A 115343-nucleotide genomic window follows, 5' to 3' on the forward strand; every position below is an offset into this window, starting at 1 on the left:
AAGGCGCTCGCGACCGTCCGGATCTGGCGCACCGCGCTCCGCATCGGCCGGGACCGCGTCTACGTCGGCGTGGCGCGGGAATACGTCGGCGTCCGCTGGGGCATCGTGCACACCGTATCGCCCGACGTGGACGCCGCGGCCGAACGCTTCATCGACTCCCTCGCACCGCCCGGACAACCGTCCACCGCCTGCCGCCAAGCCGTGGCCGAACCGACGACCGGCACGTACCTGATGGGCGATCGCTTCTTCACCCGCGGGCAGATGTGGCTCCTCGACCTCGCTGCGGCGCCGGACCTCGCCCGGTTGTGCGGGCCCGGCGGCACGGCGCGATGAAGAACCAGCCCTTCCCGAAAAAGCTGCGCAACGCCTTCGCCGGCATCCGCGTCGCCTGGACCGCGGAACGCAACTTCCGCATCGAGGTGGTGCTCGCGCTCGTCACCCTCGGCGCGTTCGCCATCGTCCGCCCGGCCGCCCCGTGGTGGGCACTGATCGTCCTGTGCGTCGCGCTCGTGCTCGTCACGGAGTTGGCGAACTCGGCGATGGAAGCACTCGCCGACCACCTCCATCCGGAAATCCATCCCATCATCGGCAAGGTCAAGGACATGCTCGCCGGTATGGTGCTGGTGATGAGCCTCGGCGCTGCGGCCGTGGCGGCGATCGCGCTGTATGCCACGCTCACGGCGTAGCGGATCGGCTTTAGTTGGGAGGGGCGAAATATCGTGACTACAGGCGACGGGCGGGTTGTCGGCCGGAGCCGCCGTTGCCCTGATCGTCGGTGTGGGGCGGCAATGCAACGGTCACCTGCCGTTTAGGTGCTCGCGCATGTCGACCGTGTGATAGCTGGTCAAGTACTCCTCTGCCAAAGCAGACCTTGGGCGTCTTGCCTCGCACAGACATGTGCATTGCGTGTTGATCAGTGACCAATGGCAGTCAATGTCGGCTCCGCCGAATCGGCGCGACGCTCTAATAGGAGGAGGCCTTGGCATAAATCCGGGGGCATCTCAGTAGCCTGCGCTGAGTTGGCAAGGATGTGGATATACGGGAGGCTGGCGTATCATGCCGGCACATACCCGATTGGGATGCTAATACTGATAGCAACAGGCACAGCGAGGCGCGGATGTTGAACACCATAAACCCTGTTCTCAAACTGGAAGGTCGTCAATTGGAAAACGACTGGAAGGTTGTTAAACGCTTGCCGATCCGTGGGGAGGTCGGCGCGGAAGGGAAGACTGGAGGAAATTTCTCCGTCGGCTACATCGTCGAGAAGGCAGGTAAGCAAGCCTTCATGAAGGTGTTCGACATCGCCAACGCCTTCGCCGCGCCCCCGGAACAGATTGCCTTCCAACTGCAGCGCATCAGTACTGCCTATTTACATGAAAAGGACCTCCTCGAGCTGTGCCGCTCTGCCAAACTAGACCGCATCGTTCAAGTATTAGGTAGTGGCACCATTGCTGACGGTCCCCACCCTCCCCTTTTCTACTTGATTTTTGAGCAAGCGGACCGCGATATTCGTGCGGCCCTTGGCGTCTTGGGCACCATCCATGATGCTTGGAAGTTCAAGCACCTCCACCAGGTCGCCGTCGGCCTGTCCCAACTCCACAGGCACAAAGTCGCTCACCAGGACCTGAAACCCTCCAATGTCCTGCTTTTCGAGCAAGCCAACGAGGGGGCCAAGATTGCGGATCTGGGGCGCGCCTCCCGGGTCGGAAAAGAAGCGGAACACGACGCCTTCATGATCGCTGGCGACCCTACCTATGCGCCCCCGGAGCAGATGTACGGCTTTAGAGCTCCAGACTGGGTTGATCGGAGAGAAGCCTGCGATCTCTATCAACTGGGGGCCTTAATGTGCTTTCTGTTCTCGGGGATGTCCCCTACCGTCGGAATGCTCAGCATCCTGGGACGAGGCATGCTTCCGATGCCGTTCGGCCCCTGGCAGGGTGGGTACTCGGATGCAGCGCCATTTCTAACGGCAGCTTTCACGAAGTTTATGGCAGAACTGAGGCCTCAGTTGCCCGAATGGTGCCGCCAGGAGCTATTTGAATTGATCCAGAACGCTTGCCACCCTGACCTGTCCAAAAGGGGAGATCCGGCCGCTCGCAAGATGGTTGGCCGGCCGGTCGGGATAGACCGTTACATTTCCCGCCTGCAGCTGCTGGCCAAGAAGGGAGAAATCCAAGCACGCTTGGCAAACAAAGATAATGCCACGGGGAATGCTGCGTGAAATCCGCTGTAGATTCATTTGATCGCAACATTGTCCCTCGTTGGCGAGATTCAGCCCATACGGTCGGCTCGCCGGACTTGCTGCCTCTCCGTGCCCGTAAAGGTGTCACGAACTGGGAGAGCGGCATTGAACGGAAAGCCTCAACGCTTGCGGAGCAGCAAAGCATCGGCGTTGCCGCCGATCTGGCGAATGCAGCAATTTTGGAAGGGCGTAAGGATTTACTGGCTGTTGCAGCCAAGACGCTGCTGGCCGCTGGGGCCGGCAGCCCCCAATATTTGGCTGACCAGATCAGAAAGCAGCTGGAGCACCCGATAGGGGAGCAGGAAGGGATCGGTACTGGGCACGATGCGCCGCGACGAGAAGAGATGGCTCAACTACGGCGGCAACTCCTTGTGGAACCTCGGAACCCTGTAGTGCTCATGGACCTCGCCAGGCTACAGGCGACTTCTGGCCACCGGGAGAAGGCGGAGAGACTCGCATGGCAGGCCTTGGCGTTGGCCCCGAACAACCGCTGGCTGCTGCGGTCTACTTCCAAGCTGCTCACGGCTCATGGAAAACCGGACGAGGCTCATCGCCTGCTTATCCGGTCCGGAGCCACCATGTCCGATCCGTGGCTGATTTCTGCCGAACTGGCCACCGCCCAGGCGTCGGAGCGGTCACCGAAATTCTGGCGCCAAGCCCAGTCCTTCCTTGAAGCAAAGGCCTTCGCTCCGATTCACCTGTCCGAGTTGGCTAGCGCCGTCGGTACCATCGATGTGCAGGACGGAAAGCTAAAAAAAGCGAAAGAGCGTTTCCATCAGTCCTTGAAAGACCCTACAGAGAACGCTCTAGCCCAAATGAAATGGGCTGAGGGGAAGATCCGGAACGGATTCCACCTGGAAGAGCTGATTTCCAATAATCGCTTGGCCTACGAGGCAGCTTTCCGAACAGCTTACACAGAGCGTGATATGGAAAAAGCCTTGCAGTTGGCCCAGGAATGGATGGCCGACGAACCGTTCGCACCGGAGCCAGTGGCCAATGTCACCTATGTAGCGTCCTTGCTTGACGACTATGAGACGGCCATACGCTCCACCGAGCGGGAATTGCGGTTAGCGGCCGCAAGGGAAATTTGCATACTGAACAACCGTGTTTACGCCCTAATGAGCGGAGGAAAGGCATTTACCGACGAGCAAGCTGGTGCCGAATTGACCGACTGGGTCAGCAACATTACGCGTGATCTCAGGGAAAGCCGGATCCAAGATGTTGGCGACCAAGTGCATGCCTTGGCCAACCTGGGGCTCCTGTTCTATCGTGCTGGCGAGGTGGAGTTGGGGCGGAAATTTTACGACCAGGCTGTAGATCTGACGAAGACCACCAAGGCACGGCACACGGAGGGCGCCGTGCTGACTTACCACGCCCGGGAAGCGATTCTTTCCAGGGCGCCATGGGCTTCTGAGATTATGGAGCGGGCGAAGAAATCGGTTACGGCCGGCGCCCTACCTGGACCGGCGTTCTATTACGCTAAGGTAGAGGCTTTATCCAAGGCCCCGCATAAGGCACCAGAAATACTGTCCCGCGCAAGCGCCGTTGATTTCCGGATCAACTTGCCCAAAGTGCTACCCAAGTACCGCGTGGAAAAAACGGAAAATGGCTTGATCTTGTGGGTGCCGAAGAAGAGTGGGTAGTACACACGTCGATCCGGAATCTGTCATTGGATCACATGAGGTTAATCTCTCTTCAGGGGCAGCAGTACGCGCTCACCAAATTGATAAGCCTCCGTGCATCAATCACCTCGCAAAATTGAACGGCAGGTAGGCAGCAGGTTGCTGACTGTTTAAGAACACTTGGCGATAGGCTGGTCTGGCCGAGAAGCCGGCGGAGACCTGCGACAGCCGATCACCCCGCCCTCTGACTCAGAAGTGAAAACGCCCGGACCAGCCGGGCGTTTGCATAAGACAATCCAGTTTTCGACTCTATTGCCCAGTTTTCGACTTTAATGACGAGTTTTCGACTTTAATTGTCAGGGACAGCAGACAAAAGCCGAGATCTTCCTCACTCCACCGTCACCGATTTCGCCAGGTTCCGCGGCTTATCGACGTCAGTCCCCTTCACCAGCGCCGCATGGTACGACAGCAGCTGCAGCGGCACGACGTGCAGCACCGGCGACAGCATGCCGTAGTGCTCGGGCATGTGCAGGATGTGCACGCCCTCGGACTCGTGGATCTCGCTGCCGGCGTCGGCGAAGACGTACAGCTCGCCGCCGCGCGCGCGCACTTCCTGCAGGTTGGACTTGAGCTTTTCCAGCAGCTCGTCCGCCGGCGCGACCGCAATGACCGGCATGTCCTTGTCGACGAGTGCGAGCGGGCCGTGCTTGAGTTCGCCGGCGGCGTAGGCCTCGGCGTGGATGTAGGAGATCTCCTTGAGCTTCAGCGACCCTTCCATCGCGATCGGCCAGTGCTGGCCTCGGCCGAGGAAGAGCGCATGCTGCTTGCCGGCGAAGCCTTGTGCCCAGCGTTCGATCTCGGGCTCGAGTTCGAGCACCTTCTGCACCGCGACCGGCAGGTGGCGCAACACCCCGAGATAGCGCGCCTCCTCGGCTTCCGGCAGGTGTCCGCCGAGCTTGGCGAGCGACAGTGTCAGCAGCGCCAGCGCGGCGAGCTGGGTCGTGAAGGCCTTGGTCGAAGCCACGCCGATCTCGGGGCCCGCGCGCGTGATGAAGCGCAGCGCAGCCTCGCGCACGATGGCCGACTCGGGCACGTTGCAGATCGCCAAGGTCCGCTGCATGCCCTGCACCTTCGCGTACTTGAGCGCGGCGAGCGTGTCGGCGGTTTCGCCCGACTGCGAGATCGCGACCACCAGCGTACCCGGGTGCGCGACCGATTCGCGGTAGCGGTATTCGCTCGCGATCTCGACACTGCACGGCAGCTTCGCGATCGCCTCGATCCAGTAGCGCGCGACGAGCCCCGCGTGGTAGCTCGTGCCGCAGGCGAGCACCAGCACGCGCTCGACCCCGCCCAGCAGCTCCGGCGCGCGCGTCCCGAAGAGCTGCGGCGTCACCGAACCGCCGCCGGCGATGATCTCCAGCGTATTGGCGAGCGCCTGCGGCTGCTCGAAGATTTCCTTCTGCATGTAATGCCGGTACTGGCCCAGCTCGACCGCATCGGCCGACAGGCTCGACACGTGCACCGCACGCTCGACCGGCGTGCCGTCCGCCCGCGCGATGCGGTAGCCGTCGAGGCGCAGCTCGGCGACGTCGCCGTCCTCGAGGTAGATCACCTTGCGCGTGACCTGCAGCAGCGCCGCGGTGTCGGAGGCCGCGTACATGCCGTCCTCGCCCACGCCCAGCAGCAGCGGTGCGCCGTGGCGTGACACGATCACGCGCGCGGTGTCGGATTCGCACACCACGCCGATCGCGTAGGCACCGGCGAGTTCGTTGGTCGCGAGGCGCACTGCCTCGAAGAGATCCGGCTGCGTCGCGAGCTTGCTGTGGATCAGGTGGGCGATCGCCTCGGTGTCGGTCTCGGAGGCGAACTCGTAGCCCTGGGCCATGAGCCGCCGCTTGATCGCCTCGAAGTTCTCGATGATGCCGTTATGCACCACGGCGAGGCCTTCCGAGACGTGCGGATGGGCGTTGCGCTCGGACGGCACGCCGTGCGTCGCCCAGCGCGTGTGGGCGATGCCGATGCCGGCGTCGAGCTTCTTCTCCTCGGCCCGCGCGGCGAGTTCGGCGACGCGGCCGGCCGCGCGCACGCGCTGCAGCCCGCCGTTGAGCACCGCCAGGCCGGCGGAGTCGTAGCCGCGGTATTCGAGCTTGCGCAGGCCTTCGAGGAGGACGGGGACGACGTTCTTCGTCGCGATGGCAGTGACGATGCCGCACATGATGCTTTTCTCCGATTTACTTCTGCTTCACCGGCCGCTTCCAGCCGGCGATGGTGATCTGCCTGGCCCGCGACACGGTGAGCTGCTCCGGCGGGGCGTCCTTGGTGAGGGTGGTACCCGCACCCAGCGTCGCCCCGCGGCCGATGCGCACCGGCGCGACGAGCTGGGTGTCCGAGCCGATGAACACGTCGTCCTCGATGATGGTGCGGAACTTGTTCGCGCCGTCGTAGTTGCAGGTGATCGTGCCGGCGCCGATGTTCACGCGCTGGCCCACATCCGCGTCGCCGACGTAGGCGAGGTGGTTGGCCTTCGAGTGGTCGGCGATCGCGCTGTTCTTGACCTCGACGAAATTGCCCAGATGCACGTCATCGCCCAGCGTCGTGCCGGGACGCGTGCGCGCATACGGGCCGATCACGCAGTCGCGGCCGGTGACCGTGTCCTCGACGTGCGAGAACGGTGCGATGCGGGTGCCGGCGCCGATGCGGGCGTTGCGGATCACGCAGTGGGCGCCGATCCGCACGTCGTCGCCGAGTTCGACACGCCCCTCGAACACGCAGCCGACGTCGATCTCGACATCGCGCCCGCACTCGAGCTCGCCGCGCACGTCGATGCGCGCCGGGTCGAGTACCGTGGCGCCCGCTTCCATCAGGCGCTGGGCGATGTTGCGCTGATGGATGCGTTCGAGTTCGGCGAGCTGCGGCTTGCTGTTCACGCCCAGCGTCTCCCACACCGCATCCGGCTGCACCGTGACGATCTCGACGCCCTCGGCGACCGCCAACCCGATGATGTCGGTGAGGTAGTACTCGCCCTGGGCGTTGTCGTTGCCGATGCGCCCCAGCCAGTCGCGCAGGCGCGTCACCGGCGCGACGAGGATGCCGGTATTGACTTCGCGCACGCGGCGCTGCTCGGCGCTCGCATCCTTCTCCTCGACGATGCGCGTGACCTTGCCCTGGTCGTCGCGCAGGATGCGGCCGTAGCCGGTCGGGTCGGCGAGCTCCACGGTCAGCAGCGCGAGCTTGCCGGCGCCCGCCGCCGTCTGCAGGCGGCGCAGCGTCGGCGCGCCGATCAGCGGCACGTCGCCGTACAGCACCAGCGCCATCTCGCCGTCGCTGAGCTCCGGCAGCGCCTGCTGCACGGCATGCCCCGTGCCCAGCTGCGGCTCCTGCCGCGCCCAGCGCAGCCCCGCATCCTGCAGCCGCTCGCGCACCACTTCGCCGCCGTGGCCATACACCACGCAGATGCATGACGCATCCAGTGCCCTCGCCGCAGCGATCACGTGCGCCAGCATCGGGCGCCCGGCAATCGGCTGCAGCACCTTCGGCAATACCGAACGCATACGCTTGCCCTGCCCGGCGGCGAGAATCACGACTTCCATGAACACCCCGTTCTGATCCAGACCGGCGCCGATTTTAGCATGTGCGCGCCACCACCTCCGCCCGGCCCCGGAAACGCTGTCGCGCGGATCGGACAGAAATGCCGCAGCGCAAACCTGTTTTTACAACATGTCCGCCAACGCTCTGATAACACGACTAAAATGCGGATCCTGCACTGCAACCGGAATACACCAATCATGGATCACGGCGCCAACCAATTCATCCAGAACCGCGTCTTCGACGAGATCCAGGTGGGCGACCGCGCCCAGCTCGTGCGCACGCTGCGGCCGGACGACATCCACCTCTTCGCGGTCATGTCGGGCGACGTCAATCCGACCCACGTCGACCCGGAATTTGCCCGCTCGGGCCAGTTCCGCGAGGTCGTCGGACACAGCATGTGGGGCAGCACGCTGATTTCGACCATCCTCGGCACCGAATTCCCCGGCCCCGGCACCGTGTACGTCTCGCAGGGCCTGAATTTCCACCGTCCGATCACGATCGGCGACACCCTCACGATCACGGTCGTCTGCCGCGAGAAGTTCGAACACGATCACCACATCGTGTTCGACTGCCTCGCGCTCAACCAGGACGGACTGAAGGTCATCGACGGCGTCGCCGAAGTGCAGGCGCCGACCGAGAAGATCAAGCGCGCGCGCGTCCATCTGCCCGCGGTGACGATCTCGGACCGGGAGCTGCGCTACGGCCACCTGCTGTCGATCACTGCCGGCAAGGAGCCGATCCCGATCGCCGTCGCCCATCCCTGCGACGCCGAATCGCTGCGCGGGCCGATCCAGGCCGCAGCAGCCGGCCTCGTCATTCCCGTGCTGGTCGGCCCCGAAGCGAAGATCCGCGCCGTCGCCGAACAGGAAGACATCGACCTGCACGGTGTGCGCATCGTCGACGTCGCCCACAGCCACCTGGCGGCCGAAACCGCCGTGGCGCTCGCGCGCGACGGCCACGTCGAGGCGCTGATGAAAGGCTCGCTGCACACCGACGAGCTGATGGGCGCGGTGGTCTCCAAGACGGCCGGCCTGCGCACCGCGCGTCGCATCAGCCACGTCTTCATGGCCGACGTCCCGACCTACTCGCATCCGCTGCTGATCACCGACGCGGCGATCAACATCGAGCCGACGCTCGAAGACAAGGTCGACATCATCCAGAACGCGATCGAGCTCGCCCAGATGATGGGCCTGCCCGAGCCCAAGGTCGCGATCCTGTCGGCGGTGGAAACCGTCACGTCGAAGATCCGCTCGACCATCGACGCCGCGGCGCTGTGCAAGATGGCCGACCGCGGCCAGATCAGGGGCGGCCTGCTCGACGGCCCGCTCGCCTTCGACAACGCCGTGTCGCTGGTCGCCGCCAAGACCAAGGGCATCCGCTCGCTGGTCGCCGGCAACGCCGACATCCTCGTCGTGCCCGATCTCGAATCCGGCAACATGGTCGCCAAGCAGCTCGAATACCTCGCCAACGCGCTGATGGCGGGCGTCGTACTCGGCGCGCGGGTGCCGATCGTGCTCACGAGCCGCGCCGACACCGCCGAAACGCGCGCCGCTTCCTGCGCGATCGCGCAGCTGATGGCGCACAAGAAGCGCGAGGCGCGTCTCGCATGAAGGCCGTACTCGTCATCAACGCCGGCTCGAGCAGCCTCAAGTTCGCGCTCTTTCCGGTCGAGCCGGCACTGGCCGAATCGCCCGCGCTGTCGGGGCAGATCGAGGGCATCGGCGCGACGCCGCTGCTGTCGGCCAGGGATGCGGGCGGCGACCGCTACCAGGAGCCCGTCCTGATTTCGGGCTGCCAGACCGAGCAGCATCGCGACGCCCTCAACCACCTGTTCCGCTGGCTCAGCACCCACAATCCCGCCCTCGACATCGTCGCGGCCGGACACCGCATCGTGCACGGCGGCGAACTCTACAGCGCCCCGGTGGTGCTCAACGAGTTCGTGCTGCGCGATCTCGAAAGTTTCATCCCGCTCGCGCCGCTGCACCAGCCGCACAACCTGCGCGCCATCCGCGCGGTCACCGCGCTCATTCCCGAAATCCCGCAGGTCGGCTGCTTCGACACCGCGTTCCACCGCACCCAGTCCGCGCTCGCGCAGGCCTTCGCGCTGCCGCGCGCGATCAGCGCGGAAGGCGTGAAGCGCTATGGCTTTCACGGACTCTCCTACGACTACGTCGCGCACCAGCTCCCCGACATCATCGGCGAACGGGCGAACGGCGCGGTGCTGATCGCCCACCTCGGCAACGGCGCCTCGATGTGCGCGTTGCGCGAAGGCAAGAGTGTCGCCACCACAATGGGCTTCACCACCGCCGACGGCCTGATGATGGGCACGCGCACGGGCAGCCTCGACCCCGGCGTCCTGCTCTACCTGATGGAGCAGAAAGGCATGGACGCGAAGACCCTGACCAACCTGCTGTACAAGGAATCCGGTCTGCTGGGCGTCTCGGGCATCAGCCAGGACATGCGCACGCTGCTCGCCTCGGACTCGGCCCATGCGCGCGAAGCCGTCGATCTCTTCTGCTACCGCATCGCACGCGAAATCGGTTCGCTCGCGGCGGCGGCCGGCGGACTCGATGCGCTGGTATTCACCGGCGGGATCGGCGAACACGCGGCGCCGGTACGCGAACGCGTCGCGCAACTGTCGGCGTGGCTGGGCGTGGCGATCGATCCGGAAGCGAACGGCGTCCATGCGCTGCGCGTCGACGCCCCGGACAGCCGCGTGGCAGTCGCCGTCGTGCCGACCAACGAGGAAGGCATGATCGCCCGCTACACGCTGGAGCGCCTCGCGCACTGAACGCCGGCACGCGGGCAGCAAAAAGGGCGACCCGCGGGTCGCCCTTTTCATTTCACGCGGCCGAAACCGGATCGGCGCGGCAGGACCGGTTCGCCCATGAGGAACCGGTCGACCTCACGGGCGCACTGACGCCCCTCGCCCACGCGGGCCGGCCGGCCCGTGTCCGTCAACTCGCCCCCGAGGGCGATTCGCCGTTCAGCGTGGAAGAACCGTCTCGCCCATGAGGAATTGATCCACCTCGCGGGCGCACTGGCGGCCTTCGCGAATCGCCCACACCACCAGCGACTGGCCACGACGCACGTCGCCGGCCGCGAACACCTTGGCCGCGCTGGTCGCATAACAGCCCGCCCCATCGGTCGTCGCCTTGGCGTTGCCGCGCGCATCCTTCTCGACACCGAAGGCCTCGAGCAGCTTGCCGAGCGGATTCGTGAAGCCCATCGCGAAGAAGACCAGATCCGCCTTCACCTCGAACTCGGAACCGGCGATCTCCGACATGCGGCCGTCCTTCCACTCGAGGCGCACGGCCTTCAGGCCGGTGACCTTGCCGTCCTTGCCGAGGAACTCCTTCGTCGCCACGGCGAAATCGCGCGCGCAGCCCTCCTCGTGCGACGACGAAGTGCGCAGCTTGATCGGCCAGTACGGCCAGGTCAGCGCCTTGTTCTCCTGCTCGGGCGGCATCGGCATCAGCTCGAACTGCGTCACGCTCGCGGCACCGTGACGGTTCGATGTGCCGACACAGTCGGAGCCCGTGTCGCCGCCACCGATCACGACGACGTGCTTGCCTGCGGCCGAGATCGGGTTCGCGCCGTCGCCGGCCACCGCCTTGTTCTGCGGAATCAGGAACTCCAGCGCGAAATGCACCCCGGCGAGATCCCGGCCCGCCACCGGCAGGTCGCGCGGCACTTCCGAGCCCGCCGCGAGGACCACCGCGTCGAACGCCTTCTGCAGCGCCTCGGCGCTGACAAATTGCGTCGCATCGTTGACGATGCCGGGGACCGTCGAATCGGCGCCGACGATCACGCCGGTGCGGAAAGTCACGCCCTCGGCTTCCATCTGCGCCATGCGGCGATCGATCAGCCCCTTCTCCATCTTGAAGTCGGGAATGCCGTAGCGCAGCAGGCCACCGATGCGCCCGTTCTTCTCGAACACCGTCACGTCGTGGCCGGCACGCGCGAGCTGCTGGGCCGCGGCGAGGCCCGCGGGGCCCGATCCGACGACCGCGACCTTCTTGCCGGTCTTCGCGGCCGCCGGACGCGGCAGCACCCAGCCCTCTTCCCACGCCTTGTCGATGATCGCGTGCTCGATCGACTTGATCCCGACCGCGTCCGAATTGATGTTCAGCGTGCACGCGGCTTCACACGGCGCCGGGCAGATGCGGCCGGTGAATTCGGGGAAGTTGTTGGTCGAGTGCAGGACCTCGATCGCCTCCTTCCACTGCCCGCGGAACACGAGATCGTTCCAGTCCGGGATGATGTTGTTCACGGGGCAGCCGTTGTTGCAGAACGGGATGCCGCAATCCATGCAGCGCGCGCCCTGCACCGCGGCCTCCGCGTCGCTCAGGCGCAGCACGAACTCCTTGTACTTCTTCACGCGCTCGGCAACCGGCTCGTAAGCCTCCGACAGACGCTGATACTCCAGAAAACCCGTGGGCTTGCCCATTTTTTATGCGGCCTCCAGTTGCTTCTGCTTCTGCGCAGCCATCTCGGCCAGCGCTCGGCGGTATTCATGCGGCATCACCTTGACGAACTTGCAGCGCCAGGCGGTCCAGTTTTCGATGATCGCGCGAGCGCGCTGGCTGCCCGTGTAGCGGGCATGGCGCTCGATCAGGCCCTTCAGGATCAGCTCGTCGCCCATTTCGAGGTGGTTGATGTCCACGCGGCCATGCGACTCGAGATCGTCACCCGACTCGGACCCCTTGCGCGCTTCGAACTCGTCCGGCACCGGCTCGAGGGCGACCTGCGCCATATTGCAGCGCTGCTCGAAGCTGCCGTCCTCGTCGAGCACGTAGGCGACGCCGCCCGACATGCCGGCGGCGAAGTTGCGGCCGGTCTGGCCGAGCACGACGATCGTGCCGCCGGTCATGTATTCGCAGCCGTGGTCGCCCACGCCCTCGACGACCGCGGTGGCGCCCGAATTGCGCACCGCGAAGCGCTCGCCGGCGACCCCCGAGAAATACGCCTCGCCCTCGATCGCGCCGTACAGCACGGTGTTGCCGATGATGATGTTCTCGGTCGAGACGCCGCGGAACGCGGCCTGCGGGCGCACGATCACGCGGCCGCCCGACAGGCCCTTGGCGACGTAGTCGTTGCCCTCGCCGACCAGTTCCAGCGTCACGCCGCGCGCCGTGAAGGCACCGAAGCTCTGGCCCGCGGTGCCGGTCAGGTTCACGTGGATGGTGTCGTCAGGCAGGCCGGCGTGGCCGTATTTCTCGGCGACACGCCCGGACAGCATCGCGCCGACCGTGCGGTTGATGTTGCGCACCGGCAGATCGATACGCACTGCCTCGCCACGCTCCAGCGCCGGCCTGGCAAGCTCGATGAGCCGGTTGTCGAGCGCCTTTTCGAGGCCGTGCTCCTGGGTCTCGACGTGACGCTTCGCGACGCTCGCCGCGACTTTCGGACGATGGAAGATGCGGCTGTAGTCGAGGCCGCGCGCCTTCCAGTGCTCGATGCCCTTCTTCATGTCGAGCAGTTCCGGGCGGCCGATCAGGTCGTCGAACTTGCGGATGCCGATCTGCGCCATCAGCTCGCGCACTTCCTCGGCGACGAAGAAGAAGTAGTTCACGACGTGCTCGGGCTGGCCGGAGAAGCGCTTCCTCAGCTCCGGATCCTGCGTCGCGACGCCGACCGGGCAGGTGTTGAGGTGGCACTTGCGCATCATGATGCAGCCTTCGACGACCAGCGGCGCGGTGGCGAAACCGAACTCGTCCGCACCCAGCAGCGCGCCGATCACGACGTCGCGGCCGGTCTTCATCTGGCCGTCGACCTGCACGCGGATGCGGCTGCGCAGGCTGTTGAGCACCAGGGTCTGCTGCGTCTCGGCGAGGCCCAGCTCCCACGGGCTGCCCGCATGCTTGATCGACGACCACGGCGAAGCGCCCGTGCCGCCGTCGTGGCCCGCGATCACGACGTGGTCCGCCTTGGCCTTGGCGACGCCTGCGGCCACCGTGCCGACGCCGATCTCGGACACCAGCTTGACCGAGATCGAGGCCGCCGGGTTGGCGTTCTTCAGGTCGTGGATCAGCTGCGCCAGATCCTCGATCGAGTAGATGTCATGGTGCGGCGGCGGCGAGATCAGGCCCACGCCCTGCACCGAGTGGCGCAGGAAGCCGATGTACTCGGTGACCTTGTGGCCGGGCAGCTGGCCGCCCTCGCCGGGCTTCGCGCCCTGCGCCATCTTGATCTGGATCTGGTCGGCATTGACCAGGTATTCCGCGGTGACGCCGAAGCGGCCCGAGGCGACCTGCTTGATCGCCGACCGCAGGCTGTCGCCCGCCTTCAGCTCGAGGTCGCGCGCGATGCGGTTCTCGCCGACGATCTGCGACAGGCGCATCGCCTGCGTGATCGGCTTGAAGCGCATCGGATCCTCGCCGCCTTCGCCGGTGTTCGACTTGCCGCCGATGCGGTTCATCGCGACGGCCAGCGTCGTGTGCGCCTCGGTCGAGATCGAGCCGAGCGACATCGCGCCGGTGGCAAAGCGCTTGACGATTTCCTTGGCCGACTCGACTTCCTCGAGCGGCACCGGCGGACCGGCCGGCTTGATCTCGAACAGGCCGCGCAGCGTCATGTGGCGCTTGCTCTGGTCGTTGATCAGCTTGGCGTATTCCTTGTACGTGTCGGCCTTGCCCGAACGCGTCGCGTGCTGCAGCTTGGCGATCGACTCCGGCGTCCACATATGCTCGTCGCCGCGCACGCGGAAGGCATAGTCGCCGCCGGCGTCGAGCATGTCGGTCAGCACCGGATCGTTGCTGAAAGCCCGGCGGTGCAGGCGAATGGCTTCCTCCATCACCTCGAACACGCCCATGCCCTCGACCTGGCTGGTGGTGCCGGTGAAGTAGCGGTCGCACAGCGACTGCTGCAGGCCGACGGCCTCGAAGATCTGCGCGCCGGTGTAGGACATGTAGGTCGAGATGCCCATCTTGGACATGACCTTCATGAGCCCCTTGCCGATCGCCTTGACGAAATGCTTGATCGCCTTGTCGCCGGCTTCGCCGGTACCCGCGATCTGCTGCAGGGTCTCCATCGCGACGTAGGGATGGACCGCTTCGGCGCCGTAACCGGCGAGCACGGCGAAGTGGTGCACCTCACGTGCGGTGCCGGTCTCGACCACCAAGCCGGCGCGTGTGCGCAGACCCTTCGACACCAGGTGCTGATGCACCGCGGAGGTCGCGAGCAGCGCGGGAATCGCGACGTGATCGGCGTCGACCTTGCGGTCCGATACGATCAGGATGTTGACGCCCTGCAGTACCGCATCCTCGGCCTCCGCGCACAGGGTCGCCAGGCGCGCCTCGACGCCTTCCTTGCCCCACGCAACCGGGTAGCACGCGTCGAGCTCGGCCGAACGGAAGCGGCTGTCGGCGTAGCGCGCGATGTTGCGGATCTTCGCCATGTCGTCGAAGTCCAGCACCGGCTGGGTCACTTCGAGGCGATACGGCGGGTTGATCTCGTTGATCTCGAGCAGGTTCGGGCGCGGGCCGATGAAGGACACCAGCGACATCACGAGCTGTTCGCGGATCGGGTCGATCGGCGGGTTCGTCACCTGCGCGAACAGCTGACGGAAGTAGTTGTAGAGCGGCTTCTCCTTCCCCGACAGCACGGCCAGCGGCGAGTCGTTGCCCATCGAGCCGGTCGCCTCCTCGCCCGTCTTGCCCATCGGCTCGAGGATGAACTTGATGTCCTCCTGCGTGTAGCCAAAAGCCTGCTGGCGATCCAGCAGCGAAGCGCGCGGCTGCAGCGGCTCGGCGCCCTCCGGCACCGGCAGGTCGTCGAACTTGATGTTGATGCGGCGGATCCACTCGCGATAGGGCTTGGCGAGCGCCAGCGACTCCTTCAGCTCGCGGTCGTCGATGATGCGGCCCTGCTCCAGGTCGATCATGAACATCTTGCCCGGCTGCAGGCGCCACTTCTTGACGATCTTGCTGTCGGGGATCGGCAGCACGCCGGATTCCGACGCCATCACCACGAGGTCGTCGTCGGTGACGAGGTAGCGCGCCGGGCGCAGGCCGTTACGGTCGAGCGTCGCACCGATCTGGCGGCCATCGGTGAAGGCGACCGCCGCCGGTCCGTCCCACGGCTCCATCATCGCCGCATGGTATTCGTAGAAGGCGCGACGCTTCTCGTCCATCAGCGTGTGCGATTCCCACGCTTCGGGGATCATCATCATCACCGCGTGGGCGAGCGAGTAGCCGCTCATCACGAGCAGCTCGAGCGCGTTGTCGAACGAGGCCGAATCCGACTGGCCCGGATAGATCAGCGGCCAGATCTTTTCCAGATCGTCGCCGAGCAGCGGCGAATGCGTGCCCTTCTCGCGTGCGCGCATCCAGTTGTAGTTGCCGCGCAGCGTGTTGATCTCGCCGTTGTGGGCGATGTAACGGAACGGATGCGCGAGATCCCACTTCGGGAAGGTGTTGGTCGAGAAGCGCTGGTGCACGAGGGCGAGCGCCGACACGGTGCGCGGATCGGCGAGATCGCAGTAGTACTCGCCGACCTGCGTCGCCAGCAGCAGGCCCTTGTAGTTCACGGTGCGCGCCGACATCGACACCATGTAGAATTCCTTGCCGTGCTTGAGCTGCAAGTCGTTGATCGCGTTCGCCGCGAGGCGGCGGATCACGAACAGCTTGCGCTCGAGCGCGTCGGTCACCGTCACGGTCGGGCCGCGGCCGATGAAGACCTGACGCATCACCGGCTCCTTGGCCTTCACCGCCGGCGACATCGGCATGTCGCCGTTCACCGGAACGTCGCGCCAGCCGAGCACCACCTGGCCTTCCGCGCGCACGGCGCGGCGGATCTCCTCCTCGCACGCGAGGCGCGACGCCTGCTCCTTCGGCAGGAAGACCATGCCGACGCCGTACTCGCCCGCCGGCGGCAGCTCGACGCCCTGCTTCGCCATCTCTTCGCGATACAGCACATCGGGAATCTGGATCAGGATACCCGCACCATCCCCCTGCAGCTCATCGGCGCCGACGGCACCCCGGTGGTCGAGATTCTTCAGAATCTCAAGCCCCTGGCTGATGATTGCATGACTCTTGACACCCTTGATGTGGGCGACGAAACCCACACCACAGGCATCATGTTCATTGGTCGGGTCGTACAGACCCTGCTTCTGGGGGAGATCCATCACGTTCTTCCTCGACACAACACGTTTGCCGGCAAACCGGCGTTGATCGGGCGACGGCAACGCCGCATGCAAATAACGCACCAAAATTGTGCAGGCGTCAAAAAAAGCCGGGTGCGCGCGCACACCGGCTCCTTTCGGCCAGTGTTGCACACACGGCCACTGCTTACCTTTCAGGCGGACTTAGAAATATACCCGCGCAAAACCCGTGTTTCAAGATTTTTTTGCAGCGCGGTAAGCCTATGATGCTTCAATGAATTTCGCCGACGGCGAAGAGGCGGCGGTGCTCTTTCATCGCGTAGCGGTCGGTCATTCCCGCGACGTAGTCGGCGATCGCGCGCGGCGTATCGGCGCGTGCGCGCACCTGGTACTGCGGCGGAAGCAGGCGAGGATCACTCATGAAGGCACCGAACAGGTCCTGGATGATGCGTCGGGCCTTGTCGGTCATCCGCAACACCTGATAGTGCGCGTAGAGGTTCTGCCGGAGGAAGGTCTTCAACTCGCGCAGCCGCGGCGCAAGTGCCTCCGAATAGGCGACCAGGCGCGCCGCACGGTGCACGTCGGCGAGAGACTGCACGCCCGCCTGCACGATATTCGCGCGGGTCGTCGCAATCAGATCGAGCACCATCTCGTTGATCATGCGCCGGATCGTCTCGTGAATCAGCCGACGCCCGCCCAGCTCCGGCCATTGCGCCTCGGCATCGCGCCGCGCGCCGGCGAAGATCGCGATGTCGTCGAGCTGTTCGAGCGTGATCAGGCCGGAACGCAGCCCATCGTCGATGTCGTGGTTGTTGTATGCGATCTCGTCAGCCAGATTCGTGAGCTGCGCCTCGAGGGACGGCTGCCCGCCCTCGAGGAAGCGCTGCCCCAGCTCGCCGAGTTCCCGGGCGCGTTCACGCGAACAATGCTTGAGGATGCCTTCGCGGGTCTCGTAACACAGGTTGAGCCCGTCGAACGCCGCGTAATGCTCTTCGAGCTCATCCACCGTCCGCAGCGACTGCAGGTTGTGTTCGAAGCCGCCGTAGTTCTTCATGCACGCATTGAGCGCATCCTGGCCGGCATGACCGAACGGGGTATGCCCCAGATCGTGGGCCAGCGCAATCGCTTCGACGAGGTCCTCGTTGAGCTGCAGCGCACGCGCCACGCCACGGGAAATCTGCGCGACTTCGAGGCTGTGCGTCAGCCGCGTGCGGAAAAGGTCGCCTTCGTGATTGACGAACACCTGCGTCTTGTATTCGAGGCGCCGGAACGAGTTCGAATGCACGATGCGGTCGCGGTCGCGCTGGAATTCGCTGCGGATGCCGGGCGCGGGCTCGGGATGAACGCGCCCGCGCGAGCTCGATTCGATAACGGCATAGGGCGCGAGCACGTTCATGCGCAGCGTGCGTCGATGGCAGCCGCGATCGCCTCGGGCGTCGCATCGGCATGGATGACGGCCTGCCCGATGCCGCGCAACAGAATCAGGCGCAGGCGTCCCGCCTCCACCTTCTTGTCGTGCGCCATCAACTCGAGATAACGGTCCGCCCCCAGGCGCGGCCCCTGCACCGGCAAGCCGGCGCGCCGATGCAGCGCCTCGATCCGCGACACCTCCTCGGCCGGGAGCCACCCCAGCCGGCACGAAAGCTCTGCCGCCATCATCGTACCCGCCGCAACGGCCTCGCCGTGCAGCCAGACGCCATAGCCCATGCCCGTCTCGATCGCGTGGCCGAAAGTATGGCCGAGATTCAACAGCGCACGCTCGCCCTGCTCGGTTTCATCCGCCGCAACGACCTCAGCCTTGTTGGCGCACGAGCGTTCGATGGCAAACGCCAGCGCCTCGGGCTCACGGGCCACCAGACGCTCGATGTTCGCTTCCAGCCAGACAAAAAACCCGGGATCCCTGATCAGCCCGTACTTGATGACCTCGGCGAGGCCCGCCGCCAGTTCGCGATCGGGCAGGGTGTCGAGGGTGCCGGTGTCGGCGAGCACCAGTCTCGGCTGGTAGAAGGCCCCGACCATGTTCTTGCCGAGCGGGTGATTGATCGCGGTCTTGCCGCCGACGGACGAATCCACCTGCGACAGGAGCGTCGTGGGAATCTGGATGAACGGCACGCCCCGCTGATAGGTCGCCGCGGCGAATCCCGTCATGTCGCCGATCACCCCGCCGCCCAAGGCCAGCAGCGTCGTCGAGCGCTCACAGCGCTCGGCGAGCAGGGTATCGAAGATCAGGTTGAGAGTTTGCCAGTTCTTGTGCTCCTCGCCATCCGGCAGCGTCACCGCATGAACGCGCACGCCACGCGCACGCAGTGCTGCCTGCAGTGAATCCAGATAGAGCGGCCCGACGACATCGTTGGTGACGATCGCCACGCGCGGCGTCTTGAGGAAGGGAAGAATCAGCGAAGGATCGCCGAGCAGCCCGCGACCGATGTTGATCGGGTAGGAGCGGTCGCCCAGCGCCACGTTGAGAGTAAGCATATTACTTCTTGAAGTTCTCGATGGCCTTTTCGATCACGCGCACCATCCCGCCCGGATTGCCGCGACCGCCATCGACGATGACATCCGCGACGGCCCGATAAAGGGGATCGCGTTCGCGATAGAGTTTCTCGATGCGCTCGCGCGGATTGGGGACCTGCAGCAACGGGCGACTGCGGTCGTGCCGGGTGCGCTCCCACAGAACCGGCGTCGGCACGTTCAGGTACACAACGATACCCCGTTCACCCATGAGCGCACGGTTTGCCGCACTGAGCACCGCTCCGCCGCCAGTGGCCAGCACGAGGTCGGACTCCTGGGTCAGTTCGTCGATGAGCTGCGTTTCACGCCGCCGGAACCCGTCCTCGCCCTCGATTTCGAAGATTGTCGAAACCTTGACGCCCGTGCGAGCTTCGATCTCATGGTCGCAATCGACAAAACGCATGTTATGGCGCCGGGCATACTCACGCCCCACCGTGGTCTTCCCGGCGCCCATCATGCCAACCAGAATCACTAACACCAAACCGGCATCCGATACGTAATGCCACCAACTATACAGGCGAACGGGCTCGCCCGTCTGCGGATCACTTGAGCGTCAGGGCGTCGGACACGATGCGCGGCGTCAGGAAGACCAGCAGCTCGCGACGCGCCGATTGCGTCTTGGTCGAACGGAACAGCGCACCCAGGTAAGGGATCTCGCCCAGCAGCGGAACGCGATCGACGTTGCTTGTCTCTTCTTCCTCGAACACGCCACCGATCACGACGGTGCCGCCGTTCTCGACCATTACCTCGGTGGTCACGCTCTTCTTGTCGATCGGCGGATTGCCCAGGATGCTGCGCGAGAAGTCCGCCCGATCCTTGCTCACTTCCACCTTCAGCTGCACCCGGCCGTCGGGCGTGATCTGCGGGCGAACCTTGAGCATGAGTACCGCGTCCTTGAAGCTGACGGTAGGCGGCTCCGTGCCACTCGACGGCGTGACGTACGGAATCTCCTGACCCTGCTTGATCGTCGCCTCGACCTGGTTGGCCGTCAGGATGCGCGGGCTGGATACGACACGGCCGCGGCCATCCGACTCGAGCGCCGCCAGTTCAAGGTTCAGGAAGCGAGTAAGGGACTTGTTGAAGAGAGTCAGGTTCAGGGAACCGAACGGATTGTTCGGCAGGAAGCCCTTGCCGCTCACGGCGTCCTCGCCGACGCGCTGGATGATGGTGTTGATCGGCGCGTTGGCGGTGGTGTTGATCGCACCGGTAGCCGGGTTGACGCTGCTGAACTCGGACGAGCCGAAACCGATCCGGCCTCCTTCCCCAAGGCCCCGCGCACGACGGTCGCCATAACCGAGCCGGACGCCCAGGTCGCGGGCGAAATCCTTGTTCGCCTCGACGACGCGCGCTTCGATCATGACCTGGCGCGGCGCGACGTCGATTTCCTTGATGAGGCTCGCCACCGCCGCAAGACGATTTGCGACATCGGTGACAAACAGCCGGTTGCTGCGCTCATCGACGACGACGCTGCCGCGCTTCGACAGCAAGGTCTGGTCCTTGCTCTTCAGGAAGGTGAAGATTTCCTTCGATTTGTGATAATTGATCAGGAAACTCTCGGTCTGCAGCGGCTCGAGGTCACCGATCTGCGCCTTGGCTTCGAGCTGCAACTTCTCGCGCGTGGCGAGTTCCTCGCTGGGCGCGATCCAGATAACGTTACCGGATTTGCGCATGTCCAGACCCTTGGCCTGCAGGATGATGTCGAGCGCCTGGTCCCACGGCACATCCTTCAGACGCAAGGTCAGATTGCCCTGTACCGAATCGCTGGTGATGATGTTGAAGTTCGTGAAATCGGCGATGACCTGCAGCACCGAACGGACGTCGATGTTCTGGAAATTCAGCGAGAGCTTCTCGCCCTTGTACTGGCCACGGGCAGCCCCCTGGACCAGCTTGTTCGGATCCTCGACGACGCGACGCACCTCCAGCACGAACTGGTTGTCGCTCTGGTAGGCGTTGTGTTCCCACTTGCCATTGGGCGTCACCACCAGGCGGACGTTATCGCCCTGCTGCTGCGCGGTCATGGACGTCACCGGCGTGGCGAAATCGGTGACATCGGAGCGGCGGCGCAGATGTTCCGGCAGCGAGGTCTTCAGGAATTCGACCACGAGATTGCCGCCCTGCTGCCTGATGTCGATGCCCGCATCGGGATTGGCAAGCTGCACGACCACACGCCCCTCGCCGTCCTTGCCGCGACGGAAATTGATGTCGCGGATGCTGCTGCCGTCGACGGCCGCCGCGTCACGCTTGGGCGCCGCGAAATTGGCCATTGCCTGCGACACCGGCGTCGTCGTGGCACCGGCAGCGGCCGCGCCACCGAGGGATATGATGACGTCGCGGCCTTCGATGCGCGACTCGAAGGGCGTCACCCTGGAGACGTTCAGCACCAGCCGCGTACGGTCCCCGGACTGGACGATGTTTGCGCTGCGCAGATCGCCCTGGTCGATTGTCTGCACGTTCCGCCCCAGACCGTTGGTCGTGCCGGGAAAATCGAACGCGATCCTGGCGGGATTCGCAACGCTGAAACTCGCCGGAGGCGCGGCGAGGGGCTCCTTGAGCGTGAGCTTCAGGTGCACCTGCCCCCCTGCTGCAACACCTCCAGGTTTTCAATGCGATTGGTCGCGGCCTGGCTTGCAGGTGCCGTCTGGGCAAGTACGGCGGCGCCGGGAACAGCCAGGGTGAACGCCGCGACAAGCAGCGCAATCATGCGTTTGTTGTTCATTTCCGTGCCTCCTGCTGGTCCTGCAGCAGCAATGTGCTGATGCGCTCGACCCAATCGCCGTTCATGTCCTCGACCAGTTCCTTGAGGGTGACTTCGGATTCCGTGATCGCGGTCACCAGTCCGAAATTCTGGCCCATGTAGTTGCCGACCCTGACCTGATGGAGGTTCTGGTCGGCCTTCACCAGCGCGTGCACCTTCCCTTTCTGCTTGATCACGCCGACGAGTTGCAGGGATTCGAGCGGATAGGTTTCGAGGGGCTCGCGCCGACGGTCGAGGTCGGGGCCGCCGCGGCGGGATGTCTTGGTTTCGGGCTCGATGCGGCCCGGCACGAAGGGGTCGGAGGCGCCTTCGGCTTCATACTTCACGACCGGGAGGGGCTTCATTTCGGGCAAGGGCTTGATCGTTCCGGTCATGCCTTTTTCCTGCTCGGCCATCCACCCCTGGATGTCCTCCTGGTCGCTGGAGCAGGCCGCCAGGAGGAGCGCGCTTGCAAGTATCAGAAGGCGTTTCATGGCGTTTTCACTTGCCTCCCTTTGTCTTCGCAGCCTTTTCCTGCGCTCGCTTCTGCGCCAGTTCCTCTTCGTCGAGATAACGATAGGTGATGGCCTTGGCCTCGAGCTTGAGCATGCCGTCCTTCTGCGCCTCGATCGCAACATTGTCGAGCGTGACGATACGCGGCATGCGTGCGACGTCCTCCGCAAATGCGCCGAGGTCGTTGTAGGCACCGACGATGCGTACATCGATCGGCATCTCCGCGTAGAAATCCTTGACCACATCGACGCCGGGCTTGAACAGGTCGAACTGCAGGCCACGGCCGACGCCCGCCTGGTTGATGTCGGAGAGCAGCGAGTCCATTTCAGCCCGGTTGGGCAACTGTTTCAGCAGTGCCCCGAACTGGCGGTCGATCTCTTCCAGCTGCAGCTTGTACGCATCGAGGTTCACCGCCTGCGCCTTCTTGTTCCGCCAGTCCTCGCGCAACTGCGCTTCTTCGGCCACGCGCTGATCGAGCAGCGAGACCTGATCGCGCCAGTCGAACCACCAGGCCAGGGCAAGTACGGCGGCGAGCAGGGCGACGAACACCGCGATGCGCGGCGCGAGGGGCCAGGCGCCCGGATCGTTGGGATCGAGCCCCTTGAAATCCTGCAAAAGGCGCTCGAAGTCGATACTCTGGAGTTTGCCGAGCTTCATTTCCTGGCCCCTTGATCGCCTTCGGCCTTGGGCGCCTCGATGCTGATATTCAGCGAGAAGTCGCTGACCCGGCGCTTGTTGACGGACGCGGCCTTGACCTCGACGAGGGCGGGATTCGCGAGCCAGGGCGATTCGTCGAGGCTGCGCATCAGCGCCGACACGCGCGAATTGGACTGCGAGTAGCCGAGCAGCGCGATCTTCGGCCCCGTCTGCTTGATGGAGCGCAGATACACCCCGTCGGGAACGCGCCGGGCGAACTCGTTCATGATGTTCACCGCCTGCATGCGCGTCGTCTGCAGGGACTCGATCACCTGCTTGCGCGCAAGCAGGGCGTCGATCTGCTCACGCAGGCGCTTGATCTCGGCGATCTGCGTATCGAGCTTGGCAATCTCACTCTTGAGGAAGTCGTTGCGACGCTCCTGGTGTTCGACGTAGCCGGCAATGACGGTATGCACGAGCACGCCGATGAGCAGGCCGGCAACAACCATTGCGCCGGACACGACATAGAACTGCTGGCGCCGTTCGCGGCGCTTGAGTTCGCGATGGGGCAGCAGGTTGATTCGAATCATGAATCGAATCTCCGGAGCGCCAGACCGCAGGCCACCATCAGCGACGGGGCATCGGCCAGCAGGTTCTTGGGTCGCACACGCGACGACAGCGACATCCCGGCGAAGGGATTCGCGACGATGGCCGGGACCTGGGTGCGGCCCGCGACGACATCCGACAGACCGGGCATCACCGAGCACCCGCCCGCAAGGACGATGTGGTCGACCTGGTTGTACTGGGTGGAAGTGAAGAAGAACTGCAGCGCCCGCGATACCTCGAGCGCGAGGCTGTCCATGAACGGCCGCATCAGGTCGCGCTCGTAATCCTCGGGCAGGCCACCGGTGCGCTTTGCGGCTTCGGCGTCCTCGACGCTCATGCCGTACTGCCGCGCGATTTCCTGCGTGAGCTGCATCCCGCCGAAGGCCTGCTCGCGCGCATAGAGCTGCTGGCCGTTGCGCAGGACGCTGACGTTCATGACGTTGGCGCCGACGTCGATCACCGCAACGATCTTGTCCGCGCCGCCGCCCGGCAACTGCCTGGAGACGAGTTCGAATGCCGCCTCGGCGGCGAACGATTCCACGTCCATCACGACCGCCTTGAGGCCGGCGGACTCGACCACCGCCACGCGGTCCTCGACCTTTTCCTTGCGGGAAGCGGCGATCAGGACCTCGACCTCCTCCGGGCTGCCCGGCGACGGACCGACGATCTGGAAGTCGAGATTGACTTCGTCAAGGGCAAAAGGAATGTACTGGCTCGCCTCCGACTCGACCTGAAGCTCCATTTCCTGATCGCGCAGGCCGCCCGGAAGAATCATCTTCTTGGTGATGACCGCGGACGCGGGAAGCGCCACGGCGACCTGCTTGATGCCCCCGCCCATGCGGCGTACGGCACGCATCACCGCATCGCTCACGCCTTCGAGGTTGGCGATGTTGCCGTCGACGACGGCGTCGCGAGGCAGGGATTCAATGGCGTAGCGCTCGATGCGGTACGCACCCTTTTCGCCCTCCGCGAGCTCGACCATCTTCACCGATGAAGATGAGATATCGAGCCCAACCAGCTGGCGCGCCCTAGGGCGAAAGAGGGAGATGTCGATCACAAAGAAAATCCTTAAATTTCTTTATGTTAGGCGCCGATACTGAATAAGCTTGTGAGATGCTAGCAACAAAATGTTGCAGGTGTAAAGCCGGGTACCGGAGGGGCGTTTTTGAGGCGTCCGGCGGGGACCCGTATAATTACGCTCCCGCTCTTTCTTTCTGGACTCCCGATGCGCTGGGTTTTCTACCCTCTCGCGGCACTCGTCGCCCTCGTCATCCTCGGCATGGCGACCGTTGCAGCGATCTCTGCATTCGCATGGCCGAACCTGCCATCACTGGACGTATTGACGGACTACCGCCCCAAGATTCCGCTCCGAGTATACACGTCAGATGGATATCTACTTGGGGAATTCGGCGAGGAGCGTCGCGTCGTCGCAACAATGAGTGAAGTGCCTGAGATCCTCAAGCAGGCCATCCTTGCGGCGGAAGACGAGCGCTTCTACGAACACCCCGGAATCGATGTGATCGGCATAGCCCGCGCGGCGGTCGCGAACGTCGTGTCGGGCGGACGCGGCCAGGGGGCGTCGACGATCACGATGCAGGTCGCCCGCAACTTCTTCCTCACGCGGGAGAAGACCTTCAACCGGAAGCTCTACGAGATCCTGCTGGCCTTGAAGATCGAACGCAGCCTGAGCAAGGATCAGATCTTCGAGCTGTACATCAACCAGATTTACCTCGGCCAGCGCGCCTACGGCTTCTCGGCAGCGGCGCGCGCCTACTTCGACAAGCCGCTGAAGGACCTCACCGTGGCCGAAGCGGCGATGCTTGCCGGACTGCCGAAGGCCCCGTCGGCCTACAACCCGATTGCAAACCCGCGCCGGGCGACGCTGCGCCAGCAGTACGTGCTGCGTCGCATGGTGGAGGCCGGCTTCATCGACGAGAAGACCTTCGAGGCCGCCCGAGCGGAACCGCTGGCGCTCGCAAACGGCCGTTCGGCGTCGAGCCCGCTGCGCGGCGACTATGTTGCAGAAATGGCGCGACAGCTTGCCGTCGAGCAGTTCGGCGAGCAGGCGTACGATACCGGCATCCGCATCATCACGACGGTGACGCGTGACGACCAGCAGGCAGCCTACAAGGCCGTCCGCCAGGGCGTGATGGATTACGACCGACGCCATGGCTACCGCGGCCCCGAAGGTTTCGTGGACCTGGGCAGCGCGAACAAGGGCGACGACGAGCACTTCGACGAACTGCTGTCCGACGTGACCGACTACGACGACCTGCTGGCGGCGCTGGTGCTCGATGCGTCGCCGAAATCGGTCACCGTCTATCGCCACGGCGAGACGCTGAAGATCACCGGTACGGGACTGAGCTTTGCCGCCCCGATGCTCAACGAGCGCGCGCCGCAGGCGCGGCGGGTGCGGCGCGGGGCGATCGTGCGCATCCGCGATCTCGGCGACAAGGGCTGGGAGATCGCGCAACTGCCGGATGTCGAGGCGGCGCTGGTCGCGATCGATTCGAACACCGGCGCGGTCCGGGCGCTGATCGGCGGCTTCGACTTCAACCGCAGCAAGTTCAACCACGTGACCCAGGCGCTGCGCCAGCCGGGTTCGAGCTTCAAGCCCTTCATCTATTCCGCGGCGCTGGAGCGCGGCTACTCGCCGAGCAGCGTCGAGGACGACGCCCCGCTGTTCTTCCCCGCGGGGATCACCGGCAGCAAGGATTGGGAGCCGAAGAACTACGACGGCAAGTACGAAGGCCCGATGACACTGCGGGACGGGCTCGCGCGGTCGAAGAACATGATCTCGATCCGCGTGCTGCGCGCGATCACGCCGACCTACGCGCAGGACTACATCACGCGCTTCGGCTTCGACGCGGCCCAGCATCCGCCCTATCTGACGATGGCACTGGGTGCCGGAACGGCGACGCCGTGGCAGATGGCGACCGGCTATGCGGTTTTCGCCAACGGCGGCTACCGGGTCGAGCCCTATGTCGTGAAGGAGATGATCGATGGCCAAGGGCATGTGGTCGCGAAAGTCGACCCGCCGGTGGCGGGCGACAGTGCGCCGCGCGTGATCGATCCGCGCAATGCGTGGCTGATGAGCTCGATGATGCAGGACGTGGTCCGGCGCGGCACGGCGACGCGGGCGTTGGTGCTCAAGCGCGGCGACCTCGCCGGCAAGACGGGGACGACCAACGATTACGTGGATGCGTGGTTCGCCGGCTACAACCCGGACCTGGTCGCGGTGAGCTGGCTCGGGCACGATCAGCCGCGCAACCTGGGGCGCGGGGAGACCGGCGGCACGGCAGCCCTGCCGATGTGGGTGAACTTCATGCGCACAGCCCTGAAGGGCTCGCCGGAGAAATTCCCGCCGCGCCCGGACGGGCTGCTGGCCGTGAATACCGGCTCGGGGCGCGAGGAATTCATCTACAAGGAAAACCTGCCGACCGAACCCATCGTGGTTCCCGCCGGCATCGAGAACCTGCCGCCGCCGTCCGAGGCGCCTGACGACGCGCCGGCGCCGACCCAGGCCCGGGCCAGTGCGGCGCCGGCGCCGGTCGTCGAGCGCGTGCCGACGCCGATCCGGCGGCCGTAACGGCCGCCGACGGAGAAGCCGACGATCAGCCGGCAGTCACCTCGACAGGGCTGCCGGACTGCTGGCTGACGAGCTGCGAGAGTAGCTCGTAGAGTTCGGTGCCACTGCGGGTCGCGACCCAGCGTCCGGCGTCGTGGCGGCAGTGGAAGCCGCCCGATTTGGCGGCGACCCAGATCTCGCGGGCGGCGGAATGGCGGTTGATGACCATCTTGCTGCCGTTCTCGAATTCGATTTCCAGCACGCCGCCGGGCATGGTCTCGATGTCCAGCTCGGCCCCGCAGGCTTCGAGCGCAGCTTCGATCCGCGCGAGCTCGGCCTCGGCCAGCGCGTTGAACGCCGATTCTTCCATGTTCTCTCCTTCTGTTAGGATTTCCGTTTTTTCGACTGACGACACCATGCGATCCATTCCGACCGCTGCCGCGTTGTGCTGCGCCCTGGCCCTGAGCGGCTGCGGGATCAAGGGGCCGCTCTACCTGCCCCAGGTTCCGCCCGCATCGGCCAAGGCGACCCCACCCGCCGCCGTCGATCATAGCAAAGCCCCCACTGCTCCCGCCGACTCCCGATGACTTCCCGATTCCCGATTCCGACCCTGACCGAGGGCAGCAACGGTCTTCAGCTTGAACAGGTCGCGCTGGCCACGATCGCTGCGCAATACGGTACGCCTGTCTATGTCTATTCGCGGCGCGCCCTGACCGACGCCTTCGCGGCCTACCGCGAGGCGCTGGCCGGCCGGCACGGTTTCGTCTGCTATGCCGTGAAGGCCAATTCGAATCTCGGCGTGCTGTCGGTGTTCGCGCAGCTGGGCGCGGGTTTCGACATCGTCTCGGGCGGCGAACTCGCGCGGGTGCTGGCGGCCGGCGGCGACGCGGGCAAGGTGGTGTTCTCGGGCGTGGGCAAGAGCCGCGACGAGATGCGTCAGGCGCTGAGCGCGGGGATCCGCTGCTTCAATGTCGAATCGGAAGCCGAGATCGATCGCCTCAACGAGGTCGCGGGAGAGCTCGGCAAGGTCGCCCCGATCGCGTTCCGCGTCAATCCGGATGTCGACCCCAAGACCCATCCCTACATCTCGACGGGACTCAAGAACAACAAGTTCGGCGTCGCGATCGATGCGGCGGCGGACCTGTATCGCCGTGCGGCGAGCCTGCCGCATCTGCGCGTGAGCGGGGTGGCGTGCCATATCGGCTCGCAGCTGCTCGACCCCGCGCCGATCGCGGAAGCCGCCGGCAAGCTGCTCGCGCTCGTCGACCGCCTTGCCGCCGACGGCATCGAGCTCGATCACATCGACCTGGGCGGCGGCCTCGGGATCCGCTATCGCGACGAGCAGCCGCCGACGGTTGCGGAATACCTCGCGCCGCTGCTGAAGCTGTTCGAGGGCCGCAAGGAGGAGTTGAGCTTCGAGCCGGGCCGCTCGCTGGTCGGGAATGCGGGCCTGCTGCTCACGCGCATCGAGTACCTGAAGCCGGGCGAGGAGAAGAATTTCGCGATCGTCGATGCGGCGATGAACGATCTCGCGCGCCCGGCGCTGTACGACGCCTACCATGAGGCGGTCGCGGTGCTGCCGCGCCCGCTTGCCGCGGTGAAGACTTACGAGGTCGTTGGGCCGATCTGCGAGAGCGGCGACTTTCTCGCGCACGACCGCGAACTGGCGGTCGAGGCGGGCGATCTGGTCGCGCTGCTGTCGGCCGGCGCCTACGGCATGGCGATGAGCTCGAATTACAACACGCGACCGCGCGCGGCCGAGGTGATGGTGGATGGCGAGCGCACCTGCCTGATCCGTCGGCGCGAGACGGTCGAGTCGCTCTACGCGCTCGAATCGCCGTTGAGCTGAACCCGCGGGCCGACGCCCTTCCCTTCGGCCTGCGCCTCTTCGATAAGGGCGCGACCGAAAGCTTTCCAGGCCGAGCCGCCGTGCGTATGCACACCGGTGTCGGCACTCTCTTCCATGACGCGCAGCATCAGCACGCTCAGCGCGAAGAGTTCGCCGCGTGCGCGCAGACGCGGATCCGGGTCGGCGAGCAGGGCCCGGGTGTGCTCGGGCCCACCTTCGAGCGCCTCGCGCGCGAGCTTGCGCAGGCGCACCCGGTTGTCCCAGTCGAGGTCGAGCAGGATGCCGCGCTTGAGGATCTCGCGCTCGAGCTCGCAGGCGTCGCGGGCGAAATGCTCGAATCCGCTCATGGCTCAGCGTGCAATGTCTTCGAGGCAGCGACGCAGGGCGTCCTGCCAGGGCGGCATGGCGATGCCGAAGCGCGCCGCGAGCCGGTCGGCCGTGAGGCGGGAGTTGGCCGGGCGTGCAGCCGGCGTCGGATAGGCCGACGCGGGGATCGGCTCGACGCTCGTGACCTTGAGAGCGAGTTCCGGCAACGCACTGCGGGCACTGGCGAAGATCGCCTCGGCAAAGCCGTGCCAGTTCGTCTCGCCGGCGGAGGTGAGATTGAAGACGCCCGACGCGAAGGCCCCCTCGCGCCGTTCGCGCTGTGCGCCGACGACGATGTGGGCAGTGGCGTCGGCGATGTTGCGCGCCCAGGTCGGTGCGCCGTGCTGGTCGGCGACGACGCGCAGCGCTTCGCGCTCGGCGCCGAGGCGCAGCATCGTGCGCACGAAGTTGCCGCCGCGCGCGGCGAACACCCAGGTGGTGCGCAGGATCAGATGGTCGCAGCCGGAGGCGCGGATCGCCTCTTCGCCGGCGAGCTTGCTGCGGCCGTAGGCGTTGACCGGGGCGACGGGGTCGTCTTCGGTGTAGGGGCCGGATTTGGTGCCGTCGAACACATAGTCGGTCGAGTAGTGGATCAGCAGCGCGCCGGCCGCCTTCGCGGCGCGGGCGAGTTCGCCGGGGGCGGTGCCGTTGATCGTGGTCGCGAGGGCTTCCTCGGATTCGGCCTTGTCGACGGCCGTGTACGCGGCGGCGTTGACGATGACGTCGGGGGAATGTTCGGCGATGAGCGCGGCGAGCGTCTCGGGGCGCGAGAGGTCGCAGCGGCGACGGTCGAGCGCGACGACTTCGCCGAGCGGCATCAGGGCGCGCGCAAGTTCCCAACCGACCTGGCCGTTGGCGCCGGTGACGAGCAGTTTCATTCGAATACCTCGCATTCGGCGAGGGGTTTGCCCTCGCGGTCTTTCGCCGACAGTTGCGGTTCGCTCGCGAGCGGCCACTCGACGCCGACGGAGGGGTCGTTCCAGGCGAGGCAGCGTTCGTGTTCCGGCGCGTAGTAGTCGGTGGTCTTGTAGAGGAAGTCCGCAGATTCGGACAGCACGACGAAGCCGTGCGCGAAGCCGGGCGGGATCCACAGCTGGCGGTGGTTGTCCTCGGTGAGTTCGGTGCCCGTCCAGCGACCGAAAGTCGGCGAACGGCGGCGCAGGTCGACGGCGACGTCGAACACCGCGCCCCGCACGACGCGCACGAGTTTGCCCTGCGGCTGGCGGATCTGGTAATGCAGGCCGCGCAACACGCCACGGGCCGAGCGCGAGTGGTTGTCCTGCACGAACGCTTCGTCGAGACCGGTTGCGTCGCGGAAGACGCGGGCGTTGAAGCTCTCGAAGAAGAAGCCGCGCGCGTCGCCGAACACCTTCGGTTCGATGATCAGGACGTCGGGGATGGCGGTCGGGAGGGCCTGCATCAGAACACCCGCTCTTCGAGAAGGCGCAGCAGGTACTGGCCGTAGCCGTTCTTCGCGAGCGGCCGGGCGAGGTCGGTGAGTTGCGCGGCATCGATCCAGCCCGCGCGCCAGGCGATCTCCTCGGGACAGGCAATCTTCAATCCCTGGCGCTTTTCGATCGTCTGGATGAAGAGGCCCGCTTCGAGCAGGCTCTCGTGGGTGCCGGTGTCGAGCCAGGCGTGGCCGCGGCCCATGACCTGCACGTCGAGCGCGCCGGCGTCGAGGTAATGGCGATTGACGTCGGTGATCTCGAGTTCGCCGCGCGGACTGGGCTTGACGCCGCGGGTGATGTCGACGACGCGTTCGTCATAGAAATAGAGGCCGGTGACAGCGTAGCGGCTCTTCGGCTTCGCGGGCTTTTCCTCGATGCTGACGGCGCGCCCCCGGGCATCGAATTCGACGACGCCGTAGCGCTCCGGGTCATTCACCGGGTAGGCGAACACGGTCGCGCCGTGCACGCGCTGGCTGGCCTGCCGGAGGTCGTCGGCGATCTCGTGGCCGTAGAACAGGTTGTCGCCGAGCACGAGCGCCGAGGGGCCGCCGGCGATGAAGTCCTCGCCGATCAGGAAGGCCTGCGCGAGGCCGTCCGGGCTGGGCTGCACCGCATATTGCAGGCGCAGACCCCAGCGGCTGCCGTCGCCGAGGAGCTGCTCGAAGCGCGGGGTATCCTGCGGCGTGGAGATGATGAGGATGTCGCGGATGCCCGCGAGCATCAGGGTGCTGAGGGGATAGTAGATCATCGGCTTGTCGTACACCGGCAGCAGCTGCTTCGACACGGCGAGCGTCGCCGGATGCAGGCGGGTGCCGGAACCGCCGGCGAGGATGATGCCCTTGCGTGCGCTCATGTTCAGCGTTCTCCGTAGTTGCGCGCGACCCATTCGCGGTAGGCGCCGCTTTGCACGTGCGCGACCCAGTCCTGGTTCGCGAGGTACCACTCGACGGTCTTGCGGATGCCCGTGTCGAAGGTTTCGGCCGGGCGCCAGCCCAGTTCGCGCTCGATCTTGCGCGCGTCGATCGCGTAGCGGCGGTCGTGGCCGGGGCGGTCGGTGACGTAGGTGATGAGGCGCGCGTGCGGGCCGGCGGGGTCGGGGCGCACCTCGTCGAGGAGCGCGCAGACGGTGTGCACGATCTCGAGGTTGGGTTTCTCGTTCCAGCCGCCGACGTTGTAGGTCTCGCCAAGCCGGCCGCGTGCGAGGACTTCGCGGATCGCGGCGCAGTGGTCGCCGACGTACAGCCAGTCACGCACGTTGCGGCCGTCGCCATAGACGGGCAGCGGCTTGCCCGTGAGCGCGTTGGCGATCATCAGCGGGATGAGCTTTTCGGGGAACTGGTAGGGGCCGTAGTTGTTCGAGCAGTTGGTCGTGAGCACCGGCAGGCCGTAGGTGTGGTGCCAGGCGCGCACGAGGTGGTCGGAGGCGGCCTTGCTCGCGGAGTACGGGCTGTTGGGCTCGTAGGCTTTGGTCTCGGCGAAGGGCGGGTCGTTCGGGGCGAGCGAGCCGTAAACCTCGTCGGTGGAGACGTGCAGGAAGCGGAAATCGGCCTTCTCGGCACCGTCGAGCGCCGACCAGTACGCGCGGGCGGCTTCGAGCAGCGTGAACGTGCCTTCGACGTTGGTGCGGACGAAGGCCGCGGGGCCGTGGATCGAGCGGTCGACGTGGCTTTCGGCGGCGAAATGGACGATGGCGCGCGGCCGCTGTTCGGCGAGCAGGCGGTCGATGAGCGCGCGGTCGCAGATGTCGCCCTGCACGAAGACGTGGCGGGAGTCATCCTGCAGCGCTGCGAGGTTTTCGAGGTTGCCCGCGTAAGTCAGCGCGTCGAGGTTGAGCACCGGCTCGTCACTGGCGCGCAGCCAGTCGAGCACGAAATTGGCGCCGATGAAGCCTGCACCGCCCGTCACCAGAATCATCAAACCCCCTTCTGCGGGATTCGCCCGGCACGCCAGGGCGTAAAATGCCGATCCGATCGGGATCGCGAAACGTGGGATTGTATCGCGCCCGGATAACGCCGCGCGATCGACCCGAGGACCGCATGTTGCCCGATATTGACGACCATCTCATGACGGCGCGCCGCCTGGTGCGCGCCTGCGCGGGCCTGTTGCTCGCCGTGCTGCTCGGTTCGGCGAGTGCCGCCGGGCTCCCGGCGCCGGTGCAGCAGGCGCTCGACGCCGCGCACGTGCCCGCCGACAGCGTCGCCGTGTGGGTGCAGGCGGTCGATGCCCCGAAGCCGCAGTTGCAGCGCAATGGCGAGCGGCCGATGAACCCCGCGTCGGTGATGAAGATCGTCACCGCCTTCGCCGCGCTGGACCGGCTCGGGCCGGCCTTCACCTGGACGACGCGGGTGGCGAGCGACGGACCGGTCGCGGCCGGCGTGCTGGACGGCAACCTGTACCTGACGGGCGGTGCCGACCCGATGCTGAGCCACGAGCGGCTGGAGCGGCTGCTGCGCCAGGTCCGCGCGCTGGGCATCACGACGGTGCGCGGCGACATCGTGCTCGACGGTTCGGCGCTCGCGCTGCCGCCACACGATCCGGCGGCCTTCGACGGGCGGGCGCTGCGGCCGTACAACAGCGGCGCCTACGGCCTGCTGATGCACTTCAATACTTTGCAGCTGCGCCTCGTGCCAGCCACGGAAGGCCAACTGGTGGGGCTCGCGCCTTATCCGAGCCTGACGGGGGTCGACATCGACAACCGCATCCGGACCGCGCCGGGCCCCTGCGGCGTGTGGTACGGGAATTTGGAGGCGGCGCTGGAAGCGGGCCCGACAGGATCGCGCCTGGTGCTGTCGGGCAGCCTGCCGGCGAGCTGCGGGCAGCGCGACTGGGCGACGGCGCCGCTGTCGCCGGAAGCCTTCGGGCGGGCGCTGATCACGGCGCTGTGGGCGGAACTGGGCGGCAAGGTCGAAGGCGCGGTGCGCAGCGGCGTGACGCCGGGCAGCGCGGCGACGCTCGTCACCGAGACTTCGCCACCGCTCGCCGAGGTGGTGCATGAGATGAACAAGTGGTCGAGCAACGTGATCGCGCGCCAGTTGCTCGCAACGCTGGGCCGGGAAAGCGGTGCAAGCCTGGACATGGTCGCGGGCGGTGCGGAGGCCCTGCGTGCCCGGCTCGACGCGGACGGGGTCGCGACGGCGGGACTCGTGATCGAGAACGGCTCGGGCCTGTCGCGCATCGAGCGGGTGAGCGCACGTACGCTCGCGGAGATCCTGCTCGCGGCGTGGCGGCGCCCCTTCATGCCGGAGTTCATGGCGGCGCTGCCGATCGCCGGCGAGGACGGCACGGCACGCGGGCGCCTGAACGACAGTCCGGCGCGCGGCTACGCCCACATCAAGACGGGCTCGATCAACGGCGTGAAGTCCTTCGCCGGCTACGTGCTGGACCGGAACGGCCGGCGCCATGCGGTCGTTATGCTCGTGAACCACGCCGAGGCTGGTGCGACCCAGGCCGCGCAGGACGCGCTGCTGGAATGGGTCTGGGCAACCGGCGGCACGCCGGAGAAGTGACGGGCGGCGCGGCGGCGCGTCAGGCTTCCGGCATCGGCATGACGCTGCGGTCGAGCAGGTTGAGCCAGCCGCGGATGACGCGGTAGATGATCCACAGGGTCGCGACGCCGATCAACACGAGGGCGAAGGGGATGCCGATGAGGGTGAAAACCATCCCCACGGCGACGAAGATCCACAGCAGCGCGAACCAGAAGGTGCGGATCTGCCAGCGGAAGTGGCTTTCCAGCCAGGTGCCGCGCACGGCGCTGCGCTTCATGTAGTTGAGCACCACGGCGAGGATCGACGGCAGGCTCGCCACGAAGCTGCCGATGACCGTCGCGGAGCCGACAATGCCGGAGACGACCGCGAAGGCGTGGAGCGCGTAGATGACATGCGCGAGGGTGACGAGGCCGTCGAGGTCGGCGGGGACGCTGTCGCTGCGGTAGTCGGGCATCGCTCGCTCCGTGTGATCGGTGTATCGGGTGGGGCTTACAGGCCGAGATCGGCCCACATCGCGTCGACGCGCTGCCTGACGGCGGCATCCATCACGATCGGGCGACCCCATTCGCGGTTCGTTTCGCCCGGCCACTTGTTGGTTGCATCCAGCCCCATCTTGCTGCCGAGGCTCGCGACCGGGCTGGCGAAATCGAGGTAGTCGATCGGCGTGTTGTCGACCATCACGGTGTCGCGCGTGGCGTCGACGCGGGTGGTCATCGCCCAGATCACTTCCTTCCAGTCGCGGATGTTCACGTCATCATCCACGACGATGATGAACTTCGTGTACATGAACTGGCGCAGGAAGCTCCAGATACCGAACATCACGCGCTTGGCGTGACCGGGGTACTGCTTGCGGATGCTGACGACCGCGAGCCGGTAGGAGCAGCCTTCGGGCGGCAGGTAGAAGTCGATGATCTCGGGGAACTGCTTCTGCAGCAGCGGCACAAAGACTTCGTTGAGCGCGACGCCGAGCATCGCCGGTTCGTCGGGCGGCTTGCCGGTGTAGGTCGAGTGGTAGATCGGGTCACGACGCATCGTGATGCGCTCGATCGTGAACACCGGGAAGTCGGAGACTTCGTTGTAGTAGCCGGTGTGGTCGCCGTAGGGACCTTCGGGCGCCATATCGTTCGGATGGATCACGCCTTCGAGCACGATCTCGGCCGAGGCCGGCACCTGCAGGTCGGAGCCGAGGCATTGCACGAGCTCGGTTTTCGCGCCACGCAGCAGGCCCGCGAACTGGTATTCGGACAGCGTGTCCGGCACCGGCGTGACGGCACCGAGGATGGTCGCGGGATCGCAGCCGAGCACGACGGCGACCTTGAAGGGTTCGCCCGGATGCGCGAGCTGGTGTTCGCGGAAGTCCAGCGCGCCACCGCGGTGCGCGAGCCAGCGCATGATGACGCGGTTGGGCCCGAGCACCTGCTGACGATAGATGCCGAGATTCTGGCGCTTCTTGCCGGGGCCCCGCGTGACGACGAGGCCCCAGGTGATCAGCGGCGCGACGTCGCCGGGCCAGCAGTGCTGGATCGGGAGCTTCGCGAGGTCGACGTCGGCGCCTTCCCAGATGACTTCCTGGCAGGGGGCGGAGCGCACTTCCTTCGGCGACATGTTGAGCACCTGGCGGAAGGCCGGGAACTTCTCCCACGCATCCTTGAGCCCCCTGGGCGGCTCGGGCTCCTTGAGGAACGCGAGGAGCTTGCCGACTTCGCGCAGCGGCGTCCGCCAGTCGCCGTCGGTGAGTTCCTCGCCCATGCCCAGCGCAACCCGCTCGGGCGTGCCGAAGAGGTTCGCGAGCACCGGCATCGATTGCGGCGCGCCGCGCGTGACGGGCTTTTCGAACAGCAGCGCGGGGCCGCCGGCGCGCAGCACGCGGTCGGCGATCTCGGTCATCTCGAGGTGGGTATCGACAGGAATGCTGATGCGCTTGAGCTCGCCGCGCTGTTCGAGCTGGGCGATGAAGTCGCGGAGGTCGTGGTAACGCATGAAGGGGTCTGGCAGGCTCAGCGGTGGGCGTTGATCGCGTCGCGCGTCTCGAGGGCGGCGCGGCGTGCGGCGTCGGCGTAGTCCTCGCCGTTGCCGGCATAGAGGATCGCGCGCGAGGAGTTGATCATCAGGCCGGTGCCGTTCGCGGTGCGCCCCGCGTGCATCGTCGCGCCGATGTCGCCGCCCTGGGCGCCGATGCCGGGCACCAGCAGCGGCATGTCGCCGGTGAGTTCGCGCACGCGGGCGATCTCGTTCGGGAAGGTCGCGCCGACGACGAGGCCGAGGTTGCCGCTCGCGTTCCATTCGGTCGCGACGAGGCGCGCGACGCGCTCGAAGAGGCGCTCGCCGCCGCCGACGTCGAGGAACTGCAGGTCGCTGCCGCCGGGATTCGAGGTGCGGCACAGCAGGATCACGCCCTTGTCGGCGTATTCCAGGTAAGGCTCGACGGAGTCGCGGCCCATGTAGGGATTGACGGTGATCGCGTCGGCACGGAAGCGCTCGAAGGCTTCGACGGCGTACTGGCTCGCGGTGCTGCCGATGTCGCCGCGCTTGGCGTCGAGAATCACCGGGATGTCCGGGTGGCGCGCGTGGATGTGGTCGATCAGCGCTTCGAGCTGGTCTTCGGCGCGCTGCGCGGCGAAGTAGGCGATCTGCGGCTTGAAGCTGCACACGAGGTCGGCGGTGGCGTCGACGATGCCCTTGCAGAATTCGAGGATCGTATCGGGGCGGCCCTGCAGGTGAGCGGGGAAGCGCCCGGGATCGGGGTCGAGGCCGACGCACAGCAGGCTGTCGCGGCTCTGCCAGGCGGCCCGGAGGGCGGTCATGAAATGCATGGAGGCGTCCAGTTGGGTTCGGGGCGAATGATAAGCCGGATGACGCGTGCGCGCCCTCCCCCGCATTCCTCCCCGCACAAAAACAACGGGCCGCACGATGGCGGCCCGCTTCGCCGGGATCGACCCGCTTACATGATCTTGAGGATCTTCATCGCCTTCCCGAGCGTATCGACCGATTCCTGATGCTTGCCGGCCTTGTGCAGGGCCTCGCCGTCGGCACGCAGCTTCTTCACTTCCGCCATCTGCTCGGCGGACAGGGCGGGGTTCTTCGCCATCGCGTCATCGATCTTTTTCATGTCCGCGGGACAATGCATCGCGAACGCACTGCCGGACAAAGCCATCACGAACAGGCCTGAAATAAGGCTTTTCTTCATCTTGGTCTCCTAGGGGAATATGCCGCGGTTGATCCGCGTGTTACTTCGACCGCATTGGACCCGGTCGGTTCACCCTAGCTCAGATGGCGGGAAACACAATGTAATCAACCACGATACCGGCAAAAATGCTCGCACCTACCCAGTTGTTGTGCAGGAAGGCCTTGAAGCATGGGGCGCGCTCGCGGCCGCGGATCAGCGTGTAGTGGTAGCCGGCGATGCCGCAGGCCCCGAGCAGGCCGGCGAAGTAGAACGCGCCCCGCCCTGCGGCCAGGCCGACGGCGGCGAACAGCGCGAACGCGATCGCATAGCACAGCATCACGGCAGCGACGTCGAAGCGGCCGAAGGTGATCGCAGAAGTCTTTATGCCGATCTTGAGGTCGTCGGGGCGGTCCACCATCGCGTATTCGGTGTCGTAGGCGACGGTCCAGAAGATGTTGCCGACGAGCAGCCACCAGGCGACCGCAGGCACCCCGCCCTGCACCGCGGCGAACCCCATCGGAATGCCGAAGCCGAACGCGATGCCGAGGTAGGCCTGCGGGATCGCGAAGAAGCGCTTCATGAACGGATAGCTGGCGGCGAGGAAGAGCGCCGGCAGCGACAGCCATAACACGATCGGCCGCAGCGGCAGGATCAGGAGGAAGGAGACGATCGAGAGGGCGGTCGCGAGCAGCAGCGCCTCGCGGATGCCGATGACGCGCGTCGCCAGCGGGCGGTTCTTCGTGCGCTCGACATGGCCGTCGAAGTCGCGGTCGGCGTAGTCGTTGATGACGCAGCCGGCCGAACGCATCAGCACCGTGCCCAGCGTGAAGATCACGATCAGGTGCAGCGGCGGGAAGCCGTCGGCGGCGAGCCACAGCGCCCACAGCGTCGGCCACATCAGCAGCAGGATGCCGATCGGCTTGTCGAGGCGCATCAGCCGCAGGTAGATGGGCAGGCGGGCGGACAGGGGGAGCGGCGCAGACATCATTCGGGCAGGTCCAGGATCGTGGGCAGGAAGGCTTCGCTGACGAGCAGCGCGCGGCCGTGCAGGCGGAACAGCGAACGACGCGCCCACACGCGGGGCGGCATCGCCATCGGTGCGACCGCGGCGGAAGCGAGATGATAGCGCGCGTCGCGGCGGTCGACACAGGCGCAGGTGAGCGCGCGGCGGCTGATCGCCGGGTCGGCGAAGAGCGCCGCGCCGAGCGGCCGCGCGCCCATGCCGTGGAACAGGTTCCACGCGCCGCGCACGTTCGCCCGCGGCAGCAGCGAGCGCGCGAACACGACCGGCACGCCGTCGGCGATCAGCAGGACTTCGCGGAGCCACGCGAGTTCGCCACGGCGCAGGCCGAGCAGCGTCGCTTCGTCGCGATGCGGCGCGGCGAGGCGCTGGCGCAGCACGCGCACCGAGAACCTGCCGCAGCGTGCACGGATGCGCGCGGTGAGCGAGGCGGGATCGGTGAGCCAGGGGCGCAGCGTGCGGGAGACGGTCGCGCGCGGCGGGCGCTTCAGCCAGGTTTCGCGGTGGGGACGGGTGCGCATGGAACGCGCATGATACCGGTCGCGCGACGCCTGCCCAAACCGGGTCGCGCGGCGCTCACGCGCGCAGCAGCCCCTCGCGGCCGCCGAGCCAGCGCTCCATCAGCCGGGTCGCGACGTCGGGCGCCTCGCACAGCAGGCGTTCGGCGAGCGTGCGCGCCGGCTCCAGGAGATCGGCGTCGCCCTCCAGGTCGGCGTAGCGCAGCAGCGGCACCCCGCTCTGCCGTGCACCGACGAACTCGCCCGGACCGCGGATGCGCAGGTCCTCGCGCGCGATCGCGAAGCCGTCGCTGTGCTCGTAGATCACCTTCAGGCGCGCGCGGCCCGTCTCCGACAGCGGATGGGCGTAGATCAGGATGCAGGCGGATTCCTTCGTGCCGCGCCCAACGCGCCCGCGCAGCTGGTGCAGTTGCGCGAGGCCGAAGCGCTCGGCGTGCTCGATCACCATCAGGCTCGCGTTGGGGACATCGACGCCGACCTCGATCACCGTCGTCGCGACCAGCAGGTGGATGTCGCCGGCGGCGAAGGCGGCCATCGTCGCGGACTTCTCGTCGGACTTCATGCGCCCATGCACGAGGCCGATCTTCAGCTCGGGCAGCGCCGCGCCGAGCGACTCGAAAGTCTCGACCGCGGTCTTCAGCTGCAGCGCCTCGGATTCCTCGATCAGCGGGCATACCCAGTACGCTTGCGCCCCGCCGAGGCAGGCGTCGCGCACGCGCGCGACGACCTGGTCGCGGCGTGATTCGGCGACGAGCTTGGTGAGGATCGGCGTGCGGCCGGGCGGCAGCTCGTCGAGCACGGTGACGTCGAGGTCGGCGTAGTAGCTCATCGCCAGGGTGCGCGGGATCGGCGTCGCCGACATCATCAGCATGTGCGGGTGCAGCGCGTCGGCGCCCTTCTCGCGCAGCGCGAGGCGCTGGCGCACGCCGAAGCGGTGCTGTTCGTCGACGATCGCGAGGCCCAGGCGCGGCAGCGTCACCGGGTCCTCGATCAGCGCATGCGTGCCGACCGCGAGCAGCACTTCGCCGCTCGCGAGCCGCGCGAGTTCGGCCTCGCGTTCCTTCTTCCGCCGGCTCCCCGACAGCCACGCGATACCGACACCGAGCGGCTCCAGCCATGCGGCGAGCTTCTTCCAGTGCTGCTCGGCGAGGATCTCGGTGGGCGCCATCAGCACCGCCTGGAAGCCATTCCCGGCCGCCTGCAGCATCGCCAGCGCGGCGACGATGGTCTTGCCGCTGCCGACGTCGCCCTGCAGCAGGCGCTGCATCGGGTGCGGCGTCGCGAGGTCGCGGCCGATCTGCGCGACCGCCCGAGCCTGCGCGCCGGTGAGGCTGAACGGCAGTTGCGCGCGCAGCGCGCCGGTGAGCTGGCCGTCATCCCGTAAGATCGGCGCGCGGCGCGTGCGGCGGGCATTGTAGGCGCGGCGCAGCGAGAGCTGCTGGACGAGGAGCTCCTCGAACTTGATGCGCTGCCACGCCGGATGCGCACGGTCTTCCAGCGCGTACGGATCGACGTCGGGCGGCGGCTGGTGCAGCGTGCGCAGCGCGTCCGCGAAAGGCGGCAGCCGCAGCCCGTCGAGCATTGCCGCGGGCAGCAGTTCGGCCATCGGCGGGCGCTGCAGTTCGCGCGCGATGAGCTTGCGCAGCGCCGACTGCGCGAGCCCCGCGGTGGTCGGATAGACCGGCGTGAGCGCCTGCGGCAGCGCCTCGCCCGCTTCGACCGGGTGCACGCGCGGGTGCACCATCTCGTTGCCGAAGAAACCGCCCCGCACTTCGCCGAACACGCGCACCCGGCGGCCCGGCGCGAGCTGTTTCTGCTGCGACGGGTAGAAATTGAGCCAGCGCGCGGTGAGCGTACCGCTCGCGTCGCGGATCTGCGCGACCAGCTGGCGGCGCGGGCGCAGCACGACTTCGCAGGACACGACGTCGCCTTCGACCTGGACCGGCGCACCGGCGCGCGCCGCGGCGATCGGCGTCAGGCGGGTTTCGTCCTCGTAGCGCAGCGGCAGGTGCAGGACGAGGTCCTGCGGCCGGCGGATGTCGAGCTTCGCCAGCCGGCCTGCGAGTTGCGGGCCGATGCCGGCCCAGCCTTGCGTGTCCTTAGCCAAGCACCAGGATGGCGTCGGCCTCGACCACGCCGCCCTTGGGCAGTTCCTTCACGCCGACGGCGGCGCGTGCCGGGAAGGGCTCGGCGAAGTAGCGCGCCATCACTTCATTCACCTTGGCGAAGTTCGCGAGGTCGGTGAGGTAGATCGTCACGCGCACGGCGTCGGCGAGCGAACCGCCGGCCGCTTCGGCAACCGCCTTGAGGTTCTCGAACACGCGCACGGTCTGCGCTTCGAAGCCTTCGACCATCTGCATCGTCGCGGGGTCGAGGCCGATCTGGCCGGAAATGTAGACGGTGTCGCCGACCTTGACGGCCTGCGAATAGGTGCCGATCGCGGCGGGCGCGTTGGGGGTCGAGATGATGCTTCGGCTCATCGTGATACTCCTTTTCTTCTGACTACGGGAAGGCCCGGGTCGCGGGCCAATGAAACGGGGCGCCGACAGAAACAGGCACGCTCAGCCTTCGGCGCGCAGCGTGACGTCGCAGCCCAGGCGGGTGATGATCTTCTGCAGGCCGCGGCGCTCGGCAACGTTGATCACCAGCGGCGCCATGAAGTTCGCGCGCATGCCCGCGGTCGCGGGGCTGCCGGCCTCGCCTGCCTCCTTGCGCACGATCACGGCGACAAAGGCATCGGCGGGGTTGGCGAGCTTCAGTTGCGCGGTTTCCGCGTCGCTGAGGGCGAATTCGTAATTGACGCCCAGGCTGTCCGGCGCGGTGATCGAGAACACGGCTTCAGGGTTGTCCAGGCTCTGCAGCAGGAATAGCGAGGAAGTCGAGTCCTGTTCATGCACCAGCGCGAAGTTCTTGCACGCTTCGAAACCGGGCAGGCCGGCCGGGAACTCGATCACCTTCTCATCGGGGATATCGACGCTGCCGAACACCTGACTTTCGATCTTCATGGAGCTCTCCTGTGATTGATCGGCCCGCGCGCCCGGCGGGTCGCGCGCGAGGCCGGCTGGCCGCGGTTCGGCCATTCCTCCACCGCAAGGGTTACTTGCGCGGAGGCAAGATCATGCCATCCAGCTTGCGTTCGCGGCGAATTTTTTCCTGTTCGGCGAGGGCCGACTGGCGGTCCGGATAGGGGCCGAGCACCACGCGCGCCTGCAGGTGGGCAGGATAGCCCTTGCGCTCGAGTTCGCGGCGCATGCCCTCGGCGTTGCCGGTGTCGAGGAACACGCCGAGCTGGATCAGGTAGCCGGGCCCGGGCGGCGGTTCGGTGTGCAGGCGGGCCGGTGCGGCGGGAGGCAACGGCGCGGCGGCGCCAGGGGCCGGGGGCGTCTCGGCCGCGGGCGGGCTGGCCTGCACCGCGGCGGACGGTGCCGGCGTGGCGGGCGGTGCAGCAGCCGATGCGCCCCCCTGTGCCACGGCGGCCTCGGCGCTACCGGACGCCGGCGCAGGCTCCGCCGGGGCGGGCAGCGGCGCGCCATCGCCCCCGGCCGGCACCGCGTCCGAAGCTTGCGCCACCGCGCCGGATGAGGATTCCGCCGGCGCTGCGGCGACGTCCGCCGGCGGCTCGGCAGTGTGCGTCTCGGCCACCGCGGGGACGGCAACCGCAGCCGGCGATGCGGCAGGCGGCTCCGGCACGGTTTCGTCCTCGCCGACGAGCGCCAGCGACGCCGTCAGCACGAGGGCGGCGACCGCGGCGAGCAAGGCCCGCTGCAGCCCCGCCTTGCGCAAGGCATCGACGCCGGGCGCCGCCCGGTCGCCCGCGGCGCGCGGCGCGCTCACGCGGCCGTCCCGTCGCCGGCCTGGCTGCGGGCGAGCGACTGGACGAGTTCAGCCTCGGCGACGGTGATGCCGCAGCGCTCGGCGATGGTTTCCGCATCCAGCCCGCGGCGTGCGAACACGAGCGCCTCGTTGTATTCGGGCGAAGCGCCGCGCGTCGTGACGCCCGCAGCGGCCTGTTCCTTGTGCGCCCGGACCTGCTCGCGCAGCTCGTCGAGCGCGCGGCGCAGGTCCGCCAGCTCGGTGCGCTGCTGCTCGAGTTCGCGCCGCAACTGGCGGACTTCGAGCTCGTGCTGGAAAGCGTCCGCAACCGGGTTCGCACGCGCCGCCGCGGGCGGCGGAGGGTCGAAGCTGTACAGCTCGCCCGCCTCGTCAGCTTCGCCCTCATCGACCTTGTTCTCGTCGCCCCCCGGCTCGGCAATCGTCGCGCGCGGCGATTCGCCCGGCTCCCCGGTCGATGCGGATGCGGATGGGGATGCGGATGCGGATGCGGATGGGGATGCGGGCGCCCGCGGCACGCGCGCGACGCGATAGAGCTGGTAGCCGATGTAGGCCGCCAGCAACGCGATTGCGGCGAGGATGATTTCACGCAGCCCCATTCGGCCTCGCGAGCGGGACAGGACAACGATGATCGTGCATGACGGAAGCGGCCCCGGATGGGTGCGGCGAAGCAATAGTCGGGGATAATACTGGCGCCCAACTATCCCGACAAATGCAGATGGCCTTCGACTTCGCACTCGCCCTGTTCTGGCTCAAGAAAGCCGTCTCCATCGCGGTGCAGCCGCCGGTCGCGCCACTGCTGCTGATCGCCGCCGGACTGCTGCTGGCGCCGCACCGGCGTCGTGCCGGCTTCGCGCTGGCGTGGGCCGGCGTCGCGGCGACGCTGTTGTTGTCGATGCCGACGAGCGTCGGCTGGCTGCTGGGCGGCCTCGAGGCGACGCCGGTCGTCGATGCGGCCGGGCTGGGCCGGGCACAGGCCATCGTCGTGCTGGGGGCCGGCAAGCGGCGCAATGCGCCGGAATACGGCGGCGAAACGGTCAACCGCCTGGCGCTGGAGCGGCTGCGCTACACGGCCCGTCTGGCGCGCACGACCGGGCTGCCGGTGCTCGTCAGCGGCGGCGCACCGACGGGCAACGTCCCGGAAGCGGCGCTCATGCAGACGGCGCTGGAGGAGGATTTCCGCGTTCCCGTGCGCTGGGTCGAGAATGCCTCGCTCGATACGCAGCAGAATGCCCAGTTCTCGGCCGTGCTCCTGGGGGCCGCGGGCGTGCATCGCATCCTGCTCGTGACCCACGCGGCGCACATGCCGCGGGCGCAGGCGGCATTCGAGGACGCGGGGCTGCAGGTCATCCCGGCACCGACCGCCTGGCTGGGCGGCACGGGCGCGGGCGACCAGGCGCTGGGCGAACTGCCCGGGCCGACCTCCGCCTACGCCGGCTGGTACGCGGTGCATGAATGGCTGGGGCTGCTGGTGTACCGCCTGACGCGGTAAGCGGGAACTGCCCGCCGGGCGCGGGATCACAGCCTTCACGTTTGCGTTTCGATACCCGCTTGCCTATAGAAACTTAGGCGCCACGAAAAGCCGCGGCGGGCCTTGCCGGAGGATGCAATGACGACCGACCGCACGTCCGCCGCACCAACCACTGTCGAAGCGATTGTCGTACCACGCGCGAGCGACCTCGGCGGCGGCTTCAAGGTCCTGCGCACGCTGCCCTCCGCGCAGCGGCGCATGGTCGGCCCTTTCGTATTCCTCGACCAGATGGGCCCGGTGCAGCTCGAAGCCGGCAGCGGTCTCGACGTGCGCCCCCATCCGCACATCGGGCTCGCGACCGTGACCTACCTGTTCGACGGCGAGATCCTGCACCGCGACAGTCTCGGCAGCGTGCAGCCGATCCGCCCCGGCGAACTCAACTGGATGACGGCAGGCAGCGGCATCGTGCATTCCGAGCGCACGCCGCCCGAGCTGCGCGCGGCCGGCCCCCGGGTCTTCGGCCTGCAGGCGTGGGTCGGGCTGCCCGAGCGCGACGAGGGGATGGCACCCGCGTTCGCGCACCACGGCGCGACCGAACTGCCCGTCATCGCCGGACCGGGCGTGCGCATCCGCGTGATCGCCGGGGAGCTCTTCGGCGTGCGCTCGCCGGCCGAAACCCGCTCGCCGCTCTTCTACGCCGACGTCACGCTGGTCGCGCAGCAACGCCTGCACGTCCCGGCCGAACACGAGGAACGGGCGGCCTACGTCGTCGAGGGCGCGGTGCGCATCGACGGGCAGGCCTACCCGCCCGGCCAGTTGCTGGTGTTCGCCCGCGGCGCCGACGTGACGCTTTCGGCGCTGGGGCCGACGCGCCTGATGCTGCTCGGCGGCGAACCGCTCGACGGCCCGCGCTTCGTCTGGTGGAATTTCGTCGCCAGCAGGCGCGAACGCATCGAAGAGGCCAAAGCGGACTGGAGCGCCGACCGCTTCGCACCGGTGCCGGGCGAAACCGAACGCATCCCGCTGCCCTGACAATTCGCAGCCCCACCCCTCGAGGAAACCACGATGAGCTCGATCCTGAACGAAGAAGGACGCGACCTGCTGTTCCGCAATGCCCGCACTCACAACGCCTGGCTCGACAAACCGGTCAGCGACGCGACGCTGCGCGAGCTGTACGACCTGCTGAAATGGGGCCCGACCAGCGTCAATTGCTGCCCGGCGCGCATCGTCTTCCTGCGCACCCCCGAGGCGAAGGCGCGGCTGCTGCCGGCGATGGCGCCGGGCAACCTCGAGAAGACGCGTAGCGCGCCGGTCACCGCGATCATCGGCTACGACGGACGCTTCTACGACATGCTGCCGAAGCTCTTCCCGCATACCGACGCCCGCGCGTGGTTCGTCGATACGCCCGAGCTCGCCGAAGTCACGGCGCGGCGCAACAGCTCGCTGCAGGGCGCCTACTTCATCATGGCCGCGCGCGCGGTCGGCCTGGATTGCGGCCCGATGTCGGGTTTCGACCAGGCCAAGGTCGACCACGAGTTCTTCCCCGCCGCGCCGAAGGACGGCAGCGGGTTCAGCCAGGAGTACTTCCCGGACAGCCACGTGAAGACCAACTTCATCTGCAACCTCGGCTACGGCGACGCGACGAAGCTCCACCCGCGCAGCCCGCGGCTCGCCTTCGACGAGGCCTGCAAGCTGCTCTGAGCACGCCCCGCCCGTCAGGCGCCGCGGAATCCCGGCTTGCGCTTTTCGAGGAAGGCGGTGACGCCTTCGACGAAATCGCCGGTCGCGCTGCAGCGCGCGAAGGCCTCGGCTTCGCTCTGCAGCTGGGATTCGATTTTCGCATCCGGCGACGACGCCAGCAGGCGCTTGATTTCGCCGTAGGCGTGGCGCGCCCCGTGCTGCAGGCGGCCGACCAGGGCCGCGGTTTCGGCGTCGAGTTCCGCCGCGGCGACGACACGATTGACGAGGCTCAGGCGCAAGGCCTCGGCGGCATCGAAGCGCTCGCCCAGCAGCAGCAGTTCGGCCGCCTTGCGCCGACCGACGATGCGCGGCAGGAACCATGACATGCCGCCATCGGCGGACAGGCCGATCGAGGAATAGGCGGTGGTGAACTTTGCGCTGTCGGCGCACAGCGCGAGGTCGCAGCCCAGCATCAGCGACAGGCCGAAACCCGCGCAGGCGCCGCGCACCTTGGCGATCACCGGCTGCGGCAGCGTCTGCAGGATCTCGACCGCGGGGTTGATGTGCTTCTCGATGATCGCGCGGAAGGCCACCATGCGCGCCTGGGCGCTCAGATGGAACTGGGTGGAGAAGTCCTTCAGGTCGCCACCGGCCATGAAATGGTCGCCCGCTCCGGTGATCACCACCACGTCGACGTCGTTGAGGTCGCGCAGCGCGCGCGTGGCGTGCAGGAAGTCTTCCATCATTTCGATGGACAAGGCATTGAGCTGGGCCGGACGGTTCAGCGTGAGCGTGGCGACGCGGTTCTCGACATCCAGCAATACGGTGTTGGCCATGATTCGAAATCTCCCTGATTATGTAATTCGCGTCGCCGACAGGGCGTCGCGGCATTCACCCTTGGCCCGTAGTATGCCTTGGCGGCGGCGCGCGGTCTTTCCGGCCCGGCATGCCAGTCGCGCCGGCCTGCGCTGCAATTCACGCGTGAGCCGAAGATGCCGTCCCCGGATCGGGGAAAATGATCGCCACGCATGCCCCGCCCAGCGCGCTGTCGGCCAGCGATACCCGGGCGCCGTGCAACGCGGCAATTTCCTTCACGATCGCCAGTCCCAGTCCGCTGCCTTCCCCGGTGGACGTGCGGCCGCGAACGAAGCGCTCGAACACGGCGTCACGCTCGTCGCCGTCGATGCCCGGGCCGGAATCCTCGAGACGGACCGTCACCGGCGAAGGGCTTACCGAGATCAGCACCCGGCCGCCCGCCGGCGTGTACCGGATGGCGTTGTCGATGAGGTTGCCCAGCGCTTCGCCCAGCAGGTCCGGCAGCCCCTTGACCGTGATCGTCGTTGCGGCGGACTCGAATTCGAGCTCGATGCCCTTCTCCAGGGCTGCGTCGAGATAAGTCTCCCCCACTTCGCGCGCGAGTGCGGCGAGATCCACGTCGGCCAGCCGCAGGTCGGCCCTGACTTCCGGGTCCAGCCGGCTCAGCGCGAGCAGCTGCTGCACCAGCCTGGCGGTGCGCTGGGTGGTCCCGCCCAGCTCGTGCAGCACCGCGCGCATGCTTTCCGCATCGGGCGCATCCACCGCCCGCGCCAGCCCCAGCCGCAGCCCGGTCAGGGGCGTGCGCAGCTGATGCGCGACCGTGGCGGCGAACTGCCGTTCGCGTTCCAGCATCTTGCGGATGCGATCGAGGAGGTCGTTCAGGGCCGACGCGAACGGCATCAGCTCGCGGGGCATGTCGTCCAGCGGGATCGGTTCGAGTGCGGCGTGCGAACGCTCGTTCCAGCGTGCGGCGATGCGCTCGAGGATGCGCATCGTGCGTCGCACGGTGAATCCGACGATCAGCGCGGCGATGAGCACGAATGCGGCCACCGGCGCCATCGTCAGCAGCAGGTCCTCCTCGGCACGCTCCCGCTTGATCCGCGTCTCGGCCACCAGCACCACGGCCTCGGCACCGCCGGGGCCCGCGACCGCCACGCGGGCCACGCGCACATCCTCGTCCGCAAAGCGGGCGTCATAGGTCCGCCCGTTGTGGCTATAGACCTTCTCGCGCACGCCCTGCCCGGGCACACCGGCTTGCCCGACGAGGTGCTCGCCCCCCTGCGTCACTTCGAAGTACGTCCGGTCGACGACGTCATAGGTGATGAGCGCCTCGGCCTGCCGGGAAAGCTCCACGCTTGCCCGGCCGTCGACGAACTGCACCTGGCCGGCGAGCGATCGCGCCGCATCGAGCAGCCAGCGGTCGAACACGCGCTCCATGAGCTGCTGCGCGGCGTAAGCGCCGAACGCGCCGGTCAGGGCGACGATCACCAGCACCGGCAGCATCAGGCGCAGGTTGAGCTCCCGCTGCAGGCCGGGGGACCGCACCGGATTCACGGCTGCTCCTCCGTTCCGCCGCCGGCGCCGTCCTCGAGCGCGAGCCGGTAGCCGAAGCCGCGAACCGTCCGGATCGCCACGCCGGATCCCGCGAGCCGGCGGCGCAGGCGGGAAATGTAGACTTCCACCGCGCTGTCGCCGACCTCGAGGTTGCGCTCCGCCAACGCATCGGCGAGCGCCCGCTTGGGCACCAGGCGCGGAGAACGCCGCACGAGCAGGCCCAGCACCTCGAATTCGCGCGGCAACAGGTCCAGCGGCTGGCCGTTGAGGAACGCGCACCCCTCCTCCTCCAGCCAGACCAGGGGCCCGTACTGGGCGCCCGCGCCGCCGACGATCCCGCTGCGGCGCTGCAAGGCCTGCATGCGCGCATCGAGTTCTTCCGGCGCGAAGGGCTTGATCAGGTAATCGTCGGCCCCCTGCTGCAAGCCGTCGACCCGGTCCGCGACCTGATCGCGCGCGGTCAGCACCAGCACCGGCGTTTGCCGGTCGCGCCGGCGCAACCGCCCCAGCCATGCGAGCCCGTCGCCGTCCGGCAGTTGCAGGTCGAGCACGATCAGGTCGGCCCCGGCCTCGCCGACCGCGACGTCAGCCTGGGCAAGCGTGCCGCACGTGCGCACCAGCCACCCGCGGGCTTGCCAGCGCAAGGCGAGTTCGCGCGCGATCGTCGCGTCGTCCTCGATCAGGAGCAGTTGCACGACGCGGGTCCCGAACGCCGCGCTGACGCGCCGCAACATCCGGCCGCTTGCAGGCGCGCCCGGCTGATAGGTCTTTGCAAGCTTGGCTGCGTAGCCTGCCCCCGTCGGTCGCGATACCCCGCCGGTTGTTGCATTGCACACGCTGCGGCGCCCGGAGGCTCACGACGATCACGAGGAAAGAACTTGACCATGGATATGAAACGAGATTGGACTGTGGCGGCTTTGCTGGCTGCAGCGGTCGCAGCCGCTGTGGCGATCTGGCTGGTGCGGAGCCACGAGCCGGCCCCCGCCGCGGCAGCCGGGCAGCCGGCGGCGGCGCCGTCGAGCGGCGAACGCGACACCTTGCGCTATGCGGATGACGCTCCGCAACTGGCAATGATCCAGTCGCGCATTATACCTTCGACGCCGCTGCCGCTGTCCGACCCGCTGAGCGCGCGCGTCGCCTACGACGAGGACGTGACGGCGCGCATCAGCACCAGCCTCGCCGGACGCGTCGTGGCGATCAAGGCGGCACCGGGCGACGTCGTGAAGGCCGGTCAGGTGCTGGCGGAAATCGACTCGCCCGACGCCGGCACGGCATATGCCGATCTCGACAAGGCGCGCGCCGACGAGGAGCGCAAGCGCCTGGCAATGGAGCGCGCGCGCGCGCTGACGCCGGGCGAGGGGATCGCGGGCAAGGAGTGGGAGGCCGCCCAGGCCGATTTCGCGCAGGCACGCACGGAGACGGTGCGCGCGGAGCGGCGCCTGAAGAACCTCAACCCGTACGGCCACGCCATCAATGGCCAGCGCATCGCCCTTGCCAGCCCCCTGAGCGGGGTCGTCACGGAACGCACCGCGACCCCGGCGCTGGAAGTCGGACCGGGGATGGCGGCGCCGCTATTCGTCGTCACCGATCGTGCGCACCTGTGGCTGATGATCGACGTGCCGGAAAAGCTGCTCGGACGCATCCGCCCGGGCAGCACCGTCACCGTCGACAGCGACGCTTATCCCGACGAACATTTCACGGCCACGATCGTGCAGCTCGGCCAGACCGTCGATCCCAACACCCGCCGCGCGCTGGCGCGGGCACGCCTCGACAACCCGGCCGGAAAGCTGCTGCCGGAGATGTTCGTGCGCGCCTCCGTGCTCCAGAGCAGCGGAACCGGCGTGCCGGTCCCCAACGGCGCGATCGTGAACCGCGGCAGCCAGACCATCGTCTTCGTGCGCACCGCCCCCGGGGAATTCCGGCGCCGCGCGGTGAAGCTGCTGACCCGCGGCAGCGACTTCAGCTACGTCGGTGAAGGCCTGCGCGGCGACGAGGACGTGGTCACCGCCGGCGCGCTGCTGCTCGACGCCGAACTGGACGCGCGCGCAGGCAACGCACAATGATCGACCGGCTCATCGTTTTCGCGCTGACCCAGCGCGTATTCGTGCTCGTGCTGGTCGCCGCGCTGGTCGGCTTCGGCGGCTATGCGTTGTCGAACCTGCCGATCGAGGCGTTTCCCGACGTGCAGGACGTGCAGGTGCGCGTCATCTCGCAGCTGCCGGGGCAGGCCCCGGAAGACATGGAGCGATTCGTCACCCTGCCGATCGAGCGCGAGGTCTCAGGCACGCCCCGGCTCACCAACGTCCGCTCGGTCACGATGACCGGCCTGTCGGTCGTCACGCTCACCTTCGCGGACGGCACCGACGACTATTTCGCGCGCCAGCAGGTCACGGAGAAGCTGGCGACGGTGACGCTGCCGCCGGGCGTACAGCCGCAACTCGCGCCGCTGTCGACCGCGGTCGGCGAGGTGTATCGCTACACGGTCGAGGCGCCGGATCTGTCGGATGCCGAGATCAGGACCCTCCAGGACTGGACGATACGGCCGGCGCTGCGCATGACGCCGGGCGTCGCCGACATCGTCAGCTTCGGCGGCGCGATCAGGCAATACCAGATCGACGTCGACCCGCTCGCGCTGCGCAAGTACCAGGTCACCCTGGACCAGCTCAGCCAGGCGGTCGGCAACGGCAGCGGCAATGCCGGCGGGGAGCCGCTGCGGCAGGGCGACGCCTCGCTGGTCGTGCGTTCGGCCGGCCTGTTCCACGACGTCGGCGACATCCGCAAGGTGGTCGTCGCGGCACGCCAGGGGCGCACGATCACAGTCGGCGACCTCGCGACGGTACGCGCAGGCGAACGTCCGCGCTTCGGCGTGGTCGGCGCCGACCGGCGCGACAGCATCATCGAAGGCATCGTGTCGATGATCAAGGGCGGGAACCCGGCGAAGATCAACGCGGAACTGAAGGAACGCATCGCGCAACTGCAGACGACCCTGCCGCCGGGAGTGAAGATCGTGCCGATCTACGACCGCACCGAGCTCGTGCACCACACCGTGACGACGGTGGCGGAAAACCTCGTCGTGGGCGCGCTGCTGGTGCTGACCGTGCTGGTGATCTTCCTCTCGAGCTGGCGCGCGGCGCTGATCGTCGCCACGGTGATCCCGCTGGCGCTGCTGTTCGCGTTCATCCTGATGAACGCCGGCGGCGTGTCCGCGAACCTCATCTCGCTCGGCGCCGTCGACTTCGGGATCATCATCGACAGCGCGGTCGTCATCGTCGAGGCGCTGATGGTGCGGCTGGCGCTGCGGGCCCTGCCCGCCGCCAGCGCGGCCGAAGGGCGCAGCCACCGGCTCAACGTCCTGCACCGGACGATGAGCGGCATGTCGCACCCGGTACTCTTCTCCAAGGCCATCATCATCCTGGCCTTCGTGCCGATATTCACCTTCCAGCGCGTGGAGGGGAAGATCTTCACGCCCGTCGCGCTGACGCTCAGTTTCGCACTGCTGGGCGCCGTGCTGCTCACCTTCACGCTGCTGCCGACCCTGCTGTCCTACGTCGTGCAGCGGCGCACGCTGGCCGAGAAACACAAGCCCTGGCTGGACTGGCTGCAGGTGCGCTACCAGCGCGTGACGATTTTCGCGATACGCCGCGGCCGCACTGCGATGTGGCTCTCCGCCCTGCCGGTCGCCGCCGCGCTCCTGCTCGCCCCGGGGCTCGGTAGCGAGTTCCTGCCCAAGCTGGACGAAGGCAACATCTGGCTGACGATCACGCTGCCGACCTCGGCCGCGCTCCAAACCACCAAGCAGATCGAGGGCATCGTCCGTTCGGAGCTCCTCGCGTATCCCGAGGTCACACACGTCATCTCGCACGCCGGGCGCCCCGACGACGGCTCGGACCCCAAGGGCCCGAACAACCTGGAGATCCTGGTCGACCTCAAGCCGCGCAAGGAATGGCGCTTTGCGACCAAGGAGGACCTGGTCGCCAGCATGTCGGACCGCCTGGCGGCGATTCCCGGCATCACGAGCAACTTCTCGCAGGTCATCCAGGACAACGTCGAGGAATCGCTCTCCGGATTCCGCGGCGAGATCGTCGCCAAGATCACAGGCAGCAACCTCGACGTCCTGGAAGAGAAGGCGACCCAGACCGTCGGCGTGATCCAGGGGATCCGCGGCGCCACCGACGTCGACGCCACGCACATCGGCGGGCAGACCGAGGTTGTCGTGACACCCGACCGCACGCGCCTCGCCCGGTACGGCATCACCATCAACGACGTCAATACGCTGGTGAACGAGGCGCTGTCGGGCGCAGGCGTCACCGGCTTCTACGACGGGGACAGGCGCTTCGACGTCGTCGTCCGCGTCGGCGAGAAGGCGCGCGGCAGTGTCGATGCCATCGCCAACCTGCAACTCGCGCTGCCCGGCACGCAGGTCGGCAACGGGCCGGGCACGATCGCGCTGGGCGACGTCGCGACCATCGAGGTGCGGCAGGGCGCATCGCGCATCCTGCGCGAATCGGGCTCGCGCACCGTGATCGTGAAGGTGAACCTGTTGGGCCGCGACCAGGGCAGTTTCGTGGACGAGGCCCGCCGTGCCGTCGCCGAGCAGGTCAAACTGCCGGCCGGCTACGCGCTGACCTGGGGCGGCCAGTTCGAAAACTCGCAACGGGCGGCCAAGCGCCTGATGGTGATCATTCCGCTCACCGTCCTGCTGATCTTCTCCCTGCTGTTCTGGGCCTTCCGCTCCGTCCGGCTGGCGGGACTGGTGCTCGGCATGGTGCCCTTCACGCTGATCGGCGGACTCGCGGCGCTGGGCCTGGCGGGGCTGCACCTGTCGGTGTCGGCCGCGGTCGGCTTCATCGCGGTGGCGGGCATCTCGGTGCAGAACGGCGTGATCATGGTCGAGGAAGTGATGCAGCGGGTGCGCGAGGGCGCGCGGGTCGCCCACGCGATCGTCCAGGGGGCCTCGGTGCGCCTGCGGCCGATCCTGATGACGGCCCTCATGGCCGGCCTGGGGCTGCTCCCGGCCGCGCTGTCGCACGGCATCGGCAGCGAAACCCAACGCCCGTTCGCGTGCGTCATCGTCGGCGGCATCGTCACCGGCACCCTGTTTACGCTCCTGGTGCTCCCGGCCGCGATGGCCCTGTTCGGCAACTTCTCCGACGCCGCCCCCGATCCCGAAGGGACTGCAGGCGAGGCATGAGACGACACATGAAGCATACCCCTGACCGGGCGACGCAACGCCCCCCGATGACGCGACGGAACGGGACTGCCTGGCGGCAGCCGGCGGCGATCGCCGCGGCCGTCGCCATGCTCACCGGATGCGCAGTCGGGCCCGACTATGTCCGGCCGCACCTCCCCGCCTCCGCCGCCTATTCGCCGGCGCCGCTGCCCGCGACCACGCCGGCCACCCCCGTGCCGGGCGGCGCCGCGCAGCACTTCACGGTCGGGCGCGACATCGGCGCGGACTGGTGGACGCTGCTCCAATCGCAGCCACTGGACGCCCTCATCGAAAAGGCCTTCGCGGCCAACCCGTCGATCGAGTCCGCGCAGGCCGCGCTGCGCGCCGCGCACGAGGCCGAGTACGCGCAGCGCGGCCTCTACTTCCCGACGGTTCAGGCCGGCTATACGCCGTCACGCACCAAGGTCGCGGGCAACCTCAGCGGCAGTTCCGCTCCCGGCCCCCAGGGCGACGGGACGATCATCGGCGCCACGCCCGGGGCGCCGGTCATCTTCGACTTCCACACGGCCCAGCTGACGGTCGGCTTCGTCCCGGACGTGTTCGGCGGCAACCGCCGCCAGGTCGAGGCGCTCGCGGCGCAGGCGACGGTCCAGCAATTCCAGCTCGAAGCGACCTACGTCACGCTCGCGTCGAACATCGCGGCCGCGGCCATCCAGGATGCCTTGCTGCGGCGGCAGATCGCCATCACCCGGGAGATCGTCGACGCCGACACGGCCGCCGCGGACGTGGTGCGCCGCCAGCACCAGGCGGGCTACGTATCGCGCCTGGACCTCGCCGCCCAGGAAAACGCCCTCGCCCAGGCCCGGCAGGCATTGCCGCCGCTACAGAAGCAGCTGGAACAGAATCGCGACCTGTTGCGGGCCCTGTCGGGCGCCGCACAGGACACCGAAGTGCCCGCCTTCGACCTCGACGCCCTGCAACTGCCGGACGAGTTGCCGCTGAGCCTGCCCTCACGGCTCGTCGAACAACGGCCGGACGTGCGCGCGGCGGAGGAGCAGTTGCACGCTGCCAGCGCCCAGATCGGCGTCGCACGGGCCAACCGGCTGCCGCAATTCTCGATCAACGGGACGGCCGGCGGCGCGGCGGCCCACTTCGACCAGATGTTCCGGAACAGCGGCCAGTTCTTCAATCTCGCGCTCAACATCACCCAGCCGCTGTTCGACGGCGGCACGCTGATGCACCGCGAACGGGCCGCGACCGAAACCTTCCGCCAGGCGGCCGCGCAGTATCGCTCGACCGTCATCACCGCGTTCCAGAACGTCGCGGACACGCTGCATGCGATCCACACCGACGCCGCGGCAATGCAGGCGGCAGCGGAGGTCGCGGAGACCTCGCGCACCCAACTGGAGCTGATCCGGCGCCAGCACAGCCACGGCTATCTCGACCGCCTGGCGCTCATCACTGCGGAACAGGCCTGGCGACAATCGCGGCTGAACCTCGCACAAACCCAGGCGAACCGCATGAACGACACCGTGGCGCTCTTCGTCTCCCTGGGCGGCGGCTGGTGGCATCGCACCACCGACGATGTCGCCCGCGTCGAGGGCACGGAGCCCTGACGGCGCGATCGCGAACGCCGAGCGGCGCTGCAAACCGGTGTCCGCAGGCTGCCCGGCCAACCCCCGTCCGCCTTCGACCAGACGACCCGAATTCGAAAGGAGGCATCCCGTGAACAGAATGCTGATGTTGTGCGCACTGCCCCTCGCCCTGTCCGCGTGCAGCACCGTGCGGGACCTGCCGCCCGGTTACATGATGGGCGCCGACGCCACCGAGGGCCTCGCGATCGTCTCGCTGACCCTGTCCGGCAAGGATCTGCGGCGGATATCCAGTCTCGAATACCGCGTGCGGGAAGTCGCAGAGGCCAACACCGGGGAGATGAACAGCAACCAGCGGTTCGGCTCCGTGCGGCAGTTCGCACGCTGGGTCCAGGACAAGGACTTGCACGGTCCGGCCGGCGGCGACCGGACGCTCGTCGTCAAGGCCCCGTTCACGGCGGAACCCCTCGATGTCGTGGAATCCGGCAGCCCGCGCGGACGCGTCGCCGTCCTGCGCCTGCCGGCCGGAGACTACGAGCTCTATGACTGGAAGATGGTGGTTCCCGACGAATATGGCGGCAACGAGTTCAGTCCGAAACGGGCCGTCACCATGCGCTTCAGGGTCGAAGCCGGTCGTGCCAGCTATCTCGGCGACGTGGATCTGCACGTCACCGACCGGGATAGCTACAACATCACCATCGAGGACAAGGCGCAGCGCGACCTCGCCCTGCTCGCGAAGAAACTGCCGTCGATCCACACGGAGGGCATCGTCTCGCGCCTGCTGACCGCGGTGCGGCTGTGAAATGCCTGCGGGGAGGGAGGGGCGATCACACGCGCTCGAACACGCCCGCAGCCCCCATGCCGGTGCCGATGCACATCGAGATCATGCCGTAGCGCAGGTTCGCGTCGCGGCGCATCGCGCTCATCAGCGTCGCGGTGCGGATCGCGCCGGTCGCGCCGAGCGGATGGCCCAGCGCGATCGCGCCGCCGAGCGGGTTGACCTTCGCCGGGTCGAGCCCGAGCTGCCCGATCACCGCGAGCGCCTGCGCCGCGAAGGCTTCGTTGAGCTCGATCCAGTCGAGCTCGTCCTGGGCAATGCCGCCTGCCGCGAGCGCGCGCGGGATCGCCTCGACCGGGCCGATGCCCATCACCTGCGGCGGCACGCCGGCGACCGCGTAGCTGACGAAGCGCGCGATCGGCGTCACGCCGTGGCGCTTGACCGCCGCCTCGCTCATCAGCAGCACCGCACCGGCGCCGTCGGACATCTGCGAGCTGTTGCCCGCGGTGACCGAACCGCGCGCGGCGAACACCGGCTTGAGCTTCGCGAGCGCTTCCAGCGAGGCGTCCGCGCGCGGCCCCTCGTCGGTGTCGGCGACGCGCTCGACGACGCGCACCGCGCCGCCCTCGCCCGGCACATGGGTGCGCACGGGGTAGGGCGTGATCTCGTCGCGGAAGAGGCCCGCCGCGATCGCCGCGCTGGCACGCTGGTTCGAGTGCAGCGCGAAGCGGTCCTGATCCTCGCGCCCGACTTTCCACTGCTGCGCGACCATCTCGGCGGTGAGGCCCATGCCGTAGGCGATGCCGATGTTCTCGTGCTTCGCGAACACGGCCGGGTTGAGGCTCACCTTGTTGCCCATGATCTGCGGCATCGCGCTCATCGACTCGGTGCCCGCCGCGATCATCACGTCCGCCTCGCCGAGGCGGATGCGCGCCGCGGCGTCCGCGACCGCCTGCAGGCCGGAGGAACAGAAACGGTTGATCGTGATCCCCGGCACCGTGTCCGGCAGGCCCGCCAGCAGCAGGCCGATGCGCGCGACGTTCATGCCCTGCTCGGCTTCCGGCATCGCGCAACCGACGATCACGTCGCTGATCTCCCTCGCGTCGAGCCCCGGCACCTTCGCCACCGCCGCTGCCAGCACGTGCGCGAGCATGTCGTCCGGGCGCACGCTGCGGAACATGCCGTTCCTCTTGGCGACCGGCGTGCGCGTCGCGGCGACGATGTAGGCTTCCTGAATCTGTCTGCTCATGTCGTTTTCCCCATCCGTTTCCGAGGGTTAGTTCCTGAGGGGCTTGCCGGTTTCAAGCGTGTGCGCGATGCGCTGCTGCGTCTTCTCCTGCTTCAGCAGGTCGACGAAGAGGGCGCGCTCGACGTCGAGGATCCACTGCTCGGGCACGCGCGCATTCGTCTCGACCTCGCCGCCGCACAGGGCGGTCGCCGCGGCCTTCGCGACCTTGTAGTCGTAGGGCGAGATGAAGCCGCCTTCGGCCATGTTCACGAGCATCAGCTCGCAGGTCGCGATACCGTTGCGGCCCGCGACCGTCACCGCACGCTGCACCTGCGGCGGCCGGTAGCCCGCCTCATGAAGCGCCCGTGCCCGCCGGATGCCGACGTAGAGCAGCTCCTGCGCATGGAAGACGATGTCGTCCGTGGCCTTCGCGAAACCGAGCTGCACGGCCTCCAGCGCGCTCTTTGCGACGGTCGCCATCGCGATCGTCTGGAAGCTGTTCTGGATGAACGGGAAGACGTCGCCGCCCGCAGCCTTCTGCGCCGCGTAGTGGGCCTGCAGCGCAAACTCCTTGCTGCCGCCGCCCGCCGGGATCAGACCGACGCCCGCCTCGACGAGGCCGACGTAGCTTTCCAGCGCCAGCACGCGGTGCGCCGAGTGCATCGCGAACTCGCAGCCGCCGCCCAGCGCCATGCCCTGGATCGCCGTGACTACCGGCACTTGCGCATGCTTGAGCGTCATCGATGCGCGCTGGAACTTCGCGACGGTGCGCTCCAGCGCGTCGAACTGCCCGGCCTTGCAGGCCGCGACGACCTGATGCAGGTTCGCGCCGACCGCGAACGGCGCGGGATGCCACAGCACGACGCCGTCGAGATCGCGTTCGGCGCGCGCCATCGCCTCGAGCAGGCCGTCCAGCACCTCGTCGCCGATCGCGTGCTGCTTCGACTTGAAGGACAGGATGCCGATGCGCGCGTCCTGGTCGGGGCGCGTCCACAGGCGTACCCCGTCGTTCTCCCACAGGGTCTCGCCGCGCTCGGACGGCGCCTCGCCCAGCACCTGCTCGGGGTAGAGCTGGCGCTCATACACCGGCAGCGTCGAACGCGGCTTCAGCGCCTTCGTCGTCGCCGAATACGAACCACCCGCTTCGTGCACGCCGCGGCGCTCGAACACCCACGCCGGCAGCGGCACCTTCGCCATCGCCCGGCCGTGTTCGATGTCGAGCCGGACCATCTTGGCGATCTCGCTCCAGTCGGCCGCCTGCCAGGTCTCGAACGGCCCCTGCGACCAGCCGAAGCCCCAGCGCATCGCGAGGTCCACGTCGCGCGCGTTGTCGGCGATGTCCCCGAGATGCACGGCGCAGTAGTGGAACACGTCGCGGAACACGGCCCACAGGAACTGCGCCTCCAGCAATTCGCTCGCGGCCAGCAGGGCGAAGCGCTCGACCGGGTCCTTCGTCTTCAGCATCGTCTCGACCGCCGGAATCACGTCGCCCGCGCTCGGGCGGTAGCCCTGCGTCTTCAGATCCAGCACCTGGATCTGCTTGCCTTCCTTGCGGTAGATGCCGGCGCGCGTCTTCTGCCCCAGCGCGCCCTGCGCGATCAGCGCCTGCAGCCACTCCGGCACCTTGAAGTGCGCATGCCACGGGTCGTCGGGCAGCGTCGCCTGCATCGTGCCGATCACGTGGGCGAGCGTGTCGAGGCCGACGACGTCGGCGGTGCGGTAGGTCGCGCTCTTGGGCCGACCGATCAGCGGCCCGGTGAGGCCGTCGACCTCGTCGAAGCCCAGCCCGAGGCGCGCCGTGTGGTGCATCACCGCGAGGATCGAGAACACACCGACGCGGTTGGCGACGAAATTGGGCGTGTCCTTCGCGCGCACGATGGATTTCCCGAGCCGCGTCGTCAGCCAGCTCTCGAGTGCATCGAGCATCGCGGCGTCGGTGTCGCGTGTCGCGATCAGCTCGACCAGCGACATATAGCGCGGCGGGTTGAAGAAGTGGATGCCGCAGAAGCGCCCGCGCAGCGCCGCCGGCATGCCTTCGGCGAGCGCGTTGATCGACAGGCCGGAAGTGTTCGACGCGAAGTTCGCATCGGGACGGATGAATGGCGCGACCTTCGCGTAGAGGTCCTGCTTCCACTCCATCTTCTCGGCGATCGCCTCGATGATGAGATCGCACTCGCGCAGCTTTTCGAGGTCGGCGCCGTAGTTCGCGGCGTCGATGAAGGCCGCGCGATCCTTCGTCGCGAGCGGCGCCGGATCCAGCTTTTTCAGGTCGGCGAGCGCCTTGTCGACGATCGCGTTCGGCTTGCCGTCCTTCGCCGGCAGGTCGAACAGCAGCACCGGCACGTCGGCGTTCGCGCAGTGGGCGGCGATCTGCGCCCCCATCACGCCCGCGCCGAGCACCGCGACCTTGCGGATGATGAAATTGCTCATGCCAAATCTCCGGTCAATGCACATGACATGTCATCGGCGCGATCGCGGCCGACGGCGAATGCTGCCTTCTTCTTTTTAGCGGATATTGCGGCGGATGCCGCGCGAAACGGGACGGCGACCGCATGCAGAGCCGCCGTCCGCCGTTCAGGCGCTCAGAACGCCATCGAATACTGCGCGCCGAGGAGCCACACGCTGGAGTCGTATTCGCCGGTCACGCGGCCGCGGCCGTCCCGGGTCTGGTCGTTGTCGATCTTGGTCTTCGGCACCAGCAGATAGGCCACGCCGAGGTCGAGCGCGTTGGTCTTGCTGAGCTTCCACTGCGCGCCGGTGCTGAACCAGGTGCGGTTGTTGTCCGGCAGCGACACGAGGCGGCGCACCTTGTCCCTCACCGGCGTCTGGTCGTAGGCGATGCCGAACTTCAGCTTCCACGCGTCGTTGAGCAGGTAGTTCGCACCCAGCGCGACGCGCCACGTGTCCTTGAACTCGGTGTGCAGCGTCTGGGCGGTCGAACCGCTCAGCACACCGGAAGTCCGCACGATGTCGACCTGCCTGACACTGCTCCAGCCGGTCCAGGACAGGTCGCCGAGCATCTCCCAGCGGTTGTCGAGCTTCTGCGCAACACTGACGATGAAGGAGTCGGGCAGATCGACATCCGCTTCGGCCTTGACCGAACGCAGGGTCGGCGCCAGCCCTGCCGCCGGTCCCTTGATCTTGAGGTCGCCTTTCAGCGTGTGCTCAACCTTCGAGCGGTACGACATGCCGACCTTCATCGACGGCGACAACGTGAACAGCGCACCGACGTTCCAGCCCCACGCGTCCGAATCCGCATCCAGCGTCGCGGTCGTCGCGTTCAGGCCGGGCACGCGCGTGATGCTCGTCGGCAACACCGTGGCAACGCGCTTGTATTCGGCCTCGAAGCGCTGCCAGTTCAGGCCGGCGCCGATCGACACCTTGTCGTTTACGCGCCAGGCGACCGACGGGTTGATGTTGATGGTCTTCAGGTCGAACTTGACCGCCTGCGCGCGACCGACCCAATCGTCGTCATACTCGGTCACAAGGCCGAAGGGGGCGCCGATCCCCAAGCCGAGATACAGGTCCTTGTCCAGTGCCCACGACAGGTAGGCGTTGGGAATCCCCGCCCACGAGCCCGCGTCGCCTCCGCCGCCGGAAGTCGGAATGCGCGGCGCGTTAAGGACGACGGAGCCCTTGTTCTTGAAGTCGAAACTCGGCCGCACCGCGACGCCGCCCAGCGACACTTCGTGCGCCTGCAGCTGCGTCATGCCGGCCGGGTTGAAGAAGATCGTGCTCGCGTTCTCGGCGACCGCCGCCGAGCCCGCATAGGCATTGCCGATGCCGCTGGCGTTCTGTTCGAGCAGCTGGAAGCCGCCAGCCGACGCGGCACCGGAGCCGAGCGCGAGCAGCGCGGCGGGAAGCAGGCGGGCAATCGTCGTTTTCTGCATGTGTCTTATCTCCTCGGATATTGTCTTTGCACCTTCGGCGCTGCATTCCGGACCCGCAGCGCGGTCTCCCCGGATCTCCGCACGGACCCCGGCGCCACGGGGCCGCACGAAATTCATCAAACGCCGCTCACCCCGGCGGAACGGGCCGCTTGCGCCCCTGCTCGTCGAGCGCGACATAGGTCAGCGTCGCCTCGGTGACCTTCACGACCACCGGGTTCACGACGTCGCGCTCGGCATACACCTCGACATCCACGGTGATGGAGGTGCGGCCGACGCTGACGACTTCGGCATAGAAACTCACCAGGTCGCCGACCGAGACCGGCTGCCTGAAGGCGAAGGAATTGACCGCAACCGTCGCGACCCGGCTGCGCGCGCGGCGGTGCGCGGGGATCGCGCCGGCGATGTCGACCATCGACATGATCCAGCCGCCGAACACCTCGCCGGCGGGATTGAGGTCGGCCGGCATCGGCATCACGCGCAGCGCCGGCTGCTTGTTCCCGGGCAGACGCACCGGCTCGGCCACGGCTTCGCTCATCGGAGTTTCCTCATGCTCATCCCGCATGGACAACAACGTCAGGCCGGCTGGTCGGAACTTCGCCGGACGACGCCCCCCCCACTTCCGGGGAATGATACAGCGGCCCGCCGGTGAAGGGGGCGAAGCCGGTCCCGAATATCACGCCGGCATCGGCGAGATCCGCATCGGCCACCACGCCAGTTTCCACGCAGCGCCGCGCCGCCGCGACGAGCGGGGCGACGATGCGTCCGGCGAGCTCCGGCGGGACGGCCCCGGCCGCGCCCTTCTGCGCCTTGCCGTCCGCCCAGCGGTAGTAGCCCTGCCCGCTCTTCCTGCCCAGATGACCCGCTGCGACCAGCTCCAGCAGCCTGCGCGGCGGCTCCGTCCCCTCTCCGGCGAGCGCCTTGCCGGCGGCGACGGCGATGTCGAGGCCGACCGTGTCGACGAGTTCGACCGGCCCCATCGGCATGCCGAACGCGACCAGCGCCGCATCGACCGTCTCCGGCGCGACGCCTTCCTCGACGCAACGCAGCGCCTCCAGCATGTAGGGACCGAGCACCGCGTTCACGAGGAAGCCCGGCGCGCTCTTCACCGGCAGCGGCAGCTTGTCGATGCGCCGCACGAAGGCCGCGGCGCGGCGCAGCGCCTCGTCGTCCGATTGTTCGCCGCGCACCACTTCCACGAGCGGCATCAGCGCGACCGGATTGAAGAAGTGGATGCCGACGAGCCGGCGCGGATCCGTCAGCGCGGTCGCGATGTCCTCGATGCGCAGGCTCGACGTATTCGTCGCGAGCACCGCGTCGGGTTTGGCGCGCCGCTCGATGTCGGCGAACAGCGCGCGCTTGGCGCCGAGATTCTCGAAGATCGCCTCGATCACGAGATCCGCACGCGCGGCGCCATGCCCCTGCGGATCGGGAATCAGGCGGTCGAGCGCGAAGCGCACCGGGCGCTTGTCGCCGCGGAACTTGCGCTCGAAGAACGTCGCCGCACGCGCGACGGCCGGCGCGATGCGCTCGACGGACTGATCCTGCAGCGTCACCGTCATGCCGACGAAGGCGCACAGCGCGGCGATGTCGCCGCCCATCACGCCGGCGCCGACGACATGCACGTGGCGCGGAGCGAAGTCCGAGTCTTTCCCGAAACCCTTCAGCCGCTCCTGCAGGAAGAACACGCGGATGAGGTTCTTCGCCGTCGGCGAACGGAAGATCGCCTCCAGCGAGGCCGGGTCGTCCGCGGGCACCGCGAGCGCGTTGCCGCCGTATTTTTGCCAGATGTCGAGGATCGCGTACGGCGCCGGGTAATGCTCGCGCGGCGCCTTCGCGGCGACCTGCTGGCGCGCCTTGTTCGCGACGACGGCCTTGAGCGGGCCGTTGAGGAGCTTCTGCGCGACCGGCAGCGCACGCGGCCGCTGCCCCGACAGCACCAGCAGGCGCGCGGCGTTCTCCATCACGCGCGGCGGCACGCATTCGTCGGCAAGGCCCAGCTTGCGCGCGCGGCGCGCATCGACGCTCTTGCCGGTGAGCATCAGGTCGAGCGCCGCCGCGGGGCCGACGACTTCGGGCAGGCGCTTCATGCCGCCCCAGCCGGGCACGATGCCGAGCATCACCTCGGGCAGCGCGAGCTTGGTGCCGGGCTCGTCCACGACGATGCGGTAACGGCACGCGAGCGCGAGCTCCAGCCCGCCGCCGAGGCAGTGGCCGCGGACCAGCGCGAGTGTCGGGAATTTGAGGCGCGCGAGCCAGTTGAAGAGTTCCCAGCCGCGCTGCACCAGATCGCGGGCGCCCTGCGCCGAGTCGATGCGCGTGAATTCCTCGATGTCCGCGCCGGCAATGAAACCGGCCGGTTTGGCCGACGCGATGACGAGCCCCTTCGGCGGGTCGGCTTCGAGCTGCGCGAAGGCTGCCGCCAGCTCGTCGAGCAGTTCGCGTGACAGCGTGTTCGTGTTCGCGCCCGCGCGATCGAGATACAGCCACGCGAGACCGTCGCTCTCGCCCTTGAGACCTTTGCGTACGAGCACCAGATGCCTGAATCCGGTCATTACAACGCCTCCACCAGCATCGCACCGCCCTGCCCGCCGCCGATGCAGATCGCCGCGACGCCGCGTTTCAGCCCCTGCCGGCGCAGCACGTTCAGCAGATGTAGCACGATGCGCGCACCGCTCGCGCCGACCGGATGCCCTTGCGCGATCGCGCCGCCGTCGATGTTGAGCTTCGCGTCGTCGAGGCGACCGAAGGCCTCCGGCAGCCCCAGTTCGTCGCGACAGTAGTCGGCGTCGTCCCACGCGCGCAGGCAGGCAATCACCTGCGCGGCGAAGGCCTCGTTGATCTCCCACGCGTCGACGTCGCCGAGCGCGAGGCCGTGGCGCTGCAGGATGGGAGTGGCCGCATGCACCGGGCCGAGACCCATCTGCGCGGGATCGAGTCCCGCCCACTGGCTGTCGGCGATGCGCCCGAGGGGCGTCAGGCCGTGGCGCTCGACCGCGGCTTCCGACGCCAGCACCAGCCACGCCGCGCCGTCGGTGATCTGCGAGCTGTTGCCGGCGGTGACGCGGCCGTACTTGCGGTCGAAGAAGGGTTTCAGCTTCGCGAGGTTCCCGGGTGTCGAGTCCGCGCGCACGCCGTCGTCGTCCGCATACACGGTGCCGTTGCGGCCGATCAGCGGCACGAGCTCACCCGCGCCGAAACGCCCGGCCTCTCGCGCCGCCAGCACGCGGGCGTGGCTGCGCGCGGCGAAGGCGTCCATCTCGGCGCGCGAGATGCCGAAGCGGTGGGCGAGGTTCTCCGCGGTCTGGCCCATCAGCTGGCCGACGATGGGGTCCGTGAGGCCCTTCATGATGCCGATCACCGGCGCGAGATAACCCGGCCTGAAGCGGCGCAGCGCGGCGACCTTGTCGCCGACGGTCCTGGTCGCGTACCAGCCGGAGAGCCAGCGCACCATCGCGTCGGAGAGCAGCAGCGGCGCGCGCGACAGTGCATCGACGCCGCCCGCGAGCACCAGTTCCGAGCGCCCCGTGCGGATGTTCGCGATCGCCGAATCGAGCGCCTGCATGCCGGAGGCGCAATTGCGCATCACGGTCCAGCCCGGCACCTTCTGCCCGCAGCCTATGCGCAGCGCAACGACGCGGCCGATGTTGACCTCGTCGGGCGACGGGCTCGCGCAGCCGAGGATCACCTCGTCGAGCTCGTCCGGCGCAAAGCGCTGGCGCACGAGCAGTGCCGCACCCGCGGCGGTCGCGAGGTCGGCGGCCGCGAACGGCCCCGGCGTGTTGCGCGACTTGAGGAAGGGCGTGCGCGCGCCGTCGATGATGTAGACGTCCTTCGTCATGCCACGGCCTTGACCGCTGCGGACGCCTGCGGCTCGATCTGCGCGAGCGCGGCGCGCAGGCCGAAGTCGTAGGGGAAGTCGTCGACGCGGATCACCTTGTCGCGCAGCTCACCGCGGCGCCTGAGCACGGCGAACTCGTCCGCGGTGATCACGCCGGCCTCCAGGGCGCGCTGCCACACCGCATCGACGCCGCCGCCGACCAGCAGGCCCGGATCGAAACGGCCTTCCTTCTGCGCGCGGCGCACCTTGGCCTCGATCGGCTCGGCCGCGAGCGTCGCCGCCAGGGCGGCTTCGAGCGCACCGGCCGGCTCCTCGAGATCCGTCGGCAGATACACGTCCGAGGTCAGCCGGTCGCGCGTCGCCGACGGTTCGATCAGCAGCTTCGCGACCTCGTGCCCGAGCTGGTCGGACGGCACGACATAGGGCCGCCCGAGCGGGAACACGACGATGCGGCGCAGGAGCGTCGCGAAGAACTTGTTGGGGAAGTTCGCGATCACGCCCTCGAACGCGTTCTGCGCCTTGAACATGCAGTCCCAGATCGCCCAGTGCATCAGCGGCGCGTCCGCAGCCTGCCGCCCTTCGGCCTCGTAGCGGCGCAGCACCGCCGAGGCGAGATACATCAGCGACAGGATGTCGCCGAGGCGGGCGGAGAGCTTTTCCTTGCGCTTCAGCGCCCCGCCCATCGTGCCCATCGAGATGTCGGCGAGGAAGGCGAAGGCGGCCGAGAAGCGCGTGAGCTGCTGGTAGTAGCGCCGCGTTTCGGGGGCAATCGCATTTGTGTTGCCTCCCGGCACGCCGACGAAGTGCGAACCGGTGAGGCCCATCACCAGCGCACGCGCGGCATTCGACACCGTGTAGCCGATGTGGCCCCAGAACGCCTCGTCGAAGACGCCGAGCGCGTTGGCCTGCGCGGCGTGCATCTCGTCGAGCACGAAGGGGTGGCAGCGGATCGCGCCCTGGCCGAACAGGATCAGGCTGCGCGTGAGGATGTTCGCGCCCTCGACCGTGATGCCCACCGGGATCTGCTGGTAGGCGCGCCCCAGCATGTTCTGCGGCCCGAGGCAGATGCCCTTGCCGCCGATCACGTCCATGCCGTCATTGACGGTCTGGCGCGCGCGCTCGGTGACGTGGTACTTGACGATCGCCGACACGACCGACGGCTTCTCGCCGAGATCGATCGCCCCCGCCGTCATCACGCGCGCCGCGTCGCTGAGATAGGTGTTCGCGCCGATGCGCGTGAGCGCCTCCTCGACGCCCTCGAAGCGGCCGATCGCGGTCTTGAATTGGTAGCGCACGCGGGCGTAGGCGCCGACTGCACGCGCCGTCATCTTCTGCATGCCGGTGTTGGAGCCCGGCAGCGAGATCGAGCGGCCCGCCGCGAGGCTCTCCATCAGCATCCGCCAGCCCTGTCCGGCCATCTTCGGCCCGCCGATGATGAAGTCGAGCGGCATGAAGACGTCGGTGCCGCGCACCGGCCCGTTCATCCAGATGCCGCTGAGCGGGGAGTGGCGGCGGCCGGTGTCGACACCGGGGTGCGCGGCCGGCACCAGCGCGCAGGTGATGCCCAGGTCCGGCTCGGCGCCGAGCAGGCCGTCCGGGTCATACAGGCGGAACGCCAGCCCGAACACCGTGCACACCGGCGCCAGCGTGATGTAGCGCTTGTCGAAGGACACGCGCATCCCCAGCACTTCGCGCCCCTGCCACGGCCCCTTGCACACCACGCCCGCGTCGGGGATCGAGGCCGCGTCCGATCCCGCCCACGGGCTCGTCAGCGCGAAGGCCGGGATCTCCTGACCCTGCGCGAGGCGCGGCAGATAGTGCGATTTCTGCTCCGGCGTGCCGTAGTGCAGCAGCAGTTCGGCCGGCCCGAGCGAATTCGGCACCATCACCGTGATCGCCGGGGCGGACGCGCGCGTCGACAGCTTGGTCACGACCTGCGAGTGCGCGTAGGCGGAGAAGCCCTTCCCACCGTATTCCTTCGGAATGATCATGCCGAGGAAGCCCTGGTCCTTGATGTACTGCCACACCTCGGGGGACAGGTCCTGGCGCAGGTTGTCCTGCCAGTCGTTGGTGAGGCGGCACAGCTCGCTCGTCTCGTAGTCGAGGAAGGCGCGCTCCTCGGGCGTGAGTTTCGGCCACGGATAGGCGAGCAGCTTCGACCACGCCGGCGCGCCACGGAAGAGCTCGCCCTCCCACCACACCGTGCCGGCCTCGAGCGCGTCGCGCTCGGTCTGCGACATCGACGGCAGCGCCGCGCGGAAGGCGCGGAAGATGGGTGCCGTGACGAGCGCGCGGCGCACGGGCTGCAGCAGGAAGATCCCCGCCAGCATCGCATACGCCGCCAGCACGGCCGCGACCGCCGCCGGCCCCCAGCCGCCCGCCCAGCCAACTGCCGCCAGCCACGCGAAGCCGGCACCTGCCCAGGCAAAAAGAGGCGCTCGCCCGTAGGCGAGCGCGATTGCCAAGGGAGGGAGCAAAGCGATGAACCACCAGATCATTGTCGTCTCCTCGATGTCTTGCCGATCTTCATTCAGGCCTGGCCGCCTCCGCTCGCGTCGCCGCATTCTGCGTCGCGGTCGCCCGCCAGGCCGGACCGTTCAATCCGTCACTTGCGCGCCGCCGTCCTCGCGCCGCGCTTCACCGACCCCGCCGGCTCCTCGCCGTTGGCCTCCGCCCCCGGCAACGGCGCGCGCAAGCCGCCGAGCAGGAAGGACATCAGCCGCGGCATCAGGCGCTCCGGGTCCGCGTCGTCGAACTGACCGGCGAAAAGCTGCAGCGCATCCGTGCCCGCGATCGCATACGACATCGCCCCCATCATGAAATGGAAGCGCCACAGGATCTCGTCCCGCGGCACGTCCGGCAGCGCGCGGTACAGCGCCGCGAGGAAGCGCTCGACCGCCTCGGCGTACTCCTCGGCGAGGAACTGGCGCACGAAACCGTTCGGTTCGGTGTAGGTTCGACCGAGCAGGCGCATGAAAGTGTGCCCGCCGTTCATCGTGTCGGCCGCCATCTCCAGCGCCGTGCCGAAGAAGGCCTGGACGATGCGGCTCGGCTTCAGCGGCGCGCCGCCCGCTTCGGCCTCCAGTCGGTCGAGCGCGGCCAGGCGCCGGCGGTTGAGTTCGGTCAGCCGCCGCCGGAACACCTCCTGGATCAGCGCGTCCTTCGTGCCGAAGTGGTAATTCACCGCGGCGATATTGGCGCCGGCCTGCCCGGTGATCATGCGCATCGACGTGGCCTCGAAGCCGTGCTCGACGAATAGCGCCTCGGCCGCATCGAGGATGCGGTCGCGGGTTTCGGGGGCGGGCTGGCGGACGGCGGGATCGCGCATGGGAAGCGTATAAATCAAACGATTGTTTTAATCATACGTTTCATTTATCCGGAGTCAAGAAAATTTCATGCTGCGCCCGCACATCCGCGCCCGACGGGGCGTGCGAGTGCCCGTCAGTGGAGCACCTCCGCCTCGTCCCGCCGTTCCCGCACGCCGCCCGCGGCGCCGGGTTGCGACCGCCTGCGGGCGGAGCGCCGGCTTCGCCGCGCCGCCGGCGTGGTCCAGAAGCGCGCCATCGCGATGTAGGTGAACGAGGCCGTCCACCCGATCAGCAGCAGGCCGTTGAGCGCCTCGACGCCTGCCAGCAGGCGCACCGGCCCCGTCGGCGTGATGTCGCCGAAGCCGAGCGAGGTGTAGGTCTCCGCCGACAGGTAGATGCAGTTCGCGAAGGAGAATCCGTGCGCGCCGAGCAGGCTGCCGGCGTGCAGGTCGGCGACCAGCACGTGCAAGGCGCCACCGTACAGCGCGATCTCGAACGCATGCGCGAAGAAGGCGACGATCATCACGACCAGGAGTTTGGTGCGGCTGGGGATGCCCAGCGACGGCAGGCGGGTGTTGAGGGTACGCAGGGCCTCGTAGTGCAGCACGGTGGTGGTGCCGACGAGCAGGGCGCATGCAAGGAAGACGATGGGCATGGGACGGCCGTGGTCGCGGAAGTGCGGCGCTCGCACCGACGCGAGCGGTACGCGGTTCAAGGGGCGGTGTTCCGGTGCACTTCGGCGGGCGCCGCTGCGGGTCCCGCGCGGGTGTCACGCCGAAGCGTGGCCGATCATAGGGGCAGCAGACTTAATCGAGACTTAAGACCTTCACGTCACCGCGGCGAGCCGCGCCGTGACCGGGAAGTGGTCGGACGGATACAGCCGGCCCGCGCACCAGGCATCGACGCCCGCCGCCTCGGTGCGCAGGTTCGGCGACGCGAGGATCCAGTCGATCGCCTCGCGCACCGCGGCGCGACCGTAGTCGTGGTAGCTGCCGGCCGCCGCGCCCGCTTCCTGCAGCACCTCGCGCAGCACGCCGCCAGCGGTCAGTTCGCGGAAGGTTTCGGAATCGCGCTCGGCGTTGAAATCGCCGGTGACGACCACGCCCTCGCCGGCCGGCAGCGCCTGCGCCCAGCGGCGCAGCCGCCGCGCGGACTCCTCGCGCGCCGTGCCCTGGTAATCGAGATGGGTGTTCAGGAAGGCGAGCGGCGGCACGCCCGCCGCGCGCGGCGCGAGCCGCACCCAGCTCGCGGTGCGCGGATAGGCCGCCCCCCAGGATCGGCGGCCGGGACGGTCCGGCTGGTCGGCGAGCCAGAAGTGGCCGCGCGCGCGCTCCGCGAAGGCGGCGCGCCGATACAGCAGTGGCGCCATCTCGATCGCCGAATCCCCTTCGCCCCCGCGCTGCACGCCGACGAACTCGTAGTCCGGCAGGGCCGCGCGCACATAGGCGACCTGCTCGTCGTCGCGGCACTCCTGCAGGCCCAGCAGATCGGGGTCGAAGGCACGGATGCGCTCGATCACGAGCGCCTTGCGCCGCGCCCACACGTGCTCTCCGTCCGGCGCCGAGGCGCAGCGGATGTTGAAGGACATCACCCTGAGCTGCATGGCCACCTCCATGACGGCCCCGCGCTGCGCCTCCGGCCGAGGCGTTCGGGACACCTGCTGCCCGGATCACGCCTCACCGGGGTCCGATTGGGATAGTCTAGGCGCTGTCACACCACTTTCACGCGATCGAGGCGGCCAGATGATCGATGCAGCGATGCTTGCCGGCGAGGCGGCCGGGCGGCGCCCGCGCGCGGCCGCCTGTCCGGCAAGCAGCGGTGCACCGACCGCGCCCGGCGCGGCCCCGGCGAGAGACGACTGATGCGGCCCGCCGAACTGCCGCAGGAATCCCCGCCCGCGTCCCCGAGCCACGCGGTACGGCAGTTCGCCCGCCTTGCGCTGCCCTACTGGAACTCCCGGCGGCGCTGGCGCATCGGCGGCATGACGCTGCTGTTCCTGCTGCTGACGATCGCGCAGGTCGCGCTGGTGATGTGGACCAGCTACTGGAACCGCGCCTTCTTCGACGCGCTCGAAGCCCGCTCGCTCGACGTGCTGCTGCACCAGATCCTCACTTTCGCGCTCATCCTCGCGCTGACGATGGCCGTCACCGCGTGGCACATGCACGTGAAGCGCTGGCTGCAGCTCGACTGGCGGCGCTGGCTCACGGCCAACCTCGTCGACCAGTGGATGACGCGCTCGCATCACTATCGCCTGCAATTCATCAAGGGCGAGCACGACAACCCCGACCAGCGCATCGCCGAGGACATCCGCATCGCCACCGAGGCCGCGATCAGCCTCGTGCATTCACTGACCTACTCGCTGCTCGTCGGCTGGGGCTTCATCGCGATCCTCGCGGAAGTCTCGGGCAGCGCACCGATCCCCGGCAGCGAACTCAAGGTGCCCGGCTACATGGTGATACTGGCCTTCGCCTACGCGGGCGGCGGCGCGGCGATCGGCTACCGGCTGGGCCGCCCGCTGGTGCGTGCGACGAACCGGTTGCAGAGCCTGGAGGCGAACCTGCGCTTCAGCCTCGCGCGGGCGCGCGAGAACGCCGAGGCGATCGCGCTGACGCACGGCGAGCGCATGGAGCGGCGCAGCGCCGTACAGCTCTTCGGCGACGTCGCGCACGGCTGGAACCGCCAGACGCTGGCCTACCTCGGCATCGTCTCGTTCTCGACCGCCTACGGCAACCTGATGCCGATCTTCCCCATCCTCGTCGCCGCGCCGCAGTTCATCGCCGGCGTGCTGACGCTGGGCGGCCTGATGCAGTCGGCGCAAGCCTTCGAGCGGCTGGCCTCGGCGCTGTCGTGGCCGATCGACAAGCTGGGCGAGATCGCGATGTGGCGCACCTCCGCGGGCCGCGTCGTGAACCTGCACGAAGACATGCTGCGCCTGGACGTCATCGACGGCGCGAGCGAAACGGCGCGCGTCAGGATCGGCCACTCGACACGGCCGGAGCTGCAGCTGCGCGGCCTGACGCTGGTCACGCCGGGCGGCGAGCCGCTGCTTCGCAAGCTGGACCTGCGCGTGCGGCGCGGCGAACGCATCCTGATCGTCGGCGACGCGCACGTGACGCTCGCGCTGTTCAAGGCGGTGGCCGGACTGTGGCCGTGGGGGCATGGCGAGATCTGCCTGCCCGACGGCCAGGAGATGGCCTTCCTGCCGCAGCGCCCCTTCCTGCCGACCGACGCGCTGCGCGCCGTGCTGTGCTACCCGCACCCGCCCGAGCACTACGCGACGACCGAACTGCACCGCGCGCTCGAATGCGCCGGTATCGACTGGCTCGCCCCCCGGCTCGACGAGACCGACGACTGGAACCACGTGCTGCCGCTGCGCGCGCAGCAGCGCCTGAGCACCGCCCGGCTGTTCCTGCAACGCCCCGCCTGGGTGTTCCTCGAAGACACGACCGACGCCTTCGACCCCGCGGGCGAAGCCCACATCATGGAAATGATGCATCACGAGATGCCCGACATGAGCCTGTTGTCGGTGATGCGGCACAACGGGCTGGAGCACTTCTTCCACCGCCGCATCGAACTGCACCGCGGCGGCTCGGCGGACGGCACTGCGGACGGCACGGAAGAAGCTTCCCCGGCCGCCCACTCAGCCGAACTCGGACGCTAGCCAGCCGTACTGCGAGGGCAGCCAGCCGCGTTCGACGCCGTCGCGGAAGCACCACGCCGGCGTGGTCTCGGTCTTGTAGCTCCAGAAGAACCAGCCCAGGTACTTCTCGAACGCCAGGAGCTGTGCCGACGCGTAGCCGCGGTTCGCGACGTCCTGCTCGAACGCGTCCATGTGCTCCAGGGCGTGATTGAACGGCCCCTCCGCCCACAGCGACACGACGCGCAGGTCCAGCCCCAGGCTCCATTCGCCGCAGATCGCCGGCAGCCCCAGCCCGGTGATGATCGCGTCGGCCTCGTCGCGCCACTCGCCGCCGGCCTTCGCCATGTGGGCAAAGATGTCCGCGTCGATGTCCCGGCGGTCGAAGCACTGGTAGCGGTGCAGGTCGAACATCACGTTGCGGTAGGCCGGCGCCCGCATGAAGTCGACATACTCGCGGAAGGAGCGGAAACCGTCGTGGAACACCACGGCGACACGCTCGGCCGGGCAGTGCCGGCGGATGCGCGCGTAGGCCTCGGCGTAGAAGTCCTTGAGGTAATCGGTCGGCACGTCCCAGCGCGGCTCGTTGAGGCATTCGATCGCGTACAGCGCGGGATGATCGCGGTAGCGCCGCGCCATGCGTTCGAGCACCAACAGCGTGTGCTCGCGGTACTCCGCCTGCGTGTGCCACTCGCACACGTTGAGGATGCCGCCGTTGTCGAAGCCGTTCTGGCAGCCGGGCGCCGCGTGCAGGTCCAGCATCACGCGCAGGCCGAACCCGGCGGCCCAGTCCATCGCGCGGTCGAGCACGTCGATGCCGCCTTCGACGAAGGGATACGGGTTCGCGCCGTAGGCGCGGTGGTAGGGATAGTCCGGGCCGAAGATCCAGTGCCCGAACGGAATGCGCACCGCGTTGAGCCCGCGCTCGGCGATCCACGCGAAATCCTCGCGCGTGATCCAGCGGTTCCAGTGCGCGCGCAGGCGTTCGGCGGCGGCCGGCCCCAGTTCGGCGCAGAAGCTCGTCTCGTCGGTCGCGGCCAGGCCCTCGAAGAGGCTGGGCACCATCCACCGCTCCAGCAACAACCAGCTCCCGAGATTGACGCCGCGCAGTTCCGGACTCACCAGATCCATGTCTTCGCCCTCCCTTCCCGGTTGTCGCGCCCCATCGCGTCGGACGTGGCGCGGGACGAGATCCCGCCTTACAACTCTAGCCCCGGCCGCCCGCGCAGTCCCTGCAGGATCGCACGCACTGGCGCCAACCCGCAGGTCTGGCGCACACTCCCATCATCCCATGCCGCACGGATGCCGGGGGGTCGCGCGATGGACAGCAGATGGTGGCAGCACGCAGTCGTCTACCAGATCTACCCGCGCAGCTTCATGGACACCGATGGCGACGGCATCGGCGACCTGCCGGGCATCCTCGCACGCCTCGACTACCTCGCGTGGCTGGGCGTGGACGTGCTGTGGCTGTGCCCGATCTACCGCTCGCCCAACGACGACAACGGCTACGACATCTCGGACTACTGCGCGATCATGGACGAGTTCGGCACGATGGCCGACTTCGACCGCCTGCTCGCGGCAGCGCATCGCCGCGGCCTGCGCGTGATCCTCGACCTCGTCATCAACCACACCAGCGACGCGCACCCGTGGTTCGTCGAATCGCGCGCCTCGCGCGACAACCCGAAGCGCGACTGGTACATCTGGCGCGACGGCCGCCGCGATGACAATGACGGCCCGCCGAACAACTGGGAAAGCATCTTCCGCGGTCCGGCGTGGGAATACGACGCCGCGACGGACCAGTGGTACCTGCACCTTTTCACCCGCCGCCAGCCCGACCTCAACTGGGACAACGCCGCCGTGCGCGCGGCGATCCACGCAATGATGCGCTGGTGGCTGGACAAGGGCGTCGACGGCTTCCGCATCGACGCGATCACGCACATCCGCAAGGCGCCGGGGCTGCCCGACATGCCCAACCCGCAGGGCCTCGCGCAGGTCGCCGCCTACCCGTACCACATGAACGTCGCCGGCATCCTCGACGACCTCGACGAGTTGTGCCGCGAAACGCTCGCCGGGCGCGACGCGATGACCGTCGGCGAGGCCAATGGCATCGGCCCCGACGCGGCCGAGGAATGGGTCGGCGCGGCGCGCGGCCGGCTGTCGATGATCCTGCAGTTCGAGCACTGGCACCTGTGGTCGAACGCCCCGCGCGCCGCGCTCGACGTGCGAGCCCTGAAAGGCATCCTCGGCCGCTGGCAGACCGCCCTGCACGGGCGCGGCTGGAACGCGCTGTACCTCGAGAATCACGACCTGCCGCGCGTCGTCTCGCGCTGGGGCGACCCGCAGCACCACCCGCGCGAGAGCGCGACCGCGCTCGCGACGATGTACTTCCTGATGGAAGGCACGCCCTTCCTCTACCAGGGCCAGGAACTGGGCCTCGCGAACGCCGAATTCGCCCATCTCGACGACTTCCGCGACCGCTTCGCGCACAACCGTATCGCCGAAATGCGCGCCGCGGAAATGGACGACGACGCGATCCTCGACGAAATGCGCCGCACCGGCCGCGACACCTCACGCACACCGATGCCTTGGGACGACAGCCCGCAGGGCGGCTTCACGACCGGAACGCCGTGGCTCGCCGTGCATCAGGACTACGCACGGATGAACGTCGCCCGCCAGCAGGCCGACCCGGACTCGGTGCTGCACCACTACCGCGCCCTGATCGCGCTGCGCCACCGCGAGCCGGCGCTGCTCCACGGCCGCTACGCCGCGCTCGCGCCGCGCAGCACGCGCCTCTACGCCTACACCCGCGGCGAAGGCGATGAACGCATCGCCGTGATCTGCAACCTCACCGGTCACCCCGCCACCTTCCGCCACGCGGGCTTCGCGCTCGACTCGGGCGACCTGCTGCTCGCGAACCGCACCGTCGCCGCGCACGGCCCGCGCCACACGCTGAGCCTCGCGCCGTGGGAGGCGCGCGTCTATCGCGTCGCGCCTGCGACCTGAAGCGCGGCCCGCGCACCGACCTCCCCGTCCTCCGCCGCCTCCACGATCCCCGCCGGCAACTCCTTCGCCGGCTTCACGCCCAGCTGCTTCAGCATCTCCGCCTGCCGGATCACGTTGCCGCGCCCGCTCGCGAGCTTGTTGTGCGCGGTGTGATAGGCCTTCTGCGCCTGCTCGAGGCGATTGCCCAGCGACTCCAGGTCCTCGACGAAGCCGACGAGCTTGTCGTAGAGCTCCGCGCCGCGCCTCGCGATGTCCTGCGCGTTGCGGTTCTGCGCCTCCTGGCGCCACAGGTGCGCGACCGTGCGCACGACGAAGAGCAGCGTCGACGGGCTCACGAGCAGCACGTTCTTCTGCCACGCATCCATGAAGAGCTCGCGGTCGTGCGTCACCGCGAGCATGAAGGCGGGCTCCACCGGCACGAACATCAGCACGAAGTCGAGCGATTTCAGGCCGTACAGGTGCTGGTAGTTGCGCTCCGACAGGCCCTTGATGTGCGCGCGCACCGAATCGAGGTGGCGCTTCGCCGCGGCGCTGCGCCCGCCTTCGTCCTCGGTGCTCACGTAGTCCTCGTAGGCGGTCAGCGACACCTTCGCGTCGACGACGAGGTGGCGGTCTTCCGGCAGATGGATCACGACGTCCGGCTGCGCGCGCGAACCGTCGTCACGCGTGTGGCTCTCCTGCACGTCGTATTCCTCGCCCTTTCGCAGGCCCGAGGCCTCCAGCACGCGCTCGAGGATCAGCTCGCCCCAGTTGCCCTGCGCCTTGCTCGACCCCTTCAGCGCACGCGTGAGGTTCTTCGCGTCCTGGCTCAGCGCGTGGTTGAGCTCCATCAGCTGGCGCACCTGCTCGGCGAGCGCGCTGCGGTCCTTGCCTTCCTGCACATAGACCTGCTCGACCTTGCCCTGGAATTCCTGCAGCTTCACGCGCAATGGATCGAGAAGCTGGCCGAGGTTGGTCTGGTTCTGCTCGGTGAAGCGCTTCGCCTTCTCCTCGAGGATGTCGTTGGCGAGGCTCTTGAACTGGTCCGTGAGGCTCTCGCGCGCCGCCATCAGCAGCGCGAGCTTGTCGTCGGCGGCGCGCCGCTCGGCCTCGAAGCGCGTGTTCAGTTCCGCGAGTTCCGCGGTGAGGCGGTTCGCCAGCGTCTCCGCCTGCTCGCGCAGCGTCCGCTCGGCCTGCAGGTCGCCGCGCAGCGCCGCGAGCACCTCGCGCTCGGCCTTCAGCTCGGCGCCCTGCTGCGAGTTGAGGCGCCCGGCGCTCTCCCGCAGGTCGGCGAACTGGCTGCGCGCCTCGCTCAGATGCACGGCCGTCGCGGCGAGCTGCTGCTCCAGCCCGACGACGCGCGACGCGCGCTCGGCAAGCTGCGCCCGTTCGTCACGCGCGGCGTCGAGCGCGTCGCGCCACCCGCCGGCCTCGCGCCGCAGCGCCTCGAACTGCGCCAGCGTCTGCGCGCGCTCCTGCTCCAGCGCCCGCGCCCGCTCGAGCGCCGCCGCGAGCTCGACGCGCACCTCCGCGCGCCCCTGCTCGATTGCCGCCGCCGCGGCCTCGCCCGCGCGCCCGCGCAGCAGCAGCCATACGAGCAGCGCCCCGGCAACCACCCCGCCCAGCACCGCCACCACCCATAGCAACACGCCTGCCGATCCGCTTCCCATCGATTCCTGACCTCGTCGTGACGTCCGCGTCGACGACGGCGGAACGAAAGGCGAAATGGTACCGCCCGCACGTTAGAATTGTCTGATGAGACGCGCACCCGCCACCGCCCTGCCCGGGCCCGACCCCACCGAACGCCACGACTGGCAGACGATCAAGAGCCTGTTCCCCTACATCTGGGCCTACAAGGTCCGCGTGCTGTTCGCGCTGTCCTGCCTCGTCGCCGCGAAGGGCGCGAACGTCACGGTGCCGCTCGTCTTCAAGCAGCTCATCGACCGGCTGTCGCTGACGACCGAACAGGCCTTCATCGTCGTGCCCGCCGCGCTGCTGCTCGCCTACGGCGTGCTGCGCTTCTCCACGTCCCTCTTCACCGAGCTGCGCGAAATCGTCTTCGCGCGCGTCACACAGCAGGCGGTGCGCGAGATCGCGTTGCGCCTGTTCCGCCACCTGCACGCGCTGTCGCTGCGCTTCCACCTCGAACGCCAGACCGGCGGGCTCACGCGCGACATCGAACGCGGCACGCGCTCGATCGGCTCGCTGATCAGCTACACGCTGTACTCCATCCTGCCGACGCTGATCGAGATCGGGCTGGTGATCGGCATCCTGCTGGTGCAGTACGACGCCGTGTTCGCGCTGATCACGCTCGCGACGCTCGTGCTCTACATCTTCTTCACGATCCAAGTCACCAACTGGCGCACGGTCCTGCGCCGCCAGGCCAACGAACTCGACTCGGCCGCGAACGCGCGCGCGATCGACAGCCTGCTCAACTTCGAGACGGTGAAGTACTTCAACAACGAGGAGTACGAGGCCCGCCGCTACGACGAGCAGATGCGCAAATGGACCGACGCGCAGGTCACCAACCAGATGTCGCTGTCGGCGCTCAACACCGGCCAGGCGGCGATCATCGCGGTCGGCGTCACCGCGATGATGTGGCAGGCCGCGAGCCGCGTCGCCGCCGGCGCGATGACGATCGGCGACATCGTGCTGGTCAACGCCTTCCTGATCCAGCTCTACATCCCGCTCAACTTCCTCGGCGTGCTGTACCGCGAACTGCGCCAGGCGCTCACCGACATCGAGCGCATGTTCGGCCTGATGGAGGAGCATCGCGAAGTCGCCGACGCCCCCGGCGCGGTCGCGCTGCCTGCCGGGCCCGCGAACCTGCGCTTCGAGCATGTCGGCTTCGCCTACGATCCCAAGCGCGCGATCCTGCACGACGTCGACTTCGAGATCCCCGCCGGCCGCACCGTCGCCGTGGTCGGCCACTCGGGCTCGGGCAAGTCGACCCTCGCGCGCCTGCTGTTCCGCTTCTACGACGTGCAGGGCGGCGCGATCCGCGTGAATGGCCAGGATCTGCGGGCGCTCACGCAGGCGAGCCTGCGCCAGGCGATCGGCATCGTGCCGCAGGACACCGTGCTCTTCAACGACACGCTCTACTACAACATCCGGTACGGCCGCCCCGACGCGAGTCGCGCCGAGGTCGAGGCCGCCGCGCGCGCCGCGCAGCTCACCGACTTCATCGCGCGCCTGCCCGAAGGCTGGGAGACGCGCGTCGGCGAGCGCGGGCTGAAGCTCTCGGGCGGCGAGAAGCAGCGCGTCGCGATCGCCCGCGCGCTGCTCAAGAACCCCGCGATCCTGATCTTCGACGAGGCCACCTCGGCGCTCGACTCCCAGACCGAGAAGGCGATCCAGGCCCAGCTCGACCTCGCCGCAGAAGGGCGCACCGCGCTCGTGATCGCACACCGGCTGTCGACGATCATGAACGCCGACGAGATCATCGTGCTCGACCAGGGCCGCATCGTCGAGCGCGGCACGCATGCCGAACTGCTCGCGCGCGACGGCGATTACGCACGCATGTGGGCACTGCAGCAGCAGGAAGGCGAGGAAGCGCAGCTGGCCGACTGAACCCGGACCGGGCTTCCGCCGCGACGCGACCGGGCGCCGCGCGATCCGGTACACTGACGGCATACGCCAGACAAGATCCCTCGATGGACGCGCACGACGCTCCCGCCTTCCTCCACGAAGTCATCCTCTTCCTCGCGCTCGCCGGCGTGCTGATCCCGCTGCTGCAGCGGCGCAGCATCAACCCGGTGCTGGGCTTTCTCGCCGTGGGCATGATCGTCGGCCCTTTCGGCCTCGGCCAGCACACCGACAGCGTCCCGTGGCTGCGCCACCTGACGTTCTCGCGCCAGGAAGACGTCGCGATCTTCGCCGAATTCGGCGTGATCTTCCTGATGTTCATGATCGGGCTGGAGATGTCCGTCGACCGCCTGTGGGCGATGCGCCGCCTCGTGTTCGGCCTGGGGGCCCTGCAGGTCGGCCTGTCGGCGCTCGTGATCGGCGGCATCGCCTACGCGTTCGGCAACACCTTCGAGTCGTCGGTCGTGCTGGGATTCGTCCTGTCCTTCTCCTCGACCGCCGTCGTGATGCAGCTCCTCACGCAGCGGCGCGAAGTCGGCACCCCGCTCGGCCAGGCGACCTTCTCGGTGCTGCTGTTCCAGGATCTCGCCGTCGTCCCGCTGCTGGTCGTCGTCAGCGTGCTCGGGCAGAAATCCGGCGAAAGCGTCACGGCGCTGATGGGCGTGGCGGCGCTCAAGGGCATCGTCACGGTGGCCCTGATCTACTTCATCGGCAGCCGCGTCGTGCGCCCGCTCTTCCACCAGATTGCCGCCGTGCGCATGTCGAGCTCGTTCATGGCGGTGACCCTGCTCACGGCGCTGGGCGTCGCGGTGCTGACCCGGCAGGCCGGCCTGTCGATGGAGATGGGCGCGCTGCTCGCGGGCCTGCTGATCGCCGAGACCGAGTTCCGCCACGAAGTCGAGGTCACGATCGAGCCCTTCAAGGGCCTGCTGATGGGCCTCTTCTTCATGTCCGTGGGCATGGGCATCGACATCAGCGCGATCCTCGCCGAACCCCTGCTGCTGCCGCTCTCGGTGATCGGCGTGCTCGCGATCAAGGCGCTGATCCTGATCGTGCTGTTCCGCCTCTTCGGCCTGTCGTGGGGGCGCGCCGCCGAAGGCGGCATCATGCTCGGCCAGGGCGGCGAGTTCGCCTTCATCGTCATCGGCATGGCGCTCGGGCTGGGCCTGGTCAGCCCGACCGTCGGCCACTTCATGCTGCTCGTCGTGGGCCTGTCGATGCTCGTCACGCCGCCGCTCACGCTGCTCGGACGCAAGCTCGGCGACCGCATCGACGCGAAGCTCGACCGCCCGCCCGCGGACACGAGCGCCCCGCTCGACCAGATCGGCGGCCACGTGATCGTCGCCGGCTACGGCCGCGTCGGGCAGCTCATCGGCGAACTGCTGTCCGAACAGGGCATCCCCCACCTCGCCGTCGAAACGGACGCCAGGCTCGTCAAGAAACTGCGCGCGCGCGGTGCGCCGGTGCATTTCGGCGACGCGAGCCGCCCCGAACTGCTGCGCAAGCTGCATCTCGAACGCGCGATCGCCGTCGTGCTGACGATGGACCACACCGCTGCCGCCGTGCACGCCGTGAAAGGCATCCGCGCGAACTCGCCCAACGTCCGCGTTGCCGCCCGCGCACGCGACGAGGCGCACGCGCAGGCCCTGCGCGAAGCCGGCGCCAGCGTCGTGATTCCCGAGACCCTGGAATCGGGGCTGCAGCTTGCCGGCTCCGTGTTCGAAACCCTGGGTGTCCCGGGCGACGTCGCAACCCGGCTGCTCGAGCAGGAACGCGCACGCCGCATCGCCGTGTTCCGCCCGAGCTGAACCAGGAACGGAGGAACGCCGCCATGCCCACCCTCGCCCTCATCGCCACCGGCGGCACCATCGCCGGCGCCGCCGCGTCCGCAACCGACACCAGCGGCTACACTGCCGGCGCGCTCGGTGCCGACGCCCTGCTCGCCGCGGTGCCGCAGCTCGCCGAGGTCGCGCAGATCCGCGCCGAGCAGCCCTTCAGCCTCGACAGCAAGGACATGGGCCCGGCCCACTGGCTCACCCTCGGCCGGCGCACGCAGGCGCTCCTCGACGACGCCGGCATCGACGGCATCGTCGTCACGCACGGCACCGACACGCTGGAGGAAACGGCCGCGTTCCTGCAGCTCACGCTCGCCGGCACCAAGCCCGTCGTCCTCACCGCCGCGATGCGCCCCGCGACCGCGCTCTCCGCCGACGGCCCGATGAACCTCTACGCCGCCGCCTGCGTCGCCGCCCACCCCGACAGCGCCGGCCGCGGCACGCTCGTGAGTTTCGGCGACGCGATCTTTCCCGCGCTCGGCGTGCGAAAGTGCGCGACCCACCGCCTCGACGCCTTCGCCGGCGCCACCGCCGGCGCGATCGGCCGCAACGACCCGGTGCGCTACTTCGCCCCGCCGCCGGCCACGCCGCGTGCGTTCGTCGCGCTTGCCCCGGATCGCGCCGAACTGCCGCGCGTGGACGTCCTCTACGTCGGCGCCGGCACCCCGCCGGAGCTCATCGACCTGCTGCTCGCCCACGGCGCGCGCGGCCTCGTCCTCGCGCTGCCCGGCAACGGCAGCCTGCCGGCCGCCTGGGACGCGCCGGTCGCCCGGACCGTCGCCACCGGCATCCCCGTCGTCCGCGCGAGCCGCGTCGGGCTCGGCGCCGTGAACCGCAAGGCGCTCGACGACCGGCTCGGCACCCTCCCCGCCGGCGAACTCCCCGCGTCGCAGGCGCGCGTCGCGCTGATGCTGGCCCTCGCCACCGGCACGGTCGCGACGCTCGACCGGCTGTTCGACACCCCCTGACGGACACGTCCCGGAACATCGGCACGGCGCAGCCCCGCCCGGGGCCTGTTTCGTGCGGAGGCGTCCGCCACGCGCCAACGACGCGCGGAACAGACCCCGGACGGAGCGCTTCGAAGCCGCCGCTACATTCCGTAATCCTCGCCGCCGCCCGCCAGCGACACGTCGATCATGCGCCGCGTCAGGTGCGGCGCGAACAGCTCGATGAACGCATACACGTAACCGCGCAGGTAGGCGTTGCGCCGCAGCCCCACGCGCGTCGTGCTCGACTCGAAGAGGTGCGCGGCGTCGGCCATCCCCAGGCCCCTGTCGGTCGCCGCATCGTAGGCCATGCGCGCGACGATGCCGATGCCGAGGTCCATCGCGACGTAGGTCTTGATCACGTCGGAGTCGAGCGCCGTCAGCACCACGTTCGGCCGCAGCCCGCGCCCGAGAAAGGCCTTGTTGATCAGGCTGCGCCCGGTGAAGGCGTCGTCGTAGGTGATCAGCGGATAGCGCGCGATCGCCTCCAGCGTCAGCGGGTGCTCCTTCAGGATCGGATGGCGCGGCGCCGCGACGATGCAGCGGTTCCACTGGTAACAGGGCAGCATCACCATCTCGTCGTAGTCGGCGATCGCCTCGGTCGCGATCGCGATGTCGGCCTCGCCCGACATCACCATGTCGCATACCTGGCGCGGGCTGCCCTGGTGCAGCGACAGCTTCACCTGCGGAAAGCGCTGCATGAAGCTGCGGATCACGCGCGGCAGCACGTAGCGCGCCTGCGTGTGGGTCGTCGCGATCGAGAAGCCCCCCGCGACCTCGTTCGTGAACTCGTCCCCGACCTGGCGCAGGTTGTCCGCATCGCGCAGCATGCGCTCGGCGATCGCCAGCACCTGCCGGCCCGGCTGCGTCACATCGACCAGACGCTTGCCGTGGCGCACGAAGATGTCGACCCCCAGCTCCGCCTCGAACTGCCGGATCTGCTTCGATACTCCCGGTTGCGACGTGAACAGGGCCTCCGCCGCCTCGGACACGTTCAGCCCGCGACGCGCCACTTCGTGGATATACCGCAGCTGCTGGAGGTTCATGGCCGCCCCTATATAACCAAAACTTCTTAAAGTTTAACGCAAATCGTCTTTCTGACCTCGTCTCTCCCACATACGATGCCCTGCAGCATACAAAGGAAACGGTTTCATGGATTTCGCCTACTCAGTCGCCGGGTTCTCGGTCGGCGCCATCGTCGGATTGACCGGCGTCGGCGGCGGATCGCTGATGACGCCGTTGCTCGTGCTGCTGTTCGGCATCCACCCTTCGGTCGCCGTCGGCACCGACCTGCTCTACGCCGCGATCACCAAGGCCGGCGGCACGCTCGCCCACAGCAGGCGGGGCACGGTCGACTGGACCGTGACAAGACGCCTCGCCACCGGTAGCATCCCCGCCGCTGCACTGACGCTGGTGCTGGTCGGCAAGTTCGCCCCCGGCGGCATCGACGGCGCGACCGGCCTCATCAAGGTGGCGCTGGGGATCGCGCTGCTGCTGACGGCGGTCGCGCTCGTTTTCCGCAAGCAGATCCAGGGCTATGCCGCAAAACGCTTCGGCGGCCAGCCCAATCCGGTGCGCACGGCCCGCCTCACGGTCCTGACCGGTGCGGTCCTGGGCGTGCTGGTGTCGATCTCCTCGGTCGGCGCCGGTGCACTCGGCGTGACCGCGCTGTTCCTGCTGTACCCCGGGATGTCGGCCCTGCGCATCGTCGGCTCCGACATCGCCCATGCGGTGCCGCTGACGCTGGTCGGGGGCATCGGCCACTGGATGCTGGGCAGCGTCGACTGGCTTTTGCTCGGCAGCCTGATCATCGGCTCGCTGCCGGGCATCTGGATCGGCAGCCACATTTCGACGAAGGTGCCCGACCGGGTGCTGCGCCCGATGCTCGCGACGATGCTGGTGCTCGTCGGCGCGAAGATGATCGGACACTGAACGGCAGGATTTGAAGGACTCAAACGAGAGAGTACGCGATGTACCAATACGACGAATACGACCAGCAGCTTCTCGACGAACGCGTCGCGCAGTTCCGCGACCAGATGCGGCGTCACCTCGCCGGTGAGCTGACCGACGACGAGTTCCGACCGGTGCGTCTGCAGAACGGCCTGTACATCCAGCGCCACGCGCCGATGTTCCGGATCTCGGTGCCCTACGGCCATCTCGCCAGCCGCCAGCTGCGCAAGCTCGCGCACCTCGCGCGCGCCTACGACCGCGGCTACGCGCACTTCACCACGCGCACCAACGTCCAGTTCAACTGGTCGCCGCTGGAGGTGATCCCCGACATGCTCGCCGAACTGTCGACCGTGCAGATGCACGCGAACCAGACCTCGGGCAACGACATCCGCAACATCACCGCGGACCCCTTCGCCGGCGTCGCGGCCGACGAGATCGTCGACCCGCGCCCGTGGGCCGAGATCCTGCGCCAGTGGGCGACCTACAACCCCGAATTCGCCTACCTGCCGCGCAAGTTCAAGATCGCCGTGAATGGCGCCATCGAAGACCGCGTGGTGCTGCGCGTCTACGACATCGGCCTCGACTTCAAGCGCGATGCCGAAGGCAACATCGGCTTCCGCGTGCTGGTCGGCGGCGGTCTCGGCCGCACGCCCATCCTCGGCGAAGAGATCGCGAGCTTCGTGCCGTGGCAGCACCTGATCACCTATTGCGAAGCGATCCTGCGCGTCTATAACCGCTACGGCCGGCGCGACAACATCTGGAAAGCGCGCATCAAGATCCTCGTCAAGGCGCTCGGCGCCGAGGAGTTCGGCCGCCAGGTCGAGGAGGAATGGGCGCACTCGAAGGACGGCCCGAACACCCTGACCGAAGAGGAAGTGCAACGCATCGCCACGCACTTCGTCGATCCGGACTACAAGACGCTGCCGGCGCGCGATTTCGGCTACGAGTCGCACCTCGCGGACAGCCGCCCCTTCGCCGCGTGGGTGAAGCGCAACGTACGCGCCCACAAGAAGCCGGGCTACGCCTCCGTGACGCTGTCGCTGAAGAAGACCGGCATCGCGCCGGGCGACATCAGCGCGGAGCAGATGGATTTCGTCGCCGACTGGGCAGACCGCTTCAGCTTCGGCGAGGCGCGCATGACCCACGAGCAGAACGTGGTCCTCGCCGACGTGAAGCAGTCGGACCTGTTCACGCTGTGGCAGCTCGCCCGCGAGGCGGGCCTGGCGACGCCGAACATCGGCCTGCTGACGGACATCATCTGCTGCCCCGGCGGCGATTTCTGCAGCCTCGCGAACGCGAAGTCGATCCCGATCGCGCAGGCGATCCAGGAACGCTTCGACGACCTCGACTACCTGTACGACATCGGCGAGATCGACATCAACATCTCGGGCTGCATGAACTCCTGCGGCCACCACCACGTCGGCCACATCGGCGTCCTCGGCGTCGACAAGAACGGCGAGGAGTGGTACCAGGTCACGATCGGCGGCACGCAGGGCAACGAGACCGCCCTCGGCAAGGTCATCGGCCCGTCGTTCGCACGCGCACAGATGGCCGACGTCGTCGAGCGGCTGATCGAAACCTACATCGAACACCGGCACCCGGATGAGCGCTTCGTCGACACGGTGCACCGCCTCGGCATCGATCCGTTCAAGCAGCGGGTCTATGGCGGCGAACAACACACGCAAAGGAAGGTGGCGAATGCCTAAGCTCATCAGGAACGGCCAAGTCGTCGCGGACGACTGGCAAGTCGTCTCGCTCGCCGAAGGCGAGGCTGCAGCCGACGTCGCGCTGCCCGCCGGGCGTGCGCTCGTGCCGCTCGCCGTGTGGCAGGCACGCCGCGACGAGCTCGCGCCCCGCGCCGACAGCGGCGAACTGGGCGTGTGGCTGAACGCCGGCGAAGGCCCTGAGGATATCGCCGACGACACCAAGCGCCTCGCCGTCATCGCAGTGAACTTCCCCAAGTTCACCGACGGGCGCGGCTACTCGACCGCCACGCTGCTGCGCACCCGCTACGGCTACACCGGTGAGTTGCGTGCGATCGGCGACGTGCTGCGCGACCAGTTCAACTACATGACGCGCAGCGGCTTCGACGCGCTGCAACCGCGTGCGGACCGCTACTCCGACGAACAGCTCGAAGCGGCGGTCGCGAGCATCCGCGACTTCACGCAACCCTACCAGGCCTCGGCCACCCACCCGCAGCCGCTGTTCCGCCGCGTCGCCCGCCCGACCCAGGCGCAGGTGAAATCGTGAATAGCGCCGTGACGCTGCTGCGCCCGGCCGCCACCAACCCCGCCACGCGCCCCGAGCTGACACCGGCGCTCGTCGACGCCGTCAGCGCGAAGAGCGACGCCGCCCTCGCGCTGCTGCGCGCGGCGGTCACCGAGTTCGGCAGCGCCGGCGAAATCACCTTCGCGAACAGCTTCGGCGCCGAGGACATGGTCCTCACCGACCTGATCCTGCGCGAAGGGCAGCCGATCGAGATCTTCTCGCTCGACACCGGGCGCCTGCCGGCCGAGACTTACACCTTGATGGCCGAGGTCGAGCAGCGCTACGGCACGAAGCTGAAGGTCTTCTTCCCCAAGTCCGACGCGGTCGAAACCTACGTCCGCAGCCACGGCATCAACGCTTTCTACGATTCCGTCGAGCTGCGCAAGGCCTGCTGCCACATGCGCAAGGTCGAGCCGCTGCAGCGTGCGCTCGCCGACAAGAAGGCGTGGATCACCGGCCTGCGCGCCGCCCAATCGACGACGCGCACCGGCCTGCCGACGCGCGAATTCGACCAGGGCAACGGCCTCGTCAAGCTCAATCCGCTGTCGGACTGGTCCGAGACCGAAGTGTGGGCCTACATCCGCATGCACGAGGTGCCCTACAACGCCCTGCACGAACAGTTCTACCCCAGCATCGGCTGTGCCCCCTGCACGCGCGCGATCGCAGTCGGCGAGGACGTCCGCGCCGGCCGCTGGTGGTGGGAGGACCCGCAGAGCAAGGAATGCGGGCTGCACGTCAAGAAAGGCTGACACTCGCCCGAACACGTACCGAAATCACAAAGTAACCGAGAACCAAGATGTCCACGCTGACTCGTCAAACCCTGACCCACCTCGACTGGCTGGAAGCCGAGGCGATCCACATCATGCGTGAGGTCGCCGGCCAGTGCGCGAACCCCGTGCTGCTCTTTTCCGGCGGCAAGGATTCGATCTGCATGCTGCGCATCGCCGAGAAGGCCTTCCGCCCGGGCAAGTTCCCCTTCCCCCTGATGCACATCGATACCGGCCACAACTACAAGGAAGTGGTCGAGTTCCGCGACAAGCGCGCAGCCGAGCTGGGCGAGCGGCTGATCGTCCGCTCGGTGGAAGACTCCATGAAGCGTGGCACCGTCGTGCTGAAGCACGAGAACGAGTCGCGCAACAAGCACCAGTCGGTGACGCTGCTCGAGGCGATCGAGGAATTCGGCTTCGACGCCTGCATCGGCGGCGCCCGTCGCGACGAGGAGAAGGCCCGCGCGAAGGAGCGGATCATGAGCTTCCGCGACGAGTTCGGCCAGTGGGATCCGAAGAACCAGCGCCCCGAGTTGTGGAACCTTTACAACGCGCGTAGCCACAAGGGCGAGAACATCCGCGCCTTCCCGATCTCGAACTGGACGGAAATGGACGTCTGGCAGTACATCGAGCGCGAGAAGCTGGAACTGCCGTCGATCTACTTCGCCCACAAGCGCCCGGTGGTCATCCGCCAGGGCGCGGTGGTACCGGTCAACGTGCCGCTGATGAGCGGGGAACTGACCAACGTGCCCAAGGCTGGAGAGGAAATCGTCGAACTTCAGGTGCGCTTCCGTACCGTTGGCGACATCTCCTGCACAGCGCCGGTGGAGTCGGACGCCGACACCGTCGAGAAGATCGTGCTTGAGACGGCCACCACTACCATCACCGAGCGCGGCGCCACCCGTCTGGACGACCAGACCTCTGAAGCGTCGATGGAGCAGCGGAAGAAGGAAGGGTATTTCTGAGGCTGGTTGGTTTAGGCGGGATCGGAGTGCGGGGTGCTAATCGAGCGGAGCGGGGAATTTGCTCCGTCGGCTGCTGCTTCGCAGCGCGGCGGAGGTTACGCAAACGCGCGCAGTACAGCGCGCTCCCGCGCTGTCCGCTCAGACAGTCCTCGCCGCTCCGCAAACACCCCGCCCCGCTCTTGCTGATTGCAGGCTGAACGGGGAAGCGAAGGAACCTTGAGTTGCATTTGCCCGAACTCGGAAAAGCAGCACCGCAAGTTGAAACGAATTTGAACCTGGCCCTAAACCAACCCCGAACGTAGCCGGGGACGTGCGGGGTGTTCGCGGCGCGGCGAGGACTGTCTGAGCGCAGGCGCGGTAGCGCGCCGCTGCGCGAGTTCCGCAGCCGCAGAGCGAATACCCCGTGCGGCCCCGGCGGCTTAGCACCCCGCCGCACACAAACCGATTTAAGCAGCACCAGAAATTCTCGAAAGCTTGAAGGAACGAAAACCATGTCCGCCATCGAAAACCTGCCCGACACCGACCACGGCCTCCTGCGCTTCCTCACCTGCGGCAGCGTCGACGACGGCAAGAGCACGCTGATCGGCCGCCTGCTGTTCGACACCAAGACCATCCTCGCCGACACCCTCAACGCCATCGAGAAGACCTCGGCCAAGCGCGGCATGAGCGCGGTCGACCTGTCGCTGCTCACCGACGGCCTGCAGGCCGAGCGCGAACAGGGCATCACGATCGACGTCGCCTACCGCTACTTCTCCACCGGCACCCGCAAGTACATCATCGCCGACGCCCCGGGCCACGAGCAGTACACCCGCAACATGGTCACGGCCGCCTCGACCGCCAACCTCGCCATCATCCTCGTCGATGCGCGCAAGGGCGTACTCACGCAGACCCGCCGCCACTCCTACCTCGCGAGCCTCGTCGGCATCCCGCATCTTCTCGTCGCCGTGAACAAGATGGACCTCGTCGACTACGACCAGGCCACCTTCGAGCGCATCAAGGCCGACTACCTCGCCTTCGCCGGCAAGGTCGGCATCAAGGACGTGCGCTTCATCCCGCTGTCCGCACTCAACGGCGACATGATCGTCGACCGCGGCGACCGCCTCGGCTGGTACGAAGGCCCCACGCTGCTCGACATCCTCGAAACGGCCCCTGCCGCCCACACCGAACAGGCCGAGAACTTCCGCTTCCCGGTGCAGTTCGTCTGCCGTCCGCAGGACTCGGCGAACCCCGAACTGCACGACTATCGCGGCTTCATGGGGCGCGTCGAATCGGGCGAGGTTGCCGTCGGCGACGCCGTCACGGTACTGCCGTCGGGGCGCACCAGCACCGTCAAGGACATCCAGATCGGCGGCGTCAGCCAGGAATGCGCGATCCACGAACAGTCGGCCACGCTGCTGCTCGCCGACGAGATCGACATCTCGCGCGGCGACATGATCGTCAAGAGCGCCGAGCAGCCCAAACAACTGAAACAGATCGATGCCACCCTGTGCTGGTTGTCCGAAACGCCGCTGTCGCCCGCCCGCACCTACGTGCTGCGCCACACCACGCGCGAAGTGAAGGCCAAGGTCGCGAAAATCGAGTGCCTACTCAACGTGAACACGCTGGAGCGCGAATCGGTCAGCACGCTGGCGATGAACGATATCGCGCGCCTGACGCTCAAACTCGCGCAACCGATCTTCGCCGACCCTTACGTGGAGAACCGCGCCACCGGCGCCTTCATCATCATCGACGAAAGCACCAACAACACCGTCGGCGCCGGCATGATCGGCTGACCGGCCGGCCTTCAGCTGCTGCCCCACCCCGGTCGCCGAAATGGCGCCCGGGGTGTACGCGTTTTACCTTTACGGCCCCGGGTGTGGGAAAATCGCGCCCTGCCGTTTGTCTGCTGTCCGGCACAGCACCGCAATATAGAAGATGCACATGAAATGTCTCGATGATTTCCGCCTGCGGTTCGGGAGCAGGGAATACGTACCGATCGTGATCGGCGGGATGGGCGTAGACATCTCGACCTCCGACCTGTCGCTGGAAGCCGCGCGACTCGGCGGCATCGGGCATATCTCCGACGCAATGATCCCGACGGTGAGCGACCGCCGCTACGACACCAAATACGTGCGCGACAAGCTCAGGCAGTACAAGTACAACGTCGCCAACTCCAACAAGGCGGACGTGCAGTTCGACCTCGGCCTGCTCGAGGAAGCCCAGAAGATGCACGTCGCGCGCACCATGGAGCGCAAGCGCGGCGACGGCCTGATCTTCATGAACTGCATGGAAAAGCTCACGATGAACGGGCCCAAGGAGACGCTGCGGGTGCGCCTGCGCGCCGCGCTGGATGCCGGCATCGACGGCATCACGCTCGCCGCCGGCCTGCACCTGGGCTCCTTCGGGCTGATCGAGGACCACCCGCGCTTTCGCGACGTCAAGCTCGGCATCATCGTCTCGTCGCTGCGCGCGCTGGTGCTGTTCCTGCGCAAGTCCGCGCGCACCAACCGCCTTCCCGACTACGTCGTCGTCGAGGGCCCGCTCGCCGGCGGCCACCTCGGTTTTGGCATGGACTGGGCCCAGTACGACCTGCACACCATCGTCGCCGAAATCCGCGAGTATCTCGCCGCGGAGAAGCTCGACATCCCGCTGATCCCCGCCGGCGGCATCTTCACCGGCAGCGACGGCGTGTCCTTCCTCGAAGGGGGCGCCGCCGCGATCCAGGTCGCCACGCGCTTCACCGTATCGCACGAATGCGGCCTGCCGCCGGACGTCCAGCAGCACTACTTCGGCGCCAACGAAAACGACATCGAGGTCAACAACACCTCGCCCACCGGCTACCCGATGCGCATGCTCAAGAGCAGCCCGTCGATCGGCTCCGGCATCCGCCCGAACTGCGAAGCCTTCGGCTACCTGCTCGACGGCAACGGCAACTGCGCCTACATCACCGCCTACAATCGCGAACTCGCGCTGCACCCGGACGAGAAGCGGCTCAGGGTGATGGACAAGACCTGCCTGTGCACGCACATGCGCAACTTCGACTGCTGGACCTGCGGCCACTACACCTACCGGCTCAAGGACACCACGCACCGACGCGCCGACGGCAGCTACCAGATCCTCAGCGCCGAGCACATTTTCCACGACTACCTGTACAGCAAGGACAACAAGATCGCGCTGCCGCCGGTCGAAACCTGCGAACCGGTCAAGCCGGCCTGATCCCACGCCGGCTCGCCGGCAGCACAAGAAGGGCGTGCCCGCGACACTCGCGGCCACGCCCTTCTTGCGTCCACGATCAACGCGGGAACGCTTGCGGCGGGCCGCACTCATACGATCGGATGCTTCATGCATGCCGCAAGCCGGATGCGTTCCGGCGCGAGGAATGCGTATGCACAAAACGATATGGGCGCTGCTCGCGCTCGCACTGCTGATCCTCGGCTTTCTGCTGCACAACCGCCCGGCCGCCGCGCCCGCCGGCGGCGAGGTCGTCGTGCTGCACATCGACGGCGTGATCGGACCGGCGACCTCGGATTTCTTCGCGCGCGAACTCGCGCGGGCGCACACGCGGCAGGCCCGTCTCGTGGTGCTGGCGATGGACACCCCGGGCGGCCTCGACACCTCGATGCGCGCCATCATCAAGGACATCCTCGCCGCGCCGCTCCCCATCGCCACCTGGGTCGGCCCGGAAGGCGCGCGCGCCGCGAGCGCCGGCACCTACATCCTGTACGCCAGCCACATCGCCGCGATGGCCCCTGCCACCAACCTCGGCGCGGCGACGCCGGTGGCGATCGGCATGCCGGGCGGCCAACCCGATGGCGCCACGCCGCGCAAGGACAAGAAGGACGACAAGTCGGGCGAAAGCCCTGCGGCGATCGGCGACGCGATGATGGAAAAGGTGCGCAACGACGCCGCCGCCTATCTGCGCAGCCTGGCGCAGCTGCGCGGGCGCAGCGGTGACTTCGCCGAACGCGCCGTGCGCGAGGCCGCCAGCCTGTCGGCCGACGAAGCGCTCGCCGCGGGCGTCATCGACGTGATCGCCGCCGATCTGCCCGAACTGATGGCGAAACTCGACGGCCGCGACGTGAAACTCAACGGCGGGCGCACGCAACGCCTCACGACCGCCGCCGCAACCATCATCGAAATCGCACCCGACTGGCGCATGCGCGTGCTCGCCATCGTGTCCAACCCGCAGCTCGCGCTGATGCTGATGATGATCGGCATCTACGCGCTGTTCTTCGAATTCACCAACCCGGGCTTCGGCGTGCCGGGTGTCGCGGGCGCGATCTGCCTGCTGGTCGCGCTGTACGCTTTCCACCTCCTGCCCGTGAACTGGGCCGGCGTCGCGCTGGTCGCGCTCGGCGCGATCCTGATGCTCGCCGAAGCCTTCCTGCCGAGCTTCGGCGCGCTCGGCGTCGGCGGCATCGTCGCCTTCGTCGTCGGCGGCCTCTTCCTCATGGACACCGAAGCGCCCGGCTTCGGCATTCCGCTGCCCTTCCTGGTCGGCCTCGCGGTCGCCAGCGCGCTCCTGATCGGCGCCGTCGGCAGCTTCGCCGCCCGCGCCCGGCACCGGCCCGTGGTCAGCGGCCGCGAGCAGATGAGCGGCGAGATCGCAACGGTCAGCATCGTGACCGCGGACGGCGCATGGGCGCTTGTCCACGGCGAATCCTGGCGCGTGGCGAGCGGCTCGCCGCTCGCGCCGGGCGACCGCGTGCGTGTCACCCGGCTCGACGGCCTCACCCTGCGCGTCGAGCCGCTCGCCACCGAACCGACCCATCGCCCCGGAGGAAGCCCGCCATGATCTTCGATCTCAATCTCGGGCTGGGCACGGTCCTGATCATCCTCGCCGCGCTGGTCGCATCCGCGCTGCGGATCCTGCGCGAATACGAACGCGGCGTCGTCTTCATGCTCGGCCGCTTCTGGCGCGTCAAGGGGCCGGGCCTCGTCATCGTGATTCCCGGCATCCAGCAGATGGTCAAGGTCGACCTGCGCGTCGTGACGCTGGACGTGCCGAGCCAGGACGTCATCTCGCGCGACAACGTGTCGGTGAAAGTGAACGCGATCGTGTTCTTCCGCGTCATCGACCCGCAGAAGGCCATCATCCAGGTCGAGAACTACCTCGTCGCCACCAGCCAGCTCGCGCAGACCACGCTGCGCGCGGTGCTGGGCAAGCACGAGCTCGACGAGATGCTCGCCGAGCGCGAGAAGCTCAACCTCGACGTGCAGCAGATCCTCGACGCCCAGACCGACGCCTGGGGCATCAAGGTCGCCAACGTCGAGATCAAGCACATCGACCTCAACGAAAGCATGATCCGCGCGATCGCCCGCCAGGCCGAGGCCGAGCGCGAGCGGCGCGCCAAGGTGATCCATGCCGAAGGCGAGAAACAGGCGGCGGAGAGCCTGATGGCCGCAGCCGGGATGCTCGCGCGCGAGCCCGCCGCGATGCAGCTGCGCTACCTGCAGACCCTCACCCAGATCGCCGGCGACAAGGCCGCGACGATCGTGTTTCCGGTGCCGGTCGACCTGCTGAAGGGGCTCGTCGCCGAGTCCTCGCGGAAAACACCCTCCGAATGAGGCAGAAAGCGTGGCACCGGCGCGGAACCGGGCGCCAGCGCCTTACAAGACGTAGCGTGCCAGATCCTCGCGCTGGGCCAGCACGTCGAGCCGTGCATCGACATAGGCCGCGTCGATCAGCACCTTGTCGAGGCCGCTCTTGCCGGCATCGAAGGACACCTCCTCGAGCAGCCGCTCCATCACCGTGTACAGGCGGCGCGCACCGATGTTCTCGGTCTTCTCGTTCACCTGGAAGGCGATCTCGGCGAGGCGGCGGATGCCCGCAGCGACAAACTCCAGCGCCACGCCGTCGGTCGCGAGCAGCGCCTGGTACTGGCGCACGAGACAGGCGTCGGTCTGCGTCAGGATGCGCTCGAAGTCATCCACCGACAGGCTTTCCAGCTCGACGCGGATCGGGAAGCGCCCCTGCAGCTCGGGGATCAGGTCGCTCGGCTTGGACAAGTGAAAGGCGCCACTGGCGATGAACAGGATGTGATCGGTCTTGATCATGCCGTACTTGGTCGACACCGTCGTGCCCTCGACCAGCGGCAGCAGGTCGCGCTGCACGCCCTGGCGCGACACGTCGGCGCCGTGCACATCCGAGCGCGCGGCGATCTTGTCGATCTCGTCGAGGAACACGATGCCGTTCTGCTCGACCGCGCGGATCGCCTCCCCCTTCACTTCCTCGTCGTTGATCAGGCGCACCGCCTCCTCGTCCGCGAGCGCCTTCAGCGCCTCGGCGATCTTCATCTTGCGCAGCTTCTTCTTGCCGCCGCCGAGGTTCTGGAACATGCCCTGGATCTGCTGCGTCAGCTCCTCCATGCCCGGCGGCGCGAAGATCTCGGCCGTCATCGCCTGTGCGGCGACCTCGAGCTCGATCTCCTTGTCGTCGAGCTCGCCTTCGCGCAGCTTCTTGCGGAATTTCTGCCGCGTCGCCGTATCCTGCGCCTCCGGCTCGGCCGCGAAACCGACCGGCCGCGCGGGCGGCAGCAGCGCATCGAGCACGCGGTCCTCGGCGGCGTCCATCGCCCGGTCGCGCACCGTCTTCATCGCGCGCTCGCGCCCGTCCTTGATCGCGATCTCCGCCAGATCGCGGATGATCGTCTCCACGTCGCGGCCCACGTAACCGACTTCGGTGAACTTCGTCGCCTCGATCTTGATGAAGGGTGCATTCGCCAGGCGCGCCAGGCGCCGCGCGATCTCGGTCTTGCCGACGCCGGTCGGCCCGATCATCAGGATGTTCTTGGGCGTGATCTCGCTGCGCAGCGGCTCCTCGACCTGTGCACGCCGCCAGCGGTTGCGCAACGCAATCGCCACGGCCTTCTTCGCCTTGCTCTGGCCGACAATGTGCTTGTCGAGTTCGGAGACGATCTCCGGCGGGGTCATCTGGGTCATCCCTCGAGCACCTCGATCACGTGACTCTGGTTCGTGTAAATGCACAGATCGCCAGCGATCTGCAGTGATTTGCGCACGATGTCCTCGGGCGGCAGGTCGGTATTCTCCAGCAGCGCGCGTGCCGCCGACTGTGCGTACGCGCCGCCGCTGCCGATCGCGACGATGCCCTGCTCGGGCTCCAGCACGTCGCCGTTGCCGGTGATCACGAGCGAATTGTCGCGGTCCGCAACCGCCAGCATCGCCTCCAGCCGCCGCAGGATGCGGTCGGTGCGCCAGTCCTTCGCCAGTTCCACCGCGCTGCGCAGCAAGTTGCCCTGATGCTTCTCCAGTTTCGCCTCGAAGCGCTCGATCAGCGTGAATGCGTCGGCCGTCCCCCCGGCAAAACCCGCGAGGATCTTGCCCTGGTAGATCGGCCGCACCTTGCGCGCGGTCGCCTTGATCACGATGTTGCCCAGCGTGACCTGGCCGTCCCCGCCCAGCGCGACGCGGTTGCCGCGGCGCACCGAGAGGATCGTGGTGCCGTGATACTGTTCCATGTGGATATTCCTTGTGTCCGAGGGCGGACGCGGGGCGGTCTCAGCTGCGCAACAGCACCACTGCAACCTGATCGACACCCATCATCCGCAGCAGTGCCGCAACCATCGCATTGACATTGCGCAGCGCGACCTTCTTACCCTGCGCCTGCAGGGTGGCGAGAATATTGAAGAGCGTCCCGGCACTGACGAAGTCGATGCGCCGCAACTGGCTGCAATCGACTTCGACGTTCTGCAGGCTGCTCGCATGCGCGGCCAGCTTGCGGATCTTCTCGACCGCCGCGCTGGTGATTTCGCCGTCGAGGACGAAGTCGCCACACGGGGGCGCGTCCAGGTCGAGTGCCACTTCCTGTACCGACGTCGATGAAGCCGCCTGTGCGACGCGCGGCTCCCACGACGGCGGCGACTCCTCGAAGGTGATCGCATAATCCACCGCGAGGTTCTCGAAGCGCTCCTGCTCGCCGGTGTGCTGCAGCATCTCCAGCAGCAGCAGCCAGATGTCGCGCCCGCTCGGCTCGCCGGCCCGCACCTGGCCCGCGAGCATCTCGGCGAGCTGCCCGCAATTGAGCAGCGACACGTTCACCCGCTCGGCGGCAAACTCCCGCAACACGCCGCGAAAGAGCGTGCACCCGGTTTCATCGACCGAGCGCAGTCGCCCCAGATCGATGCGGATCGCACCGCTCTTCCTGCCGATGATTCCCATCTGCTGGAATTGCGTTGCCGCCTGGCCCGACAGGCCGCCGGACATGTTCACCATCGGCGCCACATTGGAGCGGACTTGCTCCGGCGCACTCGACAGGTCCGACCACGGCGGCGGCGAGCGCTCGAAACGCGTCGCATAGTCCAGCACCCGCTGCTCGAAGCGTTGGCGCTGTCCCGTCAGCCGGTACAGGTCGAGCAGCATCATCCACAGCCCCTCGCCCGTGCGCCCCCCCTGGGCGTCCAGCACCACGTTGAGCACCGCCTCGGCATCCTCGGTATTGCCGTTCGCGTACAGCACGGCGGCTTCCTCGTAGGCGGCGCCGATACCGCCCCCCATCTCCTGCACTTCGACCTGGCCGGCACAGTGCGCGAGCGCGTGCGTCGGATCGCCGACCGAAAAATCCAGCTTGGACAGTTCGGCCGGCTCCGCCGGCGGCACCACGCGCGAAGGCGCGGCAGCGGTCGGCGCGGCGGGCGATGGCGTGCCGGGAGCGGGCTTCTTGCCGAAGAATGGAAGAACCACGTTGCGACCTGTGCGAACGGATGGCTGATGGGGATTGCGGAAGGATAGCACTTCGAACCCGGCTCTTGCGCTTCTCGCGCCGCAGCCGCGCCCGCAGCGGGCGAGCGCGGGGTCCGGCACCTTACCTTTTGCAATACAGTCCGGGCGGCGCAGATGTAACAGAAGGCGTACGGTCGGCTAGAATGTTGCGATGCACACTCCCCGCCCGCCGTCGCCCTCCGTGGAAGAAAGCGTGTTTTCGCTGCCGATTCGCGTGTACTACGAGGATACCGACGCAGCCGGTGTGATCTACTACGCCAACTACCTGCGCTACTGCGAGCGCGCGCGCACCGAATGGCTGCGCGCGGCAGGCTTCGAGCAGCAGGCCCTGCTGACCGGGCAGCGTATCGGTTTCGTCGTCCGTTCGGTAAATGGCGATTATCTGTCACCCGGAATGCTCGATGATGCGTTACATGTCACGACGGGGGTTGAATCGCTCCGTGGAGCAAGCCTGGTTTTTATGCAGAAGGTGATGCGCGGCGACGAAACCCTGTTCCGCGGCCGCTTCGTCATCGCGTGCGTAAACCTCGACCGGAAACGCCCCACCCCCCTTCCCGCAGACATGCGCATAAAACTGGAAAAAATCGTACAAGCATGACCGTCACCAACGATCTTTCGATCATCAGCCTCGTCAGCCAGGCGAGCGTCCTCGCCCAGCTCGTCATGGCCCTGCTCGCGGGCCTGTCGCTCGTTTCCTGGTACTGGATCTTCCGCAAGTCCTTCCAGATCCGCGCCGCCCGCAACAAGACCAATGGCTTCGAGCGCGACTTCTGGAGCGGCGGCGATCTCAATGCGCTGTTCCAGTCGGCCGCCGCCGCGCGCCACGACACCGGCGGCATGGAGCGCATCTTCGAGTCCGGCTACCGCGAATTCACCAAGCTGCGCAGCAAGAACCACGACCAGGCATCGATCATCGACGGCGCACGCCGCGCGATGCGGGCGACCTACCAGCGCGAGGTCGACGACCTCGAAGCCCACCTCGCCTTTCTCGCCTCGGTCGGCTCGGTGTCGCCCTACATCGGCCTCTTCGGCACCGTATGGGGGATCATGAACGCCTTCCGCGGCCTGTCGAACGTTCATTCGGCGACCCTCGCCAACGTCGCCCCGGGCATCGCCGAAGCGCTGGTCGCCACCGCCATCGGCCTCTTCGCCGCGATCCCCGCCGTGGTCGCCTACAACCGCTTCGCACACGACATCGACCGCATCAGCATCCGCTTCGAGAGCTTCATGGAAGAGTTCTCGAACATCCTGCAGCGCCAGCTGCGCTGAGCGGGAGGACGCACCGATGCGCCAGCGTCGCCTGATGAACCAGATCAACGTCGTCCCCTACATCGACGTGATGCTGGTGCTGCTCGTGATCTTCATGGTCACGGCACCGATGATCCAGACCGGCAGTGTCGACCTCCCGACCGTGGGTGGAGTGCCGCAGCCGCCCGCCGAAGCGATGGTCGTCTCCGTGAAGAAGGATGGCTCCCTGACTTTCAAGCTCACGGGCGGCTCGACCGAACAGAAGATGAGCAGCACCGAACTGCTGCGCGAGCTCCATGACGCCATTGAGCGCAACCCGCAGCAACCAATCCTGGTCGCCGCGGACAAACAGGTGTCGTACGAGCGCGTGATGGAGACGCTCGACAGCATACGCAAGGCGGGCTTCCAGAAAGTCGGCCTGCAGACGAACACCAGCAGCACCCGATGAAAGACACGCATCTTGACCTGCAGCGCGATGAGCCCGGCAAGTGGGCATCGGCGGCGCTGACGGTCTTCGTCCACCTGGGCCTCATCGCCTTCCTCGTGTTCGGCATCCGCTGGCAGAGCAGCCCGCCCGCGTCGCTCGAGGTCGAGCTCGTCGCCCCCCCGGCGGCGCAACCCGCGCCTCCACCGCCGCCGCCTGCGATGGAGCCGAAGCCCGAACCCAAGCCGGAGCCCAAACCCGAACCCGAGCCGCCGAAGCCTCAGTTGAAGTCGGCGCCCCCGCCCCCTCCACCACCGAAGGTGGAGGCGAAACCGGAGATTGCGATCAAGGCTCCTGAGAAGAAGCCGCCGCAGAAACCTGCCGAGAAACCAGAGGAAAAGAAACCGCTGGAGAAGAAGCAGGAGCGGAAGGAGCCGGAAAAGAAGGTGGCCGCATCGCAGCCGAAGCAGCCCGAACCGAAGCCGGTGACGCCGCCGCCGGAGGACTACTTAAAGCATAAGCTCGCGCAGGAGACGGCTAAGGTCCGCGCCACGTCCGACTTCGATCGGGTGATGCGGGAGGAGGCCACGCGCGCTGCTTCCACTCACCTTGCCAACGCACGCGAAGATTACATCAACGGAATTCGCACCAAGGTGCGAGGAAACCTGCTGCGTCCGCCTGGTCTGAGCGGCAACCCGGTTGCGATATTCGATGTAGTCCAACTGCCCAGTGGCGAGGTGCTCAGCGTCAAGCTGAGGCAGTCGTCTGGCAACACCGCCCTAGACGATGCGATCGAGCGCGCGATCCATCGCTCGAGTCCTCTGCCTCCGCCAAAGGACCCCTCGGTTTTCGAGCGCGAACTTAAATTGGTTTTCGAACCGTTGAAAGAGTGAAGGAACCAAATCGAATCAGTTGAGATCTTTAAGCATCACGTTCGACTCCATTCGTTATAATTCGCCTTTGGGGCAACCCTCAACCATGAGAAAACTTCTTTCCGCCTACCGCCTGCTGCTCGCGGCCACGCTGACTCTCGTCAGCGCCGTCGCGCAGGCACAGCTGTCGATCGAAATCACCGGCGCCGGCGCCAGCCGCTTTCCGGTCGCCATCCCGGTGTTCGAGAACGAAGGCAGCCTGCCGCGCGGCGTCACCGACGTCGTGCGTGCCGACCTGGAGCGCAGCGGCCTTTTCAGCCTCGTCGACATGGGCCTCGCCGCCCTGCCCGTGACCACGATCCCGGACATGGGATCCATCCGCGGCCGCGGCGCCGACGCGGTGCTCGCCGGCAGCATCTACCCGCAGGGCGACGGGCGCTTCGAAGTGCGCTTCCGCCTGTTCGACACCCAAAAACAGTCGGAACTGGGCGGACTGTCGATGCGCATGGCGCCGGCGCAGAACCGCGCCATCGGCCACAAGATCGCCGACTTCGTGTATGAGAAGCTCACCGGCCAGCCCGGCTACTTCTCGACCCGCATCGCCTACGTCGTCAAGAGCGGCCCGGCCGCAGCGCCGCGCTACGAGTTGCAGATCGCCGACGCGGACGGCATGAATGCCGCGACCGCCCTGGCATCGCGCGAACCGATCATCTCGCCCGCCTGGGCGCCCGACGGCCAGCGCCTCGCCTACGTGTCTTTCGAAGCCAAGAAACCGGTCGTCTACGTGCATACGCTCGCGACCGGCCAGCGCCAGGTCGTCGCCAACTTCAAGGGCTCCAACTCCGCCCCCGCGTGGGCGCCTGACGGCCAGCACCTCGCCGTCGTGCTCACGAAGGACGGCCAATCCCAACTGTACGTCCTGAACGCCGACGGCTCCGGCGTGCGCCGCCTCGCCAGCTCGCCCGGCATCGACACCGAACCTGCATGGTCGCCCGATGGCGAGTGGATCTACTTCACGTCCGACCGCGGCGGCAGCCCGCAGATCTACCGCGCTTCCGCGAGCGGCGGCGGCGCCCAGCGCGTCACTTTCGACGGCAGCTACAACGTGACGCCGCGCCCCTCGGCCGACGGCAAGAGCCTCGCCTTCATCACGCGCAACAACGGACGCTTCCAGGTGGCGATCATGGACCTCGCCACCAAGCAGACAACGATCCTCACCGACTCGGCACGTGACGAGTCGCCCAGCTTCGCGCCCAACGGCCGCATGATCCTCTACGCCACCGACAATGGCGGACGGGGAGTGCTTGCGGCAGTTTCGCCCGATGGCCGGGTAAAGCAGCGCCTGTCGGTGCAGGCCGCCGATGTCCGCGAACCCTCCTGGGGCCCGCAACTTCGGTAATTCCCTCCCGCAAGCAACAACACTGTTCGATAGATCAGGAAACCCCATGAAAAAACTGCTCGTCCCAGTCCTTCTCGCAACTCTTCTCGCCGCGTGCTCCAGCACCGGCACCTTCGACAAACCCGCCGACGCTGCCGTCGATGAGCGCAGCAAGGGTGAAGGCTCCGGCGTCGCTACCGTGACCGCCCCGAGCGCCGCGGGCTCCGGCATCGCCGCGCTGACCGACCCGAAGAACATCCTGTCCAAGCGCAGCGTGATGTTCGATTTCGACAGCTACGTCATCAAAGACGAGTTCCGTCCGCTGGTGGAAGCGCACGCCAAGTTCCTCGTCCAGAACCCGACGATGAAGATGCTGATCCAGGGTAACGCCGACGAGCGCGGCAGCCGCGAATACAACCTCGCCCTCGGCCAGAAGCGTTCCGACGCCGTGCGCAAGGCCCTGACCCTGCTCGGCGCGAAGGAAGCACAGATCGAATCCGTCAGCCTCGGCAAGGAAAAGCCGCGCTGCACCGAATCGACGGAAGCCTGCTATGCGCAGAACCGCCGCGGTGACATGCTCTACTCGGGCGAATTCTGATGAAGCGCCTCCTGCCGCTCGCAGTCCTCGCCTCGCTCTCGTACATGGCGCCGTCACACGCGGCGCTGTTTGACGACGACGAGGCTCGGCGCGCAATCATCAATCTGCGCACGGAGCTCACCCCCCGCATCGAGCGGCTGGAGGAAAGCAGTCGCGGTCAGCTCGAACTGTCGAACCAGAACGAGCTGCTCCGCACCGAAGTTTCCAAGCTGCAGGGACAGCTCGAAGTCCTGCTGCATGAAATCGATTCGCTGAAGCAGCGCCAGCGCGACTTCTACGTGGACCTCGACAGTCGCGTACGCAAGCTCGAAACCGGCCCCGCTGCGGCCGCGCCCGAAGCACAGGCGCCCGTGGCCGACCCCGCGGCCGAATCGCGCGACTATGAAGCCGCCCTCAACCTGCTGAAGGATGGCAAGTACAAGGACGCACAGACCGCCTTCGACCAGTTCATCAAGCGCTACCCGCGCAGCGCCGTGCAGCCCGGAGCGCATTTCTGGGCCGGCAACGCCGCGCTGCAGTCGAAGGAAGTCGCCGTCGCCAGCAACTACTTCAAGACCGTGCTGGCGAACTGGCCGAACGACCCCGTCGCACCCGACGCCATGCTCGGCATCGCCAACAGCCAGCAGGCGCTGGGCGACGTCAAGGCGTCGCACGACACGCTGAAGAAGCTTGTCGAGCGCTTCCCCGAGAGCTCGGCCGGCAAGGCCGCCAAGCAGCGGCTCGCCCGCAAGCCATGAAGTTCGCATGACCCGGCCTGATACCGCAGCCCTCAAGCTGCGGATTACCGAAATCTTCGCCTCGGTCCAGGGCGAATCGACGCGCGTCGGCCTGCCCACGGTCTTCGTGCGCCTGACCGGTTGCCCGCTGCGCTGCAGCTGGTGCGACACCGAGTACGCCTTCCAGGGCGGCGAAAGCCGCAGCGTCGCCGAGGTGTGCGCTGCGGTCGCCGCCCTCGGGATCCGCCACGTCTGCGTCACCGGCGGCGAGCCGCTCGCGCAGAAGTCCTGCCTGCCACTACTCGCCGCGCTGTGCGATGCCGGTTTCTCGGTCTCGCTCGAAACCAGCGGCGCGCTCGACATCGCAGCCGTCGACCCGCGCGTGTCGCGCATCATGGATCTCAAGGCTCCCGGCTCGGACGAAGTCTCGCGCAACCGCTGGGAGAACCTTGCGCACCTGACGGCCCACGACGAGATCAAGATCGTGCTCGCCGACGAGGCCGACTACGCCTGGGCCAAGGCGCAGATCGCCCTGCACGCGCTCGCCGACCGGTGCACGGTACTGCTGTCGCCGGTGCAGGGGCGCCTCGACCCCACCACGCTCGCCGAGTGGATCGTCCGCGACCGCCTGCCGGTGCGCTTCCAGCTGCAGCTGCACAAGATCCTCTGGAACGACGCGCGCGGACGCTGAGCATCCCGGGCCGCGCCTTCGCCCACCGTATCCTCCGGAACCCCACGCCATGAATCACCCACCCAAGCGCGCCGTCATCCTGCTGTCCGGCGGCCTGGACTCCGCCACCTGCCTCGCGATCGCGCGCGACATGGGCTTTGACGCCTACGCGCTGTCGGTGGCCTACGGCCAGCGCCATGCGGCCGAACTCGACGCCGCCCGGCGCATCGCCGCCGCGCTCGGCGCGCGCGAACACCGCGTCGCCAGCGTCGAACTCGGCCAGTTCGGGGGCTCCGCACTGACCGACGAGAACATCCCCGTACCGGTCGAAGGCGCCTCCGCCGGCATCCCCGTCACCTACGTCCCGGCGCGCAACACCGTGATGCTCTCGATCGCGCTCGCCTGGGCCGAGGTGCTCGGCGCAAACGACATCTTCGTTGGCGTCAATGCCGTCGATTACTCCGGCTACCCCGACTGCCGCCCGGAATTCATCGCCGCCTTCGAAACCATGGCGAATCTCGCGACCAAGACCGGCGTCGAGGGCTCGCGCCTCACGATCCACGCCCCGCTGATCGCCCTGTCGAAAGCCGACATCATCCGCCGCGGCGACGCCCTGGGCGTCGATTACGGTCAGACGGTCTCGTGCTACCAGGCCGACGACCACGGGCGCGCGTGCGGCGCATGCGATGCTTGCCGACTGCGCCGCGCCGGCTTCGGCGCCGCGGGGATTCCGGATCCTACACCTTACGCATAGGGACAAATGGCCGCGCGAGCGTGCGCGGCCAATTACGCCGGGATATCCAGTCGCAATAGGCACGCAGGCGGCCCGCTTTGATCTAGGTCAGCCCTACCGCCAGAAAGGTTTTGTAACATTTCCCGCCATGACCTTGGGTCCTCGCGGGAGGCCTTTCCATGCAGTTTCGACTCGTCCGGTATTTCACCCTCGCCAGTCTCGGCATGTTCGCCCTTGTCGCGCTGAGCCTGACCTACTTCGAAAGGCAGCAAGGGGATTTTTTCCGGCGCACGGGTGACGAGCAGCGGGCCTTCTTCGGCGAAGTGCAGCAGTCCTTCACCCGGCAGCAGGAGCAATCCGCCCGTCGGGACCTGCTGACGATTCATGAGGCCGGCAACGTCAACCTCACGCGCCTGTTCGCGAACGCGCTGTGGGACAAGGATTTCGCCCCCTTTGTCGCCCGGGTGCAAACAATCGACGCACGCGCCTGCCAGGAAATCGCCGACGTCGACGACGACAAGGGCAAGAAGGTCGCGCCCCCCGAAAAGACTGCCTGCTTCGCGGAGATCGGCAAGCGCATCATGGCGCTGCCCGACTTCAAGGCGATCGACGCCAAGGTCTTCGCGTCGATGAAGAAGAGCACGGTGTTCAAGATCAAGGTGTTCGACCTGCGCGGCGTCACGGTGTACTCGTCCGAACACGCCCAGATCGGCGAGGACAAGAGCGCCAACGCCGGCTGGCGCAGCGCCGCCTTCGACGGCGTGCCGAAGAGCGAGCTCACCCACCGCGGCAAGTTCAGCGCCTTCGAGGGCACCGTCGAAAACCGCGACCTGATCAGCAGCTACCTGCCCGTCCTCGACCCGGGCAGCTCGCGCATCGTCGGCGTCTTCGAAGTCTATTCGGACGTGACGCCCTTCCTGCAGCAAATCCAGCACACGTCCGAACAGATCCGGGGCACGGCGAACGCCAACCAGACCAAGCTGGAGGCGGCGGCGCTCGAGAACCAGGCTGCCGTCGACGCCACATCCTACCGGCAGCTCGCGACCATCGCGGGCCTGCTCGTGCTGCTGTTCGCGGCGCTGCTCGCGATCGTGCGGCGCGCCGAGAAGATCATCCGGCAGCAGGCAGCCGATCGCGCCAACTTCCACCAGCAGCTCGCGCAATCGGAAAAGATGGCCTCGCTCGGCCAGATGGTCGCCGGCGTCGCGCATCAGCTCAACACCCCGCTCGCGTTCTCGCAGAACAACATCCTGATGGTCAAGGACGCGCTGCAGAGCATGGAGCTGCCGATGCAGGTCGCCGGCAAGCTCTCGTCCATCCTCGAGGACGTCGAGGGCGACAAGGTCACGATCAGGGTGTCGCAGCTCAAGGCGAACCTCGACAAGCTGCAGAACGGCAACGTCGACCTCACGATGCTGCAGGAAATGCTCAAGGACGTCCTCGGCGGCATCGACCAGATGACCGAACTCGTGGTGAACCTGCGCGACTTCACCCGTCTCGACCGCGCCGCGACGACCAATGCGGATCTCAACGAGTCCCTGCACACGGTCGCCTACATCGCGCAGACCGTGATCCCCAGGAACATCGAGCTCGTCGAGGAATACGGCGAGCTGCCCGAGGTCGAGTGCAACCCCTCGCAGCTCAACCAGGTCTTCCTCAATCTCATCAACAACGCGGCGCAGGCCATCGACGGCCCGGGCCGCGTCCGCATCCGCAGCCTGGCCGCCGGCGACAAGGTGCGCGTCGAAATCCAGGACAACGGCAGCGGCATCCCCGACGACGTCCTGCCGAACATCTTCGACCTCTATTACACGACCAAGCCCGCCGGCGAAGGCACCGGCCTGGGACTGGCCATCGCGCGCAACATCGTCGCCGAACATGGCGGCGACATCAGCGTCAGCACCCGCGTGGGCGTCGGCACGACCTTCACGGTGACCCTGCCGGTACGCCAGGGCGAGCCCCTGGCCAGGGCCGCCTGACAGGAGCCCGGAGAACGACATGAAAAGACCGGCCGGCAAGGTGCTCTGCGTCGATGACGAACCGGGCATCGTCCGTTCCCTGCAGTGGCTGCTGCAGAAACAGTTCGAGGTGTTCACCGCCACGAGCGGCGCCGAGGCGCTCGAACTCGTGAAACAGCACGACTTCGACGTCGTCATCAGCGACCAACGCATGCCCGCGATGACCGGCGTCGAAGTCCTGCGCGAAGTCAGGCGGCTGTCGCCGCGCACGATGCGCATCCTGCTCACCGGCTACTCCGACATGCAGGCGATCGTGCGCTCGGTGAATGAAAGCGAAGTGTTCCGCTTCATCAACAAGCCGTGGAACATCGCCGAACTTCCCAAGGTGGTCGCCCAGGCCATCACCATCGCCCAGACGCAACCGGCCGACGAAGAGGTCACCGACGTCTCCGAGGAAGCCCCCCTCATTGCCAATGGCGAACGCATCCTCGTCATCGACGACGATCCCGAGATGGGACGCACCGTGGCGGATCTCGTCGGCGCCAGCGCCCGCGTGTCCTACACACGCAACCTCGCCGACGCGGTGGGCATCCTCCATGCCGAGACGGTGTCGGTGATCATCTCCGAGACGCGCGTCGGTTCGATCGACGCCACGCGCCTCGTGCGCCTGATGAAGAGCAAGCACCCCGAGATCGTCACCGTCATGCTCACCGCCGAGAGCGACGCCGACACGATCACGACGCTGATCAACCAGGGCCAGATCTATCGCTTCGTGCCGAAGCCCATCCGCACCGGCTACCTCAAGATCGTGCTCCAGTCCGCCCTGCGCAAGCACCACGCCCTCGCCAACGACCCGGCCTTGACGCTGCGCCACACCGTCGAGGCGACTTCCGCCGGCACCGTCGACGCGTTCATGGCCGACGTGCAGAAAGTGGCGCCCCAAGCCGAAGCGGCAACAGACAAGGCGGGCGGCTTCATGGCGTCCCTCGGGGCGGGGTTCCGCCGCCTGTTCGGCGCCGGATGACGCAGGCCCTGCTGCAATCTGCTTGACGGGGCCCGAACCCTTGCATAAAATTCGGGTCCTTCTGCACGGGGGTCGTTAGCTCAGTTGGTAGAGCAGCGGACTTTTAATCCGTTGGTCGCTGGTTCGAATCCAGCACGGCCTACCACCGCAAGGTGGGAGTTTCCGTCAGAACAAGGGGGTATAGCTCAGTTGGTAGAGCAGTTGACTCTTAATCAATTGGTCGTAGGTTCGAATCCTACTGCCCCCACCAAACAAATCAAGGGCTTGCAACGATGCAAGCCCTTTTCGCTTTCTAGCGGGCTATCACCGGGCTAGCACAAGCGACAAGAGTCGGTTCTTCGGGCAGCTCGCACTCGCGCTGTCCAGCTCGCTCCGGGAGTACGGCCCCTCATAGCCGACGAGCTTCAATTCCCCGCATATACCGTTTGAACCACTGGGTAACGTTGTGGCAGCAAACACGCGCGCAGGCCGACGTTGCCTTGCCCTTAGCAGCCCAAAGTCACCCGAAGTCTGCTAGCCTGACATTAATTGTCTCGCATCACATCGAGCACCTCGTCATGGAAAGCGTCTTTAGTCGTATTGTCATCGGGGCCTTGGCTGTATGCATCCTGGTGTACCTCATCTGGAAGATTAGCGAAGCGGTCCACCGGCGCAACGCGCGGCGCTACTGGGAAGCGCGACGCCAGCGCGGCGAGAGCGGTTTCTGCCTCCACGACCCCGCTACTGGCAACATCTTCCGCGTCAGGATACCGCCGAAGATCTGAACGGCCGCTCCGGCGGCTCTCGCCCCAGTACCCATCCTGCACTCGACAGAGGAACGTCGCATGCCATTCACCCCCATCCATTTCGGTGTCGGCGCCCTCGGCAAGGCCACACTCGGGCGCCGCTTCTCGTTCAGCGTGTTCGCCGGCTCGCAGGTCGCGATGGATGTCGAACCCTTGGTGAAGCTACTTGGCCTGCTTGACGGGCCCTTGCACGGCCCGACGCACACGCTCGTTGGTGCGTTGCTGATTGCGCTAGTGACGATCGTTGCCTGGGAAGCCTGGCAATGCTACGGCCCGCCCCCGCTGGTCGAACGCATTGGCCGCGTACCGCGGGGCGTCATCATCGGAACAGCCCTCTTCGGCACACTGACGCACTTCGGGCTCGACTCGATCATGCACGGTGACATGGGCCTCACCCCGGAGATGCGCGCCACCTTCGGAACCGGCGACATCCCCGCACAGTGGGCCGAGATCATCTGCTTCGTCGCGCTTTCTCTGTCGCCAGTGATGTGGCTTGTTCGCCGGGAGATTGAGAGGCTCGCGCGCGAAGGCCGCATTCCGCCCTTCTGAAAGGACCAAGGCACACTCGGCTGCCAGCGGATCTCGCCGGCGAGAGCCTTGGATGCCTCCGGCGTCACCGAGTGCACGCGTGCCACGCGCTCCGTCTACCGGCCCGAAAAAAGCTCAGTGTCCTTCGGGTACGCAACACAGGCTCATCCAGTGAGCCAGACCGGGTCTATCATCCTCAACATGCCAGGCCGCAACTTGCATATGCGAGAAGCTTGTCTGTACCCTAATGGCCACTGCTTTCGAGGAGCCGAGGATGTTTGAGTCGATCACCAATATCCGGTTGAGCATCACCCTGCAGCCGGTTGCCGGAAACGTCGTCTACCCGCCCACCTTCGCGCCCTCCGAGTCGGCACCGAAAGGCACGCCCGCCTCACACAACTGGCGACCCGACGGCAGCGTCGTGCTCGACACGCCGCAGTCGCAGGCGAACCGCATCGAGGACGCGATCATGCAGGCGATGCGAGCCGGAGTGCTGGCCTACCCCGATATCCGCCTCGAAATTCCGGGCGAAGGGACCATTTCGGTACTCGAACTCTCCCACCGCGCCTACGATGCCACCCTCTTCCACGGCCTCGACGCGAACGGCACCGCATTCCGCCACACCGCAGCCGGCCAGGCACTGATCAACGCGACGCCAACGAATGCCACGGCCGTGTTTGAGCATGCACCAATCCAGCTGCTGGTCGGCGCCTGGGACTCCCATGCCGGTCGAGGCGTACTCGCCGCCAAGTTCCAGCGCATTCTGACCGGTGAGATCGTGGGCCTGGATGCCAGGCCGATCCAACGCACCGCAACGAAGATTGACCCGCTCGACATCCGGCGCGATGCTGCGACGATCTATGCGCATACCGACGCGAGTATCGGCTGGACACTCGATGCGCAGCATGCGCAGCGCGACGATCGGGACAAGCCGGTTATCCGCAAGGCCTCCGAAACTGGACTCGGCAACACACCCAGCACGACCGAGCGCGGGGCAATCATCTCCTCGGCCCGCCATGACTTGGTGCTCACGGCCACCGCGGTGCGTCGCCTTCGGTTCCCCGATCCCGATACCGGCGCACTGGACCCCGCGCGCGACCGCGCCGGGCAGGATGCCGCCCTTGCCTTTGGCCTGTACGCGATTTCGTTGTTGCTCGACTCCGGCTATAACCTGCGCAGCGGTTGCCAGCTCGTCCCGGAGGATGAGCCGCAACTCGAGCTCATCGGCCGCACCCTCAAGCAGATCGAACACGCCAGCATCGCCGAAGCGCATGGCTGGTTCACCGAAGCCATGAAGAACGCCGCAAAGCACGGCCTGTCGTGGCGTAAGGAACCGATCGTGCTCCACGCCAGTCCGGATCTCGTTGGCGTCATTGCCAAGAGCCGCGAACTGGCGGGCATCGCAACCGAAGATTGATTCCGCGCCGATGTTCGCAATTTCCCTCGCGTACCCGCTCGGTCGTGTCCATGCGGCGGAAGCGGGCGAGCCCCCGGCGTGGTCGCGCCTCTACTCGGCGCTCATCGCCGCCGCCTATCGCGGCAACTTGATGTCCGACGTCCGCGACGCGTTGCTGTGGCTGGAATCTGTGGGCCCTCCGGCTATCGCCGACTCTCCGTCAGCACGCGACGAGCCCAGCGCACGCTACGTCCCCGCCAACGACGACGCACGCCCACCGCGGCAGCGCCATCGCACGGCCCGCACCTTCGAGACGGCCGTGCTGGCCGACCGTGAGTGCGATTTTCAGTACATCTGGAAAGACGCCGAGCCGAATGCGTCACTGCGCACGAAGCTGGACGCGATCTGCGCCGCGGTTACCCACGTCGGCACGACGCATTCAATTGCGCTCGTGAGCGTTGTTGAAAATCCTCGCACGCCAGACTGGGAGCCCGCACAGGACCGTGCCGATTTGAGTCTACGCACCGTGCTTCCCGGACGTCTCGACGAGTCTGACCGAGTGTTCGCAGAGGGCCGACGCCTGCATGGTGGCGCCTGCGAAACCTGGACGGCGTATCGTGCGGTGCGTCCCCTGCGCGTGAGCGATCACGGCCGCCTGCTTGCCTTGAGTGTGCACGGCGATCTCTCCGGGGAGCACGCGATTCACCTCTCGACTGCGATCCTCGCCGCCCTTCAGGCCGAAATTCCCGATGACGAACTGGAGTCCGCCGCCCGAGGCGTACACGGCCACGGCGCCGAGGCCGCCAACCGCCTGCGCATCCTGCCGGCACCCGATGTCGGTCACCGACATGCGAGTGGACGCATACTCGGGGTCTTCATCGACATGCCCGATCCGGCAATGCGTCCGTCCGTGCTGAGCGCATTGAGTCGGCTGGACTCCTTGCTGCTCCCCGGAGACAAACGGATCACGTTGTCGGTACCCGCCCCAGGGCTGCCGCTTCCGCATGCACTGCAGGAACGGACGTGGATACAACCGAGCCGCGAATGGACCACGGCGCTCGCCGCTATCCTCGACCGTTTTCCGAAACGCGGTCTCGATCTCGAACAGATCGTGCGCATGAGCTGCCAACACGCCGGACTCCCACCACCGCGCGCCATACACCTGGCTCAACATGGGTTCCTGCAGGGCGTCGATCACGCCCAGCGATACACCATGCGCGACAAGCAGCGGGGGCCGCGCACGCACCTGTTGCTGCAGTTCGACGAGCCCGTCTCCCCCGCGGCACCGCTGTCACTCGGCCGCAGTCGCAATTACGGCTTGGGGCTGCTCCGCCCCCTGAATCGGCAAGAGGGAGCTCGCAATGCGACAGAACTTCCGTGAGTTTGTCCACGCAATTCACGGGCGAGATCCCTTCCCGTGGCAGGAGCGGGCTGCCGAGGCGCTCTGCACCGGCACTGCGATTGACGCGATCTGCGTTCCCACCGGCACGGGCAAGACCTCGATGCTCGACGCCGCCATCTTTGCGATGGCACACGGACGGGACTGGCGCCGCATCGTCTACACCGTTGATCGTCGGCTCGTTGTTGACAGCGTCAGCGCACACGCTCAACGGATCGCCGACGCGCTGGCGGGGAACGATTCACCGGCCGTGCGCGCCGTCGCTGCAGTAATCGGCAATCGGCTGCGGGTCGTGCGCCTGCGCGGTGGCGTGCCGCTCGACGACGAATGGGCGCTTCACCCCGAAGAACCCGCCATCCTCGTCAGCACCGTCGATCAGGCCGGCTCGCGTCTGCTGTTTCGCGGCTATGGCGTCTCGCCGAAGCAGGCGCCGATCCACGCAGCACTGGTCGGCCATCGCGCCCTGCATCTCGTCGACGAAGCCCATCTGTCGCGCGCCTATGTGCAAACCCTTCGGTCCTGCCGAGAACACGGTGCCGCCATTTCGCTCATCGAGATGACCGCAACGCCCTCCATCTCAACAGACGCCGTCCTAACCCTCGACGAGGCTGACCGAGCCAACCCGTTGCTTGCGCAGCGGCTGAGCGCCGTCAAACGCGCACGGCTGATCGACACGACGGGAAAGAAGCTCGCGGCAACCCTTACCGCACAGGCGATTGCGCTGCGGGCTGGCGGCGCGGCGATCGTCGGTGTCGTCGTAAATACCGTCGCACGCGCCCGCGACGTCTACACGGCGCTTGCCAAAGAGGGCGATGCCGTCCTGCTTACCGGACGCGTGCGCCCCTATGAACGCGACCGACTGGTCGAGACACTGCTGCCGCGCATCTGCGCCGGTCGGGCCGAAAGCGCCGCCACGCCGCTTTACGTCGTCGCCACGCAGACGATCGAGGTCGGGGCCGATCTCGATTTCGACGGCTTGGTAACCGAATGCGCCTTGTATGTTTAAGCCAGACCAGTACGGTAGAGTCTGGTTGCCGCTGAGGCGGCCAGACCGGACCGTGCAGTTTGAGCGCGCCTGGGGTGTCCGAGCCCGTGACTGAGTGCAGAGCGCACGGCCGCCGTGCTGGTCTTCCTGAAGCCCGAACGGTTACGCGCCCCGGTTCGACCGAGCGCGCATGCACAAGGAAGGGATCCGAAGATCATGTCTGTGACCTCAGTGGTGGTGGGCATCGACGTCGCCAAGGCGCATGTCGATGTCGCGGTGATGGGCGCCAAGTTTGATGCTCAGCAGTTCGATAACGATGCCGAGGGCCACTCGGCGCTGGCGGCAGCCTTGCAGCCGCAAGGGGTGGCGCTGGTGGTGATGGAGGCCACCGGCGGCTACGAGGCGACCCTCGCCTGCGCGCTGCAGGCGGCGGGCCTCGCCGTGGCGGTGGTCAATCCGCGCCAGGCGCGCCACTTCGCCAAGTCGATGGGGCGCCTCGCCAAGACCGACGCGATCGACGCGCGCATACTGGCCGAGTTCGCCGCGGTGCTGGTGCGCCGCGAGGATCTGGCCAGCCTCATCCGCCCGCTCGCCGACGCTCAGCAGCAGGCCTTGGCTGCGGTGGTCACCCGCCGCCGCCAGCTGCTGACCATGCTGCTGTCCGAGCGCCAGCGCCTGCAACTCGCGATCCCCGTGGTGCGCCCGAGTATCGAGGCCATGATCGAGGCCATCCGCAAGCAGCTCGACGAGGTTGAAGCGCAGATGGTCGGCCACGTGCGCGAGCACTACGCCGCGCTCGACAAGCTGTTGCGCTCCGCGAGCGGCATCGGCCCCGTGGCCAGCGCCACCCTGATTGCCGAGCTGCCCGAGCTGGGCCGGCTCAACCGCCGCCAGATCGCCGCACTCGTCGGGGTGGCGCCAATGGCCAACGACTCGGGCACCAGCCGCGGCCGACGCCGCGTGCAGGGCGGGCGCTTCGAGATCCGCCGCGTCCTCTACATGGCCACGCTCACCGCCGCCACCCACAACCCCACCATCAAGGCCTTTTACCAGCGGCTCATCGCCGCCGGAAAGCTGCCCAAGGTCGCCCTGGTCGCCTGCATGCGCAAGCTCCTGACCACTCTCAACGCCATGGTCAAGACCAACACGCCTTGGGCTGCCGACTTCCATTCTGCTTGACTCCAAAGACGGTTACTCAGTCTCTGCGCTTCGCCAGCGGTTCGGCCGACTCGACCGACTCGGCACACGCGGCTCGTCCGATGCAGCGATCGTCTTCGCGACACGCACCGATAAGGTGTACGGCCCGGCCTACGATGACGCGTGGCAGTGGCTCCAATCGCAGGCCTCGCAGGATGTGATCGATTTCGGTATCGACGCCTTCGCACAGCGCGGCACTCCACCGACAGAACCTTCGCTGCCGATCCCTCCGCTCGCGCCCAGCCATCTCGATCTGCTTTCCATCACCGGCACACTTGCGCCCCAGATCGACATCGCTCCCTGGCTCCACGGCATCGAGCGCCCTTCGGCGGACGTCTCCATCGTCTGGCGTGCTGATCTCGACGCCGCCAGCCCCGAAGATTGGGGCGAAATCGTCGGCCTTGTACCGCCACTGACAGCGGAAGCCCTCGGCCTGCCGATTCATGTCGCACGCGCCTGGCTGCAAGGCGCCGACACCGAGGACGTAGCCGACATCGCGACCGCGTCCGAGGCCAACGCAAGCGCATCGGGAGATCGCCGCGCCCTACGCTGGGACGGTGAACAAGGCGCGCTGGTCACGGCACGCGAAATCCGCCCCGGTGACACGCTCGTCGTGCCCGCGAGCTTTGGCGGTTGTGACGAGATGGGCTGGAATCCGGCGAGTGCTGCTCCAGTGAGAGATCTCGCCGAAGGGGTTCGCGCGCAAGCCGGACGCCCGCCGCGATACCGCCTCCACCCGGCCTTGACGGACGACGCGGCACGACTTGAGGCAGCCCGTCGCTGGGCGACCCTCCTGCTCCGCGCCCGGAACGAATCCGAGTTCGACGTCGAGGTGCTCGAAGCCGAACTCGACGCTGCAGAGGCTGAACTCCTGGCTCTGCTCGCGCCGGACGGCCCGGTCGTCCTCGAACCTTATCCGGATGGCAAGGGGGTTGTCGCGCTCCGGATCGGCCCGGAATTCGGCCAGACCCTCAATACCGGCGTCCCCGTCGGGCTTGAAGAGCATCTCGAAGGTGTCGGACGGTGGGCGCACGAATTGGCCATGGCGCTGGGCGACGATGCCGAGCTGTTGGCTGTGGCCGGCCGCAAGCACGACGTCGGCAAGTCGGTCACCGCGTTCCAGAATCTGCTGCACGGGTCCCCAATCCATGGCCGGCCATTGGCGAAATCGGGTCTCACCGGCACCGCCGCACACGCTGCATGGCGCAATGCGGGCCTGCCACGCGGTTTTCGACATGAGGCGGCGAGCGTCACCCTCACCCGATGCGAAGCGCCGCTCCTGCGTCATCTGATCGGCACGCATCACGGTCATGGCAGGCCGTGGTTCCCGCTATGCGACGATCCGGACATGCCCGGCAGCGATTTGGGCACGATAGACGGGGGCTGGCTCGAGCAGTTCTTTGCATTGCGTTCTGAGGTCCGGCCGTGGCGACTAGCATGGCTCGAGGCGCTATTGCGCGCCGCTGACGCGCGCCGCTCCATCGAGGAGCAGTCCGCATGATCGATCACAAACTCTTTGCCCTCCGTGAATCGTCTCCGTTTCACGCACTCGTCGCGATGGGCACCTTACGCGTGGCGGTCGAAGAACTCGGCATGCAGGGCGCCACGCTGCACTGGCAGGGGGGGCACGCAACGGTACGAGCGCCGGGAAACCTGCTGGAGGAACTGGCCCGCTACGCACCCGAACGCGGCTCCATGTCGGAATACACCGCGGTCGGCAGCACGCGCGGCATCGAACCGGCGCAGTACGTGGCGCTCGCCCAGCAGATGCCCAACTGGATGGCAGGCCTCGCGACAATTACCGTGCTCACGCGCGACGGAACCGCCAGCGCCACGCGCTGGGACATGACGGGCGGACGTCAGCAACTACTCAAGGACGTCGGAACCCTGCTCACGCGGCGCCTGCCGCGGAAGATTGCGTGGAGCGATCGTCTGCTCGGGGCGCTCATTGACGGCAGCAGTGCCGAAGAAGGTTCCGCCTTTGGTCTCGACCCGGAAGGGTTCCGTTCGCATGCGCTGAGCGCCTTCGCGCCCTCACAGTCGAACATGGCGCAATCGACGCCACTTCAAATCGCCTCCTCGTCGGAATCCAGCACAAGGCATCCGGCCCGCGTCTGGCTTGCCGTCGAGGCATTTCCACTACACCCGGTCACGAGGTCTCCGAACGGTCGCGCACAGACGCCCGGCTGGCAGGGCGACGAATACCACTGGCTCGCATGGGACCGTCCGTTACCACTGGACGCCGTGCGCGGGCTGATCGCGGCAGTAAGTTACCCGTCTCTCGACTGGCCCTTGCGCGGGTTCCGCGAGTACGCCGCTCCGCGAGTCGCACTCGGCAAGTACGGCGCAATGAGAGCAGGACGGCGTGCGGCGCGAACCTGAAGCGACGGTGAAATGCGGTGAGGTTCGCGCTGGATTGAAATCAACCACTTACAGCCGATTTCTCGATCGGCCACGGCTTTGCGGACGCCTGGCAATGCGGGTTCCCGCTCAGGCAGGTTCTTGTGCCGAGAATTCAAGCCTTTGGAGTATCGGAGGCGTTCCCGACCTGCATGGTCGGGCTTCGTAGAAGCTTGCGGACACGAGCGCGCCATGCGCCGCCACGTTGGCGTTCCCGACCTGCATGGTCGGGCTTCGTAGAAGCAGCACTTTCGACAGCGGGACGTGCCCGGCAGAAGGGCGTTCCCGACCTGCATGGTCGGGCTTCGTAGAAGCGAGATGATCTGCTCGCCGGTCACGGGATCGACCACGGCGTTCCCGACCTGCATGGTCGGGCTTCGTAGAAGCGTCACCGTGATGCGCTTGGTGATGCCGGCCTGATCGGCGTTCCCGACCTGCATGGTCGGGCTTCGTAGAAGCGACAGCCGCGTGATCGCCTCCGATCTGGCGTCATGGGCGTTCCCGACCTGCATGGTCGGGCTTCGTAGAAGCATGACAACCCCTGCGGTCATCTGCGTCCCCTTGGCGGCGTTCCCGACCTGCATGGTCGGGCTTCGTAGAAGCTGGTCGATCCCGGCGAACGAAACCCTCGGCCCCGGGCGTTCCCGACCTGCATGGTCGGGCTTCGTAGAAGCGAGAGGCTAACTGCGAAATTTTCCCGGTGACGGATCAACCGATATGACGTGTTCGATCACGCACACCGAAACCGCGCCACGGCACGACTTCACCTTCGCCTCGGCATTGCATGCCAAGTGCCCACCGAAAGCCTGCATGATGGTACGAATCTGCCGCCCCATGATGGCATCGCAGGCGCGACTGGCGCATGTCCGTCAGGCGGCGATACGCCACTTCTCTTGATCCCGCTGCGCGGTCATGGACTGATCCTCGCCTTCCTGGCGGTCGGTCTCGTTCCACTGCTCGATCAATTCCGCCAGCTTCGTCGTGCCGTCCGCGTGTTCAAGATAGAGCAGGCGCAACATGCGTTCAGCGGCCACGCTCGGGCGGCGACGGCTGCGCTCCCACAGCGAAACCGTTTGCTCGTCCACGCCCAGCGCATCGGCGAGTCGCTTCTGCGCCATTCCCATCTCGACGCGCAGGAATCGGATCTCGGGGCCGGAAAGGCGTTTGCGGTAATGCACGAGATGATGCGCAACGGCACGATGCA

General features: G+C 67.4%; 98 protein-coding genes, 2 tRNA genes, 1 pseudogene and 1 CRISPR repeat array (2 of these 102 running past the window's edge). Of the genes and pseudogenes, 52 read left to right on the plus strand and 49 right to left on the minus strand.

Translation table 11 applies throughout. The features are described from left to right. The 4 genes from CDA09_RS20285 to CDA09_RS20300 all read left to right on the plus strand — a co-directional run. On the plus strand, window positions 1-333 hold the end of the coding sequence (locus CDA09_RS20285) for a bifunctional DedA family/phosphatase PAP2 family protein (RefSeq protein WP_121430300.1). 1818 nt of this gene lie to the left of the window's left edge; only the last 333 of its 2151 coding nucleotides appear in the window; the start codon falls outside the window, past its left edge; it ends in the stop codon at window positions 331-333. Beyond that, window positions 330-686, plus strand: coding sequence for a diacylglycerol kinase (locus tag CDA09_RS20290; protein WP_121430301.1), 357 nt, complete (start codon window positions 330-332; stop codon window positions 684-686). Before CDA09_RS20285 ends, CDA09_RS20290 begins: the two co-directional genes overlap by 4 nt. A 431-nt stretch (window positions 687-1117) precedes the next feature. After that, a complete protein-coding gene (locus CDA09_RS20295; RefSeq protein WP_121430302.1) occupies window positions 1118-2221 on the plus strand; it encodes a protein kinase domain-containing protein in 1104 nt (367 codons plus the stop codon). Continuing rightward, complete coding sequence (locus tag CDA09_RS20300; RefSeq protein ID WP_128106585.1) at window positions 2218-3885, plus strand: tetratricopeptide repeat protein; 1668 nt, start codon at window positions 2218-2220, stop codon at window positions 3883-3885. The genes CDA09_RS20295 and CDA09_RS20300 overlap by 4 nt, the downstream gene beginning before the upstream one ends. A gap of 367 nt (window positions 3886-4252) precedes the next feature. Here CDA09_RS20300 and glmS read toward each other — a convergent pair whose 3' ends face one another. Both glmS and glmU read right to left on the minus strand, forming a co-directional pair. Beyond that, a complete protein-coding gene (gene glmS, locus CDA09_RS20305) occupies window positions 4253-6079 on the minus strand; it encodes a glutamine--fructose-6-phosphate transaminase (isomerizing) (RefSeq protein ID WP_121430304.1) in 1827 nt (608 codons plus the stop codon). Window positions 6080-6095: 16 nt separating this feature from the next. Continuing rightward, on the minus strand, window positions 6096-7454 hold the full coding sequence (gene glmU / locus CDA09_RS20310; RefSeq protein WP_121430958.1) for a bifunctional UDP-N-acetylglucosamine diphosphorylase/glucosamine-1-phosphate N-acetyltransferase GlmU: 1359 nt from the start codon (window positions 7452-7454) through the stop codon (window positions 6096-6098). Window positions 7455-7649: 195 nt separating this feature from the next. Between glmU and CDA09_RS20315 the strand changes: the two genes are divergently transcribed. Continuing rightward, a complete protein-coding gene (locus tag CDA09_RS20315) occupies window positions 7650-9062 on the plus strand; it encodes a bifunctional enoyl-CoA hydratase/phosphate acetyltransferase (protein ID WP_121430305.1) in 1413 nt (470 codons plus the stop codon). Next, on the plus strand, window positions 9059-10243 hold the full coding sequence (locus tag CDA09_RS20320) for an acetate/propionate family kinase (protein ID WP_121430306.1): 1185 nt from the start codon (window positions 9059-9061) through the stop codon (window positions 10241-10243). The genes CDA09_RS20315 and CDA09_RS20320 overlap by 4 nt, the downstream gene beginning before the upstream one ends. A 195-nt stretch (window positions 10244-10438) precedes the next feature. On the opposite strand, the gene CDA09_RS20330 is transcribed toward CDA09_RS20320, so the two are convergent. From CDA09_RS20330 to CDA09_RS20375, 10 genes and pseudogenes are all read right to left on the minus strand, one after another. Then, entirely contained in the window at window positions 10439-11902 is a 1464-nt protein-coding gene (locus CDA09_RS20330; RefSeq protein WP_121430308.1) for a glutamate synthase subunit beta, read from the minus strand. A gap of 3 nt (window positions 11903-11905) precedes the next feature. Further along, window positions 11906-16579 carry a glutamate synthase-related protein gene (locus CDA09_RS20335; RefSeq protein WP_121430309.1) on the minus strand — a complete coding sequence of 1558 codons (4674 nt, stop codon included), beginning with the start codon at window positions 16577-16579 and terminating at the stop codon, window positions 11906-11908. 247 nt (window positions 16580-16826) lie between these two features. Further along, the gene (locus CDA09_RS20340) at window positions 16827-17951 is read right to left on the minus strand and encodes a deoxyguanosinetriphosphate triphosphohydrolase (protein WP_121430310.1); all 1125 of its coding nucleotides are present in this window, start codon (window positions 17949-17951) and stop codon (window positions 16827-16829) included. Next, the gene (gene aroB / locus CDA09_RS20345) at window positions 17948-19030 is read right to left on the minus strand and encodes a 3-dehydroquinate synthase (RefSeq protein ID WP_121430311.1); all 1083 of its coding nucleotides are present in this window, start codon (window positions 19028-19030) and stop codon (window positions 17948-17950) included. The genes CDA09_RS20340 and aroB overlap by 4 nt, the downstream gene beginning before the upstream one ends. 1 nt (window position 19031) lies before the next feature. Continuing rightward, a complete protein-coding gene (locus tag CDA09_RS20350; RefSeq protein ID WP_174718499.1) occupies window positions 19032-19523 on the minus strand; it encodes a shikimate kinase in 492 nt (163 codons plus the stop codon). Between the two features lie 85 nt (window positions 19524-19608). Beyond that, window positions 19609-21782 (minus strand): annotated as a pseudogene (locus CDA09_RS20355) (type IV pilus secretin PilQ). Continuing rightward, a complete protein-coding gene (locus CDA09_RS20360; RefSeq protein ID WP_121430313.1) occupies window positions 21779-22294 on the minus strand; it encodes a pilus assembly protein PilP in 516 nt (171 codons plus the stop codon). The pseudogene CDA09_RS20355 and the gene CDA09_RS20360 overlap by 4 nt, the downstream one beginning before the upstream one ends. 7 nt (window positions 22295-22301) lie before the next feature. After that, window positions 22302-22970 (minus strand): type IV pilus inner membrane component PilO, encoded by a 669-nt coding sequence (locus tag CDA09_RS20365; RefSeq protein WP_121430314.1) that lies wholly within the window; start codon window positions 22968-22970, stop codon window positions 22302-22304. Then, the gene (locus CDA09_RS20370; protein ID WP_121430315.1) at window positions 22967-23539 is read right to left on the minus strand and encodes a PilN domain-containing protein; all 573 of its coding nucleotides are present in this window, start codon (window positions 23537-23539) and stop codon (window positions 22967-22969) included. Before CDA09_RS20370 ends, CDA09_RS20365 begins: the two co-directional genes overlap by 4 nt. Next, complete coding sequence (locus CDA09_RS20375) at window positions 23536-24612, minus strand: pilus assembly protein PilM (RefSeq protein ID WP_121430316.1); 1077 nt, start codon at window positions 24610-24612, stop codon at window positions 23536-23538. The genes CDA09_RS20370 and CDA09_RS20375 overlap by 4 nt, the downstream gene beginning before the upstream one ends. Window positions 24613-24780: 168 nt before the next feature. On the opposite strand from CDA09_RS20375, the gene CDA09_RS20380 reads away from it, so the two are divergent. After that, complete coding sequence (locus CDA09_RS20380) at window positions 24781-27144, plus strand: penicillin-binding protein 1A (protein ID WP_121430317.1); 2364 nt, start codon at window positions 24781-24783, stop codon at window positions 27142-27144. Window positions 27145-27169: 25 nt separating this feature from the next. Here the strand turns inward: CDA09_RS20380 and cyaY are convergent, their stop codons facing one another. Beyond that, a complete protein-coding gene (cyaY, locus tag CDA09_RS20385) occupies window positions 27170-27493 on the minus strand; it encodes an iron donor protein CyaY (protein ID WP_121430318.1) in 324 nt (107 codons plus the stop codon). A 46-nt stretch (window positions 27494-27539) separates the two neighbouring features. On the opposite strand from cyaY, the gene lptM reads away from it, so the two are divergent. Both lptM and lysA read left to right on the plus strand, forming a co-directional pair. Further along, complete coding sequence (gene lptM, locus CDA09_RS20390; protein WP_121430959.1) at window positions 27540-27710, plus strand: LPS translocon maturation chaperone LptM; 171 nt, start codon at window positions 27540-27542, stop codon at window positions 27708-27710. Beyond that, window positions 27707-28972 carry a diaminopimelate decarboxylase gene (gene lysA / locus CDA09_RS20395; protein ID WP_121430319.1) on the plus strand — a complete coding sequence of 422 codons (1266 nt, stop codon included), beginning with the start codon at window positions 27707-27709 and terminating at the stop codon, window positions 28970-28972. The genes lptM and lysA overlap by 4 nt, the downstream gene beginning before the upstream one ends. On the opposite strand, the gene CDA09_RS20400 is transcribed toward lysA, so the two are convergent. Genes CDA09_RS20400 through rfbB form a run of 5 tightly spaced genes read right to left on the minus strand, consistent with a single transcriptional unit; the run spans window position 28945 to window position 32703 of the window. After that, on the minus strand, window positions 28945-29319 hold the full coding sequence (locus tag CDA09_RS20400; protein ID WP_121430320.1) for a hypothetical protein: 375 nt from the start codon (window positions 29317-29319) through the stop codon (window positions 28945-28947). The genes lysA and CDA09_RS20400 overlap by 28 nt on opposite strands. Window positions 29320-29322: 3 nt before the next feature. After that, window positions 29323-30216, minus strand: coding sequence for a dTDP-4-dehydrorhamnose reductase (rfbD, locus tag CDA09_RS20405; RefSeq protein ID WP_121430321.1), 894 nt, complete (start codon window positions 30214-30216; stop codon window positions 29323-29325). Then, window positions 30213-30758, minus strand: a complete 546-nt coding sequence (gene rfbC, locus CDA09_RS20410; RefSeq protein ID WP_121430322.1) for a dTDP-4-dehydrorhamnose 3,5-epimerase — start codon at window positions 30756-30758, stop codon at window positions 30213-30215. Before rfbC ends, rfbD begins: the two co-directional genes overlap by 4 nt. Beyond that, window positions 30758-31642, minus strand: coding sequence for a glucose-1-phosphate thymidylyltransferase RfbA (gene rfbA, locus CDA09_RS20415; RefSeq protein ID WP_121430323.1), 885 nt, complete (start codon window positions 31640-31642; stop codon window positions 30758-30760). Before rfbA ends, rfbC begins: the two co-directional genes overlap by 1 nt. Before the next feature lie 2 nt (window positions 31643-31644). Continuing rightward, window positions 31645-32703, minus strand: a complete 1059-nt coding sequence (gene rfbB / locus CDA09_RS20420) for a dTDP-glucose 4,6-dehydratase (protein WP_121430324.1) — start codon at window positions 32701-32703, stop codon at window positions 31645-31647. A 149-nt stretch (window positions 32704-32852) separates the two neighbouring features. Between rfbB and dacB the strand changes: the two genes are divergently transcribed. Continuing rightward, a complete protein-coding gene (dacB, locus tag CDA09_RS20425) occupies window positions 32853-34295 on the plus strand; it encodes a D-alanyl-D-alanine carboxypeptidase/D-alanyl-D-alanine endopeptidase (RefSeq protein ID WP_121430960.1) in 1443 nt (480 codons plus the stop codon). 19 nt (window positions 34296-34314) lie between these two features. Here the strand turns inward: dacB and CDA09_RS20430 are convergent, their stop codons facing one another. The 11 genes from CDA09_RS20430 to CDA09_RS20480 form a co-directional block, all read right to left on the minus strand. Continuing rightward, window positions 34315-34728 carry a DUF4870 family protein gene (locus tag CDA09_RS20430; protein WP_121430325.1) on the minus strand — a complete coding sequence of 138 codons (414 nt, stop codon included), beginning with the start codon at window positions 34726-34728 and terminating at the stop codon, window positions 34315-34317. 35 nt (window positions 34729-34763) lie between these two features. Next, complete coding sequence (gene ubiD, locus CDA09_RS20435) at window positions 34764-36254, minus strand: 4-hydroxy-3-polyprenylbenzoate decarboxylase (protein WP_121430326.1); 1491 nt, start codon at window positions 36252-36254, stop codon at window positions 34764-34766. 17 nt (window positions 36255-36271) lie between these two features. After that, window positions 36272-37087: an orotidine-5'-phosphate decarboxylase gene (pyrF, locus tag CDA09_RS20440; RefSeq protein WP_121430327.1), complete on the minus strand. Its 816-nt coding sequence runs from the start codon at window positions 37085-37087 to the stop codon at window positions 36272-36274. Between the two features lie 128 nt (window positions 37088-37215). Next, the gene (locus CDA09_RS20445; RefSeq protein ID WP_121430328.1) at window positions 37216-37461 is read right to left on the minus strand and encodes a PA2433 domain-containing protein; all 246 of its coding nucleotides are present in this window, start codon (window positions 37459-37461) and stop codon (window positions 37216-37218) included. Between the two features lie 79 nt (window positions 37462-37540). Further along, window positions 37541-38428 carry a 4-hydroxybenzoate octaprenyltransferase gene (ubiA, locus tag CDA09_RS20450; RefSeq protein ID WP_502697078.1) on the minus strand — a complete coding sequence of 296 codons (888 nt, stop codon included), beginning with the start codon at window positions 38426-38428 and terminating at the stop codon, window positions 37541-37543. Further along, complete coding sequence (locus CDA09_RS20455; protein ID WP_121430329.1) at window positions 38425-38982, minus strand: chorismate--pyruvate lyase family protein; 558 nt, start codon at window positions 38980-38982, stop codon at window positions 38425-38427. The genes ubiA and CDA09_RS20455 overlap by 4 nt, the downstream gene beginning before the upstream one ends. A 55-nt stretch (window positions 38983-39037) precedes the next feature. Next, window positions 39038-41086 carry an ATP-dependent DNA helicase RecG gene (recG, locus tag CDA09_RS20460; protein ID WP_121430330.1) on the minus strand — a complete coding sequence of 683 codons (2049 nt, stop codon included), beginning with the start codon at window positions 41084-41086 and terminating at the stop codon, window positions 39038-39040. Continuing rightward, on the minus strand, window positions 41079-41459 hold the full coding sequence (gene ridA / locus CDA09_RS20465) for a deaminase RidA (protein ID WP_121430331.1): 381 nt from the start codon (window positions 41457-41459) through the stop codon (window positions 41079-41081). Before ridA ends, recG begins: the two co-directional genes overlap by 8 nt. An 81-nt stretch (window positions 41460-41540) precedes the next feature. After that, complete coding sequence (gene fliW, locus CDA09_RS20470; RefSeq protein ID WP_121430332.1) at window positions 41541-41984, minus strand: flagellar assembly protein FliW; 444 nt, start codon at window positions 41982-41984, stop codon at window positions 41541-41543. Window positions 41985-42075: 91 nt separating this feature from the next. Beyond that, a complete protein-coding gene (locus tag CDA09_RS20475; protein WP_121430333.1) occupies window positions 42076-42813 on the minus strand; it encodes an SPOR domain-containing protein in 738 nt (245 codons plus the stop codon). Beyond that, on the minus strand, window positions 42810-43409 hold the full coding sequence (locus tag CDA09_RS20480) for a DUF2802 domain-containing protein (RefSeq protein WP_121430334.1): 600 nt from the start codon (window positions 43407-43409) through the stop codon (window positions 42810-42812). The genes CDA09_RS20475 and CDA09_RS20480 overlap by 4 nt, the downstream gene beginning before the upstream one ends. A 119-nt stretch (window positions 43410-43528) precedes the next feature. On the opposite strand from CDA09_RS20480, the gene CDA09_RS20485 reads away from it, so the two are divergent. From CDA09_RS20485 to CDA09_RS20495, 3 genes are all read left to right on the plus strand, one after another. After that, window positions 43529-44302, plus strand: a complete 774-nt coding sequence (locus CDA09_RS20485) for a YdcF family protein (protein WP_164844449.1) — start codon at window positions 43529-43531, stop codon at window positions 44300-44302. A 117-nt stretch (window positions 44303-44419) separates the two neighbouring features. Then, a complete protein-coding gene (locus CDA09_RS20490) occupies window positions 44420-45313 on the plus strand; it encodes a pirin family protein (RefSeq protein WP_121430336.1) in 894 nt (297 codons plus the stop codon). Window positions 45314-45346: 33 nt separating this feature from the next. Continuing rightward, window positions 45347-45982: a malonic semialdehyde reductase gene (locus CDA09_RS20495; protein WP_121430337.1), complete on the plus strand. Its 636-nt coding sequence runs from the start codon at window positions 45347-45349 to the stop codon at window positions 45980-45982. Between the two features lie 14 nt (window positions 45983-45996). Here CDA09_RS20495 and CDA09_RS20500 read toward each other — a convergent pair whose 3' ends face one another. From CDA09_RS20500 to CDA09_RS20510, 3 genes are all read right to left on the minus strand, one after another. After that, window positions 45997-46797 carry an enoyl-CoA hydratase/isomerase family protein gene (locus CDA09_RS20500; RefSeq protein ID WP_121430338.1) on the minus strand — a complete coding sequence of 267 codons (801 nt, stop codon included), beginning with the start codon at window positions 46795-46797 and terminating at the stop codon, window positions 45997-45999. A gap of 139 nt (window positions 46798-46936) precedes the next feature. Continuing rightward, window positions 46937-48331, minus strand: coding sequence for a sensor histidine kinase (locus CDA09_RS20505; protein WP_121430339.1), 1395 nt, complete (start codon window positions 48329-48331; stop codon window positions 46937-46939). Next, window positions 48328-49026: a response regulator transcription factor gene (locus CDA09_RS20510; RefSeq protein WP_121430962.1), complete on the minus strand. Its 699-nt coding sequence runs from the start codon at window positions 49024-49026 to the stop codon at window positions 48328-48330. Before CDA09_RS20510 ends, CDA09_RS20505 begins: the two co-directional genes overlap by 4 nt. A gap of 189 nt (window positions 49027-49215) precedes the next feature. Between CDA09_RS20510 and CDA09_RS20515 the strand changes: the two genes are divergently transcribed. The 4 genes from CDA09_RS20515 (at window position 49216) to CDA09_RS20530 (ending at window position 55895) form a co-directional block, all read left to right on the plus strand. Continuing rightward, window positions 49216-50394, plus strand: coding sequence for an efflux RND transporter periplasmic adaptor subunit (locus CDA09_RS20515; RefSeq protein WP_217351264.1), 1179 nt, complete (start codon window positions 49216-49218; stop codon window positions 50392-50394). Then, complete coding sequence (locus CDA09_RS20520) at window positions 50391-53522, plus strand: efflux RND transporter permease subunit (protein ID WP_121430340.1); 3132 nt, start codon at window positions 50391-50393, stop codon at window positions 53520-53522. Before CDA09_RS20515 ends, CDA09_RS20520 begins: the two co-directional genes overlap by 4 nt. Window positions 53523-53530: 8 nt before the next feature. Further along, complete coding sequence (locus CDA09_RS20525; RefSeq protein ID WP_217351265.1) at window positions 53531-55117, plus strand: efflux transporter outer membrane subunit; 1587 nt, start codon at window positions 53531-53533, stop codon at window positions 55115-55117. Between the two features lie 109 nt (window positions 55118-55226). Next, a complete protein-coding gene (locus tag CDA09_RS20530; protein WP_128106586.1) occupies window positions 55227-55895 on the plus strand; it encodes a hypothetical protein in 669 nt (222 codons plus the stop codon). 25 nt (window positions 55896-55920) lie between these two features. On the opposite strand, the gene CDA09_RS20535 is transcribed toward CDA09_RS20530, so the two are convergent. From CDA09_RS20535 to CDA09_RS20580, 10 genes are all read right to left on the minus strand, one after another. Further along, complete coding sequence (locus CDA09_RS20535) at window positions 55921-57120, minus strand: acetyl-CoA C-acyltransferase (RefSeq protein WP_121430343.1); 1200 nt, start codon at window positions 57118-57120, stop codon at window positions 55921-55923. Window positions 57121-57147: 27 nt separating this feature from the next. After that, complete coding sequence (locus CDA09_RS20540; protein ID WP_121430344.1) at window positions 57148-59529, minus strand: 3-hydroxyacyl-CoA dehydrogenase/enoyl-CoA hydratase family protein; 2382 nt, start codon at window positions 59527-59529, stop codon at window positions 57148-57150. A 152-nt stretch (window positions 59530-59681) separates the two neighbouring features. Next, window positions 59682-60989: an OmpP1/FadL family transporter gene (locus CDA09_RS20545; protein WP_121430345.1), complete on the minus strand. Its 1308-nt coding sequence runs from the start codon at window positions 60987-60989 to the stop codon at window positions 59682-59684. A gap of 127 nt (window positions 60990-61116) precedes the next feature. Continuing rightward, complete coding sequence (locus CDA09_RS20550; protein WP_121430346.1) at window positions 61117-61524, minus strand: acyl-CoA thioesterase; 408 nt, start codon at window positions 61522-61524, stop codon at window positions 61117-61119. 16 nt (window positions 61525-61540) lie between these two features. Beyond that, a complete protein-coding gene (locus CDA09_RS20555; RefSeq protein WP_121430347.1) occupies window positions 61541-63541 on the minus strand; it encodes a 3-hydroxyacyl-CoA dehydrogenase NAD-binding domain-containing protein in 2001 nt (666 codons plus the stop codon). Further along, window positions 63541-64827: an acetyl-CoA C-acetyltransferase gene (locus CDA09_RS20560; protein WP_121430348.1), complete on the minus strand. Its 1287-nt coding sequence runs from the start codon at window positions 64825-64827 to the stop codon at window positions 63541-63543. Before CDA09_RS20560 ends, CDA09_RS20555 begins: the two co-directional genes overlap by 1 nt. Beyond that, a complete protein-coding gene (locus tag CDA09_RS20565; RefSeq protein WP_121430349.1) occupies window positions 64824-67325 on the minus strand; it encodes an acyl-CoA dehydrogenase in 2502 nt (833 codons plus the stop codon). Before CDA09_RS20565 ends, CDA09_RS20560 begins: the two co-directional genes overlap by 4 nt. Before the next feature lie 107 nt (window positions 67326-67432). Next, a complete protein-coding gene (locus CDA09_RS20570) occupies window positions 67433-68155 on the minus strand; it encodes a TetR/AcrR family transcriptional regulator (RefSeq protein ID WP_121430964.1) in 723 nt (240 codons plus the stop codon). A 113-nt stretch (window positions 68156-68268) separates the two neighbouring features. Beyond that, the gene (locus CDA09_RS20575) at window positions 68269-68850 is read right to left on the minus strand and encodes a potassium channel family protein (protein WP_286164269.1); all 582 of its coding nucleotides are present in this window, start codon (window positions 68848-68850) and stop codon (window positions 68269-68271) included. A 111-nt stretch (window positions 68851-68961) separates the two neighbouring features. Then, window positions 68962-69738 (minus strand): endonuclease/exonuclease/phosphatase family protein, encoded by a 777-nt coding sequence (locus CDA09_RS20580; protein WP_121430966.1) that lies wholly within the window; start codon window positions 69736-69738, stop codon window positions 68962-68964. Window positions 69739-69996: 258 nt separating this feature from the next. Between CDA09_RS20580 and CDA09_RS20585 the strand changes: the two genes are divergently transcribed. After that, entirely contained in the window at window positions 69997-71796 is a 1800-nt protein-coding gene (locus CDA09_RS20585; RefSeq protein ID WP_121430350.1) for an ABC transporter ATP-binding protein/permease, read from the plus strand. Here CDA09_RS20585 and CDA09_RS20590 read toward each other — a convergent pair. After that, window positions 71776-72903 (minus strand): glycoside hydrolase family 5 protein, encoded by a 1128-nt coding sequence (locus CDA09_RS20590; protein WP_121430351.1) that lies wholly within the window; start codon window positions 72901-72903, stop codon window positions 71776-71778. The genes CDA09_RS20585 and CDA09_RS20590 overlap by 21 nt on opposite strands. 189 nt (window positions 72904-73092) lie before the next feature. On the opposite strand from CDA09_RS20590, the gene CDA09_RS20595 reads away from it, so the two are divergent. Continuing rightward, the gene (locus CDA09_RS20595; RefSeq protein WP_174718465.1) at window positions 73093-74775 is read left to right on the plus strand and encodes an alpha-glucosidase; all 1683 of its coding nucleotides are present in this window, start codon (window positions 73093-73095) and stop codon (window positions 74773-74775) included. Here the strand turns inward: CDA09_RS20595 and CDA09_RS20600 are convergent. Beyond that, window positions 74751-76424: a DNA recombination protein RmuC gene (locus tag CDA09_RS20600; protein WP_121430352.1), complete on the minus strand. Its 1674-nt coding sequence runs from the start codon at window positions 76422-76424 to the stop codon at window positions 74751-74753. The two genes, CDA09_RS20595 and CDA09_RS20600, sit on opposite strands and share 25 nt — an antisense overlap. An 85-nt stretch (window positions 76425-76509) precedes the next feature. On the opposite strand from CDA09_RS20600, the gene CDA09_RS20605 reads away from it, so the two are divergent. The 3 genes from CDA09_RS20605 (at window position 76510) to CDA09_RS20615 (ending at window position 81142) form a co-directional block, all read left to right on the plus strand. Then, complete coding sequence (locus tag CDA09_RS20605) at window positions 76510-78324, plus strand: ABCB family ABC transporter ATP-binding protein/permease (RefSeq protein WP_121430353.1); 1815 nt, start codon at window positions 76510-76512, stop codon at window positions 78322-78324. A gap of 83 nt (window positions 78325-78407) precedes the next feature. Beyond that, window positions 78408-80147: a cation:proton antiporter domain-containing protein gene (locus CDA09_RS20610; protein ID WP_121430354.1), complete on the plus strand. Its 1740-nt coding sequence runs from the start codon at window positions 78408-78410 to the stop codon at window positions 80145-80147. A gap of 23 nt (window positions 80148-80170) precedes the next feature. After that, a complete protein-coding gene (locus tag CDA09_RS20615; protein WP_121430355.1) occupies window positions 80171-81142 on the plus strand; it encodes an asparaginase in 972 nt (323 codons plus the stop codon). A gap of 122 nt (window positions 81143-81264) precedes the next feature. On the opposite strand, the gene cysB is transcribed toward CDA09_RS20615, so the two are convergent. Further along, the gene (gene cysB, locus CDA09_RS20620) at window positions 81265-82206 is read right to left on the minus strand and encodes an HTH-type transcriptional regulator CysB (RefSeq protein ID WP_121430356.1); all 942 of its coding nucleotides are present in this window, start codon (window positions 82204-82206) and stop codon (window positions 81265-81267) included. 106 nt (window positions 82207-82312) lie between these two features. On the opposite strand from cysB, the gene CDA09_RS20625 reads away from it, so the two are divergent. The 9 genes from CDA09_RS20625 to CDA09_RS20665 all read left to right on the plus strand — a co-directional run bounded on the left by CDA09_RS20625 (window position 82313) and on the right by CDA09_RS20665 (window position 92657). Beyond that, window positions 82313-83092, plus strand: a complete 780-nt coding sequence (locus CDA09_RS20625; protein WP_121430357.1) for a sulfite exporter TauE/SafE family protein — start codon at window positions 82313-82315, stop codon at window positions 83090-83092. 38 nt (window positions 83093-83130) lie between these two features. Further along, entirely contained in the window at window positions 83131-84816 is a 1686-nt protein-coding gene (locus tag CDA09_RS20630) for a nitrite/sulfite reductase (protein ID WP_121430358.1), read from the plus strand. Further along, window positions 84809-85360 (plus strand): DUF934 domain-containing protein, encoded by a 552-nt coding sequence (locus CDA09_RS20635; protein ID WP_121430359.1) that lies wholly within the window; start codon window positions 84809-84811, stop codon window positions 85358-85360. Before CDA09_RS20630 ends, CDA09_RS20635 begins: the two co-directional genes overlap by 8 nt. Next, on the plus strand, window positions 85357-86127 hold the full coding sequence (locus tag CDA09_RS20640; RefSeq protein WP_121430360.1) for a phosphoadenylyl-sulfate reductase: 771 nt from the start codon (window positions 85357-85359) through the stop codon (window positions 86125-86127). Before CDA09_RS20635 ends, CDA09_RS20640 begins: the two co-directional genes overlap by 4 nt. A 47-nt stretch (window positions 86128-86174) precedes the next feature. Further along, entirely contained in the window at window positions 86175-87110 is a 936-nt protein-coding gene (gene cysD / locus CDA09_RS20645) for a sulfate adenylyltransferase subunit CysD (RefSeq protein WP_121430361.1), read from the plus strand. Between the two features lie 491 nt (window positions 87111-87601). Continuing rightward, window positions 87602-88882, plus strand: coding sequence for a sulfate adenylyltransferase subunit 1 (locus CDA09_RS20650; protein ID WP_121430362.1), 1281 nt, complete (start codon window positions 87602-87604; stop codon window positions 88880-88882). Between the two features lie 148 nt (window positions 88883-89030). Next, window positions 89031-90305, plus strand: coding sequence for a nitronate monooxygenase (locus CDA09_RS20655; protein ID WP_121430363.1), 1275 nt, complete (start codon window positions 89031-89033; stop codon window positions 90303-90305). 169 nt (window positions 90306-90474) lie between these two features. Then, window positions 90475-91884, plus strand: coding sequence for an NfeD family protein (locus tag CDA09_RS20660; RefSeq protein WP_121430364.1), 1410 nt, complete (start codon window positions 90475-90477; stop codon window positions 91882-91884). After that, the gene (locus CDA09_RS20665; protein ID WP_121430365.1) at window positions 91881-92657 is read left to right on the plus strand and encodes a slipin family protein; all 777 of its coding nucleotides are present in this window, start codon (window positions 91881-91883) and stop codon (window positions 92655-92657) included. The genes CDA09_RS20660 and CDA09_RS20665 overlap by 4 nt, the downstream gene beginning before the upstream one ends. A 42-nt stretch (window positions 92658-92699) precedes the next feature. On the opposite strand, the gene hslU is transcribed toward CDA09_RS20665, so the two are convergent. Genes hslU through CDA09_RS20680 form a run of 3 tightly spaced genes read right to left on the minus strand, consistent with a single transcriptional unit; the run spans window position 92700 to window position 95789 of the window. Next, entirely contained in the window at window positions 92700-94031 is a 1332-nt protein-coding gene (gene hslU, locus CDA09_RS20670) for an ATP-dependent protease ATPase subunit HslU (protein ID WP_121430366.1), read from the minus strand. Then, window positions 94028-94567, minus strand: coding sequence for an ATP-dependent protease subunit HslV (gene hslV / locus CDA09_RS20675; RefSeq protein WP_121430367.1), 540 nt, complete (start codon window positions 94565-94567; stop codon window positions 94028-94030). Before hslV ends, hslU begins: the two co-directional genes overlap by 4 nt. A gap of 40 nt (window positions 94568-94607) precedes the next feature. Further along, window positions 94608-95789: an STAS domain-containing protein gene (locus tag CDA09_RS20680; RefSeq protein ID WP_121430368.1), complete on the minus strand. Its 1182-nt coding sequence runs from the start codon at window positions 95787-95789 to the stop codon at window positions 94608-94610. Between the two features lie 190 nt (window positions 95790-95979). Here CDA09_RS20680 and ybgC point away from each other — a divergent pair, with 190 nt between their 5' ends. The 21 genes from ybgC (at window position 95980) to CDA09_RS20790 (ending at window position 114121) form a co-directional block, all read left to right on the plus strand. Further along, a complete protein-coding gene (gene ybgC / locus CDA09_RS20685; RefSeq protein WP_121430369.1) occupies window positions 95980-96426 on the plus strand; it encodes a tol-pal system-associated acyl-CoA thioesterase in 447 nt (148 codons plus the stop codon). Then, window positions 96423-97097 carry a protein TolQ gene (gene tolQ / locus CDA09_RS20690; protein WP_121430370.1) on the plus strand — a complete coding sequence of 225 codons (675 nt, stop codon included), beginning with the start codon at window positions 96423-96425 and terminating at the stop codon, window positions 97095-97097. Before ybgC ends, tolQ begins: the two co-directional genes overlap by 4 nt. 16 nt (window positions 97098-97113) lie before the next feature. Next, window positions 97114-97524, plus strand: a complete 411-nt coding sequence (tolR, locus tag CDA09_RS20695) for a protein TolR (RefSeq protein WP_121430371.1) — start codon at window positions 97114-97116, stop codon at window positions 97522-97524. Next, a complete protein-coding gene (tolA, locus tag CDA09_RS20700) occupies window positions 97521-98393 on the plus strand; it encodes a cell envelope integrity protein TolA (RefSeq protein WP_121430372.1) in 873 nt (290 codons plus the stop codon). Before tolR ends, tolA begins: the two co-directional genes overlap by 4 nt. Before the next feature lie 85 nt (window positions 98394-98478). Further along, complete coding sequence (gene tolB, locus CDA09_RS20705; RefSeq protein WP_121430373.1) at window positions 98479-99771, plus strand: Tol-Pal system beta propeller repeat protein TolB; 1293 nt, start codon at window positions 98479-98481, stop codon at window positions 99769-99771. A 46-nt stretch (window positions 99772-99817) separates the two neighbouring features. Further along, complete coding sequence (pal, locus tag CDA09_RS20710) at window positions 99818-100348, plus strand: peptidoglycan-associated lipoprotein Pal (RefSeq protein ID WP_121430374.1); 531 nt, start codon at window positions 99818-99820, stop codon at window positions 100346-100348. Continuing rightward, a complete protein-coding gene (ybgF, locus tag CDA09_RS20715; protein ID WP_121430375.1) occupies window positions 100348-101085 on the plus strand; it encodes a tol-pal system protein YbgF in 738 nt (245 codons plus the stop codon). The genes pal and ybgF overlap by 1 nt, the downstream gene beginning before the upstream one ends. Window positions 101086-101092: 7 nt before the next feature. Beyond that, window positions 101093-101755: a 7-carboxy-7-deazaguanine synthase QueE gene (gene queE / locus CDA09_RS20720; protein WP_121430376.1), complete on the plus strand. Its 663-nt coding sequence runs from the start codon at window positions 101093-101095 to the stop codon at window positions 101753-101755. Between the two features lie 49 nt (window positions 101756-101804). Then, window positions 101805-102488, plus strand: coding sequence for a 7-cyano-7-deazaguanine synthase QueC (gene queC / locus CDA09_RS20725; protein ID WP_121430377.1), 684 nt, complete (start codon window positions 101805-101807; stop codon window positions 102486-102488). Between the two features lie 158 nt (window positions 102489-102646). Further along, window positions 102647-104446 (plus strand): sensor histidine kinase, encoded by a 1800-nt coding sequence (locus tag CDA09_RS20730; RefSeq protein WP_121430378.1) that lies wholly within the window; start codon window positions 102647-102649, stop codon window positions 104444-104446. A 19-nt stretch (window positions 104447-104465) separates the two neighbouring features. Continuing rightward, window positions 104466-105449: a response regulator gene (locus CDA09_RS20735; RefSeq protein ID WP_121430379.1), complete on the plus strand. Its 984-nt coding sequence runs from the start codon at window positions 104466-104468 to the stop codon at window positions 105447-105449. A gap of 69 nt (window positions 105450-105518) precedes the next feature. Next, window positions 105519-105594: transfer RNA gene (locus tag CDA09_RS20740), tRNA-Lys, on the plus strand. Between the two features lie 29 nt (window positions 105595-105623). Further along, window positions 105624-105699 (plus strand) — tRNA-Lys (locus CDA09_RS20745). A gap of 175 nt (window positions 105700-105874) precedes the next feature. Further along, complete coding sequence (locus tag CDA09_RS23215; protein WP_128106587.1) at window positions 105875-106213, plus strand: hypothetical protein; 339 nt, start codon at window positions 105875-105877, stop codon at window positions 106211-106213. 60 nt (window positions 106214-106273) lie between these two features. Continuing rightward, on the plus strand, window positions 106274-106783 hold the full coding sequence (locus tag CDA09_RS20755; RefSeq protein WP_121430381.1) for a hypothetical protein: 510 nt from the start codon (window positions 106274-106276) through the stop codon (window positions 106781-106783). 253 nt (window positions 106784-107036) lie between these two features. Further along, complete coding sequence (gene cas7g / locus CDA09_RS20760; RefSeq protein WP_164844450.1) at window positions 107037-108179, plus strand: type I-G CRISPR-associated RAMP protein Csb1/Cas7g; 1143 nt, start codon at window positions 107037-107039, stop codon at window positions 108177-108179. Window positions 108180-108189: 10 nt separating this feature from the next. Beyond that, the gene (csb2, locus tag CDA09_RS20765; RefSeq protein ID WP_121430383.1) at window positions 108190-109539 is read left to right on the plus strand and encodes a type I-G CRISPR-associated protein Csb2; all 1350 of its coding nucleotides are present in this window, start codon (window positions 108190-108192) and stop codon (window positions 109537-109539) included. After that, window positions 109520-110563 carry a DEAD/DEAH box helicase family protein gene (locus tag CDA09_RS20770; protein ID WP_121430384.1) on the plus strand — a complete coding sequence of 348 codons (1044 nt, stop codon included), beginning with the start codon at window positions 109520-109522 and terminating at the stop codon, window positions 110561-110563. The genes csb2 and CDA09_RS20770 overlap by 20 nt, the downstream gene beginning before the upstream one ends. Window positions 110564-110758: 195 nt before the next feature. Next, a complete protein-coding gene (locus CDA09_RS20780; RefSeq protein WP_502697064.1) occupies window positions 110759-111721 on the plus strand; it encodes an IS110 family RNA-guided transposase in 963 nt (320 codons plus the stop codon). Window positions 111722-111836: 115 nt separating this feature from the next. Beyond that, the gene (locus CDA09_RS20785) at window positions 111837-113240 is read left to right on the plus strand and encodes an HD domain-containing protein (RefSeq protein WP_121430385.1); all 1404 of its coding nucleotides are present in this window, start codon (window positions 111837-111839) and stop codon (window positions 113238-113240) included. Further along, window positions 113237-114121: a hypothetical protein gene (locus CDA09_RS20790; RefSeq protein ID WP_121430386.1), complete on the plus strand. Its 885-nt coding sequence runs from the start codon at window positions 113237-113239 to the stop codon at window positions 114119-114121. Before CDA09_RS20785 ends, CDA09_RS20790 begins: the two co-directional genes overlap by 4 nt. Window positions 114122-114275: 154 nt before the next feature. Next, window positions 114276-114813: a CRISPR direct-repeat array (repeat unit 37 nt; unit sequence GGCGTTCCCGACCTGCATGGTCGGGCTTCGTAGAAGC). 195 nt (window positions 114814-115008) lie between these two features. On the opposite strand, the gene CDA09_RS20795 is transcribed toward CDA09_RS20790, so the two are convergent. After that, window positions 115009-115343, minus strand: partial view of a helix-turn-helix domain-containing protein gene (locus tag CDA09_RS20795; RefSeq protein ID WP_121430387.1) — the 3' portion only. 118 nt of this gene lie beyond the right edge of the window; only the last 335 of its 453 coding nucleotides appear in the window; the start codon falls outside the window, past its right edge; it ends in the stop codon at window positions 115009-115011.

It is taken from the genome of Azoarcus sp. DN11, assembly GCF_003628555.1.
In the GTDB taxonomy this organism is placed as follows: Bacteria; Pseudomonadota; Gammaproteobacteria; order Burkholderiales; family Rhodocyclaceae; genus Aromatoleum.

What these genes read in the sequence shown, in the direction of transcription:
- CDA09_RS20615 (WP_121430355.1), top strand. Translation starts at nt 80,171, where the DNA reads ATGCCCACCCTCGCCCTCATCGCCACCGGCGGCACCATCGCCGGCGCC.
- cas7g (WP_164844450.1), top strand. Translation starts at nt 107,037, where the DNA reads ATGTTTGAGTCGATCACCAATATCCGGTTGAGCATCACCCTGCAGCCG.
- CDA09_RS20480 (WP_121430334.1), bottom strand. Translation starts at nt 43,409, where the DNA reads ATGGGGCTGCGTGAAATCATCCTCGCCGCAATCGCGTTGCTGGCGGCC.
- cysB (WP_121430356.1), bottom strand. Translation starts at nt 82,206, where the DNA reads ATGAACCTCCAGCAGCTGCGGTATATCCACGAAGTGGCGCGTCGCGGG.
- CDA09_RS20490 (WP_121430336.1), top strand. Translation starts at nt 44,420, where the DNA reads ATGACGACCGACCGCACGTCCGCCGCACCAACCACTGTCGAAGCGATT.
- CDA09_RS20520 (WP_121430340.1), top strand. Translation starts at nt 50,391, where the DNA reads ATGATCGACCGGCTCATCGTTTTCGCGCTGACCCAGCGCGTATTCGTG.
- CDA09_RS20330 (WP_121430308.1), bottom strand. Translation starts at nt 11,902, where the DNA reads ATGGGCAAGCCCACGGGTTTTCTGGAGTATCAGCGTCTGTCGGAGGCT.
- CDA09_RS20320 (WP_121430306.1), top strand. Translation starts at nt 9,059, where the DNA reads ATGAAGGCCGTACTCGTCATCAACGCCGGCTCGAGCAGCCTCAAGTTC.
- CDA09_RS20365 (WP_121430314.1), bottom strand. Translation starts at nt 22,970, where the DNA reads ATGAAGCTCGGCAAACTCCAGAGTATCGACTTCGAGCGCCTTTTGCAG.
- CDA09_RS20335 (WP_121430309.1), bottom strand. Translation starts at nt 16,579, where the DNA reads ATGGATCTCCCCCAGAAGCAGGGTCTGTACGACCCGACCAATGAACAT.
- tolR (WP_121430371.1), top strand. Translation starts at nt 97,114, where the DNA reads ATGCGCCAGCGTCGCCTGATGAACCAGATCAACGTCGTCCCCTACATC.
- pal (WP_121430374.1), top strand. Translation starts at nt 99,818, where the DNA reads ATGAAAAAACTGCTCGTCCCAGTCCTTCTCGCAACTCTTCTCGCCGCG.
- CDA09_RS20735 (WP_121430379.1), top strand. Translation starts at nt 104,466, where the DNA reads ATGAAAAGACCGGCCGGCAAGGTGCTCTGCGTCGATGACGAACCGGGC.
- rfbB (WP_121430324.1), bottom strand. Translation starts at nt 32,703, where the DNA reads ATGATTCTGGTGACGGGCGGTGCAGGCTTCATCGGCGCCAATTTCGTG.
- CDA09_RS20500 (WP_121430338.1), bottom strand. Translation starts at nt 46,797, where the DNA reads ATGGCCAACACCGTATTGCTGGATGTCGAGAACCGCGTCGCCACGCTC.
- tolA (WP_121430372.1), top strand. Translation starts at nt 97,521, where the DNA reads ATGAAAGACACGCATCTTGACCTGCAGCGCGATGAGCCCGGCAAGTGG.
- CDA09_RS20560 (WP_121430348.1), bottom strand. Translation starts at nt 64,827, where the DNA reads ATGACGAAGGACGTCTACATCATCGACGGCGCGCGCACGCCCTTCCTC.
- CDA09_RS20550 (WP_121430346.1), bottom strand. Translation starts at nt 61,524, where the DNA reads ATGAGCGAAGCCGTGGCCGAGCCGGTGCGTCTGCCCGGGAACAAGCAG.
- CDA09_RS20580 (WP_121430966.1), bottom strand. Translation starts at nt 69,738, where the DNA reads ATGCAGCTCAGGGTGATGTCCTTCAACATCCGCTGCGCCTCGGCGCCG.
- queC (WP_121430377.1), top strand. Translation starts at nt 101,805, where the DNA reads ATGAATCACCCACCCAAGCGCGCCGTCATCCTGCTGTCCGGCGGCCTG.
- fliW (WP_121430332.1), bottom strand. Translation starts at nt 41,984, where the DNA reads ATGAAGATCGAAAGTCAGGTGTTCGGCAGCGTCGATATCCCCGATGAG.
- CDA09_RS20315 (WP_121430305.1), top strand. Translation starts at nt 7,650, where the DNA reads ATGGATCACGGCGCCAACCAATTCATCCAGAACCGCGTCTTCGACGAG.
- CDA09_RS20540 (WP_121430344.1), bottom strand. Translation starts at nt 59,529, where the DNA reads ATGAGCAATTTCATCATCCGCAAGGTCGCGGTGCTCGGCGCGGGCGTG.
- CDA09_RS20610 (WP_121430354.1), top strand. Translation starts at nt 78,408, where the DNA reads ATGGACGCGCACGACGCTCCCGCCTTCCTCCACGAAGTCATCCTCTTC.
- CDA09_RS20570 (WP_121430964.1), bottom strand. Translation starts at nt 68,155, where the DNA reads ATGCGCGATCCCGCCGTCCGCCAGCCCGCCCCCGAAACCCGCGACCGC.
- CDA09_RS20350 (WP_174718499.1), bottom strand. Translation starts at nt 19,523, where the DNA reads ATGATGGGCGCCGGGAAGACCACGGTGGGGCGTGAGTATGCCCGGCGC.
- CDA09_RS20605 (WP_121430353.1), top strand. Translation starts at nt 76,510, where the DNA reads ATGAGACGCGCACCCGCCACCGCCCTGCCCGGGCCCGACCCCACCGAA.
- queE (WP_121430376.1), top strand. Translation starts at nt 101,093, where the DNA reads ATGACCCGGCCTGATACCGCAGCCCTCAAGCTGCGGATTACCGAAATC.
- ybgF (WP_121430375.1), top strand. Translation starts at nt 100,348, where the DNA reads ATGAAGCGCCTCCTGCCGCTCGCAGTCCTCGCCTCGCTCTCGTACATG.
- CDA09_RS20730 (WP_121430378.1), top strand. Translation starts at nt 102,647, where the DNA reads ATGCAGTTTCGACTCGTCCGGTATTTCACCCTCGCCAGTCTCGGCATG.
- ybgC (WP_121430369.1), top strand. Translation starts at nt 95,980, where the DNA reads ATGCACACTCCCCGCCCGCCGTCGCCCTCCGTGGAAGAAAGCGTGTTT.
- CDA09_RS20635 (WP_121430359.1), top strand. Translation starts at nt 84,809, where the DNA reads ATGCCTAAGCTCATCAGGAACGGCCAAGTCGTCGCGGACGACTGGCAA.
- lysA (WP_121430319.1), top strand. Translation starts at nt 27,707, where the DNA reads ATGACTTCCCGATTCCCGATTCCGACCCTGACCGAGGGCAGCAACGGT.
- CDA09_RS20790 (WP_121430386.1), top strand. Translation starts at nt 113,237, where the DNA reads ATGATCGATCACAAACTCTTTGCCCTCCGTGAATCGTCTCCGTTTCAC.
- CDA09_RS20340 (WP_121430310.1), bottom strand. Translation starts at nt 17,951, where the DNA reads ATGAACGTGCTCGCGCCCTATGCCGTTATCGAATCGAGCTCGCGCGGG.
- CDA09_RS20755 (WP_121430381.1), top strand. Translation starts at nt 106,274, where the DNA reads ATGCCATTCACCCCCATCCATTTCGGTGTCGGCGCCCTCGGCAAGGCC.
- CDA09_RS20625 (WP_121430357.1), top strand. Translation starts at nt 82,313, where the DNA reads ATGGATTTCGCCTACTCAGTCGCCGGGTTCTCGGTCGGCGCCATCGTC.
- rfbA (WP_121430323.1), bottom strand. Translation starts at nt 31,642, where the DNA reads ATGAGCGCACGCAAGGGCATCATCCTCGCCGGCGGTTCCGGCACCCGC.
- ridA (WP_121430331.1), bottom strand. Translation starts at nt 41,459, where the DNA reads ATGAGCCGAAGCATCATCTCGACCCCCAACGCGCCCGCCGCGATCGGC.
- CDA09_RS20585 (WP_121430350.1), top strand. Translation starts at nt 69,997, where the DNA reads ATGCGGCCCGCCGAACTGCCGCAGGAATCCCCGCCCGCGTCCCCGAGC.
- hslU (WP_121430366.1), bottom strand. Translation starts at nt 94,031, where the DNA reads ATGACCCAGATGACCCCGCCGGAGATCGTCTCCGAACTCGACAAGCAC.
- CDA09_RS20485 (WP_164844449.1), top strand. Translation starts at nt 43,529, where the DNA reads ATGGCCTTCGACTTCGCACTCGCCCTGTTCTGGCTCAAGAAAGCCGTC.
- CDA09_RS20770 (WP_121430384.1), top strand. Translation starts at nt 109,520, where the DNA reads ATGCGACAGAACTTCCGTGAGTTTGTCCACGCAATTCACGGGCGAGAT.
- CDA09_RS20515 (WP_217351264.1), top strand. Translation starts at nt 49,216, where the DNA reads ATGGATATGAAACGAGATTGGACTGTGGCGGCTTTGCTGGCTGCAGCG.
- CDA09_RS20290 (WP_121430301.1), top strand. Translation starts at nt 330, where the DNA reads ATGAAGAACCAGCCCTTCCCGAAAAAGCTGCGCAACGCCTTCGCCGGC.
- cyaY (WP_121430318.1), bottom strand. Translation starts at nt 27,493, where the DNA reads ATGGAAGAATCGGCGTTCAACGCGCTGGCCGAGGCCGAGCTCGCGCGG.
- CDA09_RS20455 (WP_121430329.1), bottom strand. Translation starts at nt 38,982, where the DNA reads ATGCGCACCCGTCCCCACCGCGAAACCTGGCTGAAGCGCCCGCCGCGC.
- glmU (WP_121430958.1), bottom strand. Translation starts at nt 7,454, where the DNA reads ATGGAAGTCGTGATTCTCGCCGCCGGGCAGGGCAAGCGTATGCGTTCG.
- tolQ (WP_121430370.1), top strand. Translation starts at nt 96,423, where the DNA reads ATGACCGTCACCAACGATCTTTCGATCATCAGCCTCGTCAGCCAGGCG.
- CDA09_RS20595 (WP_174718465.1), top strand. Translation starts at nt 73,093, where the DNA reads ATGGACAGCAGATGGTGGCAGCACGCAGTCGTCTACCAGATCTACCCG.
- glmS (WP_121430304.1), bottom strand. Translation starts at nt 6,079, where the DNA reads ATGTGCGGCATCGTCACTGCCATCGCGACGAAGAACGTCGTCCCCGTC.
- CDA09_RS20525 (WP_217351265.1), top strand. Translation starts at nt 53,531, where the DNA reads ATGAAGCATACCCCTGACCGGGCGACGCAACGCCCCCCGATGACGCGA.
- pyrF (WP_121430327.1), bottom strand. Translation starts at nt 37,087, where the DNA reads ATGCATTTCATGACCGCCCTCCGGGCCGCCTGGCAGAGCCGCGACAGC.
- CDA09_RS20590 (WP_121430351.1), bottom strand. Translation starts at nt 72,903, where the DNA reads ATGGATCTGGTGAGTCCGGAACTGCGCGGCGTCAATCTCGGGAGCTGG.
- CDA09_RS20495 (WP_121430337.1), top strand. Translation starts at nt 45,347, where the DNA reads ATGAGCTCGATCCTGAACGAAGAAGGACGCGACCTGCTGTTCCGCAAT.
- rfbD (WP_121430321.1), bottom strand. Translation starts at nt 30,216, where the DNA reads ATGAAACTGCTCGTCACCGGCGCCAACGGCCAGGTCGGTTGGGAACTT.
- tolB (WP_121430373.1), top strand. Translation starts at nt 98,479, where the DNA reads ATGAGAAAACTTCTTTCCGCCTACCGCCTGCTGCTCGCGGCCACGCTG.
- aroB (WP_121430311.1), bottom strand. Translation starts at nt 19,030, where the DNA reads ATGCTTACTCTCAACGTGGCGCTGGGCGACCGCTCCTACCCGATCAAC.
- CDA09_RS20400 (WP_121430320.1), bottom strand. Translation starts at nt 29,319, where the DNA reads ATGAGCGGATTCGAGCATTTCGCCCGCGACGCCTGCGAGCTCGAGCGC.
- CDA09_RS20660 (WP_121430364.1), top strand. Translation starts at nt 90,475, where the DNA reads ATGCACAAAACGATATGGGCGCTGCTCGCGCTCGCACTGCTGATCCTC.
- CDA09_RS20665 (WP_121430365.1), top strand. Translation starts at nt 91,881, where the DNA reads ATGATCTTCGATCTCAATCTCGGGCTGGGCACGGTCCTGATCATCCTC.
- CDA09_RS20360 (WP_121430313.1), bottom strand. Translation starts at nt 22,294, where the DNA reads ATGAAACGCCTTCTGATACTTGCAAGCGCGCTCCTCCTGGCGGCCTGC.
- CDA09_RS20630 (WP_121430358.1), top strand. Translation starts at nt 83,131, where the DNA reads ATGTACCAATACGACGAATACGACCAGCAGCTTCTCGACGAACGCGTC.
- CDA09_RS20430 (WP_121430325.1), bottom strand. Translation starts at nt 34,728, where the DNA reads ATGCCCGACTACCGCAGCGACAGCGTCCCCGCCGACCTCGACGGCCTC.
- rfbC (WP_121430322.1), bottom strand. Translation starts at nt 30,758, where the DNA reads ATGCAGGCCCTCCCGACCGCCATCCCCGACGTCCTGATCATCGAACCG.
- dacB (WP_121430960.1), top strand. Translation starts at nt 32,853, where the DNA reads ATGACGGCGCGCCGCCTGGTGCGCGCCTGCGCGGGCCTGTTGCTCGCC.
- CDA09_RS20445 (WP_121430328.1), bottom strand. Translation starts at nt 37,461, where the DNA reads ATGAAGAAAAGCCTTATTTCAGGCCTGTTCGTGATGGCTTTGTCCGGC.
- CDA09_RS20295 (WP_121430302.1), top strand. Translation starts at nt 1,118, where the DNA reads ATGTTGAACACCATAAACCCTGTTCTCAAACTGGAAGGTCGTCAATTG.
- CDA09_RS20545 (WP_121430345.1), bottom strand. Translation starts at nt 60,989, where the DNA reads ATGCAGAAAACGACGATTGCCCGCCTGCTTCCCGCCGCGCTGCTCGCG.
- CDA09_RS20655 (WP_121430363.1), top strand. Translation starts at nt 89,031, where the DNA reads ATGAAATGTCTCGATGATTTCCGCCTGCGGTTCGGGAGCAGGGAATAC.
- CDA09_RS20535 (WP_121430343.1), bottom strand. Translation starts at nt 57,120, where the DNA reads ATGAGCAGACAGATTCAGGAAGCCTACATCGTCGCCGCGACGCGCACG.
- ubiD (WP_121430326.1), bottom strand. Translation starts at nt 36,254, where the DNA reads ATGCGTTACCACGACCTCCGCGACTTCATCGCCCAGCTCGAACAGCGC.
- hslV (WP_121430367.1), bottom strand. Translation starts at nt 94,567, where the DNA reads ATGGAACAGTATCACGGCACCACGATCCTCTCGGTGCGCCGCGGCAAC.
- CDA09_RS20780 (WP_502697064.1), top strand. Translation starts at nt 110,759, where the DNA reads ATGTCTGTGACCTCAGTGGTGGTGGGCATCGACGTCGCCAAGGCGCAT.
- CDA09_RS20370 (WP_121430315.1), bottom strand. Translation starts at nt 23,539, where the DNA reads ATGATTCGAATCAACCTGCTGCCCCATCGCGAACTCAAGCGCCGCGAA.
- CDA09_RS20555 (WP_121430347.1), bottom strand. Translation starts at nt 63,541, where the DNA reads ATGACCGGATTCAGGCATCTGGTGCTCGTACGCAAAGGTCTCAAGGGC.
- csb2 (WP_121430383.1), top strand. Translation starts at nt 108,190, where the DNA reads ATGTTCGCAATTTCCCTCGCGTACCCGCTCGGTCGTGTCCATGCGGCG.
- CDA09_RS20565 (WP_121430349.1), bottom strand. Translation starts at nt 67,325, where the DNA reads ATGATCTGGTGGTTCATCGCTTTGCTCCCTCCCTTGGCAATCGCGCTC.
- lptM (WP_121430959.1), top strand. Translation starts at nt 27,540, where the DNA reads ATGCGATCCATTCCGACCGCTGCCGCGTTGTGCTGCGCCCTGGCCCTG.
- cysD (WP_121430361.1), top strand. Translation starts at nt 86,175, where the DNA reads ATGTCCACGCTGACTCGTCAAACCCTGACCCACCTCGACTGGCTGGAA.
- CDA09_RS20650 (WP_121430362.1), top strand. Translation starts at nt 87,602, where the DNA reads ATGTCCGCCATCGAAAACCTGCCCGACACCGACCACGGCCTCCTGCGC.
- CDA09_RS20380 (WP_121430317.1), top strand. Translation starts at nt 24,781, where the DNA reads ATGCGCTGGGTTTTCTACCCTCTCGCGGCACTCGTCGCCCTCGTCATC.
- CDA09_RS20600 (WP_121430352.1), bottom strand. Translation starts at nt 76,424, where the DNA reads ATGGGAAGCGGATCGGCAGGCGTGTTGCTATGGGTGGTGGCGGTGCTG.
- ubiA (WP_502697078.1), bottom strand. Translation starts at nt 38,428, where the DNA reads ATGATGTCTGCGCCGCTCCCCCTGTCCGCCCGCCTGCCCATCTACCTG.